A 115343-nucleotide genomic window follows, 5' to 3' on the forward strand; every position below is an offset into this window, starting at 1 on the left:
TTGCTGCTGCCGTCCCTGGCGGTGTGCCTTGGCGTCGGTGTCTATCTGGAAAGTCCGTTTCAGTTCCGCGACATGGCCTTGGCGCAGGAAGATAACGGCGCGTCGCCCGCGCCAGCGCAGACCCCTACGCAGACCAAAGACGATCAGCCCGCCGTCACCTCGTCCTCACCATCGGCGCAGCCACCGGAACAGGCGCCAGACCCGGCCGCCGACCTTGCCCGGAAGCGCGATCAGACCCGCGTCGAGCTGGAGGAATTGTCGAAGACGATCAGCCTTTCCGCCGACAAGACGAAAGCGCTGGAAGACAGCATCGCCTCGCTCGACAAGAGCACCGCCAGCCTGCGCCAGGCGCTGATCGACAGCGCCGCCCGCCGCAGGGATATGGACCGCAAGATTCAGCAGAGCGAGAAGACGCTGACCGATCTCGCGATCAAGGAAGACAAGATCCGCAAATCCTTGCACGAGCGCCGCGCGCTGCTGGCCGAAGTTCTGGGCGCTCTGGAACGCATGGGCCGCAACCCGCCGCCGGCGCTGCTTGTAACGCCGGACGATGCGCTCGCTTCCGTGCGCAGCGCCATCCTGCTCGGCGCCGTCGTGCCCGGCATGCGCAAGGAGACTGACAAGCTCATCGCCGATCTCACCGACCTCACCAAGCTGCATGCCGCCACCGCGGCGGAAAAAGCCGATCTTACCGCCACCATGACCAACAGTCTGGAGGAGGAACGGCGCATGGACATGCTGGTCGCCGAAAACGACAAGCACAGCCATGAGAATGCCGCCGAGCTAGATGCCGAGCGCAAGCGCTCCGAAGAATTGGCGGGTCAGGCAACCAGTCTCGAAGGTCTCGTCGCGTCGCTGGAAAGCCAGATCGGCTCGGTGCGCGATGCCGCCGCCGCGGCCCGCGCGGAAGAGGCCCGCCGCGATCAGATGACCGATCAGCAGCGCGAACAGGCAAGGGCATTGGCCGAAAATGGCGTGCCCGATAAAAACCGTATTACGCCCGCATATCCGTTTTCCGACCTCAAACAGAAATTGGAGCTGCCTGTGGCGGGTGATATTCTCCGCCAGTTCGGCGACGATGACGGTACGGGACATACGGCAATGGGTATGACCGTTGCAACCGGCGCCGACGCGCTCGTCACCGCTCCTGCCGACGGCACGGTCGTTTACGCCGGCGCGTTTCGCAGCTATGGCCAGATGGTTATTCTGGATACCGGCGACGGCTATCATATGGTTCTGTCGGGAATGGACGCGATCAAGACGCGTCTCGGCAAATTTGTCTTCGCTGGCGAGCCGCTCGCTACGATGGGGCAAAAAAGAGTCGCGAGCGCGACTGCATTGGCGCTGGAAACGGATCGGCCAACGCTTTACATTGAATTTCGAAAAGATGGGAAGCCGGTCGATTCTCGGCCTTGGTGGACCTCCAAAGACACTGGAAAGGCACGCAATGATACGTAGGGCTTCTCTTGTTCTCGTTGGCGCATTGATGGGTGCGACCGCGATGAGCGTTATCTACACGGCGGTAGCGCCGGCGGAAGCCGCAGGCGCTTCCACGTACAAGGAACTGTCGATTTTCGGCGATGTCTTTGAACGTGTGCGCGCGCAGTACGTAACGCCGCCCCAGGAAGACAAGCTTATTGAAGCCGCCATCAACGGCATGCTGTCCTCGCTGGACCCGCATTCGAGCTACATGAACGCCAAGGACGCCGACGACATGCGCACCCAGACCAAGGGTGAATTCGGCGGTCTCGGCATTGAAGTGACCATGGACAACGACCTGGTCAAGGTCATCACCCCGATCGACGACACGCCCGCCGCCAAGGCCGGTGTTCTCGCCGGTGACTATATCACCGCTATCGACGGTCAGTCGGTCCGCGGCCTGAAGCTGGAAGATGCCGTCGAGAAGATGCGTGGCGCCGTCAAGACGCCGATCAAGCTGACCCTGATGCGCAAGGGCGCCGACAAGCCGATCGAACTCACCATCATCCGTGACGTGATCGCCGTTGCTGCCGTCAAGTCGCGCGAAGAAGGCGGCGATGTCGGTTATCTCCGCATCATCTCCTTTACCGAAAAAACGACGCCGGACCTGGAAGCCGCGATCGCCAAGATCAAGAAGGATATCCCGGCCGACAAGCTGAAGGGCTATGTCCTCGACCTGCGCCTTAATCCAGGCGGCCTGCTCGACCAGGCGATCAACGTTGCCGACGATGTTCTGGAGCGCGGCGAAGTCGTCTCGACCCGCGGCCGCAATCCGGATGAAACCCGCCGTTTCAATGCCGGCCCGGGCGATCTGACGGACGGCAAGCCGATGATCGTGCTCATCAACGGCGGTTCGGCATCGGCATCGGAAATCGTTGCCGGCGCCCTGCAGGATCTGCGCCGCGCCACCGTCCTCGGCACCCAGTCCTTCGGCAAGGGTTCCGTGCAGACGATCATCCCGCTTGGCGATGGCAACGGCGCGTTGCGCCTGACGACGGCGCTTTACTACACGCCGTCGGGCCGTTCGATCCAGGGCACCGGCATTACGCCTGACATCAAGGTCGACGAGCCGCTGCCGGATGACCTGAAGGGCAAGCTTGTGACCGAAGGCGAATCCAGCCTGCCGGGCCACATCAAGGGCCAGAGCGAAACCGACCAGGGCTCCGGCTCGGCCGCCTATGTGCCCCCGGATCCGAAGGACGACGTTCAGCTCAACTACGCGCTCGACCTGTTGCGCGGCGCAAAGAGCGATCCGGCCTTCCCGCCGAACCCGGAAAAGGCGGTTTCCTCGAAATAAGGAAATAGCGCCGGGGCTGGAAACAGACCCGGCGCTTTCATATCAAGAGCGAGGTGACTTATCTCATCTCGCTCGAACTGTTTGAATGGGTTTGATCCTATTCGAAATCCATTTTGGATCTGCTTGAATGTTTTGATCTGAAGCATCTCTCCGCTTTAATGGCGACATCAAAGGGATGCACAGGGCAGACAGTTTCCCGTTTGGGGTGGATACGGACTTTGGGAACGGATTTGCATGCACCGTTGGGCCAGAACCGCGGCTCTGGCCGCAAACGGCGGCGTCCACCCTTCGGGCGCATCCTCGCCGGGTTCTGCCTGATCGCGATCGCCAGTTTTTCCCTCTATTCGGCATTGCTGCGCGACCATCTGCAGAAAACGCCCCCGGCCGAGACCGCAGAAAAGGCCTCATCATCACCAGCGCCTGCCAGTGACAAGCCGGCCACGACCGATCAAACGACGGGCCTGAAACAGGTCGATCCGCAATCCGGGGCTGATACGCATCGTATCGTCACCAGTGACGGCTCCGTCGTCACCATGTTCAGCCCCAACACGCGCGACGGCAACGGCCCGGTGCTGATCAATGCCAATCAGGTCGGCCAGGACCCGCGCATGGCGGCAACGCCGAATGATGCGCTGCTGGAGGATTCGCCTTTCGGCAGGCTGCCGATCATCGCGCCGAGCGGATTGAGGCCGATGGACCAATATGCGCGGCCCTGGTCCGGCGCCCGCGGCACGCGCGTCGCCATCGTCGTCAGCGGCCTCGGCCTCAGCCAGACCGGCACGCAGCGCGCCATCGAGAAACTGCCCGAGGAGATCACGCTCGCCTTTGCCGCCAGCGGCAACAGCCTGCAACGCTGGATGCAGGAGGCGCGGCGTGGTGGCCATGAAATCCTGATCCAAGTGCCCTTCGAGCCCTTCGATTATCCCAGCAACAATCCCGGGCCGGATACGCTTCTGACCTCGCAGCCCGCGGCCAAGAATATCGAGGACCTGCACAAGGCCATGGCCGAAATCACCAACTACACCGGTGTGATGAACTATCTCGGCGGACGCTTCCTGTCGAATGCCGACGCCATGGAACCTGTGATGCGCGATATCGGCAAGCGCGGCCTGCTGTTTCTCGATGACGGCTCCTCGGCGCAGTCGAAATCCGGTACCATCGCCAAGGCGCTGGAGGTGCCGCATGCCTTTGCGGATGTGCAGCTCGACGGAGAATTGCAGCAGGATACGATTTTGAAGAAGCTCGACGAGCTGGAGCGTATCGCGCGCCGCAACGGCTCGGCAATCGGCGTTGCCTCTGCTTTCGACGAGAGTGTCGATGCCATCAGCAAATGGAGCGAGGAGGCAGCCATGCGCGGCATCGAAATCGTTGCCGTCTCGGCCCTCGCCGCCGACCCGAAACATCCCTGAGGCTTGGAGGACAACCATGAGCAAAAGCCACTTCCCCGTCAGAGCTGAAGACCTGCCCTATCGCCCCTGCGTCGGCGTCATGGTGCTCAATCGCGAAGGGCTGGTCTGGGCCGGCAAGCGCATTCCGGACGGCAATTCCGAATATGACGGCTCGCCGCATCTCTGGCAGATGCCGCAGGGCGGCATAGACGAGGGCGAAGATCCGCTGGAAGCAGCCTATCGCGAGCTTCATGAAGAGACCGGCATGAAAAGCGTGACCCTGCTTGCCGAAGCCAGGGACTGGATCAACTACGATCTGCCGCCGCAGTTGATCGGCATCGGCCTCAAGGGAAAATTTCGCGGCCAGACCCAGCGCTGGTTCGCTTTCCGCTTCGACGGCGACGAGAGCGAAATCGCCATCAATCCGCCGCCCGGCGGCCATGAGCCGGAATTCGATGCCTGGGATTGGAAGCCGATGGCCGATCTTCCCGGCCTGATCGTCGCCTTCAAACGGTCGGTCTACGAACAGGTCGTCGCCGAATTCGAACATCTGGCCGGTTTAAAAGCGGAAGATTGAGCGTTTTCGGGCCACGTGAAAAGCGCGGGAATCAATAGAGCGGTTCAGCTTTTCACGGCATTCAGAACCGCTCTATCTCTTTGTTTTACGCAATTCCGGACGGAAAACCGCTTCGCACTTTTCCTGGAATTGCTTCAGGCGAATTATTCAGCAGAATCAGCGGAATCGGCGTTGAGTTGGCCGTATTTGGCCTCGCCGATCTTTTCGAGCAGGTCGATCTGGGTTTCCAGGAAGTCGATATGACCTTCCTCGTCCGCCAGCAGCTCTTCGAACAGCTTCATCGAGACATAGTCGCCGGCGTCATGACAAAGGTCGCGCGACTTCTTGTAGGCGGTGCGGGCATCATATTCGCCGGCAAGATCGGCCTCCAGCACTTCCTTGACATTCTGGCCGATGCGCAGCGGTGCCAGCGTCTGCAGGTTCGGATGTCCCTCGAGGAAGATGATGCGGGCGACAAGGCGATCGGCGTGGTGCATCTCTTCGATGGATTCGGCACGCTCCTTCTTGGCAAGCTTGGTATAACCCCAATCTTCCAGAAGCCGGTAATGAACCCAATATTGATTGACTGCACCGAGTTCGAGAAAGAGGGCCTCGTTAAGCCGCTCGATGACTTTTTTGTCGCCTTTCAATGTCCGCTCTCCTGTTGTCTTCATGAAATTTTTTCAGGCGGGACATGAAATCAAATATTTCCGCTTCCGTCGAGTGGCGGCGGGCATGATAGTCCTCGGTCGTCTGTATAATGATGTCGACGACATTCGGGAAACAGCCGCAGCAGCGGCCGCGCTTCGACATGGCGTGATAGACCTTGGCGGGAACGATGAGCTGCCAACAATCCTGATCGAGGAGTTCGGTGATGACCTCGCGGATTTCCTTGTCGGTGATGTAATTACAACTGCAAACCAGCATTCTTCGCTCAGCCCGTCAAACATGACATCTGCTGTCTTGTTATCTGCGAAAGAAGACGATCCTTGTCAAGAAAAATCGTTCCATTTTTCATCACGCAAGGCGGATAGGGTCATTTCGGCGTGAGATCTAACGTCCTGCACCTCAATGGAAGTTACGACCCCGCGGCATGACGCTTGCCGTGCTGCGGCCATCTGCCGCTGTCTCGGCAACCTGCTCCGGCATCGGTCGGCTTGCTTCGGCAAGCCGCTTCTTTTGCCGGTGATCCATGGTCGGACGCAGGGCCTCATCCGCCCGATCGCTCACGCCGAACCGCCTGGCTTCGCGTTGCAGGATTCCCAGCGCCGGGGTCATATCTTCGATATAGTCGACCACCACATGGATGACGCCGCTTTCGCTCTGCAGGCGGCCGCGGATCTTGACCAGCCGGGCACCCATGACGATGGCCCGGTACTTGTCGAACATCTTCGGCCAGACGATCGCATTCGAAACACCGGTCTCGTCCTCCAGCGTCATGAAGATCACGCCCTTCGCCGAGCCCGGCCGCTGCCGCACCAGCACCAGCCCGGCAATCGTCACAACCCTGCCATTGGCAACATTGGGCAAATCGCGGTTTTGCACGATGCCCATTTTGGAAAAGTCCGCACGCAGGAAGGACACGGGATGCGCCTTCAGCGACAGCGAGAGATAGCGATAATCCTCGATCACCTGCTCGCCGGGCATCATTTCCGGCAGGGAAACGGCGGGCTCGACTTGCAGGTCGGCGCGATCGGCAAGATCGAAGAGGGGAAGCTTTTCGGCCGCACTGCCGGCATCGAGCGCTCTGACAGCCCAAAGCGCCTCTCGTCGGCTTAAGCCGACGGAGCCGAACGCATCCGCATCCGCCAGACGCTCGATCTGCGCCTTGGCAAGACCGGAACGCAGCCAGAGATCGCGCACGGACCGATAGCCATCGCCACGGCGCTCGACGAGCTGCTTCATCTCCTCTTCCGACAGGCCCTTGACCTGTCGGAAACCGATGCGGACGGCGCATTGCGTCTTGATGAGCTCGCGCATCGATGCATGACGCGGCTCGACAGCGCCCTGATCGAAACGCGCCTTCTCCAGCAGGCAATCCCAATTGGAATGATTGATATCCACCGGCCGCATCTCGACGCCATGTTCACGCGCATCGCGAACGAGCTGTGCCGGCGCATAGAAACCCATCGGCTGCGAATTCAGGATCGCCGCGCAGAAGACATCGGGATAATAGGCCTTGAGCCAAGCGGAAGCGTAGACGAGGAGCGCGAAGGAAGCCGCATGGCTTTCGGGAAAGCCGTATTCGCCGAAACCCTTGATCTGCTCGAAACAGTTTTTGGCGAATTCCCGCTCGTATCCTCTCGCAGCCATGCCTTCGACCATCTTATCTTCGAAATTTTTGATCGTACCCGTCCGTTTGAACGTTGCCATCGCTCGCCGCAGCTTGTCGGCTTCGGCCGGCGTAAACCCGGCTGCCGTGATAGCAATCTGCATGGCCTGTTCTTGAAACAGCGGAACACCAAGCGTGCGTTTCAGAACCTCCTTCAGTTCCGGCTTCGGATAATGCGGTTCCTTGCCATGCCTGAGCGCTTCCCGTCGCTTGAGATAGGGATGCACCATGTTGCCCTGGATCGGGCCGGGACGGACGATCGCCACCTCGATGACGAGATCATAGAATTCGCGAGGCCTGAGGCGCGGCAGCATGCTCATTTGCGCCCGACTTTCAATCTGGAAAACGCCGACCGTATCGGCGCGGCAGATCATGTCATAGACCGGCTTGCCGTCCGGATGATTGGCATTGCCGAGATCGGCGAGCGCCTTCTTCACATCATAGTGGAGGAGGAGCAGATCGAAGGCTTTGGCAAGGCAGGTCAACATTCCCAGCGCCAGGACGTCGATCTTGAGAATATCGAGGGAATCAAGGTCGTCCTTGTTCCATTCGATCATATAACGATCATCCATCGCCGTATGCATGATCGGCACGACTTCATCCAGCCTGTCCCTGGTAATGACAAAGCCGCCGACATGCTGGGTCAGATGTCGCGGAAAGCCCATCAGCGTCGAGGCATAGGAAAGAACGCGCTGCGTCGTCCGATCCTTAAGATCGAGACCGGCAATTTTCGCCTCGCGCTCGGACAGCTCCTCCGTCGACCAGCCCCAGACACCGCTCGCCAGAGCCGACTGCACATCCTCCGACAGGCCGAAGGCCTTGGCCACCTCGCGGCCGGCGGAACGCGCCCGGTAGCTGGTGACCGCCGCTGTCAGTCCGGCATGCTCCTTTGAGTAATGCTTATAGATATACTGAATGACGTCTTCGCGCCTCTCATGCTCGAAATCGACGTCGATATCAGGCGGCTCCTCCCGCTCCGTCGAGATGAAGCGCTCGAACAAAAGCGTCGTGAGCTGTGGATTGACCTCGGTAATTCGAAGGCAATAGCAGACCGTGGAATTGGCGGCCGAGCCGCGTCCCTGGCATAGGATATTTTGACTGCGGGCATACTCCATGATGCGATGTACCGTCAGGAAATAGGGCTCGTACTGCCTCTGCTTGATCAGCTCGAGTTCATAATCGATTTGTTTGGCGACCTTTTCCGGAATGCCATTGGGATATCGCCATTTGGCACCTGTCCGCGTCAATCGCTCCAGCGTTTTGGATACGGTTTCGCCCTCTACACTCTCATCGGGATAATTGTGCTTCAGCTCATCCAATGAGAAAGACAGCCGGCTAAAAAACCTCTGCGTATTGGCAATGGCCTTCGGATAATCTTTGAAAAGACGCGCCATTTCGGTGCCACCTTTCAGATAGCGTTCGGCATTCGCCGCCAGCTTGAAACCGGCCTCGGCGATCGGGACATGTTCACGGATCGAAACGACGATATCGGCAAGCGGTTTGCGCTCGCTCGCGTGATAGAGCGGCTGATTGGTAGCGATCAACCGCACTCCGTTTCTGAGCGCGAGGAGGGAGAGTGTCGCGAAGGACAGATGATCCCGCCCGTCATAGGCGGGCGACAGCGCCATGTGGAGTTTCCTGCCGAAGCGCATCCAGAGCCGCGCCAGGCACTCTTCCAATTTCGCCTGTCCCTCCAGCGCTTCCACGCTCGCAGCATCCGGAACGAGCGCCAGCATCATCTCGTCACCCCATTCCAAGAGATCGGCTTCGTAAAGCTCGCAGTCTCCTTTCTCGGCACGCAGATTGCCGGCGCTCAGCAACCGGCAGAGATGCGCCCAACCCTTGCGATTCTGAGGGAAGGCAAGGATGTCGGGCGTATCGTCCGAAAAGACCAGGCGAGCGCCGGGCTGAAAGCGATAGCCATGCTGTTTGGCGATGATATGCGCCCTCACCACACCGGCGACACTGTTGCGGTCAGCGATGCCAAGACCACTAAGCCCAGCGACCTTGGCGGCCAGAACCATTTCTTCCGGATGCGAAGCTCCTTCGAGAAAGGAGAAATTCGATCGTGCCCCGATCTCGAAAAAGGGCGCGATTTCAGGGGTTGGGGCAGGGGCAGGGCCGTTCATGCGAAGACCCCATGCATGTACCAACTCGGCGGTGTGACGCCCTGACCGTAGAGCCCCCTGCGGAACAGCCAGAAACGATGACCGGCGTCATCCTCGATGCGGAAATAGTCACGGGTCGGCGTATCCTCCTCGTCGATCCACCATTCTGCTGCAAGCCGCTCCGGCCCTTCCGCCCGCAGCACCCGGTGCGTTATCCGCCGCCAGCGGAACTGCCGAGGCGGGCCGTCAGGCACTTCGGTGGCAAAGGTTTCGATCGGCTCGGGCATCCGAAACAGCCGGAGCGGCCGCTCCCCGCGGAAAAAGCCATGACCGGCATGCTCGCTTCCCGTCCGCCTGTGCGCAGCAAGGATTTCTACGACGGGCATCGGTCGTACGGCTCGTTCAGGAATATGGCTTTCCTGCAACTCGAAGCCCTGCAGGCAATCCGGCCCCAGGCGGGCGGCCACCCGATCGACAAAAGCAGCGAGCGACCCGTCCTGGCAGTCCTCTCCGACAAAATCGTCCTGCGTCGCGTCGAAAGGCGCATGTTCCAGGACATTGAGGCGGACGATTTCGAAGCCGTATCCCGCATCAATATCATCATGAACTGCGGTAAAGCGTTCTGTAAACAGACCGGCGATCCGCCTCGGCTCCCGCAGCGGCTGCGACGCCCCGGCGGCGATGCGGAAGACCGCGCCATCGACCCGGAACAGCAAAAGCTCGAAGGAACGGCCACCGACACCACGCGCCTCCAGTCCGGGCTTCAACGTTTCGGCAAGCTGGTGTGTCAGTTGCAGAATATCGGCCTCCGCCTGTACCGGCTCGGCAAGCCGCCGCTCGGCTGACAATTGCGCAACCGGGCGGCGCGGCGAGATCGGTTCCTCGTTCAGGCCCACGGCCTGATCGAGCCGCAAAAGCAGTTGCGCGCCGAAACGGCGGGTCAGCGGCGCCCGCGGCGCGGCCAGAAGATCGCCCACCTGCTTCAATCCCAGCTTCTGCAATGCGGCGACGGTTTCCTCGCCGAGCCTCAGCGAGGCGACCGGCAGCGGCGCCAGCGCCTCTTCCATGGCCTCGGGGGGAACGACGCGGCTGTCGTCGAAGCGGGCAACCGCCCAGGACAGGCCCGGCGCGGAGGAGATGGCGCCGCGGACATCGAGACCAAGCTGGGAAATCCGGATCAGAATATCTTCGAGCAGCGCCTCTTCGCCGCCGAAGAGATGGGCACAGCCGGTAATATCGAGGAAAAGCCCGTCCTTGCCGTCGATCGCCACCAGCGGCGTATAGCGATCGCACCAATCGGCGATCGCCTCCAGCAGTTTGCGGTCCGCCCCCGGATCCTCTTCGACGACGTCAAGGGCAGGACAGATCGCCTTCGCCTCGGCAACGCCCTGCGCGAGCTTCAGGCCGATCGTCTCGGCCCTTTCATTGAGCGCGGTGAGCCGCATGGCATTGTTCAGCTTGCCGGCACAGGCGAGCGGCGGCGCCTCAAGCCGACCGGTCGAACGCCAGGACAGACCCCATCGCTTGCGGGCGATCCGATCGGTCGGCAGATGCGGAAAGGTCAGCGCCAGAATGCGCTGCGTATTCACCGGGAAAGGCAGGGTGCTGAGCGTCGAGGACAGGGGCAAACTGGCGGTCATGGGCATTCCACTCCAGGGTTATGGAAAAGGGCGCCGGGTTGCGGCTTTTTTCCAGGGTGAGACGAAAGGCCGGATGACCGATGCTGCCGCCAAGCAGCGATCCATCCGGCAGGGGCCGTGCCAAGGCCGGCGCGGGTTCGACGGAGAGACGGAAGAGAGCGCTGCTCGCCTCCTCCTCGCCTCCCTGTCGCAATAGAAACAAGGGCCGTCCCGCCGCCTTGGCCCGAAGCGCAAGCCGCCGGCTTTCGGTGAGCCCGAAGCGGACCGGATTGCCGCGTATCTCCAAAATGACGACCGCAAAGGCCGCACTGACAAGCGCCGTCTCCGCCAGCCATAGCGCCTCTTCCAGCTTGCGCGGCGATGCCTGCAGAAAACCGGCCGGCTCCAATCCGAAATCCCGAAGCCCGATCGCATAGGGCAAGCCCGCTTCCATCGCCGCGACCGTATCGCCGATCCATAAAACCGGCAGTACGGCCGCGGTTTTGCCGGCGGCTTGCCCCCCAGGCCGCGCAGCGAGAACTCTGAGCCGTGCAGCAAGAGCGAGGGTGAAACCGCTGGCCGCTCCGGCATCACGCAAGGCGAGCGAACGGATCTCCGTCAGCGCATCGAGCGGCACGCCGCCCTGCATCGCCTCGTCGAGATCGGCAACGCCTGTCGCAAGCGGCTGGACAGCATCGGCCGAACCGGCCTCCGGCTCCGCCGCCCGTGCCTCATGCGCCGCTGCTGCCAGCGCCGGTATCGGCCTGCCTTCCAGTCGGGCAATGGTTTCACGCAGGGCAAAAAGCGTCTCCCGCGCCACGGCGGCCTCAGCCATGACGTTAGCTCCAGATCCATTATGTTCCTGTTATGTTCTTATGGATTCCAGAGGTCAGAAGAAGAGTCAACACCATTTTATGAGAAAATATTCCTCTGCCTGATTCCACTCTCGAAAAACCGAAACAAAGGCTCTATATGACCAGCTAAGGAAGGAAGCATTCATGGCCCGCATTGACCAGAGCGAGGATTGGCGGGACCGCCACGCCCCCTCAATCAGCACATTCGAATCTCTGGCCATGGAGGCTTACAGCCACCTGCCGGACGAATTCCGTTCGCTCACCGGCAACCTCATCATCCTCATCGAGGACTTTCCCGACGACGACGTGTTCGAGGACATGGCCCTGGAAACACCCTTCGACCTGCTCGGGCTCTTCGAAGGCCGCGGCATATCGGAGCGTTTCACCGCTCAAACCGGGGAAATGCCAAACAAGATCCGCCTCTATCGTCGGCCGATCATCGATTACTGGGCGGAAAATGACGAAACTCTCGGCGACATCATCACCCATGTCCTGATCCACGAGATCGGCCACCATTTTGGCCTCAGCGACGAGGACATGGAGCGCATCGAGGCGAGCGCCGAGGAAGCAACGGATCGCTGACCCGCCTTCACATCCGAAAATACTGGAAAGGAATAAAGCCCGCCGATTTACTCGCCAGGGTGAAGTCTCTGCTGCCGCCGATCATTCCAATCGTTGACGAGTACCGCTACCCAACCCAACGCCGCGATGACAAAGGGTAAAACGAAGAAAAAGAAGATGGCTGCGCTATTCATATTTTCAGCCTCCCCAAACGTGTCTTGCTGCCAAATGTAGTGTCAAAGCAGCAAAAAGCCAACTGGCGCTGGAAAGGATAGCGATCCAGGAGAACTGTAAAGCTGCAGCGCCATTTACAGCCGATACCACGGGAGCGATGAGACCTGCAGCAATGCAGGCAGTCGACGCTCGATCAAGCGCATTGGCAATAGCTTGGTTCGTTCGTTATGGACGAGGGTCACGATAGAATTTACTTTCCTTCCAGATCACTGCTCTGAAAGCTTCATTTCCGGATCGTAATCCTTGCCTTCCACGTCCTTGACGACCGCCTGGCCGCACTGCATCAAGCCGGTCGCAGCATTGAAGGCATAAGTCGGAGAGCCCGAGAGTTCCCATCCCTTGTTGAGAGCCGCGGTCACCTTGTGACAAAAGGAAGAATCGTCCGGTCCGCTGAGGAAGCGATAAAGTTTCATCAAATCGCCTTTCGTAACATGCCGCCCTCATCCTGAGCTTGTCGAAGGACGAGGACGTTCTGAAATTAGGCGCGCTTTATGGACCAGTCTTTCCGCCTCGACAAGATGCAGCCGCTCGACCATGCGGCCGCCAAGGTTCACGACATTGAGTCCGCCCGCTGCCGGATCGGCAAATGCGGCGATGATGGCTTCCGCCTCGGCAAGAGCGGCCTCGTGCGGCCCGAAATGCCGGTTTGCGGCTTCGATCTGGTTCGGATGGATCAGCATCTTGCCGGCAAAGCCCATGGCGCGGCCCTCGGCGCATTCGGCGTCGAAGGCTTCCACATCCTTGAAATCGTTGAAAACGCTGTCGATGGCGTCGAGCCCGTAGGCGCTGACCGCCAAGATCACCTGCATGAGCCAGGGCACGACATAGGTCCGGCCCGGCTGCGGCAATACGCCGGTCTCCTTGCGCAGATCATTGAGACCGACGACCAAACAATCGAGCCGGCTTCCCAGTGTGCGGCCCGCCTCGGCGATGGCCGCGGCATTCAAGACGCCGCGCGGCGTCTCGATCATCGCCCAGATTCGCAGGCTCTCCGGCGCTTCCGCTTCGGCAAACCTGTCGCTAACAACAGTCACATCCTGCGGCTCATCGACCTTGGGCAGAAGAACGGCATCGGGTTCGAGCGCCAGCACCAGCTCCAGGTCTTCGGCGCCAAAGCCGGATGACAGCGTATTGATGCGGATGATGCGCTCTTTGCCCGCATCTTCTTTGCCAGTCTCTTCCTTGCCGGCCGGCGGCAGGCCGGCGAAAAAAGCCCGCAAATTCTCCCGCGCTTCCGCCTTTTTCTCCGGCGCCACGGAATCCTCGAGATCGAAGATGACCGCGTCGCAATCAAGATCGGCTATCTTCGCAAGCGCACGGCGGTTGATCGCAGGGACACTCAGCACCGAGCGGCGCAGGCGGACGGAACGGGGAGGGGCGGGACGGCTCATGACGCAGTTTTGCCGCGCTTTCCGCCGCCAAGCAAGACAACAACGGGCAAGACAACAAAAAGCCATGCTCCTCTTGCAGAGAGAAAGGGAGAGGACCACATTGCTGGGAGTAGAGAGGTCTCCACCATGCAGAATATCCGTTCCTTGTTCATCGCGCTTGCCGGCATTACCGTGTTTGCAGCCCTGGCGCTGTTTACCGTTTCACTCACGCTCGCTGTCGGCGGCATTCTCACCGTCATTATGGTGGGCCGCGCGATTTCGTTGCGGATGAAGCCTGCTCCGGTGCGCGCCAAGGCGAACGGTCAGCGCGAAATGCGCGTTTGGAACGACGGTCGCGGCACGATCATCGATCTCTAAGCCAGACCAAGGCAGGGCGGCGCCTCGCCGCTCTCCAATGCGCTCATCCATGCGCAATTCCTGAACGGCGGAACTGCGGCCGAAGCGCCCGGTTTCAGAGCAGTTCCAAGATTCCCCTTCATTTTCGCAGGGATTTGCTCTATTGGCAGGATAATTCGTGCATAGACGAAAATTGAAGGCAGGACCCCCATGGACAAGTTCGTGAAGTTGACCGGTGTCGCAGCACCCCTCCCGGTCGTCAATGTCGACACCGACATGATCATCCCGAAGGATTATCTGAAGACCATCAAGCGCACCGGTCTTGGCACGGGATTGTTCGCCGAAGCCCGCTACAATGAGGATGGCTCGCCGAATCCGGATTTCGTCCTGAACAAGCCGGCCTATCAGAATGCCAAGATCCTCGTCGCCGGCGACAATTTTGGCTGCGGTTCCTCGCGCGAACATGCCCCTTGGGCGCTGCTCGATTTCGGCATCCGCTGCGTCATTTCGACCAGCTTCGCCGACATTTTCTATAACAACTGCTTCAAGAACGGCATCCTGCCGATCAAGGTCAGCCAGGAAAATCTCGACAAGCTGATGGACGACGCCTCGCGCGGCTCTAACGCCATCCTGACGGTCGATCTGGAAAACCTTGAGATCACCGGCCCGGACGGCGGCTCGATCAAGTTCGATCTCGACGAATTCAAGCGCCATTGCCTGCTGAACGGCCTCGACGATATCGGCCTGACACTGGAAAAGGCCAAGGCGATCGACAGCTTCGAAAAGACGAACGCCGCATCCCGCCCCTGGGCTGCCTGATCGAATTCATCATCACATTTGCGTGTCGAAGCCGGGCTGAAAAGCCCGGCTTTTTCTTTTCATGCCATTGCGGGGAGATGACTGTGCCGGCTGTAATATGCCCGACAAAAAGGGGGATCATATAACCTCTGCGGAGCCTTTCAGGCCGCTCCCGCCCCTCCATTTTCTCCTCCCGATCGGAGCATTTCATGACTTCCCTTCCTATTGTCGGCGCCGCAATGACGCTTGCCGACGTCGAAACCCATCGTGAGTGGCTGCTTGAAAAGCCGCGCGATCTCGAACTGCAGAGCTTCGTCGAAGCCGAAATACTGAATGGCGACTGGGCACCGCTCGCAGAGCGCGCCCGCAAACTGCTCGACGGCCATCAGGGCCGCCTCGGCATCCATGGCCCGTTCTGGGGCTTCATCATCGCCTCGCAGGATCCGGATATCCGCGCCGTCGTCTCCAAGCGCCTCACGCAGGCACTCGACGTCTGCGCCAATATCGGCGCCACGCAAATGGTCATCCATAGCCCTTATACGTCGTGGTCCTACAACAACCTCGACAACAACAAGGGCGAGCGCGAGAAGATCATCGAATATACGCATCTGACGCTGAAGGATGCCGTCAGGCGCGCCGAGGACATCGGCCTGACCATGGTTATCGAGAATATCGAGGACAAAGATCCCCATATCCGCGTCGCCCTAGCTGACAGCTTCAATTCGCCCGCCGTCGCCGTTTCGATCGACACCGGCCATGCCCATTACGCTCACGGCTACACCGGCGCACCGCCGGTCGACTACTATGTCCACGCCGCCGGCAACCGCCTGCAGCATGTCCACCTGCAGGATGCCGATGGCTATGCCGACCGCCATTGGAGCCTTGGCGAAGGCAATATCCACTGGCGCGCCGTCTTCGCCGCCCTCGCCAAGCTCAGCAGCAACCCGCGCCTGATCATCGAGATCAAGGACAAGTCGAAGATCCCGGCCTCGGCCGCCTACCTCACTTCGCTCGGGCTGGCTGAATAAGCGGTTAATCACCGCCCTCGTGGTTCGAGACGGCCCTATGGGCCTCCTCACCATGAGGGCTCATCCTCTCGCCTGGAACTCACTTCGGCCTCAATATTGAGCTTGTCGAAGAATGAGCTTACCGAGGGATCGGGATGTGCCCCGTGATAGCGCGTACTCCCTCCGCCCTCATGGTGAGGTGCGAAGCCCAAAGGGCGCAGCCTCGAACCACGAGGGTCGGCCCCCTAAATCCTGGTTATTTTCGCGCAGGTACACGCCGGAGCGGCCTTTGGCTATGCGCAAAAGATCAGCCCTCATGGTGAGGAGGCCCGCAGGGCGGGTGGCTGCTTTCAAAAGCCCCAAAACCGTACCGCTTCACCGCCTTCCTCGCTTGAAAAGCCGCATTTGCAGGTCTAAGAACCCGCAACCTATTTCTTTTGCGGAGGCTTTTCCCATGACAGTGCGCAATCTCTTCCTCCTGCCGGGCGACGGCATCGGCCCTGAAGCCATGGGCGAAGTCCGCAAGATTATCGCTTATATGAACGAGGCGAAGAATGCCGGTTTCGTCACCGACGAGGGTCTTGTCGGCGGCAGCGCCTATGATGCGCATGGCGCCGCCATCTCCGAAGAGGATATGCAGAAGGCGCTGGCGGCCGATGCCGTGCTCTTCGGCGCCGTCGGCGGCCCGAAGTGGGATAGCGTGCCTTATGAAGTACGCCCGGAAGCCGGCTTGCTGCGCCTGCGCAAGGATCTCCAGCTTTTCGCCAATCTGCGTCCCGCCATCTGCTATCCGGCGCTGGCATCGGCCTCCTCGCTGAAGCCTGAGCTGGTCGACGGCCTCGATATCCTCATCATCCGCGAGCTCACCGGCGGCGTCTATTTCGGCGAGCCGAAGGAAATCATCGACCTCGGCAACGGCCAGAAGCGCGGCATCGACACCCAGGTCTACGACACCTACGAGGTCGAGCGCATTGCCGGCGTTGCCTTCGAACTGGCGCGCACCCGCAACAACCGCGTCTGCTCGATGGAAAAGCGCAACGTCATGAAGTCGGGCGTGCTCTGGAACCAGGTGGTCACCGCGACGCACAAGGAAAAATATGCCGACGTGCAGCTCGAGCATATGCTCGCCGATGCCGGCGGCATGCAGCTCGTGCGCCAACCGAAGCAATTCGACGTCATTGTCACCGACAACCTTTTTGGCGACATGCTCTCCGACGTTGCCGCCATGCTGACCGGCTCCCTCGGCATGCTGCCATCGGCTTCGCTCGGCGCACCCGACGCCAAGACCGGCAAGCGCAAGGCGCTTTACGAGCCGGTGCATGGCTCGGCGCCTGACATCGCCGGCAAGGGCATTGCCAATCCGATCGCCATGATCGCCTCCTTCGCCATGTGCCTGCGCTATTCCTTCGGCCTGGTTTCCGAAGCCGATGCGCTGGAAAAGGCGATCGCCAACGTGCTCGACAGCGGCATCCGCACCGGCGACATCATGTCTCCCGGCAGCCGCCAGGTCGGTACTGCCGAAATGGGCGATGCCATCATCGCCGAATTCAAGGCTCTGTCGGCATAATCGCTGCCTGATATTTCACGTGAAACATCAAGCCCTCGCTCTCAGCTTGCAGAGCGAGGGCTTTTTGTTGAACTCACCGCAACGGACTCCTATTTCCCGTTGCATGAGCACGGAATCGACATCGCCGCCAGTCATCAAAATCCAGAGGCAATCCCGACTTTGGCAGAGACTGGCGCGGCGCTATGACATCAGCCGCAGCCGCCATCGCCGCCTTCCCTGGCTCGGCTATACGCTGACCGCCGTCAATATCGTCATTCTCGCCTTTCTCGTCTTCGACACACCGCTTGGACAGGCTGCAAAAAACCTCTCGCCGCGACTGATCGAAGTCGCAAACGCCGTTACCGATATCGGCAGGCTGGCCTGGATCCTCGCGGCAATCGCCGTCGTGTTTGCCGTCGGCCTTTTCGTCGCGCGACGCTCGCCGATCCATGGGCGCTACCGGTCCGCTCTTCTCATCCGGATGGTCGCCTATGTCGGCCTCTCCGTGCTCACGACCAGCATCATCGTGAATCTTTTGAAATACGTGATCGGCCGCGCCCGGCCGCTTCTTTATGACCCATACGGTATCTTCGGCTTCGAGCCCTTTCACGGCGATTTTCTCTTTGAAGGCTTTCCCTCGGCGCATTCGGCCAATGTGGGTGCGCTCTTTACGGCGCTGGCACTGCTTTTCCCGCGATTCCGGCTGCTGTTCATTGGCATCGGCATCTGGCTTGGGGCTTCGCGCATCATCATCGGCGTCCATTATCCAAGCGATGTCGCTGCCGGCCTGGCGCTCGGCGCCTGGATCGCCTTTGCCGTTGCGGTCCTCTTTTCCCGGTTTGGCCTGGTCTTCTCGACAGGCCAAAACGCTTGGCCGCGGCCGCGGTTGAACCATGGGCTTCGCTGAACTGCGGACAGTCTTAAGTCCGTAAAAAAACTGTCGCAGGAGCCTGCTACGGGTGATCGCCGATTTGGTGGGAGTACCGGCGACAGGCGGGTGGATATGCAGGCGATCTTGACGTCTTTAGACAGGCGGTGGCGGCGAAACAAGAACGGTTTCGCACCGTCGCATTGGAAGATCTGCCTGTTCCTGACCGCCAATATCGTATTGCTTGCTGCCCTGCTGTTCGATTGGCCTGTCGGTGCGACCATCAAGAACATCGCGCCCCCTATTCATTTCTTCGGCAAGTTGCTCACCAATTTCGGCGAATCCGGCTGGATCATCCTGGTCAGCACCTTCCTGTTCTTCGAAGGCTGGGCCGGCAGCCGGCTGCTGCAGTCGCCACGCTGCCGCTGCCAGGCCCTGCGCATCTGTCAGATCGGCGGCTATCTGCTGACGACCATTGCGCTTTCGGGTATCGTCGCCAATCTCCTGAAGCGCGCCATCGGCCGTGCCCGCCCCATGCATTTCGAGGATTGGGGTCCTTTCGGTTTCTCGCCTTTCAACGGCCATGCCGCCTTCGAAAGCTTCCCCTCCGGCCATGCGACCACCATTGGCGCCTTCTTCGTCGCACTTGCCTTCCTCTTCCCGCGCTATCGTTACGTCTTCGTCGCCTGTGCCCTCTGGCTGGCGACCACGCGGGTGATGATCGGCGCACACTATCCGAGCGACGTCATCGCCGGCCTCGCGCTCGGCGGCTGGTTTTCCTTCATGACGGCGATCGTCTATTCCCGCTACGGCCTGCTTTTCCGCATCGGCGAGACCGGCTGGCCTGTGCCGAGATTGCCGCTGCTGAAGGGGAAGTGACCTCTTTGCCGCGGCCTTTGGGGCCACCCTCGTCCTTCGACAAGCTCAGGATGAGGGTGCATACCGCGCCAAGCCGCAGAGGATAAGTCCTTTACTCCGAGGAGCGGAGCCAGAAGAGGTTAGCCCTCATGGTGAGGCGGCGCATAGCGCCCTCGAACCACGAGGGCGGATGAGGGAAAAAATTCCCCTCATCAATATGGCCATGCAACACACCACCGCACCCTGAATGGTTGCCAAGCATCCGCTGCATTCATATATCTGAAGCGGTGAATTTGCGGGAAACCGATCCCGTTTGAGTGTGGCGAAAACGATGACCGATGCAGGACAGACGCGACTGAGCGAAAGGCAACTCGGGTTGATTTCCCGGGCGCTTGCCGAGCCGCGCCGTGTGCAGATTCTGAAGGAAATCGGCGGTCGCGCCGAGCCCATGCCTTGCAGCGTGCTGACGCAATGCCACGCCGTCAGCGCCGCGACGATATCCCACCACATCAAGGAACTCGAAAACGCCGGCCTCATCGAAATCGTGCGGGAAGGCAAGTTTGCAAACCTGCTGCTTCGGCGCGATGTCCTGAATGCCTATATGGCGGAACTTGCCAACATTTGAAATTCTTTTCTTTGCATACCCCCATCGCTGCTCTTGTATCAATTAGATGATTATCTAAATATCTAAGGGACGGGATGACGGTCAACAAAGAAGGCCTCGTCGTCGCCGATAATTCGATAGTTATAAAATTATCTAGCAACACCTCTACAGGAGATAACATGAGCAAGCTCGCAGGCAAGGTCGCTATCGTGACCGGAGCATCGAAGGGTATCGGCGCAGGCATCGCCAAGGCATTGGCCGAGGCGGGTGCGGCTGTCGTGGTCAATTATGCCTCGAGCCGCGAAGGCGCCGACAAGGTCGTGGCCGAGATCACCGCCAAGGGCGGCAAGGCGATCGCAGCGCACGGCGATGTCTCAAAAACCGCCGACGTGAAGCGGCTTTTTGCCGAAACCAAGGAGGTCTTCGGGGGCCTCGACATCCTCGTCAACAATGCCGGCGTCTATCAATTCCAGGCGCTGGGAGAGATCACCGAAGAGGAATTCCATCGGCAATTCAACATCAACGTTCTCGGCACGCTGCTGACGACACAGGAAGCGGTGAAACATTTCGGCCCCGAAGGCGGCAATGTCATCAACATCGCCTCGACCGCCGTCACCATGAACCTGCCGGCCACCGCAGTCTATACGGCGACCAAGGCCGCGGTCACCTCGATCACCCAAATCCTTGCCAAGGAACTCGGTCCGCGCAACATCCGCGTCAACACCATCTCGCCCGGCGGCGTCGAGACCGAAGGCGTCATTGCAGCGGGTCTCATCGGCAGCGATTTAGAAAAGCATATGGTCTCACAGACGCCGCTTGGCCGTCTCGGCCAGCCGACCGATATCGCGCCCATCGCTGTTTTCCTCGCTTCGAAGGATTCAGGCTGGCTGACGGGTGAAACCCTCTATGCCGGCGGTGGTCTGAAATAACCGCTTAGCCGCAGAGCCGCTTTCCTCCCAACGAGGGAAGCGGCATTGTCTCACGCCATAGCGGCCCCGATCCGCTCGGCAAGCCGGTCACAATTGCCAAACTGCCTCCGTCTTCATACTATCCTTGCTGTTCGGGTTTTTCGTAGATCCCGCAGCGCTTTTGCTGCAAGCGACATCTTGACCGCGAAAACTTTCAAGACAGATCCTATCTGCAATGCGATCCCTGGCGGGCGAACGCCGTGAATTCCCATGAAAGTCTCTGAGAGATCGCTGTTGCGACCAACGAAACGGAGCACGTCATCATGAATAACGCCAATACGAAATCGAAACTGGGCACCCGCACCAATCTCAGCGAAGAAGCGACACGCGATATTTCCGCAGCACTGAATTCGCTGCTGGCCGACGTCTTTTCCCTTTATCTCAAGACCAAAAATTTCCATTGGCATATGAGCGGGCCGCATTTTCGCGATTACCACCTGTTGTTGGACGAGCAGGGCGAGCAGATCTTCGCCATGACGGACCCGATGGCCGAACGCGCCCGAAAGATCGGCGGCACCACGCTGCGTTCGATCGGCCACATCGCCAAGCTGCAGCGCATCTCCGACAACGATGCCGAATATGTCGACGCTCAGGACATGCTCGCCGAACTGGCCGATGACAATCTCAGGCTTTCCGCCGAAATCCGCGCCGCCCACGATGTCTGCGATGAATATGGCGATGTCGCCACCGCCAGCCTGCTTGAAGTCTGGCTGGACGAGACGGAACGCCGAACCTGGTTCCTGTTCGAATCCACACGCAACAGCAATCGCTGAGGGTCTAAGTCGATTTCCGCGTTCCCGCCTCGATGAGAACGCGGAAATCCTTGACTCCTGTGGAAAACCCCTTAGAACCGGCGGCGGAAAAGGAAGACCTCCATGGTTCGCTTCGAACAGATCGATAGCTTCGGTCACCTGGCAGAATTTGCCGGGCAGGAGTTCCGTTTTCCGGTTTCTTCCAAAACCAAGGCCAAAACGACGACGAAAACCGTCTGACGTCTCTGGCCTGCCGCTCTCTCCCCGGCTCGGCCGGGGACAGGAACCGGTCGTTAACGACCGCGGTCCCCCCTCGCTGAAGAGGAGAGAAGAGAAAGAGAGCTTGAGAAATGGGTTTCAAAGTTGCAGTAGCGGGCGCGACCGGGAATGTCGGCCGCGAAATGCTCAATATCCTGTCCGAACGCGGTTTTCCGGCTGACGAGGTCGTAGCGCTGGCATCAGCCCGCTCGCAGGGCACCGAGGTTTCGTTCGGCGATCGGACGTTGAAGGTTTCGAACCTGGAGAACTACGATTTCTCCGACACCGATATCTGCCTGATGTCGGCCGGCGGCGATGTCTCCAAGAAGTTCTCGCCGAAGATCGGCGCCCAGGGCTGTGTGGTCATCGATAATTCTTCCGCCTGGCGCTACGATGCCGACGTGCCGTTGATCGTGCCGGAAGTGAACCCCGATGCCGTCACCCAGTTCACCAAGCGCAACATTATCGCCAACCCGAATTGCTCGACCGCGCAGCTCGTCGTGGCGCTGAAGCCCCTGCATGACTTCGCCAAGATCAAGCGCGTGGTCGTCTCCACCTACCAGTCCGTTTCCGGCGCCGGCAAGGACGGCATGGACGAACTGTTCAACCAGACCCGCGCCGTCTTCGTTGCCGATCCGATCGAATCGAAGAAGTTCACCAAGCGCATCGCCTTCAACGTCATTCCGCACATCGATGTCTTCATGGAAGACGGCTACACCAAGGAAGAATGGAAGGTGCTGGCCGAAACCAAGAAGATGCTCGATCCGAAGATCAAGGTCACCTGCACCGCCGTGCGCGTACCGGTCTTCATCGGCCATTCGGAATCGGTTAACATCGAGTTCGAAAATGAGATCACCGCCGACCAGGCTCGCGATATTCTGCGCGAAGCACCGGGCTGCCTTGTCATCGACAAGCGCGAAAACGGCGGCTACATCACGCCTTACGAGTCCGCCGGTGAGGACGCGACCTATATTTCGCGTATTCGCGAGGATGCGACGGTCGAAAACGGTCTCAACATCTGGGTCGTCTCCGACAATCTGCGCAAGGGCGCGGCGCTGAACGCCATCCAGATTGCGGAACTCCTGATCAACCGTGGCCTTGTCAAGCCGCGCAAGCAAGCGGCATAAACGGTTTATAAACCATTTACGGTTTTTCAACCTTTGCTGGCTAAGCAGGATTCAAAGAAAAGCCTCGTCATTTCGGATCGAAAGACGGGGCTTTTACAAGATGCGTTAGGTACATGTTTCACGTGAAGCGAAAATATTGATCGCGAAACCGTGATAATGACAGAATTGCCGGATACTGGCATGGTCCGGTCACAGTAAGACCGCGCATAGGCCTGGAAAATCGAAGGCATATGCGCCATCAAAAACCGTTACCGCGCCTTGCGCGGTAAGAATTCGGGGACTCTGAATGCGCATGACAAAGTCTGGAATGGCAGCTCTCGTGGCAGGCGGGTTGCTGTTGGTGACGCCGTTTGCGGCCAATGCGGCAGCTTGCGGCAACTCTTCGGCTGGTTTTGAGAATTGGGTGCAGGAATTCAAGCAGGAAGCGCAGGCCCAAGGCGTCAGCGCCTCTGTTCTCGACCGAGCCTTTGCCAATGTGCACTACAATCAACCGACCATCCGCGCTGATCGCGGCCAAAAGAGCTTCAAGCTCTCGTTCGAAGACTTCATGAGGAAGCGCGGCGGCCAGGCAATCATTACCCGCGGCAGAAGCATGAAGCAGGCCAATGCCGCGCTGTTCTCGAAGATCGAGAAGCGCTATGGCGTGCCAGCCGGCCCGATCATTGCCATTTGGGGAATGGAAACCGGTTTCGGCGGCTTCATGGGCGACCAGCATACGCTCTCCGCCGTGTCGACGCTCGCCTATGATTGCCGCCGCTCCGATTATTTCACCGATCAGCTCTATGCTGCCCTCAAGCTCGTCGGCGAAGGCTATCTGAGCCCCACCGCCCGTGGCGCAGCCCATGGCGAAATCGGCCAGACCCAATTCATGCCGAAGAACGTCGTCAATTTCGGTGTCGACGGCGATGGCGACGGCAAGGTCGATCTGGTCGGCTCCCGTGCCGACGCGCTGGCCTCGACGGCAAACTTCCTGAAGGGCCATGGCTGGCAGCCAGGTCTTGGCTATCAGCCCGGCGAGCCGAATTTCGCGGCGATCGGCGGCTGGAACGATGCAGCCGTCTACCAGCAGGCAATCGCCTATATCGGCAAGCAGATCGACGGCCAATAATCACGGCGACAAATCAACGAAAAAGGCGCTCGGCCAGATGGTCCGGAGCGCCTTTTTCGTTTGTCTCTATTGTACTCTCAGATTTCCGGCCGGATAAAATCGCGCGTCTCCGGGTCCATCAGCCACAGCTCGCCGGTCGAGATATCGAACCACGCACCGTGCAGGCTCAATTTCCCTTCCTCTTCCAGCGCCTTGATATCGGGAAAGCTGCGCAGATTGTCGAGCGAATTGCGGATGGAGATGCGCTCCAGCGCCGTCTGCCGCTCGGCCGGCGTCATGACGTCATTGCTCTGGATCTGCTCGGCGGCTGGCCTTACGAGGCTCATCCAGCGGCCGATGAAATTGCCCGGCGACAGCGGCTCGGCGTTGGGGTCCAACGCCGCCCGGATGCCACCACAGCGGCCATGCCCCATAACGACGATATCCGAGACCTTCAGGGACTGCACTGCGAATTCCAGAGCCGCCGACGTCGAGTGAAAATGGCCGTCCGGCTCGTGCGGCGGGACCATATTGGCGACGTTGCGGATGACGAAAAGCTCTCCAGGACCGGCATCGAAAATGGTCTCCGGGGCCGAACGGCTGTCGGAACAGGCAATCACCAGGGTTGAAGGCTTCTGCCCTTCCTCCGCCAGGCTGCGATAGCGCTCGCGCTCATCGACATAACGCCCGCTCATGAAGTTGCGATAGCCGTTCAGAAGGGAGGGAGGAAAGCTCAGCATGATATTGAATTACCGCGCACCGCGACCGATGGCAACTATTGCGCTGCAAAAACCTCTCGACATTGCCGATCCGCTATTTCTTCCGTCGCTGCGCTGGATGCAGCAGGCGTCGCATCTGCACCATTGCCATCGGCGTCGACAGGCTGGAAGCATCGGCGGCAAGCGTCAATTCGTCGCTGCCGCGCTTGACCGCCCGCGCCAGCACCTCGTAGACGCTGGCCGTGGTCAATTGCAAAGCTCGCTCTTCGTCCATCCCTGACAGCAGCCGCGACAGGAACACGGCCGAGAGCAGGTCGCCAAGTCCGTTCGGCGCATTGTCGATGCTGCGATGTTCGGCAAACAGCGCGTTGCGGCCGCTGAGATAGAGATTGCCGGTGCCGCCGGTCATCATCGGTACGGCCGACGTTACGAGCATGCGGGGCGGCCCCAGCGCCAAGGCAGCGTCCATGACGGCGTTATTGTCCTCCAGCGGCGCGCCGGCGAGCCAGGCAAGCTCGTGGCGGTTCGGCGTTGCCAGCGATGCGAGCGGGATGAGATGATCGCGGATCGCTTCGGCGGTTGCTTCGGGCACATAGAGCCCCCCGGAATCGCCGATGACGGGATCGCAGGCATAGAAGAGATCGGGGTTCTTTTCCCGCAGTGCCGTGACCAGCCGCGCGACGGAGCGTGCCTGTGCGGCATTGCCGAAATAACCCGACAGCACCGCCTTCACCTCCGCCAGCCAGGGCGCGGCGATGAGGTCGTCGATCGCATGGTCGAAATCCGCCTCGGCGAAGGTCAGCCGCGTCGATCGGCCATGGCCGGGGTGCCAGGGCAAAACGATGGTCGGCAGCGCCCAAACGGGGTGACCGAGGGTTTCCAGTGCGAAGACGGCGGCGCGATTCCCGACGGAGCCTCTGACGACATGGCTGGAGATGACGATAACGGCGCCCGCCGCAGTGTCCGACATGATGCTTGCTTCCAGTTCCGAACTTCCGGCCTCGATGGCGCGGTTGATGAGCCTTTTATCGTTACTCCGTCAATCACACTTCACAGAGTCATGAAAACCTTTGTTGACTACGCAATATCCCAATTCTGCGGCGATTTTCACGCGGTTTGCAGGGGGATCACGCAAAGCAGCAAGATTCTTCAAAATTTGAGACCAAATCGGTCGAAAAGCGATGAAATCCGCATTCATTTTGCCAGTTTTTTCGATAAACCTTCTGATAAGGTCACCAAAATTCTGAATAGGGGAGGAATTTCATGGCATCCAGGACCAATCCGAAACGGGAAAAACAGATCGAAGCGGCGCGTAAGATCGCCGCCGCGACCGGCGAGGCGCATCTCGATCCGGAAATCCTGTTCGGCCGGGCGAGCAACGATGATTTGGAGCGCTACAGCCCGGAAATGCTCGCCCTTGCCGCCGTGCATGCGGCGGGCGAACTGGCGGCCTGGAGCGGCACCTCTCCCCGTGTCACCGTCGAACAGGTCGCCAATATCGACCCCGAAGGCACCCCCGTCTCGATCCTGTCGATAACGGACCATAACATGCCGTTCCTCTACGAATCGGCCATGGGCGAGGTGACGAGCAGCTACCGCGACCTTTACATGGCGGTGCATCCGATTCTCGTCATCGAAGACGGCAAGCAGCCGACGCTCTATTCCGCCGATCATCCGAGCGATCCCGCCGATCGCGTCAGCCATATTCAACTGCATCTGTCGCCCCTGACTGCGACGCAGGCGGCGGAGCTGATCAAGCGCGTGCAGACCGTGCTCGACCAGACCCATCTGACCGTTTCCGACTGGAAGCCGATGCTGACGCGGCTCGATACGGTGATAGCGGAGCTTTCCACCTATGAGGCCATTGGCCGCCGCAAGACGGATCGTGATGAGGCGCTGGCCTTCCTCGCCTGGCTTCGTGACGGCAATTTCACCTTCCTTGGCATGCGCGAATATGTCTATTCCGGCAAGGGCGCCGACGCCAAGGTGGAGCGCGACCGTGGCGCTGGCCTCGGCATCCTCTCCAATCCCGATGTCCTCGTCCTGCGTCAGGGAAAAGACGCCGTCACCACCACGCCGGAAATCCTCGCCTTTCTCGACGGGCCGGATTTTCTGATCGTCACCAAGGCTAATGTGAAGTCGGTCGTTCACCGTCGGGCCTATATGGACTATGTCGGCGTTAAGCGTTTCGATGCTGACGGCAAGGTCACTGGCGAACTGCGCATCGTCGGCCTCTATACCTCCACCGCCTATACCAGCGCCGCCGCCGAGGTGCCGCTGCTGCGTTCCAAGGTGCAAAAGGTCAAGGACCATTTCGGCTTCGACCCGGCCAGTCATTCCGGGCGCATGCTGGACAATACGCTGGAATCCTATCCGCGTGACGATCTCTTCCAGATCGACACGACGCTGCTTGCAAGCTTTGCCGAGCAGATCAACGACCTTGCCGACCGGCCGCGCGTCCGTGTGCTGCCACGCATCGACCATTTCGACCGCTTCGTCTCGGTCATCGTCTACGTTCCGCGCGAAGAATATGATTCCGTCGTCCGCGAGAAGATCGGCAATTATCTGAAGACCGTCTATGACGGCCGTGTCTCCGCCTACTATCCGGCCTTCCCGGAGGGCGGCGTGGCGCGCGTGCATTTCATCCTCGGGCGCAGCGGCGGCAAAACCCCACACATTCCGCAGGCCAGGCTGGAAGCGGCGATCCGCGCCATCACAGCCCGCTGGGACGATCGCTTCGAAATGCTGGCCGGGCCCAAGGCGCCGCATATCTCCGTCAGCCAGGCATTCCAGGAGGCCTTTTCGCCGGAGGATGCCGTTGCCGATTTGCCCGATATCACCGCCACGGTCGGCGCTGGACAGATCCGCATCGCCTTTTATGTCCGCAAGGACGAATCGGGGGATATCCTGTCCTTGAAAATCTTTCACGGCGAAGGCAATCTGGCGCTGTCGCGGCGCGTGCCGCTGCTCGAAAATCTCGGCTTCAACGTCCTCAGCGAGCGGACCTTCGACATATACGTCACCGCCAAGGACGGCGCGAATGGCCATGTCGTTCTCCATGATATGGAGCTCGAAGCCCGCGGCGGCGTGACGATCGATCTCGCTCGGCACGGTGCGGCGCTGGAAGAAGCCTTCCTCGCTGCCTTCGGCGGCACAATCGACAATGACGGCTTCAACCGGCTGATCGTCTCAGCCGGCCTTTCCGCCCGCGAAACCAATGTCCTGCGCGCCTATGCCCGTTATCTCCGTCAGGCCGGTATCGCCTATTCACAGGACTACATTGCCGCGACGCTCGACAAATATCCGCGCATTGCAGGCTCGATCTTCCGCCTCTTCCACGACACGCTCGACCCGAAGCTCAGCGAGAAGAACCGCACGAAGAAACTCAGCGAATTGCATGCGGCGATCGAAACCGAACTCGCCGACGTTCCAAGCCTCGACGATGACCGCATTCTCCGCCGCTACGTCAACGCCGTCGACGCGACGCTGCGCACCAACTATTTCCAGAGAAATCCGGACGGCACGCCGAAGGCCATGCTGGCCTTCAAGCTCGATCCGAAGCTTCTGGACGGCCTGCCGGAGCCGCGGCCTTTCCGCGAGATCTTCGTCTATGGCGTCGAGGTGGAAGGCGTGCACCTGCGCTTCGGCAAGGTCGCCCGCGGCGGCCTTCGCTGGTCTGATCGCGCCGAAGATTACCGCACCGAGGTTCTGGGCTTGGTGAAGGCGCAGCAGGTCAAGAACGCGGTCATCGTGCCTGTCGGCGCCAAGGGCGGCTTTTATCCGAAGAAACTTCCGGTCGGCGGCAGCCGCGACGAGATCTTCAATGCCGGCCGCGAGGCATACAAGACCTATATCCGCACCCTGCTGTCGATAACAGACAATATCTCCGGCACCGACATCATCCCGCCGCCGGACACCGTGCGGCAGGATGGAGACGACCCCTATTTCGTCGTCGCTGCCGACAAGGGCACGGCTACTTTCTCCGACACCGCCAATGCCCTGGCGCAGGAAGCCGGCTTCTGGCTCGACGACGCCTTCGCCTCGGGCGGCTCGGCCGGCTACGACCATAAGAAAATGGGCATCACGGCCCGCGGCGCCTGGGAGACCGTCAAGCGGCATTTCCGCGAAATGGATATCGATATCCAGACGACACCCTTCACCGTCGCCGGCGTCGGCGACATGTCCGGCGACGTCTTTGGCAATGGCATGCTGCTGTCGCCGAAAATCCGCCTGCTCGCCGCCTTTGATCACCGCGACATCTTCATCGATCCCGATCCGGACATGGCAAGGACGCTTGCCGAACGGCAACGGCTCTTCAATCTCGCCCGCTCGAGCTGGCAGGATTTCGACAAGAGCGTTCTCTCCAACGGCGCGATGATCATCTCGCGTTCGGCAAAGTCGGTGACGCTAACGCATGAGGCCGCTGCCGCTATCGGCATCGACAAGACGGTGGCAACACCCTTCGAGATCATGACGGCGATTCTGAGGAGCCCAGTGGACCTGCTGTGGTTCGGCGGCATCGGCACCTATGTGAAGGCGCCGGCGGAAACCGATTCGGAAGTCGGAGATCGCGCCAACGATCCGATCCGCATCACCGCAGAAGAGGTTCGCGCCAGGGTGATCGGCGAGGGCGCCAATCTCGGCGTCACCCAGAAGGGCCGCATCGCCTATGGCCTCAAGGGCGGGCGCTGCAATTCCGACGCCATCGACAACTCCGCCGGCGTCAACACCTCCGACGTCGAGGTCAATATCAAGATCGCGCTGGCCTCCGCCATGTTCGAGGGCCGTCTGACGCGCGCCAAGCGCGACACGCTGCTAGCTTCGATGACCGATGAAGTGGCGGCGCTGGTGCTGCGCAACAACTATCTGCAGTCGCTGGCGATCTCACTGACGGAACGCAAAGGCACCGGCAACGGTCTCGAGCTCAGCCGGTTCATGAATGTGCTGGAGGCGGCGAAACAGCTCAACCGCAAGGTCGAGACGCTGCCGGACGACCAGACCTTTGCCGAGCGCTACGCCAATGGCCGGCCGCTCAGCCGCGCCGAGATCGGCGTCCTGCTCTCCTACGCCAAGATCGTCCTCTTCGATGCCTTGGCGGCAAGCGACCTGCCGGACGACCCCTATTTTGCCGCGACGCTCAGCCGTTATTTCCCGGCAAAGATGCAGCGCTCGCATGGCACCGATATTGCCGGCCATCGCCTGCGTCGCGAAATCATAGCGACGGCTCTGGCAAACGAGGCAATCAATCGAGGCGGGCCGGGCTTTGCCGTCAGCATGATGGACGCAACGGCCGCGTCTGCGGCCGAGGTGGTCAAGGCTGCCGTGCTCGCCCGCGACGGTTTCGATCTCGACAGGCTGTGGAACGAGACCGATGCGCTGGATGGTAAAGTTTCCGGCCAGACGCAGAACCGTGTCTATGGCGAAATCACCGAAGTCTACACGGTGCTGACCCGACTGCTGCTGAAAACCGGAGCGGCCAAAGGCAATATCGAGGAAACCGTTAGCCGGCTTCAGGCCGCACTCAAGAGGCTGCGACCAGTCTTCGTCACCGAGATCCCGGCGGATTTCGCGGCCGAGATCGCGACCCGGCAGGCGGATTATCAGGCCGCCGGCCTTCCGGAAAAGCTCGCTTCCGAGATCGCCATGATCTACGCGCTCGTTCTCGTGCCGGAGATCATGCAGATCGCCGAGCGCACGGGCGATACGCTCAACCGCGCCGCAGAAAGCTATTTCACCGTGTCGCAGACCTTCCGAGTCGGCCGCCTGCTGCTCGCCGGCAGCCGGATCATCACCGGCGATCACTATGAAAGCCTGGCGCTGGCCCGCAGCCTCGACCAAATCGCCGGCGCCCGCCGCGATATCGTCATCTCGGCGCTCAGCAATCATCCCAAGGACAAACAGCCGATCCTTGCATGGCATGCCGAAGACCGCATCCGCATCAACCGCATTGCCGAAGAGCTTGCGGGCCTTAGCGAAAGCGGCGATCCGAACCTTGCCCGGATCACCGTCGCCGCCGGCCTCCTGACCGACCTTGCGCATGACCGGGCGAGATGAGACAGTCCGCCCGGCTCGATAGCGCAATTCCAGGAAAAGCGCGAAGCGGTTTTCCGCCCGGAATTGCGTAAGAGCAGAGGGACAGAGCGGTAAAGCGGTTCGGTCAAACGCCGAACCGCTTTAGACGCGCCAAGGAATCAGGGGCAGGAATTTGGTGGCCACAGAAATAGGGGACGACGCGCCGGCAAAAGTGTCGGCGCGGGGCATCTGGGGGTGGATGTTCTTCGACTGGGCGGCACAGCCGTTCTTCACCGTCGTCACCACCTTCATCTTCGGTCCCTATTTCGTCGCGCGATTGACGGAAGATCCAGTGGCCGCGCAGACGACGTGGAGCAATATGGCGACGATCTCCTCGGTGATCATTGCCGTGTTGTCCCCCGTGCTCGGCTCGATCGCCGATCAGTCCGGCGCGCGCAAACCCTGGATCGCCTTCTTCGCCGTCATCAAGATCGTAAGCCTCTTCTGCCTTTGGGGAGCCGCACCCGGCTCGCCGGTGATCTATCCTGTCATCTTCATGATCCTCGCTTCGATCTCGGCGGAGTTTTCCATCGTCTTCAACGATTCGATGATGCCGCGGCTCGTCAGCAAGGAAGATATCGGCAGGTTGTCGAATGCCGCCTGGGGGCTCGGCTATCTTGGTGGCATGATCGTGCTCATCGCCGTCGTGGCGCTTTTGGCCGGCAATCCGCAAACCGGCAAGACCATCCTTGGCCTGACACCGCTCTTCGGCCTCGACGCCAACCTCGGCGAAGATGCGCGCATCACCGGACCGATTTCCGCTGTCTGGTATTTTCTCTTCATTTTGCCGATGTTTTTCTTCACCCCGGATGCCGCCCGCGGCCTGCCGCTGGGGACGGCGGTTCGCTCCGGCCTGCATGAACTCAGAATGACACTAGGCGAACTGAAACGCCGCCGGGGCATCAGCCTTTTCCTGATCGCCCGCATGGTCTACCAGGATGGCGTCAACGGCCTGCTGATCCTCGGCGGCACCTTCGCCGCGGGAATGTTCGGCTGGGCGACGATCGAGATCGGCATTTACGGCATTATCCTCAACGTCGTCGCGATTTTCGGCTGCTTTGTCGCCGGCTATGTCGATCGCTGGCTGGGCTCGAAAATTACGGTCGTCATCAGCCTGACCATGCTGTTGCTGGCTGCGCTCGGTATCATCTCTACCGGGCCGGGCTTTACGCTCTTCGGCCTGGTACCGCTTTCGACCGCCGATTCCGGTGGCCTCTTCGGCACCGCAGCGGAAAAAGCCTATATCGGCTACGGCCTGCTGGTCGGCCTCGCCTTCGGCCCTGTGCAGGCCTCATCGCGCTCCTATCTTGCCCGCAGCGTCAGCCTTAGTGAGGCGGGCCGCTATTTCGGCATCTATGCGCTCTCCGGCCGCGCCACCAGCTTCATGGCGACGCTATTCTTCTCGCTGATGACCTATTGGAGCGGCTCCGCCCGCCTTGGCATGGCAACGCTGATCATCTTCCTCGCCGGCGGGCTGCTGCTCCTACTGCCGACGCCCTATCCGGCGGACAAAGGGAAGTAGGGATATCTCTTTCGTTAATTGCGGATATCCACAGATGACTAGCCCTCATGGTGAGGAGGCCTGAAGGGCCGTCTCGAACCACGAGGGCGGGTACTCCACTCTGGGGCCACCCTCGTCCTTCGACGGGCTCAGGATGAGGGTGGAGTAGCATTGCTCAATGACGGAAATGACGCACGCCCGTGAAGACCATCGCGACATTGTGCTCGTCGGCAGCATCGATGACTTCCTGGTCACGCATCGAACCGCCTGGCTGAATGACCGCCGTCGCACCTGCGGCAATCGCCGACAGCAGGCCGTCGGCAAACGGCAGGAAGGCTTCGGATGCCACGGCGGAGCCGCGCGTCAGCGGTTCGGCAAGCCCCATGGCCTTGGCCGCTTCTTCGGCCTTGATCGCGGCGATGCGGGCCGAATCGACGCGGCTCATCTGACCGGCGCCGATACCCGCTGTCTGGCCGTCCTTGGCATAGACGACGGCATTCGATTTCACATGCTTGGCGACGCGGAAGGCAAACTTCATGTCTTCCAGCTCCTGCGCCGTCGGCGCACGCTTGGTGACGACCTTCAGCTCCATATCTTCGACCAGCGCATTGTCGCGGTTCTGGACGAGCAGGCCGCCGGAGACGGTCTTGGCGGTCAGGCCGGATGCCCGCGGATCGGGCAGGGCGCCAACCGAAAGCAGGCGGAGGTTCGGCTTGCGGGCGATGATCGCCTTGGCTTCCTCGCTGACTTCAGGCGCGATGATGACCTCGGTGAAGAGCTTGACGATCTCTTCGGCCGTTTCCGCATCGAGCAAGCTGTTCAAAGCAATGATGCCGCCGAAGGCCGAAACGGAATCGCAGGCGAGAGCCCGCTTATAGGCCTCAACGAGGCTCGGGCCGGTGGCGACGCCGCAGGGGTTGGCATGCTTGATGATCGCGCAGGCCGGACCCTTTTCCGGCAGGAATTCGGCAACGAGTTCATAAGCCGCGTCGGTATCGTTGATGTTGTTGTAGGAAAGCTGCTTGCCCTGGATCAGCGTCGCGGTGGAAACGCCCGGGCGGTTCTCGCCGGTGATGTAGAAGGCCGCCTTCTGATGCGGGTTTTCGCCGTAACGCATTTCCTCGCGAAGCACGCCGCCGATGACGCGGTGGCGCGGCGTCGCGATGTCCAGAGCCTCGGCGAACCAATTGGAGATCATCGCGTCGTAGGCGGCCGTGCGGGCAAAAGCCTTGGCAGCCATGCGCTGACGGAAAGCATAGGCCGTCTGACCGGCATCGGCGGAAAGCTGCTCCAAAAGCTCCGGATAGTCGGCCGGGTCGGTCAGGATCGTGACATAGGCATGGTTCTTGGCCGAAGCGCGGATCATTGCGGGGCCGCCGATATCGATATTTTCGACGGTCGTCGGATAATCGCCGCCGGCTTTGCGGACGTCCTCGAAGGGATAGAGATTGATGACGACGAGATCGATGCCCTCGATGCCGTGCTCCTTCATCGCCGCTTGATGCTCAGCATCATCACGAATGGCGAGCAGGCCGCCATGCACCTTCGGGTGCAGTGTCTTGACGCGGCCGTCCATGATCTCCGGAAAATCCGTCACTTCGGACACATCGGTAACGGCAAGGCCAGCCGCGGCAATGGTCTTGTGCGTGCCGCCGGTCGACAGCAGCCGCACGCCCTTTTCACTGAGCGCCCGGGCAAGTTCGACGATACCGGTCTTGTCCGAGACGGACAGAAGCGCGGTCTTCACCTTCACTTTGTCGGGGGCTGGGATTTTTTTGGAAACGACGGCCATGGCTTTCTCCATTCTCGCGTGAGGAGATGTCCGGCAAAACGGCGCGGGACAATATGCCCGCCCCGTTAACACAGCTTGACCACTTAGCCTATGGCCGATGGGATAAAAACCAGCGGATTTCCGGCTTTTCGGCAATCGGGAAAACGATCTCGAGCTGGTCGGAGGAGCGCATGCCGGAGGCGTCGGCAAAAAAGATATCCTCGGCCACCAGCACCTCGTTGCCCGGCGAGGAGAATACCCAGGTCTCGCCGTCAGGCGCGATCAACAGCGCCGCGTCGGTCTCGGTCTGCAGCAGGCTGATGGAGGGATGAACGTGGAAGCGGGCAGAGGCGAGACCGTCGCTCTTCAGCAGCGATTTCTTGCCCTCGGGCACGAAAAAGCGGTCGCGGCCGGCAAGAATGGTGCCGCTGGCGTTCAGGCTCAGCTCGCGCTCATGGGCATAGCCAAAGGTCGAGAGATAGCCGTCATGCACTGCCCGGACATAATCACGGCCATCTTCCGTCTCGGCGCGCTCGACGATCACCTTCTTGACGCCGCTGACCATCACGGGGCCAAGCGATTTGGACTTGGAAAATAGGCTCGACGACGTATCGTCGAGCGTCACGGTCGAGTGCGCCGCGGTGGCGCGCGCCGCCTGGACGTAACGGTCGCCTGCAAAATTCGGCGAGCCGGAATTGACGATGAAGCGGGATTTGCCCGAAGACATTTCGAAGGACAGACAGCCGGCATGCGCCGTGCGGCTGAGATCCGCGGAAACCGGCGCCCCGGTATCGATGATGATCACCGCCTGTCCTGCGGCCAGCCGGTGGTATTTGGTATGCGGCAGTGCCTTGAACACCTGGCCGGCGGTTTCGTCATAACGCAGCACGGACATCAGCTCATTGGCAAGCGTCGACGTCGCGCCATTGAACAGCGCCAAGTCGCCATCCTGATGCCGGAAGAAGCGCAGGGCCGGATACATGCGGTCGATGCCAGGGATCAGCCGCGCCGGCGCGTCATGGCCGAGATTGACGTAGGTCTGGCGCAGCGGCAGCAAATCGAGCAGCAGCTCGAGCGCCACGCGCGGATTGCGGGAGATATGTCCGCCATCGGGGAGGATTTGCCGGTCGATTTCGCGGTCGAGCGCCTGACCGGCGCGCTTCAGCGTCGAGGCGCCGTTCGGCATGGCAACTGAGGACATAGCGAGCGCGATCCGCACCCGGAACCGCGTCTCGCCATCCCGCGTCGTTGCGGCCACGCGGCGGAGATAGCGGACATGGAAGACCAGCATGCGCATGAAACGGCGATAAAAACCACCGTCCGTGCCCTGCAGGACCACGGGCGAATGCGACAGCCAGGCAATCAGCCGCTGGGCGGCGATATCAGGCCCCCAAGCTATGCCGTGCAGCCGACGACCGTGCACGGCTATCCAATCGTTGAGGATGGACCGCGCCAAGGCCGAGGCCTGATCGCTTTTTTCCGCCCGCAAATGCCGCAGCCAGCGGAAACTGTGCAGGCGGGCGGCGAAGGCCTGCGACGGCAACTCCAGCCCAAAGGGTGATTTCCCCTCCGTTTCCAGCACCCGGCCGGCCAACAGGATGCGGCCGTTCAAAAGCTCTTCGACGAAAAACGGATCGATGCTGCGCAGGTCCGTGGGAGCCACGATCAACCGTTCCGGCACACGCATCGTGTGGCGGGTGAGACGCAATCGCGCCAACGCCGCGCGGCGCGACATTCGCCGCCATGCTTCCCGCATGTGTAAACTCACCGAACCCTGCCGGAAAACTGCATATTTGCTTATGCTTACTCTCTATCTCTGTGGTTAAGAAGAGGTTAGGAATATGCCAAATAAGGACACTATGCCCTCTTTTTGGTCAGGTCGAGCGTAAGCGCTCCAAAGCATGTCGCGCAAAAGTGCGCAGCGATTTTGCGATAACGACATGCGCAAAATCAAAAGTTAAAGCGCAAGGAGCGAATCCTGGCGATCGCGATGCGCTTTAGCCTCGGCCCTATCGCGAGCGGCGGAGGACGACGGCGAAGAACCCGTCCAGTCCGGAAGCAAAGCCACCGGAAAGCGGCAGCATGTCGGGTGTGGTGCGGAAAGCGCCGAGAGGCGAGATTGCGGCTTCGAGACCGGGCCAATCCTCGGGCTTGATCGGCACTCGCTCGGCCATGTCCGTCTCGGCCAGAACGCGTGCGACGAGATCCTCGCCCTCTTCCGGATCGAGCGAACAGTTGGAGAAGACCACCAACCCGCCAGGCTTGACCAGCGTCAGCGCATGACGAAGCAGGCGCTCCTGCAGAGCGGCAAGCTTAGCGATGTCCTCAGGACCCTTGGTCCAGAGGACATCGGGATGACGGCGCGTCGTACCGGTCGACGAGCAGGGCGCATCGAGAAGAGCGGCATCGTAGAGATCATCGGGCTCAAACTTCGCCATGTCGGCGACGATGGTTTCCGCCTCCAGCCCGAGCCGTGCCAGATTGGCGGAAAGCCGCTTGAGGCGGTTGGCGGATTGGTCTAGCGCGGTCACCTTGCCGCCGGCAAGAACGAGCTGCGCGGTCTTGCCGCCCGGCGCCGCGCAGAGATCCACCACGGCGCGACCGGCAAGCGAACCGAACAGTTTTGCCGGAATGCTGGCGGCAGCATCCTGGACCCACCATTCGCCGTCCGAAAATCCGTCGAGCGAAGGAATCGAGCCTTCGAAGGCGGCAAGCCGCACGCCACCTGTCGGCAAAACGACGCCGTTCAAACGCTTCGCCCAGCCTTCAGCATCGGATTTCACCGTGATGTCGATCGCCGCTGGCTCCAATTGCGTGTCCGAAATCCTGAGTGCCGCTTCGGCACCATAGGCAGCTTCGAGACGCGCCAGGAACCAGGCCGGCATGGCCGGCACGTCGGCAACCCGGGTCAGAATCTCCTGCTTCTCCCGTCCTATGCGCCTGAGAATCGCATTGACCAGCTTGGCAAAGCGGCGATTGCGCGGATCCTGGTTGGCCTGCTCTACGGCGATATCAACAGCGGAATGATCCGGCACGTCGAGATAAAGCATCTGTGCGGCCCCGACCACAAGCACATGATGCAGGGCGCGGGCGCCTTCCGGCAGCGGCGAATCCAGCAATGAGGCAATCGCCGCCTCGATGCGCGGCAAATGTCGCAGCGCCGAGTTCAGGATGGCACGAACCAGCGCCCGGTCGCTCTCGCCGAGCGCCCTATAGGCGGGGTTGCCGCCTTCGGCATCCAACATGCCATCGAGCGGTGTCCTGCGGTCGATAACCGCCGCCAGAATCTTCGTCGCAGCAGCGCGCGCCGCAAATCCCGGCTTGGCAGGACCCGAATCATGCGGCGGGCGATTGCCGGAGGGTCTTCTGTCTTTGTTGAAAGGCTTCTTATTGTTGGAATTCAAGACCAGGGTCCCCTCGGCGGTTGTGAACCACCGCGACCCGTATTCGGTACGGAGCGCGATTTGCGCCCCGGATTAGCAGTCAAGATCGCTCCCGTCGAGCCAAAGCCGGACGGCATGCCGGCGGCAGGGCCGCCGCCATTGCTGTAGCGCGCCATTTCGTGGAGCGCGGCGATGCGGTTTTCCGTGTCCGGATGCGTGGAGAAGAGGTTGTCCATACGCGCACCGGAAAGCGGATTGATGATGAACATATGCGCCGTCGCCGGATGGCTCTCAGCCTCTTCATTCGGGATATGCTCCGCTCCGCGGGCAATCTTACCGAGCGCCGAGGCGAGCCAGAGAGGATTGCCGCAGATTTCCGCCCCGCGGCGATCGGCCGAATATTCGCGGGTGCGGCTGATCGCCATTTGCACCAACATGGCAGCGAGCGGCGCGACGATCATCGCCACCAACACGCCGATCATGCCAAGCGGATTGTTGTTGTCGCGACGCCCGCCGAAGAAGAAGGCGAAATTGCCGAGCATGGAAATGGCGCCGGCGAGCGTCGCCGTGATCGTCATCGTCAGCGTATCGCGGTTCTGCACATGCGCCAGCTCATGCGCCATGACGCCGGCCACTTCCTCCGGTGTCAGCGCATTGAGCAGGCCAGTCGAAGCGGCGACAGCGGCATTTTCAGGATTGCGGCCGGTGGCAAAAGCGTTCGGTTGCGGGCTGTCGTAGAGATAGACTTTCGGCATCGGCAGACCAGCATTACGCGCAAGGTCGCGGATGATGCGGTAGAATTCCGGCGCGCTGCGCTCGTCCACCTCCTGGGCATTATAGGTGGAGAGCACCATGCGATCGGAATTCCAATAGGAAAAGAAATTCATGCCCGCAGCGACGACAAGCGCAATCATCATGCCGGCTTGACCGCCGATCAAATAGCCAACGCCCATGAACAGGGCGGTCATGAAGGCAAGCAGCATGGCTGTGCGCATAAGGTTCATTTGATGTCTCCATCACATCGTCAGTCCGAACCTTTCTCTTTGCGGCCGGACGCACTATGATTTGGCTATTCACCAGCCTATTTCAACGGTTCCAGGCCGCATTCACGCCATGCAGACTGCAGATAACGATAATAAAAACGACGTCGACGCCGGTACGGCGCCTCGCAAACCACTGTCACCAGCCGCCAAACGGGCGCTCGCGGAAGCCGAGGAGCGCCGTAAAGCGCAAATGCAATCCGAACTCCCACCCGAAACCGGCGGCCGCGGCGGCGCCGACCCGGCTCGCTTCGGCGACTGGGAGATTAACGGGCGGGCGATCGATTTTTGAGAGCGGGCTTTAGAAGCCGTTCGCCATGGCGCGTCCTCGAGACAAGGATCGGGTGCCGCAGCAAAGGAAAGCAATGCCCGTAGGCTTCCGTCAGGGTCTGTCTTTCGATGGGAGACGAATGAACTGGGATGGCACCGGTCCTCACCCGCTCGCTTGGTCCGCCTGGTATCCGGCAGTCGATGGGGCGATTGAGATTCCATGGTCGGCGCCTTCCTGGTTTAAACACCAAGCCACCGCGCTTGACGCGCCGATCCAACCATCCTCGCATCCGCGACCTGTGGTGCTGTTGTCTCATGGCTCCGGTGGTGTCGTTCCCGGATTGGAATGGCTCGGCCATTATTTGGCGCAAGCGGGCTTTGTGGCTCTGGGAGTCAACCATCATGGTCATACGGGCAGCGAACCATATAGACCCGAAGGTTTCCTATGTCTTTGGGAACGAGCAAGCGACCTCAGCGCTCTGCTCGATGTCAGCGATTGGAAAGAGGCTTTGTGCGGGACATTCGAGAACCGAGCCTATGTTGCCGGCTTCTCCGCCGGCGCCCATACCGCGATGCTGCTCTCAGGTGCGCGTATAGCCTATTCGCAGTTCGAGCCGGATAATCCTCAAAAGAGCCCCGTACGAGGTCCAAGAGAATTTCCTGATCTGGCCGACCATATTCCTTCGCTGCTTCAGGACAGAATTTTTCTGGAATCATGGAGCCGGCGAAGGAATAGCTTCAAGGACGGTAGATTCGAAGCTGCCTTAGTAATCGCGCCGGGTCGTTCGGTCCTCGGCTTTGCCGAAGAAAGCCTTCAGCAGATAAAGATACCTGTTCACATCATCGGAGGCGACGCGGACATAATCGCGCCCGCCGCCGAATGCTGTTCTTGGCTCCACAATAAGACGCAGTCGAGTTCGATGGATATTATGGAAGGGGGAGTGGGCCATTACACCTTTTTGCCGGAACCCACGCCTCAAGGCATGAAAGCAGAGCCGGAAATCTTCCGAGATACCGCCGGCCTGGAGCGAAAGAGCGTACATGATAGGGTCGCACGCACAGCAGTCGCCTTTTTCAAGGCGTCCAGACGAAGTGAGGATTAGGCGAGGGTAAGCGCTCGCCTAATCCTTGAAAATCGCTATCTCGCCCCAAGGGCGAGATAATCGTGATCAAGCCGCATCCGCCTTGTTCTGCCGGTTGGCGATTAGATCGTCGACGACAGCCGGATCGGCTAGCGTCGACGTATCGCCGAGCGCGCCGAAATCATCCTCGGCGATCTTGCGCAGGATGCGGCGCATGATCTTGCCGGAGCGGGTTTTCGGCAGGCCGGGAGCGAACTGGATCTTGTCGGGCGAGGCGATCGGGCCGATCTCGGCGCGAACGTGTTTTACCAGTTCCTGCCGCAACGCATCCGAACCTTCCTGGCCCGCCATCAGCGTGACGTAGCAATAGATGCCCTGACCCTTGATGGAATGCGGATAGCCGACAACCGCGGCTTCCGAGACATGGTGGTGCGAAACGAGCGCCGATTCGACTTCCGCCGTACCCAGGCGGTGTCCGGAGACGTTCAGCACATCGTCGACACGGCCGGTGATCCAGTAATAGCCGTCTTCATCGCGCCGGCAGCCGTCGCCGGTAAAATACTTGCCCTTATAGGTCGAGAAGTATGTCTGGATGAAACGTTCGTGGTCGCCATAGACCGTGCGCATCTGGCCGGGCCAGCTATCGGCGATGACCAGGTTGCCGTCGGCCGCGCCTTCCAGCACATTGCCTTCATTGTCCACCAATTGCGGCTGGACGCCGAAAAAGGGCAGGGTTGCCGAACCCGGCTTCAGGTCGATGGCGCCCGGCAGTGGCGTGATCATATGGCCGCCGGTTTCCGTCTGCCACCAGGTATCGACGATCGGGCAGCGGCCGTCGCCGACGACGTTGTAATACCATTCCCAGGCTTCCGGATTGATCGGTTCGCCGACCGTGCCGAGCAGTCGCAGGCTGGAGCGCGACGAACGCTTGACGAAGTGATCGCCGGCACCCATCAACGAGCGGATCGCAGTCGGCGCCGTGTAGAAGATATTGACTTTGTGCTTGTCGATGACCTCCCAGAAACGGCCCTGGTCCGGGAAATTCGGTACGCCCTCGAACATCAGCGAGGTCGCGCCGTTCGCCAGAGGGCCGTAGACGATATAGGAATGGCCGGTGACCCAGCCGACATCGGCCGTGCACCAGTAGATATCGCCGGGATGATAATCGAACGTATATTCGTGCGTCATCGCCGCATAGACGAGATAGCCGCCCGTCGTATGCAGCACGCCCTTCGGCTTACCGGTCGAGCCTGAGGTGTAGAGGATGAACAGCGGATCTTCCGCCTTCATCTTCACCGGCGGGCAATCCGCCTTCACCTTGGCGGTTTCCTCATGGTACCAGAGGTCGCGGCCACGCGCCCAGCCCGTCTTGCCGCCGGTGCGGCGCACGACGAGCACGTTCTTGACCATGACATACTGCTTGGCGGCAATATCGATCGCCGTATCGGTGTTTTCCTTGAGCGGAACCGGCTTGCCGCCGCGCAGGCCCTCGTCGCAGGTGATGACGAAAGTGGACTGGCAGTCGACGATGCGGCCGGCCAGCGCCTCCGGCGAGAAACCGCCGAAGACCACCGAATGCACCGCGCCGATGCGGGCGCAGGCAAGCATCGCATAGGCGGCCTCAGGGATCATCGGCATGTAGATGGTGACGCGATCACCCTTTTTGACGCCGTGCTTCTTCAAGACATTCGCCAGCCGGCAGACATGCTCGTAGAGCTCGTTATAGGTGATCTTCTTGTCGATATAGGGATTGTCACCTTCCCAGATGAAGGCGACATTGTCGCCATGCTTCTTCAGATGACGGTCAATGCAATTGTAAGAGACGTTGGTCAGCCCGTCTTCGAACCACTTGATCGAGACCTTGCCGGTGAAAGACGTGTTCTTGACCTTGCTATAAGGCTTGAACCAGTCGATCCGCTGGCCATGCTTGCCCCAGAACCTGTCGGGATCCTCGACGCTTTGCTTGTACCATTTCTGATATTTCGCCGCATCGATCAAAGCGCGCGCTTGAACCGGCTTTGTCACCGGATGAATCTTTTCCGACATGATTTCCTCCTCAACCTTTGGCACCCTCTATAGAGACTGTGGGTGCTCATTCCATGCCATCAATAGCAGCTCAAGTTACGACAGCAATTAGACAAAGCGCATTTCATCGGCAAAGAATTGCAATTCTACAACGCTGCGGTTATATAGGGCCATATTTCCCGGACAATGTGGTGTTACACCCCGGACCGCGACACCGGCGCGGACTGACAGAAGGACTATATCCATGGCTCAACAATTGCTCATGCCGAAGGCAACAGCCATCTGGCTTGTCGACAATACGGCCTTGTCGTTCGACCAGATTGCACAGTTCTGCAAGCTGCATCCGCTCGAAGTCAAGGCCATTGCCGATGGCGAAGCCGCCCAGGGCATCAAGGGCCTCGACCCGATCGCCACCGGCCAGCTCTCCCGCGATGAAATCGCCCGCGCCGAAGCCAATCCGAACCACAAGCTGAAGATTTCCGAACCGAAGGTCCGCGTGCCGGAATCCAAGCGTCGCGGCCCGCGCTATACGCCCGTTTCCAAGCGCCAGGATCGTCCGAACGCCATTCTCTGGCTGGTGCGCAATCATCCGGAACTGAAGGACGCGCAGATTTCCCGACTCGTTGGCACCACCAAGTCCACCATCGAACAGATTCGCGACCGCACGCACTGGAACTCGACCAACCTGACGCCGATGGATCCGGTGACCCTCGGCCTCTGCAGCCAGATCGACCTCGACATGGAAGTCGAAAAGGCCTCCAAGGGCCGTCCGCTGCCGACCGCCGCCGAACTCGGCGCGACGCTGCAGCCGGCACAGGAAACCGAGAAGCTCGGCTTCAGCTATGATCGCGACGACGAGAAAGAAAAGGAAATCGACGCCGACGCCGTCTTCGCCAAGCTGAAGTCGCTGAAATCCTCCACGCCGGACGATGATGACGACGACCGCTATTAAGACACGAGCAATTCCGTGATTCGAAGCCCGGTGAAAGCCGGGCTTTTCTTTTGGCCCTTACCGAGCCCCGAAAATTGCCGACCCAACGCGAACGCTGGTAGCGCCGAACGCGATGGCAATCTCATAGTCGCTCGACATGCCCATGGAGAGCTTTTCGACACCGGCCTTGGCCGCGAGCTTGGCGAGCAGCGCGAAATGCGGCCCCGGATTCTCATCGGCCGGCGGAATGCACATCAAGCCTTCGATCGAAAGTCCAAGCTCCTTCCGGCAGAAGTCGACGAAGGCGATCGTATCGTCGGGCGCAATTCCGGCCTTCTGCGGCTCCAATCCGGTATTGACCTGCACATAAAGCCTCAGCATCTTGTCCTGGCGCTTCATTTCATCCGCCAAGGCGCGGGCGATCTTTTCCCGATCGACCGTTTCGATGACATCGAACAGCGCCACGGCATCGCCGGCCTTGTTAGATTGCAGCGGCCCGATCAGGTGCAGCTCTATCCCGGGTGTTTCGGCCTTCAGCTCTGGCCACTTGCCCTGGCTCTCCTGCACACGGTTTTCGCCGAACACCCGCTGGCCCGCCGTAATCGCAGGGCGGATCGCTTCGGCATCGAAGGTCTTGGAAACGGCGACGAGCTGCACCGCACCCGCCGGCCGGCCGGCCTGACGCTCCGCCGCCGAAATATGGGCACGAACCGCGTTCAATCGCTCTTGAAGTTCCATCTTTTCGCCTCGATATTTGCGATTGTTCCTGACACTTTGCAGTAATGAGGCAGCCGGCCTTTGCCAAGGGCTGATGCCGCGGAATCCGGCTTTGCTTTGCAAAATAAGGCACTTGCCGCACCCACTAAACTTGACGCTTGGTTGGTTTCGTGATGAAGGTCACGGCCAACTCCCCATGATTTTCCGGAATACAAGATCAGATGGCTACCGAACGTTATAATCCGCGCGATGCCGAGCCTCGCTGGCAGCAGAAATGGAACGAGGAGAAGGTCTTCCTCACCGACAACGCCGATCCGCGCGAGAAATATTACGTCCTCGAGATGTTTCCTTATCCGTCGGGCCGCATCCATATGGGCCATGTGCGCAACTACGCCATGGGCGATGTCGTTGCCCGCTACAAGCGCGCCCGCGGCTACAACGTCCTGCATCCTATGGGCTGGGACGCCTTCGGCATGCCGGCGGAAAACGCCGCCCGCGACAACAAGGTGCATCCGAAGGAATGGACCTACCAAAACATCGCCTCGATGAAGGCGCAGTTGAAAGCCATGGGCCTGTCGCTGGACTGGAGCCGCGAATTCGCTACCTGCGACGTCGACTATTACCATCGCCAGCAGATGCTCTTCATCGACATGATGGAGAAGGGCTTGGTCTATCGTAAGAAATCCAAGGTCAACTGGGACCCGGTCGACAGCACCGTGCTTGCCAACGAGCAGGTCATCGACGGCCGTGGCTGGCGTTCCGGCGCGCTGGTCGAACAGCGCGAACTGACGCAATGGTTCTTCAAAATCACCGAATTCAGCCAGGAACTGCTGGACGCGCTGGATACGCTCGATCATTGGCCGGAAAAAGTACGGCTGATGCAGAAGAACTGGATCGGCCGTTCCGAGGGCCTGACGATCCGGTGGGAAATCGTGCCGGAAACCTCGCCGAATGCCGATCGTGAGATCACCGTCTATACGACCCGTCCGGATACGCTTTTCGGCGCCTCCTTCCTGGCGATTTCGGCCGACCACCCGCTGGCGAAGGAAGCCGCAGCCGTGAACCCGGCTATCGATGCCTTCTGCGAGGAATGCCGTCGCGCCGGCACCTCGCTGGCCGCTTTGGAAACCGCCGAAAAGAAAGGCATGGACACGGGAATTCGCGTCCGTCATCCCCTCGACCCGTCCTGGGAACTGCCGGTCTACATCGCCAATTTCGTGCTGATGGAATATGGCACTGGCGCCATCTTCGGCTGCCCCTCCGGCGACCAGCGCGACCTGGATTTCGCCCGCAAATACGGCCTGCCGGTCGTGCCCGTCGTCATGCCCAGGGATGGTGACGCAGCTAGCTTCACCGTCGGCGATGTCGCCTATGACGGCGACGGCGTCATGATCAATTCTCGCTTCCTCGACGGCATGAGCACGGAAGAAGCCTTTGAGACGGTGGCGGCAAAATTGTCGGCGACAAGCCTGGGTAATGCGCCGCAAGCCGAACGCAAGGTGAATTTCCGCCTGCGCGACTGGGGCATTTCGCGCCAGCGCTATTGGGGCTGCCCTATCCCCGTGATTCACTGCGAGAATTGCGGCGTGCTGCCGGTGCCGAAGCAGGATTTGCCGGTCAAGCTGCCGGATGACGTCACTTTCGATCAGCCGGGCAACCCGCTCGACCGCCATCCGACCTGGCGGCATGTCGCCTGCCCGCACTGCGGCAAGGATGCCCGCCGCGAAACCGACACCATGGATACCTTCGTCGATTCGAGCTGGTATTACACCCGCTTCACCGCGCCATGGGAAAACGAACCGACCGACAAGGCCGCGGCTGATCGCTGGCTGCCGGTCGATCAATATATTGGCGGCATCGAGCATGCGATCCTGCATCTGCTCTATTCCCGCTTCTTCACCCGCGCCATGCGCGAGACCGGCCATGTCGAGGCGCAGGAACCTTTCAAGGGTTTGTTCACGCAGGGCATGGTGGTTCACGAGACCTATAGCCGAGGCCACGGCTTGACCCGCGAATGGGTGTCGCCGGCCGACATCCGCATCGAGGAAACCGACGGTCAAAGGCGCGCGACGTTGCTGTCGACCGGCGAAGAGATCGCTATCGGCGCCATCGAGAAGATGTCGAAGTCGAAGAAGAACGTTGTCGACCCCGACGATATCATCGCCTCCTACGGCGCTGATACCGCCCGTTTCTTCGTGCTGTCCGATTCGCCGCCCGATCGTGACGTCATCTGGTCCGAAGCGGGCGTCGAGGGCGCCCATCGTTTCACCCAGCGCATGTGGCGCTTGGTGTCGGAAGCGGCGGAGGCGTTGAAAACCGCTGATTCGAAACCGGCTAAGGGAGGCGACGCGTTGGCGATTTCACAAGTTGCGCACCGCACTCTGAAGGCCGTCCAGGGTGATTACGATAAGCTCGCCTTCAACAAGGCCGTCGCCCGCATCTACGAATTCGTCAACTCGCTGGCTGCGCCGCTGTTCAAGGTTGCCGCCGGCGACACCGATGCCGGCTATCGTTCCGCGGTCCGTGAAGCGGTCGAGATCCTCATCGCATTGGTCGCGCCGATTACGCCGCATCTGGCCGAGGAATGCTCGGCCGCGCTCGGCAACACGCATCTGATCGCCACGAGCGCTTGGCCGAACTACGACGAAGTGCTCGTCATCGAGAATGAGATCGTCTATCCGGTGCAGATCAACGGCAAGAAGCGCGCCGAATTGACAATTGCGCGCGATGCAGATCAGAATGCCGTGCAAGAGGCTGTACTCGCCCTGGATGCCGTCGGAAGCGCATTGAATGGTCAGGCGCCAAAGAAGATCATCGTCGTTCCACAGAGGATCGTGAACATTGTCGTCTGATAATTTTTTCAAGCTCGCTCGCGCTGCAGGCGTTGCGTCCCTGGTTGCCGTTGCCGGTCTTTTGGCCTCCTGCCAGGTCCGGCCGCTTTATGCGGAGAGCACCGGCGTGACCCAGAAGCTTGCCGACGTGACCTTTTCCGACGCCGGCACGCGCGTCGGCCAGCAGGTCCGCAATCAATTGATCTTCATCGCCGGCCGCGGCGCCGGCGAGACCAAAACCCCGAAATATACGGTCGACCTGAGCGTCAGCTCCGGCACCGGCGGCGTTCTCTACCTTCCGTCCTCCGATACGTCGGCCGCCGGCCGTACGACAGTGACGGCATCCTTCACGCTGAAGGATGCCAGCGATGGCAAGGTTCTGAAATCCGGCAGCCGCTCTGTCACGTCGCTGGTGGATTTTCCGACCCAGGAATTCGCCAAGGCACGGGCCATTCGTGACTCGGAAGACCGCGCAGCGCGCGAAGTTGCCGAGCTGGTGGGAGCCGACATCGCTGCCGCGCTCAGCCGCTGATATGAGCGCGCGGCATGGCGGAAATCAAATCTCACGAGTTTGACGGTTTTCTTCAAAACGCCGCGCGCAATTACCGCCTCTTTGTCGTCTACGGCCCCGACCGCGGCCTTGTGTCCGAGCGGGCGGGACAGATCGCCGGCAAAACCGGCGTCGATTTGAACGACCCTTTTTCCCTGATCAAACTCGATGTGAGCGACCTTCAGAGTGACGCCGGCCGCTTGCTTGACGAAGTCAATGCCATTGGCCTGTTCGGCGGTGAAAAGCTGGTATGGATACGCGGTGCCGCCAACGAAAAGACGCTAGTCGATTCGCTGCAGATCATTGCCGACAATCCGCCGGATTCAAGTTTTGTCATCATCGAGGCTGGTGATCTGAAAAAAGGCTCCGGCCTTCGTAAGATAGCCGAGAGCTCCAAAGCCGTCGCAACTATTCCTTGCTATAGCGACGACATTCGCGCGCTGAATAACCTCATTGATACTGAGCTTACCAATGAAAATCTGCGCATCACGCCGGCGGCGCGCCAGATCCTGTTGGATTTTCTCGGCGGCGATCGCATCGCTTCGCGCAATGAGGTCCGCAAACTGGCACTTTATTGCCGCGGGCAGGGGACGATCGAAGAGGATCATGTCGTCGATATTATCGGCGATGCCAGCGCCATTTCAGCGGACGACGCAGTCGACGCCGTTCTGAAGGGCGATTCCGAGGCCTTTCTGCATGCCATGCAAAAGATCGCTTCCTCCAAGACGCCGATGTTTCTCGTCTTGCAGGGTTGCCTGCGGCAATTTCAGTTGCTGGACATGATGCGCACCGAAATGGACGAAAAGCGTGTGCCGCCCGCACAGGTGATGCAGACCCTCGGCCGGCATCTGCACTTCCGGCGAAAACCGATCATCGAGCAGGCGCTCAAGAACTGGACCGCCCCGGCAATTGCACGGGAAATGAAGCGATTGCAGGCGGCCATTCTGCAAACGCGGCAGCGGGCCAGTTTGGAAGACACGATCGCCACACAGACACTGCTGGCGACCACGCTGCAATCAGCCCGCAAGGGCTGACTCACGCGAAACAGCTCAACGCCGCTCCAGCAACCGGCAAATCTCTTCAAGCTGCTCCAGCGTCTTGTAGGAGATTTTCACCCGACCGCCGCTGCCGCGATGATTGATCGTGACATCCAGCCCCAGCGTGTCGGACAAGGTTCTTTCCAATGCCAGCGTATCGGAATCCTTCTCATCCTTGCGGGCGCTTGCAGGACGAGGATCGTTTTGCGCTTTGATATCATTCTGCGCCAGCCGCTCGGCGTCACGCACCGACATGCCCTTGGAAACAATGGTGCGGGCAAGTGCTGCCGGATCTGAGGTCGAAACCAGCGCGCGCGCATGGCCGGCCGAAAGGCTGCCGCCGGCGAGCATATCGCGAACCGGCTCCGGCAGCTTCAACAGGCGCAGCGAGTTGGCGACGTGACTGCGGCTTTTGCCGATGATCTCGCCAAGATCGTTTTGCGTATAGCCGTGCTCGGCAATCAACTGTTCGTAGCCTAGCGCTTCTTCGAGAGGATTAAGATCTGCGCGCTGAACGTTTTCGACGATGGCGATTTCCAGAGCGGTTTTATCATCGACATCGCGCACGATGACCGGAATTTCGATCAGGCCCGCGAGTTGCGCCGCCCGCCACCGCCTTTCGCCGGCTATGATTTCATAGCGATCGATCGAGACCGTACGCACGACCACCGGCTGAACGATACCGTGTTGTCGGATGGAGCTGGCGAGGTCATGCAGCTCGGTTTCGTCGAAATAGCGACGTGGGTTCTTCGGGTTGCGGCTGATGAATTCGATCGGCACCATGCGATCCGGATTGACGCTTGCCCTTCCGGCATCCACCGGCGTCGGCTGGTCCATCTCCCCGATGAGAGCTGCTAAGCCGCGGCCAAGGCGCCGTTTCGAAAGATCATCATTCATCGCAATACTCACTCCAGAACAAATAGTGAATCAAGCAGCCGCCTTACGCTGCCGCTCCCGCTGGATCACTTCCGACGCGAGCTGCAGATAGGCTTGGCTGCCGGCGCATTTCAGATCGTAAAGGATGGCGGGCTTGCCGTAAGAGGGTGCTTCGGACACGCGAACATTGCGCGGGATCAACGTGTGGTAGACCTTCTCGCCCAGATGCGTCCGCACATCGTTGACCACCTGTTGTGCAAGATTGTTGCGGGAATCAAACATGGTTAAGACGATCCCCTGAATATCGAGCAGAGGATTGACGGTGCGACGCACCTGATCCACCGTTTCCAGCAATTGGCTGAGACCTTCCAGCGCGAAAAATTCGCATTGTAGCGGCACCAGAACCGAATGGGCGGCCGCCATGGCATTCATGGTCAACAGATTGAACGAGGGCGGGCAATCGACCAGGATGTAGGAGAAAGCAGTGGCGCCGGCGCCATTCAGCGCGCGGCGCAGCCGGAAGACCCGGTCGGACTGCTGGGCAATTTCCATCTCGATCCCGAGCAGATCCATCGTCGAAGGAACGATATAGAGATTGGGAACAGCGGTCTCCTGAACTGTATCGAGGATCGTATGGGTCCCAATCAGGAGGTCATAGGACGATAGCTTTCGATCCCGCCGCTCGATCCCCAAGCCGGTGCTGGCATTGCCTTGAGGATCGAGATCGACAATCAGAACGCGTTCGCCGATAGCGGCCAGCGCTGTGGCCAGGTTGATCGCAGTGGTTGTCTTGCCAACACCGCCCTTTTGATTTGCGATGGTAATAATCCGGTTTCGCTCGCCGATCATTGCCGCATATCCATTATGGTTAAGTTCGACGTCGAGGGCGATTTAACTCCAAAATAACTGAATCTCGCTCGACAACACTATCGTGTTTTACCAGATCGAATTCCCACCGGCCACGGGCTTTCTCGACTTCACGCTCGTAATCCCGGCCTTTATGCAGCAGCAAACGTATATTTTCATTGCGTTCCGCCCAAGGCGCCGCGTAGTCAAGGAGTAGATCCAGCTCCGCGAGCGCGCGTGCCGAAATCAAATCGCAATAGGGAATGAGCCTGGGCGCTTCTTCAATGCGGACCGCATGGACCGTGCCACGGGCTTCACATTCCCTCAGGCACACACGCAAAAACGCAGCCTTTTTCTGGTTGCTCTCGACCAGATCGACGTGGCCATCCGCCTGTTCCGCTAAAAGAATCGCCGTGATGACGCCAGGAAACCCGCCGCCGCTTCCGAGGTCGACCCAATGCGCCGGTCGTGAGTGGAGCTGAAAAATCTGGGCACTATCGGCAATATGACGGTGCCACAAGTCCCCGATCGTTGACGGCGCAACCAGGTTGATTGTCTTCGCCCACTTCTGAAAGAGCTCAGCAAAGTGCTGCAGACGTCCGTGTGTTTCACGTGAAACACGCACACCGTTCAATTCCATGGCAGGACTCTCACACCTTGCAATTTCAGGAGACGAGCTTCTGCTCTTCCACCCCAATTTGCTTCCGCAAATGGGCAAGCAAAAGCGATATCGCCGCCGGCGTCATCCCGTCGATCCGCGACGCCTGCGCAATATTCTTCGGCCGCGCTGCCGTCAACTTTTGCTTCAGCTCATTGGAGAGGCCGGACAAAGTAGAGAAATCGAAGTCAATCGGAATGATGCGCTCCTCCTCACGTCGCACCTGCACGATATCGGAGGTTTGGCGGTCCATATAGACCGCGTAGGCAGCCTCAATCTCCACAGCTTCAACAACACGCCCCTCAATCGCACGCAACTCCGGCCACAGCGCTGAGAGCGATTCGATGGATTGGCCCGGATGAGACAAGAGATCATAGGCGGATCGGCGCTGGCCATCCTTATTCAAATGTAATCCGGCTTTTGCCGCTTCGGTCGGCGTCACGCTCAAACTTTTCAGTTGAGTCCGAGCGTGCTCGAGCTTCTCCTTATACCGGTTAAACCGCTCGGCGCGATTCACGCCAACGCAGCCAATAGACATGCCGCGCGGTGTCAGGCGAACGTCGGCATTGTCAGCACGCAGCGACAAACGATATTCGGCGCGGGATGTGAACATGCGGTAGGGCTCGGCCACGCCACGCGACGTGAGATCGTCAATCATGACACCGATATAGGATTCGGTCCGGCTGAGCTGTACGGCCTCGCCGGCGGAGGCCAAACGAGCCGCGTTCAGGCCGGCAACCAGGCCCTGCGCACCGGCTTCTTCATATCCAGTCGTGCCATTAATCTGGCCCGCCAAAAACAATCCCGGAATCTTCATCACTTCCAGCGAAGGCTTCAACTCGCGCGGATCAACATGGTCATATTCGATCGCATAACCGCACTGCAGAATGCGAACTCGTTCCAGCCCCGGAATGGTTCGAATAAAGGCATCCTGCACTTCCTCGGGAAGCGAGGTCGATATTCCATTCGGATAAATAGTCGTATCATCCAGACCTTCCGGTTCCAGAAAAATCTGATGCCCGTCACGCTCACCGAATTTGACGATCTTGTCCTCGATCGACGGACAGTAACGCGGTCCGACACCTTCGATCTGCCCAGAATACATCGCGGACCGCATGAGATTGTCAGCGATGATCTTGTGGGTTGCCGGCGTGGTCCGGGTGACCCCGCATTCAATCTGCGGATTGACAATCGTATCCGTCATAAAAGAAAACGGCACCGGCTCATCATCGGCGCCCTGACGGCCGACAGCATTCCAATCGATCGTCGTCCCATCAAGGCGCGCCGGCGTTCCAGTCTTGAGGCGGCTAAGTGCCAGACCATAACGTTGCAGCGTAGCGGACAGACCCATCGAGGGTTCTTCTCCGACACGTCCGGCCGGAATCTTTTTATCACCAATATGGATTAAACCACGAAGGAAGGTACCGGTGGTCAGAACAACAGCGCCACATCGGAGAACACGACCGTCCTTCAGCACCACCGCTGAAACGCGGTCATTCTCGATAGCTAGATCAAAGGCATCGCCTTCGATGACGTCCAGGTTTTCGATGGCGCTGATCTCAGCCTGCATGGCGAGGCGATAGAGCTTGCGATCCGCCTGGGTGCGCGGGCCGCGAACGGCGGGACCCTTCTTCCGATTGAGCATACGGAACTGGATTCCTGCAGCATCGGCCACACGACCCATCAATCCGTCGAGTGCATCAATCTCGCGAACCAGATGACCCTTGCCAAGGCCGCCGATTGCCGGGTTGCAGGACATCACCCCAATTGTATCGCACTTATGGGTGACCAAGGCTGTATGGGCGCCCAAGCGCGCAGCCGCGGCCGCAGCTTCACTGCCCGCATGTCCACCGCCCACGACTATAACGTCATATATCTTGTCGAGCATTGTCAAAACCTCGGTATTGCCGTCTGTTTGGCACACCAAATTCAGGAGTCAAGAAGGTTTCACGTGAAACGTTCCGAGCGGCGTCTCCGCGCCGTGTTTCACGTGAATCATTTGCCGATACAGAACTCGGAGAAGATAACGTCGAGCAAATCCTCGACATCAACCCTTCCAGTGATCCGGCCTAAACTATGCGCAGCCTGCCGCAGGAATTCAGCCCGTATATCCAATCCTGCGGAGACGGAACTTACCGCCTGGATCAGTGTTTCAAGGCTGTCCGACAACAGCGTCCGATGCCTTAAGCGACTTGGCAACGCCAGTGACAGGGCGGGGGATCTCGTTAGCAAATCATTAACCAACAATTGGTGCAGATCCGAGAGACCCGCGCCGGTCGCCGCCGAAATGCAAAGGTCGTAGTTTTCAGGGTCGATCGGATGAATGTCTGACTTCGTGCCCACGCGAAACACTTTCCCGTTGAACTCGGGAAAATCGGTTTGCGCAGCGATCCCGATTTCAGCAAGAGACAGGATGATATCCGCTTCCGCCGCCGTTTTCAGCGCTCGCCTGATCCCCTCGCGCTCAATGACTTCCTCGGTATCCCGCAGGCCCGCGGTATCATAGAGCTTGACCGCATATCCTTCGATATTGAGATCGATGTGCAAAACGTCGCGTGTTGTTCCGGCAATATCCGTGACGATCGCCACCTCACGTCGCGCCAATGCGTTCATCAGGCTTGACTTGCCGGCATTGGGGGCGCCGGCAATGACCACCTTCAAGCCATCCCTGACAATCTCCCCGAAATCTGCGCCGGCGAGGTGCGCCGACAATTCGGCCTGCAGTTTTGCCATGTCCGCCCAGACCAGATCGGAGACCGATCCGGGGACATCATCTTCGTCGGCAAAATCCAGCTCGGCTTCGATCAGCGCACGGGCGCGCGTTAGCCGGTCTGCCCAACCCTCATAAAGCTTCGAAAGGCCACCCGCCGTGTGTTCCACGGCCAAGCGGCGCTGCATTTCCGTCTCGGCTGCAATGAGATCTGCCAGACCTTCGACTTCGACAAGATCCATCTTGCCATTCTCAAGGGCACGGCGCGAAAACTCGCCATGTTCGGCCAATCGGCATCCTTGCAAGCTCGAAAGTTCTTTGAGAAGCGCGGCGACAACAGCTTTGCCTCCGTGAACGTGAATCTCGGCGCAATCTTCCCCGGTAAAGGAAGTGGGACCACGGAAGACAAGAACCAAGCCACGGTCGACAACAAAACCATTTCGAGTCCGAATCGTTTTCAGCGCCGCTTGCCGGGGCTCGGGTAGGGTTCCGACGAGCACTTTGGTTACGGTCAGAGCCTCCGGCCCACTGATCCGCACGACTCCGACACCAGCCGGCAGACCTCCACTCGACAGCGCAAAGATTGTGTCGTTTAAATTCTGCATAGAATTGATCCGCATCCGAATCGATTTAGCCGAGGGCGACAAAAGCCGCATCGCATCGTTTTGACCCGCTTCCCGCACTTCGGTCGCGTTTTCCCCGCAGACCGCTGCACACTTCCGCTCCGCTGGTCATGCTTACAAACAAAATCGGGCCGCATAAAAGCGACCCGACAGGTTTCTTTCGAGCTTCCTCGCTCCGGGCCGAAACTGAATCCGGCTAAGGATTACGTGTTCATTGAGTCGAAGAAGTCCGGGTTGTTCTTCGTCTGCTTCAACTTGTCGATGAGGAATTCGATCGCGTCGGTCGTGCCCATCGGTGCAAGGATACGGCGAAGAACGAAAATTTTCTGCAGATCCTGGCGCGGCACAAGCAGGTCTTCCTTGCGGGTGCCGGACTTCAGAATGTCCATTGCGGGGAAGATGCGCTTATCGGCAACCTTGCGATCGAGCACGATTTCCGAGTTGCCGGTACCCTTGAATTCTTCGAAGATCACTTCATCCATGCGGCTGCCGGTGTCGATCAGCGCCGTCGCAATGATCGTCAGCGAACCGCCCTCTTCGATGTTACGTGCTGCACCGAAGAAGCGCTTCGGGCGCTGCAAGGCATTCGCGTCGACACCGCCGGTCAGAACCTTACCGGAGGAGGGGACGACTGTGTTGTAGGCGCGGCCGAGACGAGTGATCGAATCGAGCAGGATAACGACATCGCGACCATGCTCCACAAGGCGCTTGGCCTTTTCGATGACCATTTCGGCGACCTGCACGTGGCGAACGGCGGGTTCATCGAAGGTCGACGAAATGACCTCGCCGCGCACGGAACGCTGCATATCCGTCACTTCTTCCGGACGTTCGTCGATCAGCAGAACGATCAGATAGCAATCCGGGTGATTGGCGGTGATCGAATGGGCGATGTTTTGCAGCAGCACCGTCTTACCGGTGCGCGGCGGCGCGACGATCAGACCACGCTGGCCCTTGCCGAGCGGCGCCACGAGATCAATGACGCGCGGCGACAGGTCCTTCGACGTCGGAACGTCGAGTTCCATCCGGAAACGCTCATTCGGATAAAGCGGCGTCAGATTGTCGAAATGCACCTTGTGACGGATCTTTTCCGGATCGTCGAAATTGATGGTGTTGACCTTGAGCAGCGCGAAATAACGCTCGCCTTCCTTGGGTCCGCGGATTGGCCCCTCGACCGTATCACCCGTCTTCAGCGAGAACCGGCGGATCTGCGACGGCGAGATATAGATATCGTCCGGGCCTGGCAGATAATTGGCATTGGCGGAACGCAGAAAACCGAATCCGTCCTGTAGGACTTCAACAACGCCTTCGCCGATAATTTCCACATCCTGGCTGGCAAGCACCTTCAGAATGGCAAACATCAGTTCCTGTTTGCGCATCGTGCTCGCATTTTCGACCTCGAGCGATTCGGCAAAGGCGAGCAGATCGGTCGGGGATTTGTTCTTAAGTTCTTGAAGCTTCATTTCAGCCATGAAGGGATTTACTCTGTTTTAGAAGGGGAAAGGCAATGTTGGTCGTATTCAGAACCGCGATGAGGGTGTTCGCGGGCGACAGAACTGATACATGCCACGAAGAAGAGATGGCGGGAAAATAGCGATTCACTTTGTGCCCCGCAAGGGGGGCTGACAAAATGAAAAAAATTTAACGTCGATGCTAAGTTCTGCTTCTTATTCAGGCAAACGGTTTCACCACGACGAGGATGACGATTAGGATCATCAACACGGTCGGCGCCTCGTTCATGAACCGCCAATAACGGGCCGAATGCCGGTTTTCATCGCGCGCAAAGGCTCGAACGGAGCGGCTGAAGAACATATGGACGCCCGTCAGCAGCACGACAAGTCCGATCTTGGCATGCAGCCATCCGCCCTGGAAATCATAGACCGACCAGGCGAGATAGAGCCCGAAAATCCAGGTCAGCATCATGGCCGGCGTCATGATCACCCGCAAAAGCCGCCGCTCCATCACCTTGAAGGTCTCTGATTGCTGCGATCCGGGCGCCGCATCAGTGTGATAAATGAAAAGCCGTGGCATATAGAAGAGGCCGGCCATCCACGAGATCACTGCGATGATGTGGAAAGCCTTGATCCAGAGGTAGAGATTGTCCGGATGCCAGGCAAAGAGGCCGATCGCCAGCGCTGCGAATAGCAAGATCATGAAATAGGCGCGCCGGCTGGCATAGGCGCCCGGGCGAGGATCTATCTGCTTTTCCCCCAATGGCTCGTTCATCCAGTCAGCCCTTCCATGCACGCACATGCTCGACCAGAGCGGCGACATGCGATGGGTCGGCCTGGGGAGTAATGCCGTGGCCAAGATTGAAGATCAGCGGACCATGACCGAGATGCTGGAGGATATCGTCAATCCCATCCCTGAGGGGCTTGCCGCCGGCAACGACTCGCATCGGATCGAGATTGCCCTGCACCGGTCCGTCCTGCTGCAGCTCCTTGGCAAAGGCAAGCGGCACGGACCAATCAAGGCCGATGGCATCAGCGCCTGTCTTCTGGCGGTAAGCCTTCAGCAGATATCCGGCGCCCTTGGCAAAGGCGATAATCTTTGCCTGCGGCCTCCGTGCCTTGATGGAACTAATTATTCTCGCAACCGGTTTGACGGCGAATGCCTCGAACTCTCTCTCGCCGAGGACGCCAGCCCAGGAATCGAAGATCTGTACGGCATCGGCGCCGGCGTCGATCTGCGCTACAAGATAATCGGCGGAAATGTCGGCAAGCAGCATTAACAGATGCTCGAACGCCTTTGGATGCCGATAGGCGAAAAGCCGGGCAGGGGCCTGATCGGGGGTGCCGTGGCCGGCAATCATATAGGTCGCAACCGTCCAGGGTGCCCCACAAAATCCGAGCAGCGTCGTCTCCTCAGGCAGCTCGCTGCGCAGCCGCCGCACCGTTTCCATGACGGGAGCCAGATAATCTACCACGCCGTCGCCTTTCAGCGCCTGAATGCCGGCTTCATCGATGGGATCCATCTCCGGGCCGTGCCCTTCGGTATAACGGACATTCCGCTTCAGCGCGTCAGGGATCACCAGAATATCGGAAAACAGGATCGCTGCATCAAAGCCATACCGACGGATCGGCTGCAGCGTCACTTCGACCGCATGCTCGGGACTGTAACAGAGATCGAGGAAGCTCCCGGCCTTAGCTCGTGTCTCCCGATACTCCGGAAGATAGCGCCCGGCTTGACGCATCAGCCAGAGGGGGGGAGGGGTCACGGTTTCTCCGCTTAGCACCCTCATGATCTTTCGGCGTCCATCGCTCAAAGACATCATCCCATATAAAACCAAAGATATATCTAAGGTTTCTATTTCTTAGAGTCGGTGACTATCAAGGATTAAAATCCATCCACGACCGATCCAAAATGTCGCGCACCCGCCAAGGTCAGGCAAAGAGTTCGCGCCGAGTGCCGGATATGTGGAAAAGAGAAAAGTTCGTTCAATCTTTTGAAGGACTTGGCTTTCATTTCATTTCAAGGCCACCTGGGGATAAATTGAGGAGCCTTTCTAAAAAGCGCAATTTATCCACATTGCCCACAATCCCGGCAAAACGCCTTCGCCAAAATTCGAAATGTGGAAAAGCAGGCGGTTTTCCACTTGCCCCGGACCGGCCGGTTCCCGTACCTCTCTTCTCTCCCGAGATATCAACAGGTGATGGAAAGTAGCGTGGAAAACCGGACAAGCTTCTTTCATCTGCATCTGATTTCTGACTCAACGGGCGAGACTCTGATTTCCGCCGGCCGCGCCGCCTCGGTGCAATTCCACGCCAGCCAGCCGATCGAACACGTCTATCCGCTGATCAGGAACCGCAAGCAGCTCCTGCCGGTTCTGGAAGCGATCGACCACAGTCCGGGAATCGTCCTTTATACGATTGTCGACCGTGAGCTTGCCGATTTCATCGACGAGCGTTGCCGTGAGATGGGCGTGCCCTGCGTCAATGTTCTCGAACCGGTCATGAATGTCTTCCAGGCCTATCTCGGCGCGGTGTCGCGTCGTCGGGTCGGTGCCCAGCATGTGATGAATGCCGATTACTTCGCGCGCATCGAAGCGCTGAACTTCACCATGGATCACGATGATGGGCAGATGCAGGATGATTATAATGATGCCGATGTTGTCATCGTCGGCATCAGCCGCACATCGAAGACGCCGACCAGCATCTATCTGGCCAACAGAGGCATCAAGACCGCCAATATCCCCATCGTCCACGGCGTGCCCTTGCCCGAGAGCTTGATCCGGGCGACCAAACCGCTGATCGTCGGACTGGTGGCGACCACTGACCGGATATCGCAGGTTCGGGAAAATCGCATTCTCGGGGCGACGGCCGGTTTCGACCGCGGCGACTATATCGATCGCGCGACCATCTCCGAAGAGCTGAAATATGCCCGCTCGCTCTGCGCCCGGCACAATTGGCCGGTCATCGACGTCACCCGCCGCTCGATCGAAGAGACTGCCGCCGCCATTGTTGCCCTGCGTCCGAAGCTGCGCTAAGCGCTGGACATCAAGATTTCCGAGGTTCGTTCGATATGACAGTGCCGCTCATCCTTGCTTCTTCCAGCCCGTTCCGGCGGATGCTGATGCAAAATGCCGGCCTGCATTTCGACGCGGTTGCGGCCGAGATCGACGAGCGTGCCATCGAAGCGCCGCTGGAGCAGGAGGGAGCCAGCCCGGATGCCGTGGCACTGGTGCTCGCCAAGGCGAAGGCGAAAGCGGTGAGCGATCGTTTCCCCGGTTCACTCGTCATCGGCTCGGATCAGACGATGTCGCTCGGCGATCAGGTCTTCCACAAGCCGAAAACAATGGCGGAAGCCGAAAATCATCTGCGAACTTTATCCGGCAAGACCCACCGTCTGAACAGCGCGATTGCGCTGGCGCGTAACGGCGCCATCATCTGGGAACACGTGTCCCATGCCGAGTTGACCATGCGCGATCTTTCGTCCGATTTTATCCATGGTCATTTGAGCCGTGTCGGCGACAAGGCTCTATCGAGTGTCGGCGCTTATCAGCTCGAGGCAGAGGGCATACAGCTTTTCTCGAAAATCGACGGCGATTACTTTACCATCGTCGGCTTGCCGATGCTGCCACTCCTTCGGCAGCTTCGCGAACTGGGAGTAATCGATGGGTGATTCACGTGAAACATTCGGCCCCAACGCCTTCGTTACGGGCTATCCCATCAAGCATTCTCGCTCGCCATTGATCCATGGCCATTGGCTGCGCACACTCGATCTTGCAGGAAATTATCGTGCCCACAAGGTTTCGCCGGATGATTTCCCGGCCTTCATGGCCTCTTTGAAAGACGGCACAAGCGGTTTCATCGGCGGCAACGTGACGATTCCGCACAAGGAGACGGCATTCAAACTGGCGGATCGGCCGGATGAATTGTCCGAGGAACTCGGTGCTTCGAACACGCTCTGGCTTCAGGACGGCTTGCTGCATGCGACCAACACCGACGGCCGCGGTTTCACGGCCAATCTGGATGAGCGCCATCCCGGTTGGGATCGCACCGACCGTGTGGTGATTCTCGGGGCGGGTGGCGCCAGCCGTGCCGTCATTCAGGCGGTGCGCAATCGCGGCATCGGGGAAATTCACGTCGTCAACCGCACTGTCGAGCGGGCGCGGGAATTAGCCGATCGGTTCGGCGAACGTATCCATGCCCATCCAATGCCGGCGCTCGATGAGGTGATGCAAGGCGCCGGTCTCCTCGTCAACACGACCTCGCTTGGCATGGATGGCGAGGCGGCGCCGCAGATCGATTTTTCACCGCTGGCTGAAAATGCCGTCGTGACCGACATAGTCTATGTGCCGCTGAAAACGCCTTTGTTGGCCCAGGCAGAAGAACAGGGCTTCGCCATTGTCGATGGTCTTGGCATGTTGCTGCATCAAGCGGTGCCGGGTTTCGAAAAGTGGTTTGGCAAGCGTCCGGTGGTGGATGAAGAGCTGCGGGCGCTGATCATCGCCGATATGGAAAAACATTGATGATCCGCGTCGGCCTCACCGGATCGATCGGCATGGGAAAATCGACCTCCGGAAAACTTTTTGCCGAAGCGGGCATCCCGGTGAATGATGCCGACGCAGTGGTGCATGATCTCTATGGTAGGGAAGCCGTGCCCTTGGTCGAAGCCGCCTTTCCCGGAACGACGCGGGACGGCGCTGTCGATCGCCAGGAACTTGGCCGCCAACTTGCCTCCGATCCCTCCGGTTTTAAACGACTGGAGGCCATCGTTCATCCGCTGGTGCAGCGGCGCGAACGGGAGTTTTTGGACAGGCAGAGTGCCGCCGGCGCCGACATCGTCGTGCTCGATATCCCGCTGCTATTCGAGACCGGCGCCGATGAAAGAGTGGACAAGATCGTCGTCGTCAGTTGCGATCCACAGATTCAAAGGGAAAGAGTGCTTGCCCGACCGGGCATGACTGAGGAAAAATTCAATATGATTCTTTCCCGCCAGACGCCGGATGCGGAGAAGCGGGCACGGGCCAACTATATCATCGACACCGGCGGCAGCATTGATGCGGCGCGAGAGCAGATAAAAGACATCATAGCCGATCTGCGCCAGCAAGCGGCAGCCAACAGACCTACAGGCGGAGAGCCCTGATATGCGCGAAATCATTTTCGATACGGAAACGACCGGCCTCGACAACAGAGCCGACCGTGTCATCGAAATCGGTGGTATCGAGCTCTTCAATCACTTTCCGACCGGCAAGAGCATTCATCTCTATATCAATCCCGGCGATCGCAAGGTTCATCCGGATGCGCTTGCCGTGCATGGCATCACCGATGAGTTCCTGAAGGACAAGCCGTCCTTTGCTGACGTCGTCGATGAAATCCTCGTCTTTTTCGGCGATGCAAAATGGATCGCCCATAACGCGACCTTCGATATGGGCTTCGTCAATGCCGAATTCGCGCGGCTTGGCCGTCCCCCGATCCTGCCGGATACAGTGATCGATACGCTCGCCATGGCGCGGCGCAAACATCCGATGGGACCGAACTCGCTCGATGCACTCTGCCGGCGCTATGGCATCGATAATTCCCACCGCACCAAACACGGCGCGCTTCTCGACTCCGAATTGCTGGCCGAAGTCTATATCGAGATGATCGGCGGCCGGCAGACGGCTCTTGGTCTCGGCAGCATCAACGGTTCATCCGCACGGTCCCGACAGATGGACGAGGTGGAGGAAATTGCTGCGGATATCTTGGTGCGAGCGAAGCCCCTGGCGAGCAGACTGAGCCAGGCCGAGCTGGAAGATCACGCCGCGCTGATCGCCAAGCTTGGCGAAAAAGGCATCTGGTCGAAATACCGTGCCGTGAATTGAAGACATTTTCCAAGCCCGCAAAAGAAAATGCCCGGATCGAAATCCGGGCATTTTTATTTCCATCGATGGAAAAACCGAAAGCTTAGTTCGGAACCGCTTCGACCTGGGCGCGGGCCTGTTCTTCGGCGACACGCTGGGTGAACATCTGCGCGAAATCGATCGGGTCGATCATCAGCGGCGGGAAGCCGCCATTGCGGGTGACGTCAGCGATGATCTGACGGGCGAAGGGGAAGAGCAGGCGCGGGCACTCGATGAAGAGCAGCGGCAGCATGTGTTCCTGCGGGAAACCGGTGACGCGGAAGACGCCGCCATAGATCAGCTCGGTGTGGAAGAGAACCCGCTCACCATCCTTGGCTTCGGCATTCAGCGTCAGGACGACATCGAAATCCGATTCCGACAGCGGATTGGCGTTGACGTTGACATTGATGTTGATATCGGGGGCGTTTTCCCGGGCCTGCAGCGAGCGCGGAGCACCAGGATTTTCGAAGGAAAGATCCTTGGTGTATTGAGCAAGGATGGAAAGGCTCGGGCTGGCTGCGCCGTTGCCGCTGTTCTCGTTGGCCATGGGGGTTTCCTCTGACGTCTATGGGTGTCGCCATCTAGCATTTCGAATAAGGGCTTACAACCCTTGAGGCTTTGACCATATCTGGCCGCTTGCCCTACTCTTCGAGGCGCTTTTTGTCAGACCAGGGAGAGTTGCGATTGGGCTCGCGATGAAAATCTGTCTCGTCCAGATCGACGACATGCCCCGGCCCGCGCGGGCGCGTCTGCGAGGCGGGACCTGAACTCGGGCCTTGTCCGGCTCCGCGTCTGAAGGCACGCGAACTGCCGAGAACGACGATGCGTTTCCGCAGGACCTTCCAGGCGAGCTCACGCACCGCCGGAATGAAGAGCAGCAAACCGATAATATCAGAGATGAAGCCGGGTAGCATCAGCAGGAATGCGGCAACAACGATCATGGCGCCATGCACCATCTCGCGTCCTGGATCGCCACCGTTGCGGCTCTCGGCAGAGATGCGCTGCAGAATGCCGATGCCCTGTATTCTCAAAAGGGCGGCACCCAAAAGCGCGCTTAGGATCACCAGCGCCAGTGTTGCCCAGACGCCGACCATCTTGCCGACGATGACGAAGCCGGCGATTTCCGCAAGCGGCATCAGAAAGACGAAGATAGGAACGAGGGATAGGCGCATGTTAACGTGTCCTGGAAGCGGGCTTATACGCTTAGCGTTAGTCTATCGCGCGTAATAAAGATACCGGTCCGCTATTTGAATGATAGATCGATGCGGACTATATGGGGATTGAAACTCTCAATTTTAACGGCGGTTCCGATACGAGATGGGTGCAAACGACTTTGTGACGATCTTTTTCCTGGTGGCGGCGGTGCTGATCTTCTTTCAGCTCCGGAGCGTCCTTGGCCGCCGTACGGGAAATGAGAAGCCGCCGCGCGATCTCTTTGGCTCTCCCGATTCGTCCACGGGGCCGACCGTACCGGATGCCGGCAAGGTGGTGACCCTGCCGCGTCGCGATACAGCCGAGGATGAGGATCGGTTTGCCGCCATCGACGCCTTTGCGGCCGCCGGTACGCCGCTCAACGATTCGCTGCGCGAACTGAGCAAGGCCGATCCCAGCTTCAATCCGAAGGAATTCGTCAATGGCGCCCGCATGGCCTATGAGATGATCGTCATGGCCTTTGCCGATGGCGATCGCAAGGCGCTGAAGGGCCTGTTGTCGCGCGAGGTCTATGAAGGTTTCGATGCCGCTATTACCGAGCGCGAATCCAAGGGCGAAAAGGTGAAATCCACCTTTGTCGGCATCGACAAGGCCGATATCGTCAGCGCCGAGATGAAGGGGACGGAAGCCTTCGTGACGATGCGCATCGTCAGCCAGATGATTTCGGCGACCTACGACAAGGCCGGAACGCTGATCGAAGGCGATGCCGAAGCCGTGGCCGAGATCAGCGATCTCTGGACCTTTGCCCGCGACAGCCGTTCGCGCGATCCGAACTGGAAACTCGTGGCGACCGAATCCGAACAATGACAAGCCCATTGCAGGATTTCAGGCTTGAGCCGGCAACCTTCGCCGATCTGAAGGGCTGGAAGGAGGACGATCCTTCCAGCCTTTTTCGCGCCATGAAGGACTGTCGAGCCCATATCAGAGACGTCAAGCCTTACCGCACCGGTGCAGCCGGGTTGACCGCAAACGATCTTTTGACCCTGCTGGATGATGCCGAAGGCTATGAGTCCAAGGACGCGGCCGGGGCCCGGGCCTTCTTCGAAGAACGCTGCCAACCCTTCTTCATTCGTCGGGACGATGGCGCCAGGGGTTTCGTTACCGCTTTCTACGAGCCGGAGATCGCCGTCTCCGCAACGCCGGATGAGACTTATCGCTATCCCTTTTATCGCCGGCCGGCCGATCTGATCGATCTTGACGACAGCAACCGGCCCGCGGACCTCGATTCATCCTATATGTTCGGCCGCCTCGAGGATGATATCATCTCCGCCTATCCCGACCGCGGCGAGATCGATCGTGGATACCTTGAGGGCAGGGGCCTGGAAATTGCCTGGGCAAAGTCCAAGGTCGATGTCTTCTTCGTGCATGTCCAAGGCGCGGCGCGATTGCTCTATCCCGATGGACGTGTGGGCCGTATCACCTACGCCGCCAAGGCCGGTCATCCCTTCTCGGCCGTCGGCCGTCTGCTGATCGACCGCGGCGTGCTCGACCGGGCGACGATTTCGATGCAGATGATCCGCGATTGGCTCTATGCCCACCCTCAGGAGGTCGACGAGGTCCTGTGGCACAACAGGTCTTACATCTTTTTCCGTGAGGCCGATGTCAGCGATGCCGGCCTCGGTCCGATCGCAGCGGCGAAGGTGCCACTCGTCGCCGGCCGCTCGCTGGCGGTCGACCGGCTGATCCATACCTTCGGCTTTCCTTTCTTCATCCGGTCGGAAAGCCTGACGCATCTCGAGGCCGGCAAGCCTTTCGGGCGGCTGATGCTGGCGCTCGATACCGGCTCGGCGATCGTCGGCCCGGCGCGCGGGGATATCTTTACCGGCTCCGGCTACGATGCCGGAGAGCTTGCCGGTACCGTGCGCAACGATGCGGATTTTTATATATTGGTTCCGAAGGCGGCAGCTCAGAGGTTCGGCTGATGGCTTCAGAACGACAGACCAAGGAACGAAAGCTCAGCACGGACGAACGCATCCTCTGGGGCAAGGTGGCGAAAAGCACCAGACCAATGCCGGGACGGCTTGCCGATATCGAGGCTTTCGACGAGGTTCTAGCGGCGGAGGCGCAGGCGGAAGAAACTGCACGCGCCGCGAAGGCGGCGGTCTCCGCCGACCCGCAAACTCCGCCGGCACCGGGTAAACAACCCTCCGGCACACACCATCCCTTGGAACGCCCGGTCAAGCGCAAGATCGCCAAGGGCCGGTTGGCGCTGGAAGCGCGGATCGATCTTCACGGGCTGATCCAGAGCGAGGCGCACGCCATGCTGCTGGATTTTCTGCTGCGGGCGCATCAGCGCGGCCTTCGCCATGTGCTCGTCATTACCGGCAAGGGCAGTTCGATGGGCAGCGAAGGCGCCTTGAAGCGCGCCGTGCCGATGTGGTTTTCCAAACCGGAGTTCCGCTTTCTGATCTCGTCCTATGAGACGGCGGCCCAGCACCATGGTGGCGACGGCGCCCTTTATATCCGCCTGTCGCGGCTGAAGGGGGAGGGGCTGTGACCCCCTTCGGCGAAGCGGTCAGAAAACTGAGGGCGCGCAAGGGCGTCTCGCAGAAGGAAATGGCCGCGGCCTTGAATGTGACTCCGGCTTATTTATCCGCCTTAGAACATGGAAAGCGCGGTACGCCGACGTTCGACCTGCTGCAGCGCATCGCCGGATACTTCAACATCATCTGGGATGAGGCCGAGGAATTGTTCCTGCTGGCGCGCTTTTCCGACCCGCGCGTCGTCATCGATACCTCCGGTCTTGCGCCGGAATATACGGCCCTCGTCAATCGATTGGCAGGTCGGATTCGCGGTCTCGATGCGGCAACGATCAGGGAGCTGTCTCAGGTTCTCGAAAATGCCGGTAAAAGCGGCTGAAAACCGCCTTAATCCCCTGCTTTATGGCTGATATGAGGGGCCTTCCATTTGGAAGTTCGGGGCGAAACATCCTATATTCAGGGAAAGAAAAACCGCTGATTCGGCAGTGATTGGCGGTGTTCTCTAAAACACTGGAAAGACTTCAATAAATGACCGACATATCCGTAACCGAAAACGGCGGTAATGCCGAGTATGGCGCAGATTCCATTAAGGTTCTGAAGGGCCTTGATGCCGTGCGCAAGCGTCCCGGCATGTATATCGGCGACACGGATGATGGCTCGGGCCTGCATCACATGGTTTACGAGGTCGTCGACAACGCCATTGACGAGGCGCTGGCGGGCCATGCCGACATCGTCACGGTGACGCTCAATCCGGATGGTTCGGTGACCGTCACCGATAATGGGCGTGGCATTCCGACGGACATCCACACCGGCGAAGGCGTTTCCGCAGCCGAAGTCATCATGACCCAGCTCCATGCCGGCGGCAAGTTCGACCAGAACTCCTATAAGGTCTCCGGTGGTCTGCATGGCGTCGGCGTCTCGGTCGTCAACGCATTGTCCGTCTGGCTGAAACTGAAGATCCGCCGCCAGGGCAGGATCCATGAAATGAGCTTCACCAACGGCGTTGCCGATGCGCCGCTCAGAGAGACCGGCGATGCCGGCAATGAGACGGGCACGGAAGTCAGCTTCATGCCGAGCTCGCAGACCTTCACGATGACGGAGTTCGATTATGGCACGCTGGAGCATCGCCTGCGCGAGCTGGCATTCCTGAATTCGGGGGTGCGGATTCTGCTCAGCGACAAGCGTCATTCCGACGTCAAGCAGGAAGAAATGATCTACGACGGCGGCCTCGAAGCGTTCGTCGCCTATCTCGACCGCGCCAAGAAGCCGCTGGTCGAAAAGCCGGTCTCCATCCGCGGCGAAAAGGATGGCATCACCGTCGAAGTGGCGATGTGGTGGAACGACAGCTACCACGAAAACGTGCTCTGCTTCACCAACAACATCCCGCAGCGCGATGGCGGGACGCATATGGCCGGCTTCCGTGGCGCTCTGACGCGCCAGATCACCTCCTATGCCGATACGTCGGGTATCACCAAGAAGGAAAAGGTGACGCTGACGGGAGACGATTGCCGCGAAGGCCTGACGGCAGTGCTTTCGGTAAAAGTTCCGGACCCGAAATTCTCCTCGCAGACCAAGGACAAGCTGGTGTCGTCGGAAGTGCGTCCGGTGGTCGAAAGCCTTGTCAATGAAGCGCTGAGCACCTGGCTCGAAGAACATCCGGCCGATGCGAAAGTGCTGGTTGGTAAGGTCGTCGAAGCAGCCGCCGCCCGCGAAGCCGCCCGCAAGGCACGCGAACTGACGCGGCGCAAGGGCGCTCTCGACATTGCATCGCTCCCCGGCAAGCTGGCCGACTGCTCCGAACGCGATCCGGCCAAGTCCGAAGTCTTCCTGGTGGAGGGTGATTCGGCAGGGGGGTCGGCCAAACAGGGCCGTTCGCGCGAAAACCAGGCGATCCTGCCGCTGCGCGGCAAAATCCTCAACGTCGAGCGCGCCCGTTTCGACAAGATGCTGTCGAGCCAGGAAATCGGCACGCTGATCACCGCACTCGGAACCGGCATCGGCAACGACGAGTTCAATGCCGACAAGCTGCGCTATCACAAGATCATCATCATGACGGACGCCGACGTCGACGGCGCCCACATCCGCACGCTGTTGCTCACCTTCTTCTTCCGGCAGATGCCCGATCTCATCGAGCGCGGTCATCTCTATATCGCCCAGCCGCCGCTCTATAAGGTGACGCGCGGCAAATCGGTGCAATATGTGAAGGATGAGAAGGCGCTGGAAGAATATCTGATCGGCCAGGGTCTCGAAGACGCCAGCCTGCGTCTCGGTACGGGGGAAGTCCGAGCCGGCCAGGATCTGCGCGAGGCCATTTCCGATGCGCTCCGTTTGCGCACGCTGCTCGACAATCTGCATTCGCGTTATAACCGCGCCGTCGTCGAACAGGCAGCGATTGCCGGCGCTCTGAATGCCGAGCTCGTCAGCAACCCGGCGCGCGCCGAAAGCCTGGTGAATGACGTTGCCAAGCGGCTCGATCTCATTGCCGAGGAAACCGAACGCGGTTGGAGCGGCGGTCTTACCAGCGAAGGCGGCTTGCGTTTCGAGCGCATGGTGCGGGGCGTCAAGGAAGTCGTCGTTCTCGACATGGCGCTGATCGGCTCGCAGGACGCGCGACTTATCGACCAGCTCGCCTCGCGTCTCAAGGAAGTCTATGACCTGCCGCCGAAGCTCGTTCGCCGCGACGGCGAAACCGAAATTGCCGGTCCGCGCATGCTGCTGGAAACCATCTTCGCCAGCGGCCGCAAGGGTCTCACCATGCAGCGCTACAAGGGTCTCGGCGAAATGAATGCCGAGCAGCTTTGGGAAACGACGCTCGACCCGAACGTCCGCTCCCTGCTGCAGGTCAAAGTCGCCGATGCGACCGATGCCGATGGTTTGTTTGCCAGGCTCATGGGCGACGAGGTCGAGCCCCGGCGCGAATTCATCCAGGACAACGCTCTGAGTGTCGCCAATCTCGATATTTGATCGCCAATTTCAGAAACAAAAAGGCCCGCCCGATCATCAGGCGGGCCTTTCCATTTTAAGGATCAATTACTTGGCGATAAAGGTACCGTTAAACGCAACGTCGGAAAGTGGCTTGCGCTGGTTCGGCACTTCGCGTTCCCTCAGCTTCTCCGGAAGCTGGTCCTTGTCGCCGATCTTGCCGATCGCGACGGCCGCCTCGACGCGGAAGCCTTCCGGGATACCGAGAACCTCATAGGATTTCTCGACATGGAAACCGCCCATGCCGTGCGCAGCATAGCCGGCTAGGTGCGCCTGCAGTGCCAGGAAGCCCCAGGCAGTACCGGTGTCGAAGGAGTGGCTGTAGCTGGGCTTCTGCTCGGCGGAGCCGAGCTCTCCACTATGGGTGCGCGAAATCACAAACAGCAGGGCGGCAGCGGATTTCGCCCAGCCCTGGTTGAACTCGATCAGCAGATCGAGGAATTTCTCCCAGTTTTCCGAGCCGCGCAGCGCATAGACGAAGCGCCAGGGCTGCATATTGGAGGCGGACGGCGCCCAATGCGCAGCTTCCAGAATGGTGAGGAGATCGGCCTCAGGCATGGTTTCATTGGAATAGGCACGCGGCGACCAACGGTCGAGAAAGAGCTTGTCGATCGGATATTGCGATTCGCGGGCATTGCTGGACGTCATGGGATTCTTTCCATCTGAGAGAGGCGGTCGCGCGCCTTTGGGAGCGGCAAGGCGACTGGCCTTGGAGGATACGAAGCGAACCTATACTCGGCTTGCATCCACAGTCCAGACCACGTCCAGCTCTTCGCGGAAGGCAAATCGCTTGAGGTGATCGGCGACCACATTCTGCATGCGCTCGAGATCCTGCGGATTTTCGACGTGCAGCGTCATCAGCAAAGCGGCGGCGTCGGCTGCGAACTCCACGGAGGTTTCGGGGCTGAACGGCACTTTGCCCGCGGTTTCATTAAATTCGACGGTGAATCTGTGGCTCCAATGCTTGCAAAGCTGCTGGAGATAGCGGCTGGCGTGCTCGGTTTTCACAGAAGAAACGGAAGTAGGCATAGGGGGCTCCGATAACTGGAATTTGCTAGGCAAGTTTATAGTCGCATCCGGCTTTGCCCGGTAGACAGTCTGTTTCAACATTGCGTTATTTCCGCGAAGCCCGATTTCACTATGCTTCCGGAGACAGAACGCGCGAATTGGAGACGAACCGTGCTAGTGAATGGAAAATGGATGGAAGACTGGCAGCCGGTCCAAGCCAAGGATGAAAAGGGCTGCTTTGTCCGCCAGACCTCAAGCTTCCGCAATTGGGTGACGCCGGATGGACGAGCGGGTCCAACGGGTGAGGGCGGCTTTGCCGCCGAAGCCGGTCGTTATCATCTCTATGTCGCGCTCATCTGTCCCTGGGCCTCGCGCACGCTCATCGGCCGCAAGCTGAAGGGTTTGGAAGACGTCATTTCCGTATCGGTGGTCGAGCCGGCCTTGAGCAAGCAGGGTTGGCGCTTCGGCAATTATCCTGGCGCGACTGACGATCCGGTCAACGGTGCCAGCTACATGCACGAAATCTATACGAAGGCCGATCCGCTCTTTTCCGGCCGCGCCACCGTGCCGGTGCTTTGGGACAAGCGGAAGGGTACGATCGTCAACAACGAATCCGCCGATATATTGCGCATGTTGAACGACGGTTTTGGCGATTTCGCCAGCCATGCGATTGATCTTTATCCGGCCGGGCGGCGCGACGATATCGATGCTTTCAATGCCCGCATCTATCCGGTCCTGAACAACGGCGTCTACCGTGCCGGTTTCGCGACGACGCAGATCGCCTATGAAGAAGCTTTCCGCGATGTATTCGATTGCCTCGATTGGGCTGAAGGCGAGCTGGAAGGCAGGGATTTCCTCTTTGCCGGATACCCGACCGAAAGCGATATCAGGCTTTTCGTCACACTCGTTCGCTTCGATCTTGCCTATCACGGCCTGTTCAAATGCAATCTCCGCCGCCTGTCGGATTATGCCAATCTCCAAGCCTTCTGCCGCCGCATGCTCGATTGGCCGGGCATCGCCGAGACCGTCAGCTTCGACCATATCAAACGCGGCTATTACTCCATTGCGGCGCTCAATCCGACTGGAATTGTGCCGGCCGGTCCGGCGCTCGACGAACTTTTCTGATACTCGACCGCCTCTGAAAACCGGTCTAAGGTCTGCCCCAACTTGACGAAGCGAGGAGACGGACATGGATTGGGAGGAGTTTCGGCGCTGGTCGGAGAAGGCGGCAGGTTGGGGTGCGGACTATCGCGCATCGCTTCGCGACCGGCCGGTGCGGGCGCAGACAGCACCTGGCGAAATTGCAGCGCATATCGCCGATTCTCCGCCCGAATCCGGCGAAGCTATGGAGGATATCTTCAAGGATTTTGAGGATATCCTCGTTCCCGGCATGACGCATTGGCAGCATCCGCGCTTCTTCGCCTATTTCCCCGCCAACGCCGCGCCGGTCTCTGTCATCGCCGAATACTTGGTCAGCGCGATCGCCGCCCAATGCATGCTGTGGCAGACGTCGCCATCTGCCACAGAGCTGGAAACTAAAGTGGTCGATTGGCTGCGCCAAGCCCTCGGCCTTCCCGACAGTTTCACTGGCGTCATTCAGGATTCCGCCTCTACGGCGACGCTGGCGGCCGTGCTGGTCATGCGCGAAAGGGCGCTCGGCTGGCAGGGCAACAGCCAGGGGCTCGCAGCGAATAAGGCGGTGCGGATCTATTCCACCGATCAGGTCCATACATCGATCGATCGCGCCATCTGGATATCCGGGGTCGGCTCGGAGAACCTGGTCCGCATTCCCTCCGGCGGCCCGAACAGTGCGATGGACACGCAGGCATTGGAGGCGGCGATCGAGCGCGACCGCGCGGCGGGCCTGCTGCCGGCCGGCGTTATTCCCTGTGTCGGCGGCACCAGCACCGGCGCCTGCGACGATATCGCAGCGGTGATCGAAGTTGCGCACGCTCAAGGGCTTTATGTGCATGTCGACGCCGCCTGGGCCGGTTCGGCTATGATGTGCCCGGAATTCCGAACGTTGTGGCAGGGTGTCGAGCAGGCCGATTCCGTGGTCTTCAATCCGCACAAATGGCTTGGCGCCCAGTTCGATTGCTCGGTTCAGTTCGTTCGCGAACCGGAGGCGCTGGTGCGCACACTCGCGATCCAACCTGAATATCTGCGCACGCATGGTCATGACGGCATCATCAACTATTCCGAATGGTCCGTGCCGCTCGGCCGCCGCTTCCGCGCCCTGAAACTCTGGTTCCTGTTGCGTTATCACGGGCTCGAGGGCCTACGCGCGATGATCCGCAATCATGTCTCCTGGTCGCAGAACCTGGCTCAGCGCCTGGCGGCCGAACCCGATTTCGAGATCGTTACCCAGCCATTCCTGTCGCTCTTCTCCTTCGATCACAAGGCGCCCGCCGGCATTGAACAGGAAAGCCACACGCAGCGCCTGATCGCGGCGATCAACAATGACGGCCGCATCTACCTGACGCAGACCCGTGTCGGCGGTCGATTGGTCATTCGTTTCCAGGCGGGTCAGTTCGAGGCGACGGCGGAGGATATCGATACGGCCTTTGACGTTATCGTCGAAATCGCCAGATCGCTGCCTGCGAGCTAAGGTACTGTTTTATGAAGAGCCGTTGCGGGCGCTCCCAAATCGGTGCGTGACACTGGTGAATAATTCGTTCATATGTGGCGAAGCCAATCTCATCTGTGAAAATGCAGGGAAGGAAAACCTATGAAATTGTTGCGTGTTGGCGATGCCGGCAAGGAGAAGCCGGCGCTTCTGGATAGCGACGGCAAGATCCGCGATCTCTCCGCTCATGTCGCCGATATCGGCGGCGAGGCGATTTCGCCGGCCGGCCTGGCGAAGGTCGCCGCGCTCGATCCGAAGAGCCTGCCGGAACTGGCGGAAGGCCGGATCGGCGCTTGCGTCGCCGGCACCGGCAAGTTCATCTGCATTGGCCTGAACTTCTCAGACCATGCCGCCGAAACCGGCGCCACCGTGCCGCCGGAGCCGATCATCTTCATGAAGGCAAGCTCCGCCATCGTCGGCCCGAACGACAACGTGCTGATCCCGCGCGGTTCGGAAAAGACCGATTGGGAAGTCGAACTCGGCGTCGTCATCGGCAAAACCGCCAAATATGTCAGCGAGGCCGATGCGCTGGATTACGTGGCGGGCTACTGCGTGTCCCATGACGTCTCGGAACGCGCCTTCCAGACGGAACGCTCGGGACAGTGGACCAAGGGCAAGTCCTGTGACACCTTCGGCCCGATCGGCCCGTGGCTCGTCACAAAAGACGAAATCGTTGATCCGCAGAATCTCGGCATGTGGCTGAAGGTCAACGGCAAGATGATGCAGAACGGCTCGACCAAGACCATGGTCTACGGCGTTGCCTATCTCGTCTCCTATCTCAGCCAGTTCATGTCGCTGCATCCGGGCGACGTCATCTCCACCGGCACGCCTCCCGGCGTCGGCATGGGCATGAAACCGCCGCAATATTTAAAGCCCGGCGACGTCGTCGAACTCGGCATGGAAGGCCTCGGCACACAGCGCCAAACCTTCCTCGCCGATGCCTGATGAACGTGCACGATCAGGAACTTTAACGTTTTGAGACCATTATTGATGCCGGAGAAGCAATTCTCCGGCATTTTAACACAGGTATGAATCCGAAAGGGTAATGTTGCCCTGCAACAAAAACTGCTAGTCTCGGTACAAGAGCTTCATGGATGAGGACCGCGCTGGGGGAGCGTTCTTCATCTGATCACCTCGAAAGGTTTATTTTTTATGTTTTATCAGCTCTATGAACTTAATCACGCCGCCCTCGCACCCTTCCGTGCCGCCGCCGACATGATGCGCCTGGCCTATGCCAATCCGCTCAACCCGCTCTCCCATACGATGCTCGGCCGCACGGTGACGGCAAGTCTCGAAGTCTTCGAGCGCACCACCCGGCGTTACGGCAAGCCCGAATTCGGTCTGCATCAAACCACGATTGGTGGAAAGTCGGTCTCGGTCCATGAAAAGATCGTTTGGAACAAGCCCTTCTGCAATCTGATTCATTTCGAGCGCAGCTTGCCTGCTGGCCACGGCAGCGATCCGCGCATCCTGATCGTCGCGCCGATGTCGGGCCACTATGCGACGCTGCTGCGCGGCACGGTGGAAGCCCTGCTGCCGAGCGCCGATATCTACATCACCGACTGGATCGATGCGCGCATGGTGCCGATGACCGAGGGCACTTTCGATCTCGAAGATTACATCGATTACGTCATCGATATGCTGCATCAGCTCGGGCCGGACACCCATGTCATTGCCATCTGTCAGCCCTCGGTGCCGGTTCTGGCCGCGGCCGCGGTCATGGAAGCGGCCGGCGATCCGCTGTCGCCCTCGTCGATGACGCTGATGGGCGGCCCGATCGACACGCGCATCAACCCGACGGCGGTGAACCAGCTCGCCAAGCACAGGCCGCTCGAATGGTTCGCCGATAATGTCATCATGAACGTGCCCTGGCCGCAGCCCGGCTTCCTCCGCCCGGTCTATCCCGGCTTCCTGCAGCTCTCCGGCTTCATGTCGATGAACCTCGACCGGCACATGATCGCGCATAAGGACTTCTTCATGCACCTCGTCAAGAACGACGGCGAGCCGGAGAAGCACCGCGATTTCTACGACGAATATTTGGCGGTCATGGATCTGACGGCGGAATTCTATCTGCAGACCGTCGACCAGGTGTTCATCAAGCATGCGCTGCCGAAAGGCGAGCTGACGCATCGCGGCCAACATGTCGATCCGACAGCGATCCGCAATGTCGCCCTGCTGACCGTAGAAGGTGAAAACGACGATATTTCCGGCGTCGGCCAGACCAAGGCGGCGCAGACGATCTGCACCAATATTCCTGAGGATATGCGGATGCACTATCTGCAGCCCGATGTTGGCCATTACGGCGTCTTTAACGGCTCGCGTTTCCGCCGTGAAATCGCGCCGCGCATCGTTGCTTTCACCCGGGAACATGGCCGCACCGGAAGGCCGGTCGTCAAGCGGGTGATCAAGGGCGGCAAATCCGCCTGAAATTGCAAAGAATTAGCTTTTGTTGAATTATCGAGCCGAATTCAACGATTTGTCCGATTTTCCGGGCAAAAGGCATTGAAGGCTCACGAAGAGGTTACCATCTCGATTCCAGCGGTTCGGCATGTGGCCGGGCCGCGTTACTGCGAGGATACCTCACGATGAACCACCAGTCAGCATTGCTTCGCCCGGATTGGACTCCGGCTACCATTGCCCTGATGATACTTGGCTTCGTGGTCTTCTGGCCCCTGGGTCTCGCCATGCTTGCCTATATTCTCTTCGGCGAACGCCTGAGGGATTTCAAACGGGATGTGAACCACAAGGCCGACGGCATGTTTGCCGGCTGCGGCCGCCATCGCGGCCGTTATCGCCAGCATTTCTCCACCGGCAATGTCGCCTTCGACGATTGGCGCCGGGCAGAGCTGGAGCGCCTCGAAGAAGAGCGCCGCAAACTCGATGAAATGCGCGCCGAGTTCGATACCTATGTCCGCGAACTCCGCCGCGCCAAGGATCAGGAAGAATTCGACCGTTTCATGCGTGACCGTAACAACGTCAAGCGCAGCGATGATAGCGGTCCGGCTTCCGAATTTCAGACACCGTAATTGCAACAGCTTTTCAGTCAGAACCGGCATCCGGCGATGCCGGTTTTTCTTTGCCAGAAACCCGCGCGAATCGTATAAAACTGCTTTTCATGTTTCCGCTTCCGTCCAGATCCCGCCGACCTGTTCCCAAGCCGCCCGCGCCGGAAACGCGCACCTTGGACGTGGCCGGACGCCTGATGCCTCTGACGATCCGTCAGCATGAACGGGCGACACGGATCACGCTTCGGATCGAGCCCGGCGGACGGGCGCTGAAGATGACCATTCCGCGCGGCCTCGCCGCCCGCGAGGTCAACGCCTTCCTCGACCGGCATCAAGGCTGGCTGCTGACCAAGCTTGCGAAATTCTCCACCCAGGCAAATCTTCAGAGCGGCAGCGAAATCCTGCTGCGCGGCATCCGCCATCGCATCGAGCACACCGGCAGCCTGCGCGGCCTGACCGAGGCCGTCATCACCGACGGCGCGGCGGTTCTGCGCGTTAGTGGCCTGCCGGAACATGCCGGCCGGCGCATCGCGACCTTCCTCAAGAAGGAGGCCCGTGCCGATCTGGAAAAGCTGGTGGCGGTGCATGCAAAAGCGATCCGCGCGACGGTCTCCTCCATCAGCATGAAGGATACCCGCAGCCGCTGGGGCTCTTGCTCCTCGGGGGGAAATCTAAGCTTTTCCTGGCGCATCGTCATGGCGCCGCCGCTCGTCATCGACTATCTCGCCGCCCATGAGGTCGCCCACTTGCGCGAAATGAACCACGGTCCGCGCTTCTGGGCGCTCTGCCGCAAGCTCTGCCCCGACATGGACGAGGCCAAGGCCTGGCTGAAGCGCCATGGCAGTCAGCTTCATGCGATCGATTTTGATTGAGCAGATCGCTTGAACTGACGGATGGCGCTTGAACTTCCGCAGTCGACGGCGTTGTCTCCCGCGCTGAGCTTCATTCAGGCAAGGCAACGCGGATTGGACGTGTTCCGATTGGCGCGCCGGTCGCGCGGTCGATGGTGATGGGATCGATTTCGGTACCGATCTCAGCGTCAAAGAACCGAGTAACATCACCGCCGGCGCGATGCTTGCGTCCCCACGCACCGATCGCAAACAGAACCGGCAGAAAGTCCTGGCCTGCGGCAGTCAGCACGTACTCGTCGCGCGGTGGTCGTTCCGAATAGCGCCTCTTCTCCAGCAGTCCGTCTTCCGTAAGGGCGGACAGGCGATTGGTCAGCATTGTCGGCGCGATACCCAAGCTCTTACGGAACTCGTCAAAGCGAGTGAGGCCCGCATGGGCATCGCGCATGATCAGCATGGTCCACGCGTCGCCCACCAATGCAAGGCTGCGGGCGATCAGACATGGCTGGTTCGAAAGATTCTTCATGTCGATATCTTTTTGATAGTGACTTACTATTAATTTGATAGTAACTGAATGTTCATCGATGTTCCATGATAAAATGAAGGCAGAAATCGATGAGCAAGACAGAACGTGGCGTCGCCCTGGTCACGGGCGCCTCCTCAGGTATCGGGTTGGTGACCGCGCAAGCGTTGCGACGGACGGGATACCAAGTGTTTGGAACCAGCCGCAAGCCTGCGCCGGATACGCCGGACGGCATTGCGATGCTGGTCTGTGACGTTACTGACGATGAGTCGGTGCAAAGGACGGTCGATGAGATATTGGCTCGCGTCGGACGGATCGATCTTCTCGTCAACAATGCCGGTATCGACTGCTTGGCGCGGCAGAGGAATCCTCGGTTGCGCAGGGGAAAGCTCTGTTCGATGTGAACCTGTTCGGCGTCCTGCGCATGACCAATGCGATACTTCCGGTGATGAGACGTCAGCGGAAGGGCAGGATCATCAATATGAGCTCCATCCTCGGGCTGATCCCCGCTCCCTACAACGCGCTCTACGCATCGACCAAGCACGCCATCGAGGGCTATTCCGAATCCCTTGACCACGAGGTCCGCACGCAAGGGATCCGCGTCGTGCTTGTGGAGCCCGGTGTCACTCGCACATCCTTCGAAGAGAACCTGACGCGACCGGATCACCCGCTACCACTATACGACCCGGCGCGCGCCAATGCAGAGAAACTGATGCGCGACGTCGTTGGAACGGGCGATGCACCGGAGGTGGTCGCCGACATGGTGGTCAAAGCCGCCAACGCCGCATCGCCAAAGAGACGCTATACCGCAGGAAAGGCGGCAGCACAGGTCCGCTTCATACGCCGCTTCCTGCCGGAGTCGTTCGTCGACAAGAACCTTCGCAAGTTCAGCAGGCTTCCAGACTGATAGCCTCCGTCGCCTGATGGTGCCCCCGGACATCAGGCTGTTATTATCGTAGACGCGAAAGTTGGTTTTATGAAAGCATTTCTGATCGATCGCTATGCAAAAGGCGGCGCTCTGCGGCTCGGTGAAAGTCCGGCCCCGGAGCTGCGGGAGAATGATGTGATGTTGCAGGTTCACGCAGCCAGTGTGAACCTTCTGGACGCGAAGATTAGGGATGGAGAGTTCAGGCTCATCCTGCCGTATCGCCTTCCGTTAATCCTGGGCAACGATGTCGCGGGCGTGGTGATCGAGGTCGGATCCAAGGTCCGGCGCTTCAAGCCAGGCGATGAGGTCTACGCACGTCCGAGCCAGAATCGCATAGGCACGTTCGCGGAGCTTATTGCGATAAGCGAGGCCGACATCGCGATGAAGCCGAAGAACACGACAATGGAAGAAGCGGCATCAGTGCCGTTGGTTTCCCTGACGGCTTGGCAGGCCCTTGTCGAGCAAGCTGACCTGAAGAGGGGGCAGAAGGTTCTTATTCATGCCGGCTCGGGTGGCGTTGGTACGATTGCCATTCAGCTCGCCAAGCATATTGGGGCGCATGTGGCGACGACCACGAGCACGGCTAATGTTGCTCTCGTCAAAAGTCTCGGAGCCGATGTCGTCATCGACTACAAGAAGGATGATTTCGAGAAGGTCCTGCAGGGCTATGACGTCGTGCTGAACAGCCTTGGCAAGGACACGCTGGAGAAATCGCTTCGCGTTCTGAAGCCGGGTGGGAAGCTCATCTCGATCTCCGGTCCGCCGGATCCGGAGTTTGCTAGGAAGAATGGTTACGGCTGGTTGCTTCAGCAGGTCATGCGTCTGCTGAGCGCCAGTATCCGGAGGAAATCAAACCGTCATGGCGTCAGCTATTCGTTCCTCTTTATGACCGCCAACGGCAACCAGCTCGAGCAAATCACCTCCTTGATTGAGACGGGAGCCATACGACCGATCATTGATCGGGTCTTTCCGTTCGAGGACACCAACGAGGCCTTGGCCTACGTGGAGACCGGTCGTGCCAAAGGCAAAGTCGTCATCGCGGTAAAATAAAAGGTGAGCCGGTGTTTTCGGGAAGACCGTCATGTGCGCTCAAGCCAAAAGTCTCCCCCGCCGGCTGCCGCCGAGCAGCGCAAAATTCCCCGATCGTCGCCTTTAGGCTCGACTCTTTTGCAATTTCATGTCACTCCGCTGCCATGAACCCGGATATCAAAATTTGTGGCCTGAAGACGCCAGAAGCCGTGGATCGCGCGCTTGAGCGCGGCGCCACCCATATCGGCTTCATCTTCTTTGAAAAGAGCCCTCGTTATATCGAGCCGGATTTGGCCGGCCAGTTGGCGGAGCGCGCTCGCGGCAAGGCAAAGATCGTCGCCGTCACGGTTAATCCCAGCAATGATGATTTGGATGAGATCGTCTCGCTGGTGCGCCCGGATATACTGCAGCTTCACGGCAGTGAAAGCCCTGAGCGTGTGCTGACCATCAAAGCGGTCTATAATGTGCCCGTCATGAAGGCCATGGCGGTGCGCACCGCCGACGATCTGAAGCGTGTGGAATCCTATATCGGCATTGCCGACCGTTTTCTCTTCGATGCCAAGCCGCCCGCCGGTTCGGAGCTGCCGGGCGGAAACGGCGTGTCCTTCGATTGGAGCCTGATGAGCTGGCTTGACGATCGCGTGGATTACATGCTGTCGGGCGGCGTCAACAAGGACAATGTCGCTGAGGCGCTTGCCTCCACCAAAGCCACAGGCATCGATCTTTCCTCCGCCCTCGAAAGTGCGCCGGGCGTGAAGGATCTGAATAAAATCGATCAGTTTTTCGACGCTTTTGCAGAAGCATGCCTGCCGGAACCGGCAGCAGGGAGTAGAGAGTGAACCAGACGCCAAAGCTTAATTCCTTCCGCGCCGGCCCCGATGAGGACGGCCGTTTCGGCATTTACGGCGGCCGTTTCGTCGCCGAAACGCTGATGCCGCTGATCCTGGATCTGCAGGAGGAATGGAACAAGGCGAAGAACGATCCTGCCTTCCAGGCGGAGCTCAAGCAGCTCGGCACTCACTATATCGGCCGCCCGAGCCCGCTCTATTTTGCCGAACGCCTGACGGCCGAACTTGGCGGCGCCAAGATCTATTTCAAGCGCGAAGAGCTGAACCACACAGGCTCGCACAAGATCAACAATTGTATCGGCCAGATCCTGCTTGCCAAGCGCATGGGCAAGACCCGCATCATCGCTGAAACCGGCGCGGGCCAGCATGGTGTTGCGTCTGCAACCGTTGCCGCGCGCTTCGGTTTCCCCTGCGTCGTCTACATGGGCGCGACCGACGTCGAGCGCCAGGCGCCGAACGTTTTCCGCATGAAGCTGCTCGGCGCCGAGGTGGTTCCGGTCACCGCCGGCAGCGGCACGCTGAAGGATGCCATGAACGAGGCCCTTCGCGATTGGGTCACTAACGTTGACGACACCTATTACCTGATCGGTACGGCCGCCGGCCCGCATCCCTATCCGGAAATGGTCCGCGATTTCCAGGCGGTGATCGGCACTGAAGCCAAGCAACAGATTCTGGAGGCCGAGGGTCGCCTTCCGGATCTCGTCGTTGCTGCCGTCGGCGGCGGTTCGAACGCGATCGGCATCTTCCATCCCTTCCTCGATGACGAGGACGTCAAGATCGTCGGCGTCGAAGCTGGCGGCAAGGGCCTGCAGGGCGACGAGCATTGCGCCTCCATCACTGCCGGTTCGCCCGGCGTGCTGCATGGCAACCGCACTTACCTGCTGCAGGATGGCGACGGCCAGATCAAGGAGGGCCATTCGATTTCGGCCGGCCTCGACTATCCCGGCATCGGCCCTGAACATTCCTGGCTGAACGATATCGGCCGCGTCGAATATGTGCCGATCATGGACCACGAGGCGCTGGAAGCCTTCCAGACCCTGACGCGCCTCGAAGGCATCATTCCGGCGCTGGAGCCGAGCCACGCGCTCGCCGAAGTCATCAAGCGCGCCCCGAAGATGGGTAAGGACGAGATCATTCTGATGAACCTGTCAGGCCGCGGCGACAAGGACATCTTCACTGTCGGCAAGATTCTGGGAATGTGAGTTAGACGCCATGACCGCACGTATGGACAAACGCTTTGCCGCTCTGAAGGCCGAAGGCCGCCCGGCACTCGTCACCTATTTTATGGGTGGCGATCCCGATTACGAGACCTCGCTCGGCATCATGAAGGCGCTGCCGGAAGCCGGGGCCGACGTCATCGAACTCGGCATGCCCTTCTCCGACCCCATGGCCGACGGCCCGGCGATCCAGCTCGCCGGCCAGCGCGCTTTAAAGGCGGGCCAGACGCTGAAGAAGACGCTGCAGCTCGCCACCGATTTCCGCAAGACGGATGCCGATACACCGATCGTGATGATGGGTTACTACAACCCGATCTATATCTACGGCGTCGACAAATTCCTCGATGACGCGCTGGCCGCTGGCATCGACGGCCTGATCGTCGTCGATCTGCCACCGGAAATGGATGACGAGCTCTGCATCCCGGCCATCCGTAAGGGCATCAATTTCATTCGTCTCGCAACGCCCACCACCGACGACAAGCGCCTGCCAACCGTGCTGAACAACACCTCCGGCTTCGTCTATTATGTCTCAATGAACGGCATTACAGGCTCGGCTCTGCCGGACCCGTCGCTCGTCTCCGGCGCCGTTAAGCGCATCAAGCAGCACACCGACCTGCCCGTCTGCGTCGGCTTCGGCGTCAAGACGGCCGAGCACGCCAAGCTGATCGGCGCTTCCGCCGATGGCGTGGTCGTCGGTACAGCCATCGTCAACCAGATCGCCACCAGCCTCACCAAGGACGGCAAGGCGACCGCCGATACCATTCAGGCCGTCACAACCCTGGTGCGCGGCCTGTCGACGGGGACGCGTTCGGCGCGCCTTGTTGCTGCCGAATAGTTTTCCCACATAGGCGGAAGCTTCAATCGGAGTCGGTTGAAGAAGCGGCCTATGCGCATCAGAGCAATTCCAGGAAAACTGCGTAGCGGTTTTCCGTTCAGGATTGCGTAAAAACAACAAACTAGAGCGGTTCAGCGATTCCGAGAAGCGTTGAACCGCTCTAGGTGTCGACCACGATATCGGTATATTCAGTCGATCAGGAGTTTTCGAATTGAACTGGATCACGAATTACGTCCGCCCGCGGATCAATTCCATGCTGGGCCGCCGCGAAGTGCCGGAAAATCTCTGGATCAAGTGCCCGGAGACCGGCGAGATGGTCTTCCACAAGGATCTGGAAGACAACAAGTGGGTCATTCCCGCTTCCGGTTTTCATATGAAGATGCCGGCCAAGGCTCGCCTTGCCGATCTCTTCGACAATGGTGAATACGAATCGTTGCCGCAACCGAGGGTCGCACAGGACCCGCTGAAGTTCCGCGATTCGAAGAAATATACCGACCGCCTGAAGGACAGCCGCGTCAAGACCGAGCAGGAAGACACGATCCTCGCCGGCGTCGGCAGGGTTCAGGGCCTGAAGCTCGTCGCTGTCGTGCATGAGTTCAATTTTATGGGCGGTTCGCTCGGCATTGCCGCCGGCGAGGCGATAGTCAAGGCGTTCGAACGCGCCATTGCCGAAAAGTGCCCGCTGGTGATGTTCCCCGCCTCGGGCGGTGCGCGCATGCAGGAGGGCATTCTGTCTCTGATGCAGTTGCCGCGCACGACGGTTGCCGTTGACATGCTGAAGGAGGCTGGCCAGCCCTATATCGTCGTGCTGACCAATCCGACGACGGGCGGCGTCACCGCTTCCTACGCCATGCTCGGCGATGTCCATCTTGCGGAACCGGGTGCGGAAATCTGCTTTGCCGGCAAGCGTGTCATCGAGCAGACGATCCGCGAAAAGCTGCCGGAAGGCTTCCAGACCTCGGAATATCTGCTCGAACACGGTATGGTCGACATGGTCGTCAAGCGCCATGATATTCCCGACACCTTGGCGACGCTGCTGAGGATACTGACCAAGAAGCCGGCGAATGACGTGTCTGCGAAGGACCTGAATGGCGCGGCGCTGCCGATGGTGGCGAGAGCCTGACCTAAAACGGAAGGCCGAAAGGCGGAGGTGCGGGATGACGGCTATGGATCAATCCGCAATGAGCGAGGCGGCACGGGAAATCGAAAAGCTGATGGGACTGCATCCCAAAGGCTTCGATCTTTCGCTGGACAGAATCACCCGGCTGCTCGATCTCCTCGGCAATCCGCACAAAAAGCTGCCGCCGGTGATCCATGTCGCCGGCACCAACGGCAAGGGCTCAGTGACGGCCTTCTGCCGTGCGCTTCTCGAAGCTGGCGGCCTCAGCGTGCATGTTCATACCTCGCCGCATCTCGTCAATTGGCATGAGCGTTATCGCATCGGCGTCAAGGGCGGCCGCGGCAAGCTCGTCGACGATGCGGTCTTCGCCGATGTGCTCCGGCGGATTGCCGACGCCAATGATGGCCAGAAGATCACGGTATTCGAGATCCTGACTGCCGCTACTTTCATGCTGTTTGCCGAGCATCCAGCCGATGTCGCGATTATCGAAGTTGGCCTCGGTGGCCGTTTCGACGCCACCAACGTCATTTCCGATCCGGCCGCCTCGGTGATCATGCCGATCTCGCTCGATCATCAGCCCTATCTCGGCGACCGCGTCGAACTGATCGCGGCCGAGAAGGCGGGGATCATGAAACCGGGTCGTCCTGTCGTCATTGGTCATCAGGAATATGATGCAGCCCTGGATGTGCTGATATCGACGGCCGAGCGGCTGCGCTGCCCGACCGCGGTTTTCGGCCAGGATTTTTCCGCCCATGAGGAATATGGCCGGCTGGTTTATCAGGACGAGTTCGGCCTCGCCGACCTGCCGCTGCCGCGCCTGCCGGGCCGGCATCAATATGCCAATGCCGCCGCCGCCATCCGCGCCGTCAAGGCCGCAGGCTTTGTCGTGACGGAGGCGATGATGGAAAAGGCGATGACGTCCGTCGAATGGGCTGGTCGCCTGCAGCGGCTGACGGAGGGCGATTTGTTGCCGCACGCGCCGGAAGGCGCGGAAATCTGGGTCGATGGCGGCCACAATCCCGGCGCCGGCGAGGTGATTGCTGAAGCCATGGCCAACTTCGAGGAGCGTCAGCCGCGGCCGCTGTTCCTCATCACCGGCATGATCAATACCAAGGATCCTGTCGGCTATTTCAAGGCGTTCGCCGGGCTCGCGGAAAAGGTCTATTGCGTACCGATCCGCGGCAGCGACTCGATGATCGATCCGGTGGTTCTGGCGGGCGCTGCCTACGATGCCGGCTTGGTGGCCGAGCCGATGTCCACCGTCGGTCAGGCGCTGGACGCGATCAGAGACCTCGCAGTGCCTGATTTGCCGGCGCCGCGCATTCTGATCGGCGGCTCGCTTTATCTGGTCGGCGACGTCCTAGCCGATAACGGCACGCCGCCGAAGTAAATCCGGTGGGGTGGTCAACCACCCGCCCTCGTGCTTCGAGACGGCCCTGCGGGCCTCCTCAGCATGAGGGCTGGCCTTTGCGCCCAGCCGCGCTACGGGCTCATCTCGCCCTGAGGTGCGAAGCGTCGAAGGGCGAGGATGGCCTGTGTTCTCCGACCAACAAAAAGCCCGCACGAAGCGGGCTTTTTCATTCTCTTAAGTCGATACCGATTAAGCGGCGCTGGAAATCCAGCTCTGCAGGGCGGTCTTGGGGGCGGCGCCAACCTTGATGTCGGCAACTTCGCCGGCCTTGAACATGGCAAGCGTCGGGATCGAGCGAACGCCGAACTGGGCAGCCAGTTCCGGGTTTTCATCGATGTTGAGCTTGGCGACCTTCACCTTGCCTTCGAACTGTACGGCGAGTTCTTCAAGAGCCGGGGCTATCATCTTGCACGGACCGCACCATTCAGCCCAGAAATCAACGACGACAGGCTCTGCGGATTGCAGAACTTCGGCAGCAAAGTTGGAGGTATCGACTTTAACGGTAGCCATAGGCTGCTCCTTAACAGGATTTGCGGTTGCTAGATATGTGATGGTGCGGTGCCAGATTTCAATATGTGGTATTTCACTTTGTCTTGAGCTCCGCAAGCGCCAATGCGAGCGCTTCTTCGGAGAGCGTTTGGATCGAGGCGTTCTCGGTATAGACGAGCACGCAATCAATGCGTTTGCCGGGATAGAGCGGCGACAGGATCTCGCGATAGATGGCAAGCTGTGCGCGGTGGGCGTAAGGAATCTCCTCCGCGGCACGCGGCGGCACGCGATTCGTTTTGTAGTCGAGGACGACCACGCGGTCGTCGAACACGGTCAGCCGGTCGATGCGGCCGGAGACTGCGTAGGTCTGATCGCCGAGCGTCAGCGTGCCCATGATCGAGACTTCGGCCTGGGCATGAGCGCTGAAAACACCCTGCAGCTCTGGGTGCGACAGCAGCGCCAGCACCGAGCCGATCAGCGCTTCGCGTTCGGCCTGCGGCCAGAAGCGTGCGGCTCGCTCGGCATAGCGGCGCGCCGCATCGGCGCGATCCGCCACCGCGATCTCCGGCAGTGTCTGCAGCATGCGGTGGATGAAACGGCCCTTTTCCAGCGAGCGATCCGATTTGGTCTTCTCGGTGAAGAGCGGCGAGGCGACAAGCAGATTGTCGGCCTCGTCGTCGATGATGGTGCCGGCACCGGAGGGGCTGAGCGGCCGCGGCAGGTTTCGCTGTGGTGGCAGCGGTCGGCTGAGGCCCACCGGCAGTGCGCCTCGGTCTACGGCCGCTTCCACCTGTTCCATATGCTCGAACCTGCGTTCCACCTGGGTGACGCGCCAGCTCAGGCCCTGCCATTCGCCATCCGGTCCGGAGAAAGTGACCGGGGTGCAGCGTTCGCCATCCTGGCGCAGCGTCCTCGAAATCATAGCATGCCATGTATCGGCGTTTTCGCGGATGCCGCGATAGCCGCAGACGATAAGCCGGTCGGCGGCGCGTGTCATGCCGACATAGAGCAGACGACGATATTCCTCTTCCGCCAGGGATTGCAGCCGCGTCGCATCGGCCTGCGTCAGCGAATTGGCGAGCGCGCTGACCGGCACCCAGACTGGCAGCGGAATTTCGCCTTTGCCGGTCTCGATCAGCCGCAGCTTGGGCAGGTGCGTATGGGTAAAGGCTTTGCCGCCGCCATCGACGAGGAAAACGATCGGCGCCTCCAGGCCCTTGGAGGCATGTACCGTCATGATCCGCACCTCGTTGCGGCCCTTGTCCTGTTCACGCTTCACAGTCGGCGCTTCCAGCTCCAGCGTCGAGATGAAGGATTGCAGGCCCGGCAGGCCGGAGGTTTCGTGGTCCAGCGTGAAGGTCAGGAATTCGTCGAGGATGTCGCTGACCTCGGTTCCGAGCCGCGCCAGAAACTGCCGCCGGCCGCCGAAGCTGCCGAGAACGCGCGCGTAGAAATCATGAACGGACAGGCTTTTAGACAGTGCTAGGAAGGTTTTCAGCCGATTGACAACATGGCGGAAGCGCTCATTGCCGTCATCGGCGAATTTCCGCAGGTGGTTCCAGACGCTTTCATCTTCCCCCCGGTAGGCCGCCACCGCGAAAACATCGTCTTCGCTAAGATCGAACAAGGGGCTTTTCAAAAGCGCCGCCAGCGAAAGATCGTCTTCCGGCAGCAACAGAAAACGGCCAAGTGCCAATAGATCCTGGATGGCGATATGGCTGGTCAGCACCAGACGATCGGCGCCGGCGACAGGGATATTGTTGCGCCGCTTCAATGCCCGGGTCAGCGCGTTCACGAAGCTGTCGCGCTTGCGCACCAGCACCAGAATATCGCCGGCCTCGATGAAGCGCGCCTTTCCTTTGTCGATGATCGTCTCGCGGCCAATGATGTTGCCGATCGTCTGCGCCATGCGCCGCGCCAGGATGGCCGCCGGTGCGCTCTCCGGAGTCGAATCGAAGGGTGCCGTCCAGTCCTCTTCCTTCGCCAGCGGCTCCGGTGCAATCATGTCCCAGAGATCGACGGCGCCGGGATGACCGATGCGGCTGGAGCGATGTACGACGGGCTCGTCGGCGGCGCTGAGACCACGGGCATTCTCGGGCGCCGTGAAGACATGGTCGACGGCCGCCAGCACATCGGCGGTCGAACGGAAGGAGAGCGGCAGGCGGATCGATGAAAACTGCTGGCCGCTGTTGTCCACGCGCCGCCGCGTTCGGTCGCTTTCCTCGGAAAAACGCTCAGGTCGCGCGCCCTGGAAGGAATAGATCGACTGCTTTTCGTCGCCGACCGCGAAGATGGTCCTGAGGGTCGGCCGGGCGCTCTCGCCGGAGAAGAAATCCTCCGCCAGCGATTGGATGACGCTCCATTGGATAGGGCTGGTATCCTGCGCCTCGTCGACCAGGATATGATCGATGCCCTGATCCAGCTTGTAATGGATCCAGGGGCCGACATCCTTCTTGGTCAGAAGATCGGCGGTGCGGGTGATCAGGTCTTCGAAATCGAGCTGACTGCGACGCTTCTTCAATTCCTCGTAGTCACGGTTCAGCCGGTCGGCGAGCGTGAGCGCCGCGCGGGTTGCGCGATACATCCGCATCAGCTTCAGCCGGTCGCGGCAGGCGACGACATGCGCCCGGGCAGCGGCGACGGCATCGGCGAGCGCGGGAGCATCGGCCAGAATCGCCTTGACGAAAAACTGGCTGTCCGACTTCGGTTCGCCCTTGCCGGTCAGCATGACCTTTTCGAGCATCTCCGCGCGGGCGATCGGGTTCGCTTCGCGTTTGGCAAGGCGCAGCCCGTAGGCGATGTCCAGCGCCTTCGCCCCGCCCTTCAGGTCGGCAAGGGTGAGATAAAGCTCCAGTGTCGAGTCCGAAAGACCAGGCAGCGGCCAATATTGCTCTGCGATCCCGGCTTCCGTATCGCCGGGAGAAAGGCCGAGGCGGGCAAGTAGTGTAGCCTCGACGCCGCCCTTTCGTTCGGCTTCCGCCGTAAAGCGCCGGATGGCATTGCGGTTGGCGACGATCTCGCCAAGCAATGTCTCCAATCCCGACTCATCGCCGAGATCGAGCACATAGGCGAAGGCCTCGGCAAGTTCGGCATTCGGATATTGCGGCGTTGCCGTCAGCAGCGACCGGCGGGCATCATCCAACAGGGTCGCAGCGGCGCGGTCATCCAGAACCGAGAAATGGCCGGCGACATTGGCCTCAAGCGGAAATTGATGCAGCAGCGCTTCGCAGAAGGCGTGGATCGTCTGGATCTTCAGCCCACCCGGCGTTTCCAACGCCTTGGCAAAGAGGCGGCGTGCCTCGGCAAGCTTCAAAACACCCGGCTCCGCGCCTTCGATCTCGGCGATCCGCGCCTTCAGCTCCTCGTCCGGCAGGGTTGCCCAGGCGGCCAGCCGGTCGAAAACGCGGTTCGACATTTCAGAGGCGGCGGCCTTGGTATAGGTGAGGCAGAGAATGGCCGACGGCCGCGCCCCGGCAAGCAGCAGGCGGATGACGCGCTGCGTCAGCACATGCGTCTTGCCGGAACCGGCATTGGCCGAGACCCAGGCGGATCGCTCCGGATCGGAAGCGATGGATTGCTGCACCGTCGTCCAGCCGATCCAGACGCCGGGATCGTCGCTATCGGGCAGGGCCGCCAGCTCACCGTTGGAAAGCTCACTCATCGCCGCCTCCCTCCTGCTCGGTCTCTGCCGTTGCCCATTCGGAGACGCGGGCGAGGTGGTCGTAGTCGCCGCCATATTCGAATTGCTGGGCAGGGATCAGCCGTGATGAAAAGCCCTTTTCGCCGGATTGGAGCAGCGCGACGAATTTGACGAACTGGTCCATCGACTCCTCGGCCAGATCCATAGCCGACTTTGTTTCCGTCTTGCCGCTGCGGCCGAAAAGCTCGTTGTTGACCTGATCCACCTTGAAGCGATCGCCGGGTCTCAGCCGGACGTAGAGCAGGTTTTCCGGAACGAGTGGACCGACATTGCGGAAAGCGCCGGCCTTGAGTGCATAGGCTTCCAGTGCCAGTTGCGGATCGAGCAGCGCGCGGGCCTGTGCCGGCGACGGATTATAGCCGGTCTTGTAGTCGATGATATCCGCGGCTCTGCTGCCTTTGAAATCGATGCGGTCGGCAACCCCGGTCAGGCGGATTCCGATCGGCTCGATCTCGACGCCCGCCGGCACTTCCGTTGCCGTCGTGCGGATCTCCGGCCGTCGTTCTGCCTCCCAGGCGAGGAAAGCCCGCGCCACTTCGCGGAAACGTGGCCGCCAGACGCTGTCAATATGGACGGGCAGTTGTTCGGCGTCGAAAAGCTCGGCGATAATGCGATCCATAGCTAGCCATGCATCCGGCGTCCCCGCGGCATGACCCTCGCGGATGAAGCGATCGATGATCTTGTGATAGAGCGTGCCGCGCTCCGCCGGACCCGGGTCGCGGTTGAAGGGAGCGATCGGGTCGAGCCGCAGAACGCGTCGGGCATAGATCGCATAGGGATCACGGCGAAGACGGCCGACCTCGCTGAAGGAATAGCTTTTCGGCTGCAGCTCAGCCGGCGGTTTCGGCGAGGGCCTCACTGCCGGAGCCTGGCTTTGGCCCTCATCGATCATCCCGGCCCAATGGCGGTATTGATCGCCGCGCGACTTTAATTCCGCCGCAAATGCCTTGCCGCCCAGCGCCATCAGCCGCTGCAGCCAGCGCGACGCCACCGTCGGGGTCGAACCCTGCCGCAGGGCGCGCGAATAAATGAGGTCGCGCGTGCCGTTCGCCATTTCGAAATCGTGGGCGAGTTGGCCGATGCGACGCTCCGGCGGTTCCAGGCCGATCTCGGTCTTCATCGTACGGGAGATGAAGGGATTGTTGGCGGTCTGGCCCGGCCAGGAGCCTTCGTTGAGCCCGCCGAGGATCAGCGTATCGACGCTTTGCAGGCGCGCTTCCAGCGTGCCGAAGATAAACAGGCGGGGGTGGCTCAGCGCCCGAGGCTTGACCGCCTGCCCGGCGGAGAGCGCAGCCATGATATCGATCCACTGCGTCCCATCCGCTTCGAGTTGGCCGTCGGTGTCCATGACCTCCTTCAGGAGGCTTGCCAGCGTATCGCCCGCCTCACCGGACCAGAGCCCGGCCAGATTGCCGCGCTCGTCCGCGGCAACGGCTTCAAGGGCGCGGCCCGTCCGGTCGGCCCATTCGAAAAGCGTGGGAAGCCCCTCGGGTGATGCCGAAAGCGCGGAAGCCAGCGGCTCGCATGCATTGGTGATCTTGCGGGCCAGCGCGCGCGCATGCTCCACGGCCTCAGGTGCCAGTGATTTGCGCCACTGCGGCGGATGGCGGTCCATTGCCTGTTCGGTAAGCTGCCGGTCGAGCACGGATTCCAGCGTCCCGATATCGACCTCGGCGATGCCGCCTCTCAAGGCGAGGATTTCCAGCGCATCGACGCCAAGCTGCAATGCATCCGGGCCAAGGCCGAAACGGGCGAGGGGATGCTTGATGAGCGAAACGATGGCAACGGGATCGCCGGGGCGAAGCGTCGCTTCCAGCAGCAATTGCAGCAGCGTTCCTTGCAGCGTGGCGGAAAGCGGCGTGCCGGCCGAATCGTCGGCGGTGATGCCGAAGCGGGCGAGCTCCGCCGTCACGCGACGCGCGAGGTTGCGGTCCGGTGTGATCAGCGCTGCCTGGCTGTCGCCGCCGTTGCGTCCCGGCTTCTCCAGCGCGAGCCGCAAGGCAATGGCGATCGCCGTCGCCTCCTCGCGCTCGTTCGCAGCCTCGATCAGTGCGACCTCGGCGAAGGCCCGCGCAATGGCGTCCGGCGCGAGCGTCTTTTGCCACTCACCCCAACCGCTGGTCGCTTTCGCCGGCGCCAGAGCGCGCGACAGAACCTCGGCACGCATTTGCATGCTCTCCGGCGCTTCGGCGATTATTTCCACATCGCGCCGTTCGATGCGCAACCGCTTCAGCAGCAGCGATAGGCCATATTGCGGATGGCTCCGCGTTGTCGGATCGACCCTTCCGCTCGTGCCCGTCTCCGGCGCGACGAGCCGCCAGTCTTCTTCTGGCATGCTGAGATCAAGCCCCGGCAGCACGATGACGCCCTGCGGCAAGGAGGCGACGGCGGCAATCAATTCGGCCGTCGCAGGCACGGAGCCGGTCGAGCCGGCGATGATGATCGGCCCCGTATGCTGCATCGTGGCAAGCCGTTTGGCTTCGGCGCGCAGAATGGCGTTACGGTTCCGGGCGGGCGAGGACTTGCCGAGTTCTTCCAGCCGCGCCGGCCAGAAGGCGCTGGCGATCTGCAGGAATTCGGCAGTCAATTGCCACCAGAGCGCATGGTCTTCGGCACTGAGATTGGCAAGTTCGGCCCAGTCGCGGTCCTCGGTTTCGATGGAATCGATGAGTTCGGCAAGATTGCGCGCCAGCCAGATGGCATCTGCCGGGCTTGCCGGAGCGACGAGCGGCGAGTCCGAATGAATGTCGCGGACGATCTGCGGCAGCCTGTTGCGCCAGGCAAGGATCAGCCGTGCCAGTTCTAAGAGCCGCGCGGTATTGGCAAGCGGCTGTGCCAGATCGGCGGTGGCGGGCAGGGCCTCTTCAAAATAGCCGCTATCATCGTCCGTCTCGCCGAGCGGTCGGATCACCGGCAGGATGGCGGAGCGACCGCCCAGCAGATCGACGAATTCCGAACGCAAAACGCGCGCCGCGCGCCTTGTCGGCAAGAAGATGGTGACCTTGGCAAGCGATAGCGGGTCGGCGGGATCGTGGCGAAAGTGCTCGGTCAGCCGGCCGTCGCAAAGCGCGCTGGCAAGAGTCTTCAGAAAAGGCAGGCCCGCCGGGATCGTCAGAATGCGTTGCCGGTGCTCGCCCGTCATCCGTCACGCAAACGCCCGGAAGGTCCGGATCGTTTCCTCCGCCTCGCCGATCGCCTCCGGCGTGCCGACGGTCAGCCAATGGCCTTCCATCATCGTGCCGTAAAGCCGGCCTTTGGCAATTCCCTTGTCGAAATAGATATTGATGTTGAAGGCATCGTTCGGCGCATCATCAAGAAGCGACGGATTCATGACGAAGGCACCGGCATAGACGACGCCGTTGTATTGCGCGTCGCGATAGCGCGTGAGGCGGCCGTCGTCGGCCATGCTGAAGTCGTTCTTGCCGTTGTGGCCCGTGGTTCTTTCCAGCTCGACACACAGCATGGCCATGTCCATGCGCTGCTCGTCGTAGAATCCGGCTAACCGATCGAGATTGGTCGGTTGGCCAGGCCTCTCGCCGATCCAGAACAAGTCGGCATTCATGATGAAGACCGGATCGCGATTCAACAGCGTAAGCCCTTTGACGAGCCCGCCGCCATTGTTCATCAGCGCGTCCCGCTCATCCGAAATCAGGATTTCGAGCTTGCGATAGTTCCGGAGATGCGCCTCCATCTGATCGGCGTGATGGTGGACATTGACCACCGCCTGCTCGATGCCGGCTTCGGCCAGCGCGTCCAGCGCATAATCGATCATCGGCTTGCCGGCGATCTTTACCAGCGGTTTCGGGATGGTGTCGGTGATCGGTCGCATGCGGGTTCCGAGACCCGCGGCCAATACCATGGCTTGCTTGATGGTCATCTCGTCTCGAATTTGTGATTCGCTCGGCTTTCTTTCTTTAGCATATCGAAGGAAAACCGTCGCCGCTCTAGGGCAGCTAAACGCCGCCTATTCCAGTTCTTGCACACCATTCACGCAAGGGAGCGAGCGTTTCGTGTTCGAAAGCGATGGCGAGATAGGCAAGGGTGCGCGGCATATGCTTCATATAGCTGGGCTTGCTGTCGCGCTGCAGCAGCCGCACCCAAAGGCCGGCGAGCTTACAATTGCGCTGCGCCGACATGATCGCCCAGCTTTTCAGGAACTTTGTTTCGTCGAAACCGGCCTGTGCGCGTCGGAGCGATAGATAGTTCGCTATCAATTCGTCCTGCAGACCGCGTTCAATGGTGACTCGCGCGTCCTGAACGATGGAGGCGAGGTCGTAGGCTGTGGGCCCGATCATCGCGTCCTGAAAATCGATGAGGCCGATTCGCTGAATACCTTTTTCCTTGGCCCGCCAGATGATGTTCGGCGAATGGAAATCGCGCAGCAGAAGGTTCTTTTCCGTATCGTCCAGCTCGTCGATCAGGCCATTCCAGATCGCCAGATAGTCGGCCCGTTCCTCGTCGCTTGCCGGGGTGCCACGTTTCCAGGGCAGATGCCAGTCGAGGAGCAACCGCGCTTCCATCGCCATGGCTGTCCGGTCGAAATCCGGAATATGATGGACATGATCCGCCGTGACCGGAATATCCTGCGGGATATCGAGGCTATGCAGATGCGCCAGGCAGGCAACACTTGCCCGATAGCGCTCTGCAATCGGCTTGCCTTCTTCGTCGAGCACACCATCGGTGCCGAGATCTTCGATCAGAAGAATGCCTTGATCGTAGTCGGCCGCAAAGATTTCCGGCGCCGCAAAGCCGTTTTGGCGCAGGACATTGGCGATGGCCACGAAGGGATAGGCGTCCCAGGCAAGATGCGCGACCTTCGGATAAGGCTTTCCGTCGAGCACGGGCGGCCCTTCGGGCAGGCGCGGCCAATCCATCAGGATCACACGCTTGCCGCCGCCATGCGGATGAATGGATTCATAGGCGCGCAGCGAAGCGTCGCCCGTCAAGAAACGGCGCCCGGCGCCGCTATAACCGTGAGCATCGAGGAACGCGCGGATCGCCAGAACGCGCTGGATGCGAGCGAATTGCTTGGTTGGCGCCGTGATCGTCGCGTGGCGGCCTTCGCCTTCGTGCTCGAGCCTGAGATCGATGCGCTCTCTCGGAAGTTCGCCTTCGGCCATCTCTGGCCATTCCACCAGGCAGACGCCGGTCTGCAGCGCCTCGTCGAAGCCGAGCTCGTCCAGTTCGCTGGGATCGCCCAGGCGATAAAGATCGAAATGCGAAACCGGGATGCGCAGCTCGTAGGATTGGACGAGCGTGAAGGTCGGGCTTGGCACGTCCAGTTCAGCATCGTCGGCAATGGCGCGCAGGAGGGCGCGAGCGAGCGAAGATTTGCCGGCACCGAGATCGCCCGACAGCGCCAGGCAATCGCCGGTCTTCAGTGCCAGCGCCAGATCTTCGCCCAGGCGAGTGGTTGCCGCATCGTCTGCCAGGAAAAGGGAAATGCTTGTGTTCGCTGCTGTCATTCTGCTGCGACGGAGTGCGGCAATTCGGCAGAAGGAATCCGGCAGGTGACCGTGGTTCCCTTGCCCGGCTGGCTTTCGATCGAGACCTGGCCGTCATGCAGGCTGACGAAGCTTTCGACGATGGAGAGACCGAGGCCGGCGCCGCTGCGCTTGCCGCCCTTGCCACTGGAGGCAAAGCGGTTGAACACCGTGCGCATGATCTCTTCGGGGATGCCCGGACCTTTATCGGCGACCGAGAAGACGAAATCCGTGCCTTCACGCGCGCATTTCAGTTCGATTGTCGAGCCTTCCGGTGCGAAATTGGCGGCGTTGGTCAGAAGCTTGAGCAATATCTGCTTCAGCCGCTGCTGATCGGCTACGACGGTGCCGAGATGGGCCGGCACGGTGATTTCCAGTGTAACGCCGCTTTCCTGCAGCCGATCGGCGATCTGCATCGACACTTCGTCGAGCAGGTCGTCCAGTCCGATCTCGGAATAGTTCAGCCGCATGATGCCGGCATCGACGGTCGCAAGATCGAGGATGTCGTTGACCAGCGTCAGCAGTACCGAGGAAGAGGTGGAGATATGATCGATATACTCCGCCTGGCGGTCGTTCAGCGGTCCAATGCCCGGCGTCTTCAAAAGATCGGTAAAGCCGATGATGTTGGTCAGAGGCGAGCGCAGCTCGTAGGAGACATGCTGGACAAAATCGTTCTTCAGCTCGTCGGCCTTCAGCAGCGCCTCGTTCTTTTCGGTAAGCGCCCGTTCGGCCCGCACGCTGTCGGTCTTGTTGACGAAGGTCAGCATGGTCTGGGCGTTCGGCAGCGGAATGACCGCATAGTCGAGGACGAGGTTGGAATAGAGTTCCAGCGTGCCTTGCGACGACGGGCGTTCGTCGTCGAAGCTGGTGATCTGCTCCGCAAACCGCTTCCAGCCGTCTGGCCGGTCGTAGGAAGGCGCGCAAGCCTCGGCCAGCGCCTGGATATGCGTGCCCGGCTTGGCCTGGGCCTCGGTGATGTTCCACAAGATCCGGAATGCCGGATTAGAGAGGCGGATGCGGCCATCGGGCCCAAAAACGGCGACGCCTTCGGAGAGATGGTCGATGGTCTCGCCCTGCACCTTGACCAGCGTGTTGTAGCGCGTTTCGAGATCGACCTGCTCGGTCAGGTTCTCGAACACCCATGTGGCGCCGCCTTGGGGATGGGCGGTGGCGAAAACCCTGAGGGTCTGACCGTTCGGCAGGTGCCAGAGGTCCGATTGCGTGTCGAGCGCACGGTAGACCGACAGGACGCCGTCTTTCCAGGTCTTCCAGTTCAGTTGCTCCGGCAGCTTCTTGGCGCCGCGGAGCCGATCCAACAGCTCGCTATTGTCCGGCTTCTTTTCGAGGAAGGCAATGTCGAGCTCCCAAAGCTGGACGAAGGCCTGATTGTAGAATTGTAGCCGCCGGTCGCCGTCGAAAATCGCGACCGGTGTCGCCAGATGATCGAGCGTTTCTGCATGGCTCTTCAACGTGCGCGCCAGCTCGGCGCGAACCGCTTCCGCTTCCGACACGTCGATAGCGATGCCCGCCGAACCGTCTGATGATTTGACATCGATGACATCGAAGAAGGTGCGGTTGCCGTGTACGACGGTGGAAATCTTGTCGTGGAAGGGCGATTCCGGCGTGGTGGAGGCGCGGATGCGCTCACGCGCGACGGTCGTCAGGAATTCTCGGCTTTCGCGGATGGCCTCATCCGGGGAAACGGCCTCGACCGCTTCGCCATAGGCTTGGTTGACCCAGGTCAGCTTGCCCTCGGTATCGCGCCGCCAGACCGGCAGGTCAATGGCATCGAGCAGATTCTGGAAAGCGGAGATCGAGGTCATCAGCCGGTCGCGCTCGATCTTCAGCTCGGCCAGTTCGGCGCGAAGATTGTTAAGTGCGATGAAGCGGACGAAGGCGCGGCCGCCGGAAATGCGGCCCTGCGCCTCCAATATCTCCTCGCGGTGCGTCTCGACCACCATATCGAAGCTTTGGCCGCTGCCGCGCAGCTTGTCGATCGCCTTTTCCAGCTCGCCGGCCGACCAGGATTTCAGCCATCGGCCGAAAGCGAGGAATTCATTGTCTTGCGGCGCACCGGTCTCGACCGGAAGCTGACCAAGCAGCTCCGGCCGCGCGTTCTGCCCGTCCCAGATGACGATCCGCCGGTTCTTGTCGGCGATCAGCGCTTGGTACTGCGAGATTCGCTGGTTGGCATCTGACAGTGCCGTGCGGATCTCGCGGCTTTCGTTTTCCATGTTGCCGCGCTGGCGGACCATCCACACGGTCGACAGGAGCGCCGCCGAAATCACGCCGATGATCACGGAAAAGACGATCATTTCGGAGGAGGTAAAGAGCCGCACCGCTGCCGGCGTGCCAGCGCTCGTCTGCGCCAGAACGGGACCCGCCAGGCCGCTGACGATGCCGCCGAAAACGCTGAAACGCAGCAAGCGGGTCAATGAGGCCAATAGGCCTGCATCCGTCCGCCGCTTCGCTTGCGGTAAAAGCATATATGCGCCGCCCTGCCGCCGCCGCGCGATCGCCGCTAGGGGTATCGCTGGCTCGGGCAGGCTGTCTTTCCCTTCAGACATAAGCGGTCTGTCTCCGTCCTTCAGAGCATGATGCCGAAAAGTGTAAGCGGTTTTCGGACGACATCATGCTCTACTTATTTGATTGTAGAGCGGATTCAGATTTTAGGTCGTGTTGACCTAAAATCATCCGACTCTACTGCGCCGCATCTCGACAAGACATCCCATTTTCATGGCTCCGGGCATGCCCGGTTCGTCACGAATCAAGTCTAAAAACAATACTGCCTAAGGGAATCGCCGGGAAGGGAGCCGGCCAAAAAATAAGCCCCGGCATTTGTCAATGCCAGGGCCACAAGATATTGTGGATATCGATCGTAAGATCAGTATCTGTAGTGGTCGGACTTGAATGGACCCTGTGGCGTCACGCCGATATACGAAGCCTGCTCTTCGGAAAGCTCCGTCAGTTTCACGCCAAGCTTGCTAAGATGCAGGCGAGCAACCTTCTCGTCGAGGTGCTTCGGCAGCACGTAGACCTGGTTCTGATACTGGCCCGGCTTGGTGAAGAGTTCGATCTGCGCCAGCGTCTGGTTGGTGAACGAAGCCGACATGACGAAGGACGGATGGCCGGTGGCGTTGCCGAGGTTCAGCAGGCGGCCTTCCGATAGGAGGATGATACGGTTGCCCTTGGCGAACTCGATCATGTCGACCTGCGGTTTGATGTTCGTCCACTTGAGGTTACGCAGAGCGGCAACCTGGATTTCGTTGTCGAAGTGGCCGATGTTGCCGACGATCGCCATGTCCTTCATCGCACGCATATGGTCAATGCGGATTACGTCCCTGTTGCCGGTGGTGGTGATGAAGATGTCGGCGCTCGAAACGACGTCCTCGAGCTGAACGACTTCATAGCCGTCCATGGCGGCCTGCAGGGCGCAGATCGGATCGACTTCCGTGACCTTGACGCGTGCGCCGGCGCCGGAAAGCGAAGCAGCCGAACCCTTGCCCACGTCGCCGTAGCCGCAGACGACGGCGACCTTGCCGGCCATCATCACGTCAGTTGCGCGGCGGATGCCGTCGACCAGCGATTCCTTGCAGCCGTACTTGTTGTCGAACTTCGACTTGGTGACGCTGTCGTTGACGTTGATCGCCGGGAAGGGCAGCAGGCCCTTCTGGCTGAGCTGGTAGAGGCGGTTGACGCCCGTGGTGGTCTCTTCGGTCACGCCTTTGATGGCGTCGCGCTGCTTGGTGAACCAGCCCGGCGAAGCCTGCAGGCGCTTCTTAATCTGCGCGAAGAGGATTTCTTCTTCTTCGGAATGCGGGTTGGAGAGCACGTCCTCACCGGCTTCGGCGCGGGCGCCGAGCAGGATGTACATCGTGGCGTCGCCGCCATCGTCGAGGATCATGTTGGAGAGACCGCCGTCGGTCCACTGGAAGATCTTGTCGGTGTAGGTCCAGTAGTCTTCGAGGCTTTCGCCCTTGACGGCGAAGACCGGAACGCCGGAGGCGGCGATTGCGGCAGCGGCATGGTCCTGGGTCGAGAAGATGTTGCAGGATGCCCAACGGACTTCTGCGCCGAGGGCCACCAGCGTCTCGATCAGAACGGCGGTCTGGATCGTCATGTGCAGCGAGCCGGTGATGCGCGCGCCCTTCAGCGGCTGTGCTTCGCCGAACTCGGCGCGGCAGGCCATCAGGCCCGGCATTTCGGTTTCGGCGATCGTGATTTCCTTGCGGCCGAAGTCGGCAAGGCCGATATCCGCGACGATGTAGTCCTTTTCAGTGCTCATGAAGGTCTCCAGCCTGAACGATGCAAACGGACCACAGGCGAACGCCTCGGCCGAATGCAACTAGAATTGCACGCTGACAGCGTGTGGGATGATGCCCTGTAGCAGGCTTCAGGCTCAAAATCAATGTTGATATAAAGAAGTCTTTATATCTTTATATCGATCGATTTTCGAGCCGCCTCTCGATGAGAGAACGCCGACGCGCCGCCAATCCATCCGATTGGAGCGCAAGATTCGGATTGCGCGGTTCACGGTGGCTGGCAAACTCGGCTTTTCACAGCGAGGGAAGCGCCATGCTCACACTTCATGACTATTTGCCATCGCAGAACGGCTGGAAAGCGAGGGTTCTGCTTGGCCTGCTCGAAATCCCCTATACCGGCCGTCTCGTCTCGATTTTCGAAGGTGAAAGCCGCGCCGACGCTTTCCTGGATTTCAATCCGGTGGGCGCAATTCCCGTTCTCGAGCTGGAGGATGGACGTGCCATTGCGGAATCGAACGCGATCCTCACCTATCTAGCCGAAGGTACGCCCTTTCTGCCGGCAGACCGCTATCAGCGTGCCAAGGTCATGCAATGGCTGTTCTTCGAGCAATACCATATCGAGCCCGTCATCGGCTCGCTGCGCTTCTGGACGCTCACCGGGCGAATTGAACGCAATCAGGGGCTAGTTTCGGGAAAGCGCGAAGCTGCAGTCCGCGCCCTCACGGCAATGGAACGCAGCCTAACCGGTCTTTCGTTTCTTGTCGGAAATGATTTGTCGATCGCCGATATAGCCGTCTACGCCTATAGCCACCGAGCCGCTGATTGCGGCTTTCCTCTGGCCGACTATCCGGCTGTCGCCGCCTGGTCCGACCGTGTCCGAGATGCCATCGGTGCCGGCTATCCCGTGCACCCCTATAGCATCGATCCGCATTCCGGCGCTTGAAGCACGATGGGCGCAGGGGATGAAGCTTACATTTCCTCGCCGAACTTGTCGGCGACCAGGCGATCCAGCGCATCGAGTGCCTCGGCGGCCTGGGTGCCGCTCGCGGTGACGAGCACGCTGCAGCCGGGGCTTGCGGCAAGCATCATCAGGCCCATGATCGAGTTGCCGCCGACCGTGGTTCCGTCCCTCGAGACGGTGATGGTGGCATCGTAGGCTTCGACGGTCTGTACGAATTTGGCGGAAGCGCGGGCATGCAGGCCGCGTTTGTTGATGATCAGAAGTTCCCGGGAAAGTTCCGTCATAGGCGGGATGCTTGTCTCGTCATTTGCCGCTGAGTACACGGCTGGCCACATTTATGTATTTGCGTCCGGCCTCGGAAGCTTCAACCAGAGCCTTCTCCATGTTGTTGTCGCCCCGTACGCCCGCAAGCTTTATTAGCATCGGCAGATTGACACCGGCAATAACTTCCGTATGGCCGCTATTCATGACCGAGATCGCGAGATTGGAAGGAGTGCCGCCGAACATATCGGTAAGAATGATGACCCCGTGCCCATCGTCGGCGCCGGCAACGGCCTGCAGGATGTCCTGCCGGCGCTTGTCCATGTCGTCTTCGGGACCAATGCATACCGTCTCTATGAACTTCTGCGGACCAACGACATGCTCGACGGCATGCCGAAACTCTTCAGCCAGCTTGCCATGAGTGACAAGCACAAGTCCGATCATGATATTACTGCTCCCATCGCACACAAACAGGTGGCCCATATCGCAATGCAGCAATGTCGTCCACCGGTGGGGGGACATCTTGGCGATGAAAAGACGAAGTGCAAGCTTAAAATATGATATTTGGGCGCCTGCAGGGGCCTGAATGGTCGATTAATCCAAATTGATGAGGTTTTTCGCCATAATCACGGCGAGCGGATTGGGCGATGCTGCCGACAGGCGGATCAGGGGCAGGCGAATGGATTCAGTTACATCGACCTGTTCGTCTTCGGGAGGGAGCCGCTCGGCCGTTGCCGGATCGACCGGGCATATGGCGAAATGCATTTCAGCGTTAGAAACATGGGGAAGCCGGACGATGCCGGTATAGCGGATCTCCATCATGCCGGCGATCGAAGCCGGGCATTCGGCAATGACCGCACCGTCACGTTGCGTGATGAAGACCTGGTCGTCCGCGACCAGTGCTGCCGAAACGCCAAGCGGTTTGGCCGCCGCCAGGCAGGCGAAAGCAAGCGAGGACTTGCCGCTGCCCGATGGCCCCAAAAACAGCAGGCCGGTCTTGCCGATGACGATGGCCGTCCCGTGAATATTGGTTGCTTTGTGGCTCATGCCGGTGTTTCGGCCGGCAACGACAGGATGAAACGGGCGCCGAGCAGCGCTGCGCCATCACCGTCGACGATGTTTTCAGCACGCAGGGACCCGCCATGCGCCTCGGCGATCTGCCGGCTGATCGACAGGCCCAAACCGGAATTCTGACCGAAGCCTTCCGATTCCGGCCGGTCGGTATAAAAGCGCTCGAAAATGCGGTCGATATTTTCCGCCTGGATGCCCGGTCCGTTGTCCTCGACATAGATGACGCAGCGCGTTCTCGTGCGCGTCAGCCTTACCGTAATCTTTCCGGTGTCCTTCGCAACGAAGGAGCGGGCGTTTTCAATGAGGTTGGTGACGATCTGGCCGATACGCAGATCATGGCCATCGATGGTGAACTTGGTTTTCACGCCGGGCTTGCGATCGACGATGTAATCGATCTCGACCGCCTTCTTCGTGTGGCCGACCTGGCGGGAAATATCGATCATGTCGCGCAGCAGCACTTCGAGGTCGAGCGTTTTGGCATCGGAGCGGGCAAGTTCGGCATCGAGGCGGGATGCGTCGGAAATATCGCTGATCAGCCGGTCGAGACGGCGCACGTCATGCTGGATGACATCCATCAGCCGTTTCTTGGAATCCTCGCTCCTGGCGAGCGGCAACGTCTCCACGGCGCTGCGCAGCGATGTCAGCGGGTTCTTCAGTTCGTGGCTGACGTCGGCAGCAAAACTTTCGATCGCGTCAATACGATCGTAGAGCGCTGAGGTCATGTCGCGCAGCGCGATCGACAGATTGCCGATTTCGTCCTGACGTGCCGAAAAATCCGGAATTTCCTCGCGCTCCTTCGCGCCGCCGCGGCGCACGCGGATGGCGGCTGCCGAAAGCCGGCGCAGCGGATTGGCGATGGTCGAGGATAAAAGCAGCGACAGTACGACGTTGACCAATGTCGCGACGCCGAAGACGCGCATGATCGCCAGACGTTCGGCATGGACGATCTTGTCGATATCGCCGGCCTGCGTCGACAAAAGCAAGACGCCGAGCACGGCGCGGAAGCGCTGGATCGGCACGGCGACCGAGACGATCAGCTCGCCCTTTTCCGTGGTGCGCACCACGGCGCCGCGCACGCCGGTGAGCGCGTTCATCACTTCCGGATAGATCGAACCGTCACCGCCCGGCGCTTCCTTATAAACCGGCAGGTTGCCCGGCTGCAGCATCTTGTTGAGCAGGCCGCTGAACCAGTCCGACCAGCTCTGTGCCGCGTCTTCCACCGGCGGCAGATCGTAGCGCAGCACCTGGCCGCGCGAATAGAGGTGACGGCTGTCGAGCAGCAGATTGGCGTCGGCATCGAAGATGCGGGCGCGGGTGCGCGTCGGCGAGATCAGCCGCGTTAGCACCGGCGCCACCTTCTCCGGATCGATCGGGAATTCCAGATCCTCATCGTTCGGAACGGGCGTGATGCTCTGTCCGGCCTGCAGTTCCAAGAGCTTCTGCGGGTCGATGGTGATGGAATTGGTATCGACCGAGGCCGATGCAGAGACGGCGCCGGCGATGATTTCGCCCTGCGTCAGCAGGCTCTCGACGCGGGCGTCGATCAGGCCCTCGCGGAACTGATTGAGATAGAGAATGCCGCCGACGAGAACGACGAGGGCGGCGAGATTGAAGAACAGAATCCGCCGCGTCAGGCTCGAGAAGACGGCATTGCCGAAGATGCGGCGGATCAGCGTGAAAGGGTGAGTCCACCGGCGGCGGGCGATTCTGACGTCGCTCGGGCTTTCCGTGTCGTCGATATCTCTATCTTGCACCAGTTGTGCCAAGCCAACGGCCCTTTCGAAGAACAGGATCAGCGATCCTGTCCGCATGCTCTTATTCCATTGTCCGCCGCATGGTCCAGTGAACTATCCGAGCATGATGCCGAAAAGTGCCAGGGGATTTCGGACGACATCATGCTCTATTCTTTGAATCTGGAGCGGATTCGGATTTCAGGTCGATCGACCTGAAATCCTCCGGCTTTAGGCCGCTTCGCGGAAGCGGTAGCCGACTCCATACAGCGTTTCGATCATATCAAAATCGAGATCGACCATCTTGAATTTCTTGCGAAGCCGCTTGATGTGGCTGTCGATGGTGCGGTCGTCGACATAGACCTGCTCGTCATAGGCGGCATCCATCAAGGCATCGCGGCTTTTTACGACGCCGGGGCGCTGCGCCAGGGAATGCAGGATCAGGAACTCGGTGACGGTCAGCGTCACCGGTTCGCCCTTCCAGGTGCAGGTATGGCGTTCCTGGTCCATGACAAGCTGGCCGCGCTCCAGCGAGCGGGCTTGTTGCGCGGCGCCGGGCTTCGCGGCCGCGCCGCTGTTGGCCGCGTTGGCAGCTTCACGAGCGGAGGCGCGGCGGAGCACGGCCTTGACCCGCTCGACCAGCAGACGCTGCGAGAAAGGCTTGGTGATGAAGTCGTCGGCGCCCATCTTCAGGCCGAAGAGTTCGTCGATTTCTTCGTCCTTCGAGGTCAGGAAGATCACCGGCAGATCGGACTTCTGCCGCAGGCGGCGCAGAAGCTCCATGCCGTCCATGCGCGGCATCTTGATATCGAAGATCGCCAGTTGCGGCGGCCGGGCCAGCAACCCGTCGAGCGCCGAAGCGCCGTCGGTATAGGTCTCTACCTTATATCCCTCGGCCTCCAAGGCAATCGACACGGAAGTCAGGATATTGCGGTCGTCATCAACGAGCGCGATTGTCAACATGGTGTTCGTCTCCGTCATCAGTGCGCGTCTCTCCCGGATGTGAAATCCAGCCCAGGTGGCTTGCCAGCTCGTTGGCGATAACCTGGCGCGCTTATGGGGATAAAGGTGGAACAAATTGTGGCAAAGATAAAGAGGCGGATTGCCGGACGCGCAAACCGTGAACCATGAGTTGTGTGACGAAACGTCTCGATGACACTTATTCAAACGATTTAAAAATATCAAAAATTATTTAAATCGATTAAATACATGATATCATTCATTTTTTCTTTCTCTGCGCTCTTGTGCTTTTAAAAAGACGCCTCTACGCTTTATTTAGTTTTAACGGCTGAGGCCATGTGGAGGAATAGAGCGATGGAGCAATTCGGCGTCCGCAATCCCGCAACCGAACTCGAATCGATCGGCCTGGGAGCGGCCGCCAGTGTGCGTTATAACCTCTTGGAGGCTCATCTCTACGAGGAAGCGATTCGTCGGCGCGAAGCCGATCTGACCGCTCATGGCGCACTCAGAGCATTGACTGGGCAACACACCGGCCGTTCGCCGAAGGACAAGTTCGTCGTCCGCAACGCGGTGACGGAAGATCAGATCTGGTGGGACAACAACAAGCCGATGTCGCCAGAACATTTCGCGCTGCTGCACAAGGACCTGCTGGCGCATGTGCACGGCAAGGACCTCTTCGTGCAGGATCTCATCGGCGGCGCCGATCAGGACTACGCCCTGCCGACGCGCGTCGTCACCGAATTTGCATGGCACTCGCTGTTCATCCGCAACCTGCTCATTCGCCCCGAGCGGTCGGCGTTGGAAAGCTTCGTGCCGAAGCTGACGATCATCGATCTGCCGAGCTTCCGCGCCGATCCGGAGCGCCATGGCTGCCGCACGGAAACGGTGATCGCCTGCGACCTCGTCAACGGCATCGTGCTGATCGGCGGCACCTCCTATGCCGGCGAAATGAAGAAATCGGTCTTTACCGTCCTGAATTACCTCTTGCCGGAACGCGGCGTCATGCCGATGCACTGCTCGGCCAATGTCGGCCCGGACGGCGACGCGGCGATCTTCTTCGGCCTGTCGGGCACCGGCAAGACGACGCTGTCGGCCGACCCGACGCGCACGCTGATCGGCGACGACGAGCATGGCTGGGGCGAAAACGGCATCTTCAATTTCGAAGGCGGCTGCTACGCCAAGACCATTCGTCTGTCGGCCGAAGCCGAGCCGGAAATCTACGACACGACCCGCCGCTTCGGCACGGTGCTCGAAAATGTCGTGCTGGACGAACACGGCGTGCCGGATCTCGACGACGGTTCGCTGACGGAAAATACCCGCAGCGCCTATCCGCTGCATTTCATCCCGAATGCTTCGGAATCCGGCATGACCGGCCATCCGGAGACGATCATCATGCTGACGGCCGATGCGTTCGGTGTCATGCCGCCGATCGCCAAGCTGACGCCGGAACAGGCGATGTACCACTTCCTCTCCGGCTACACTGCCAAGGTCGCCGGCACGGAAAAGGGTGTCGTAGAGCCGGAAGCCACGTTCTCGACCTGCTTCGGCGCTCCCTTCATGCCGCGCCATCCGGCCGAATACGGCAATCTGCTCAAGGATCAGATCGCCCGCCACGGCGCGCGCTGCTGGCTCGTCAATACGGGCTGGACCGGTGGCGCCTACGGCACGGGCCGGCGCATGCCGATCAAGGCGACGCGCGCTCTGCTGGCGGCTGCTTTGAAGGGTGATCTCGACAATGTCGAGTTCCGCATCGATCCGAATTTCGGCTTTGCGGTGCCGGTTGCCGTCGCAGGCGTCGACAGCGCCATTCTCGATCCACGCTCCACCTGGGCCGATGGCCAGGCCTATGATGTCCAGGCAGCCAAGCTGGTGCAGATGTTCGTCTCCAACTTCGCCAAGTTCGAAAGCCATGTCGACGGCAATGTCCGTGATGCGGCGCCGGGGATGCGCGTCGCGGCGGAGTGATCCGCCATATAGAGACAATGACTCACGTGAAACCTGCCACTCGCCCTCGTGGTTCGAGACGGCCCTACGGGCCTCCTCGTCATGAGGGCTAGTCCTCTCGCCTGACGCGCAGCAACTCTCCACCTCACCTTGAGGCGCTTGTCGGCGCATGGCGCAGAAATGCTGCGAAGGGCGAAGTGGCCCCAAACTCGCCACAACCATATTTTCAACCGCCCGCCAATATGGGATAGACGGGCGCGGAGAAAATCATGGCCAGCGACGCGCTTTACATCAACGACCGGATCACCATTGCCGGATGGGAACTGACGGAACAATTCGTTCTGGCGGGCGGTCCCGGCGGGCAGAACGTCAACAAGGTCGCGACCGCTGTCCAGTTGTTCTTCAATATTCCGAATTCGCCGTCCCTGAACGATCGTGTGAAGGCCAACGCTATCCGCCTCGCCGGCCGGCGCGTCTCCAAGGACGGCGTATTGATGATCGAAGCCAGCCGCTTCCGCAGCCAGGACCGCAATCGCGAGGATGCCCGCGAGCGCCTGAAGGAGCTGATCCTCGAAGCCGCCGCACCGCCGCCGCCGCCGCGCAAGAAAACCAAGCCGACAAAGGGTTCGATCGAACGGCGCCTGAAGGAGAAATCCGGGCGCTCAGAGGTCAAGAAGATGCGCGGCAAGGTCGGCGGTGACTAGGTTTTCGGGCTGCAGTTTTGCTTTGGTTGGGTTATCTCTGTGTTTGTTGGAGAGGGTCATTCCGCGCCAGCCCCCTCACCCTAGCCCTCTCCCCGAGGGGAGAGGGGATGACTACCGCAGCCGTTTCAGTTTATTGGCGAAATGGACCGCCAACCCCTTCTCCCCTCGGGGAGAATGTGCCCGAAAGGGCGGATGATGGGGTTCGTTGCGCGCGAGGAAAAATGGTCCTAGTCCGCCCGTATGGGGATGGCATAACCTGACTGGCACCACCGCAGGAAACAAAAATGCTCCTACCCAACGGAATTCGTCATCTCCCCGGTTATCTCGACCGCCCCACGCAGGAAGCGCTGGTCGAGACCATCCGCGCCGTCGTCGCCGAAGCGCCGCTTTACACACCGGCGATGCCCGGCACGGGCAAGGAAATGTCCGTGCGCATGACGAATTGCGGACCGCTTGGCTGGGTGACTGACAAACAGCGCGGCTATCGCTACCAGCAGACGCATCCGGTGACCGGCAAACCCTGGCCTGGGATGCCGCCGCAACTGCTCGATCTCTGGAATGATATAGCTGGCTATGAAAAGACGCCGGAAGCTTGCCTGGTCAATTTCTACGATGACGATGCCCGCATGGGCCTGCACCAGGATCGCGACGAACAGGACCTCGATGCACCCGTGCTGTCGATCTCGCTTGGCAATAGCTGCCTCTTTCGGGTGGGCGGTCTCAACCGCAATGATCGTACGCTATCTTTCAAGCTTTCCAGCGGTGATATCGTCGTTCTCGGCGGGGAAGGCAGACTTTGCTTTCATGGCGTCGACCGCATCTACCCGGCAACATCGACGCTGCTGAAGAACGGCGGGCGGATAAACCTGACTTTGAGGCGGGTGAACCCGTAGGTTTCTAAAGCTTCCTCAACGCCACCTGTTCGATCAGATGATTTCTGCCTTTCTGCAGGATGAGATCCGCGCGCGGGCGGGTTGGCAGGATGTTTTGGCGCAGGTTCTTCAGGTTGATGTTCTTCCACAGCCCCTCGGCGGTCGCGATTGCCTCTTCCTCGGTGATCGAGGCGTAGCGGTGGAAGAAGGAGTTAGGATCGCGGAAGGCGGTTTCGCGCAGCTTCATGAAGCGGGCAACGTACCAGTTATGGATCAGATGCTCATCGGCATCGATATAGATCGAGAAATCGAAGAAATCAGACACCATCGGCACGATCTTGCCATCTGCCGGCAGGTGTCGCGATTGCAGAACGTTGATCCCCTCGAAGATCAGGATATCCGGCCGGTCGACCGTCTTGTATTCGTCCGGCAGCACGTCATAGACGAGATGCGAGTAGCAAGGCGCCTTGACATCCGGCTGTCCGGCCTTGATCGCCGAGAGGAAGCGCAGGAGGGCTGCGGTATCATAGCTTTCCGGAAAGCCTTTGCGCTGCATCAGGTTGCGCCGCTGCAATTCGGCATTCGGAAACAGGAAGCCGTCGGTGGTGATCAAATCCACTTTCGGGCTGGACGGCCAGCGGCGCAGCAATTCCTTCAGGATACGGGCCGTGGTGGATTTGCCGACGGCGACGGAGCCGGCGATGCCGATGACGAAGGGTGTTTTGGCGACGTCGGAGAGGCTGAGAAACCGGTTGCGTTGCTCGAAGAGGATCTGCGAGGATTCCACATGCGAGGACAGCAGGCGCGATAGGGAAAGGTAGATGCGCCGGACTTCGTCAAGATCGATCGGGTCGCCCATGGAACGCAACCGCGTCACTTCGTCAGCCGTCAGCGTCAGCGGTGTATCGGCTCGGAAGTTCGCCCATTCTTCCGAAGAAAAGAAATGGTAGGGCGAATAGGCTTTTGCCTCAAAAATATCGAGCGTCTCGTGCGCAGGCAGGGTTTGGGTCGCTATCGTCATCGCATTCTACCGGCTGGCCTTCTCCTGAAGGCCGGATTGAGCGGTGCGCCTTTCGAGCTCACCCATGACATTCTGCAACGGAATGCCTGCTATCTTCAATACGACCATAAGGTGATAAAGCAAATCGGCTGCCTCACAGGTGAGGTTGTCGCGGTCGCCGGTCACCGCCGCCATGACGGCCTCGATCGCTTCCTCGCCCAGCTTCTTTGCCGCCTTCGGCTGGCCGGCGGCGTAAAGCTTCGCCGTCCAGGAGTCCTCCGGCGAGGCCTTGGACCTGACATCGACGATTTTTTCAAGGTCGGAAAGGGTAAATCCGCTCATCCGTCCCATCCCTTCCTAATCGAGCCGCATGGCGATACCATGCTCAGACATATAATGCTTCGCTTCGCCGACCGAATAGGTGCCGAAGTGGAAAATCGAAGCGGCGAGCACGGCCGTCGCATGGCCTTCCTTGATGCCAGCCACGAGATCGTCGAGATCGCCGACGCCGCCGGATGCGATCACCGGAACGCGCACGGCATCTGCGATCGCCCGCGTCAGCTCCAGGTCGTAGCCGACCTTGGTGCCGTCGCGATCCATCGAGGTGACGAGGAGTTCGCCGGCGCCGCGCTCGACCATCTTGCGGGCAAAATCGACGGCGTCGATGCCGGTCGCGTTGCGGCCGCCATGGGTATAGATCTCCCACGCGCTCATATTGTCGCCGCCGAGGGCCTCGGTGCGCCGCCGTTTGGCATCGATCGAGACGACGATGCATTGATTGCCGAACTTGTCGGCCGCTTCGGCGACGAAATCCGGATTGTTGACGGCGGCCGAGTTGATCGAGACCTTGTCAGCGCCGCAAAGCAGCAGCTTGCGGATATCGGCGATGGTACGGACGCCGCCGCCGACCGTCACAGGCATGAAGCATTGCTCGGCAGTGCGGGCGACGACATCGAAAATGGTTTCGCGATTGTCGGAGGAAGCTGTGATGTCGAGGAAACACAGCTCGTCGGCGCCGGCGGCATCATAGGCCTTGGCCGCCTCGACCGGGTCGCCGGCATCGACGAGGTTGAGGAAATTGACACCCTTGACGACACGGCCGTCCTTGACGTCGAGGCAGGGGATGACGCGGGCTTTCAGGGTCATTGCGCTGCCTCCTTGGCCTGCTTGATCAGGGCCAGTGCTTCCGCCGGGTCGATGCGGCCATCATAAAGCGCGCGGCCGGAAATCGCACCTTCCAGTTTGCGGGCGTCCGGTTCGAGCATGCGACGGATATCGTCCAACGAAGCAAGGCCGCCGGAGGCGATGACCGGGATGGAAACGGCTTCGGCCAGTTCCAGGGTCGAAGCCCAGTTGATGCCGGTCAGAATGCCGTCGCGGTCGATGTCGGTATAGATGATCGCGGCGACGCCGACGCCTTCGAATTTCCTTGCCAGTTCGATAACGCCGAGTTCGGAGGCTTCCGCCCAGCCCTCGACCGCCACCTTGCCGCCCTTGGCGTCGATGCCAACCGCGATGTGTCCCGGATACCTCCGGCAGGCTTCAACGACGAGCGCCGGATCGCGCACGGCGACTGTGCCGAGGATAACGCGAGCAAGCCCGCGCGACAGCCAGTTTTCGATATGGTCGAGCGTGCGGATGCCGCCGCCGAGCTGCACCGGGTTCTTCGTCGCCTTGAGGATGGCATCGACAGCCGCGCGGTTGACGGTCTCGCCGGCAAAGGCGCCGTTGAGATCGACGACATGCAGCCATCCGAAGCCCTGATCCTCGAAGGCCTTGGCTTGCGCGGCCGGATCGGGGTTGTAGACGGTCGCCTGCTCCATGTCGCCGAGCTTGAGGCGCACGCATTGCCCGTCCTTGAGGTCGATGGCGGGAAAGAGAATCATGTCTTGGTCCTTAAAGCGCGAAGCGTCATGGCTTCCAGCGCAGGAAATTGGCAATCAGGGCGAGGCCGAGTTTCTGGCTTTTTTCCGGGTGGAACTGCGAGCCGGCCATATTGTCGCGGCCGACGAAGGCGGTCATCGCGCCGCCATAGCTGGTCGTGGCGATGACATCATCGGCGTGATCGGCGGCCAAATGGTAGGAATGCACGAAATAGGCGTGCAGCCCGTTAGGCCCGGTCGGAATGCCGTCGAAGAGCGGATGCGGGTGCCGGAGATCCAGCGTGTTCCAACCGATCTGCGGGATTTTCAGCGTCGGATCATCCGGCGTCATCTCCTTGACGTCGCCCTTGATCCAGCCAAACCCCTGCGTGATCGTCTTTTCCAGCCCGCGCGACGACATAAGCTGCATGCCGACGCAGATGCCGAGAAAAGGGCGGCCCTTATGTTCCACGACATCGATCACCGCATCGGCCATGCCGGAAACGGCGTCGAGCCCGCGGCGGCAGTCGGCATAGGCGCCGACGCCGGGAAGCACGATGCGGTCGGCGGTGGCGACACGCTCTGCATCGTCGGTGAGATCGATTTCGGTGTCGATACCGGCTTCGCGGGCCGCGCGTTCGAAGGCTTTGGTGGCCGAGCGCAGGTTGCCCGAGCCGTAGTCGATAATCGCGACGCGCACAGTCAGCGTCCTCCATCATAGCCAGGAAGGCCGAAACTCGGTCCGCTCTGGCTTGAGCTATTGTTTGGATGGGAGGGAATATCCCAATTGTCTGAAGGGATATTCTCCTCGGCTTTCGGCTGGATTTCAGAGAAATGGATCTCCTCGGCCGCCGCCAGATTGGGAGCCGAAACCAGACCTTCCATCCTCCAGCCGCCCGCAACAAGGTTGCGGTAGGCGGCATGGCTGCCTTCGAGTGCGGCGAGGATGCGCACGCCGAGTAGGATTGCAACGCCGGCGGCGAAGAGTTCCGGCCGGCGGATCAATTCCCAGCCAATGCCCTCCAGCAGAAAGGCCGCGATGGCCTGCAGCCACAGCCGGTGAAAAAGCATCCACAACGTCGGAAACAAGAACGCCATCCAGGAAAAGCCGTCGCGAATGAAGCGGGTTCTCACCTGGTCTTTGTCCGTTCCTCCGGGTGGCGTCAAAATCAAATAGCTTGCCATCTCTTCACTTCCCCCGTGACGGGGCTCAGGCGAGGGTGCCCTTCGTCGAAGGCACCCGGCCTGCCTGCCGCGGATCGATCTCGGTTGCCGTGCGCAGCGCGCGGGCAACGGCCTTGAAGCATGTCTCGGCAATATGGTGATTGTTGGCGCCATAATGGTTGAGGATATGCAGCGTGATGCCGGCATTCTGCGCTAAAGCCTGGAAGAATTCACGCACCAGTTCCGTATCGAAAGTGCCGATCTTCGGGGCGCTGAAGGCGACGTTCCAGACGAGGAAGGGCCGGCCGGACAGATCGACCGCCGCCTTCGTCATGGTTTCATCCATGGCGAGATCGATCGAAGCATAACGCGTGATGCCGCGCCGGTCGCCCAGTGCCTTGGCAATGGCCTGGCCGATGGCGATGCCCGTATCTTCGACCGCGTGGTGATCGTCGACATGCAGGTCACCCTTGGTGTCGATCTCCATGTCGATCAGCGAATGCCGCGAAAGCTGCTCCAGCATATGGTCGAAGAAACCGACGCCTGTCGAAATCGTCGACTTGCCGCTGCCGTCGATATTGACGGACACCGAGACCGAGGTCTCGTTGGTCTTGCGGGAAACGCTTGCCGTGCGGCTCGCTGCGGTCTCTGCCATGGGCTGCTCCATCGGGATTGACGGCCGTTCCTTATCAGGCACATCCGCAAATATCCAGAAGTTAAGTCAGTATAGACTTATCTAGCCGGCTTACATGCATCCTTCCGAAATAACGGCCATTTGCAATCGTAAAAACCCCTCTTACATAGGTGCTGACGGGGCCGAAACGCGGCCCGGCAGAAAGCCCGCCAATATGGGGGCAAACAGGTGTTTAGATGACGACAATTGTAACTATTCGCAAGGGCGGCAAGGTAGTGATTGCTGGCGATGGCCAGGTCAGCCTTGGCCAGACCGTTATGAAGGGCAATGCCCGCAAGGTTCGCCGCATCGGCAAGGGTGATGTGATTGCCGGTTTTGCCGGCGCGACCGCCGATGCCTTTACGCTGCTCGAGCGGCTTGAAAAGAAGCTCGAACAATATCCCGGCCAGTTGATGCGCGCCGCCGTCGAGCTCGCCAAGGATTGGCGCACCGACAAATACCTGCGCAATCTCGAAGCGATGATGCTGGTTGCCGACAAACAAGTGACGCTTGCCGTCACCGGCAACGGCGATGTGCTCGAGCCGGAACACGGCGCCATGGCAATCGGCTCCGGCGGCAATTTTGCGCTCGCCGCCGCACGCGCTCTGATGGATACGGACAAGTCGGCCGAAGACGTTGCCCGCCGGGCGCTCGACATCGCCGCTGACATCTGCGTCTATACCAATCACAATGTGGTGGTCGAAACGCTCGACGCCGAGTCCTAATTCCTCTCTTGATTGTTTCTAGCCCTGACGGGAAGTACACGAAATGACCACTTTTTCCCCCCGCGAGATCGTTTCCGAACTCGACCGCTATATTGTCGGCCAGCATGAGGCCAAACGCGCCGTGGCGATTGCACTGCGCAACCGTTGGCGCCGCCAGCAGCTAGAGCCCGATCTGCGCGACGAAGTCATGCCCAAGAACATCCTGATGATCGGCCCGACCGGCGTCGGCAAGACGGAAATCTCCCGTCGCCTCGCCAAGCTCGCCGGAGCGCCCTTCATCAAGGTGGAAGCGACGAAATTCACCGAAGTCGGCTATGTCGGTCGCGACGTCGAACAGATCGTTCGCGATCTCGTCGAAGTCGGCATCGGCCTGGCGCGCGAAAAGAAGCGCGCCGAAGTTCAGGCCAAGGCGCATATGAGCGCGGAAGAGCGGGTGCTCGACGCCCTGGTAGGCGCTACCGCCTCGCCGGCAACGCGCGACAGCTTCCGCAAGAAGCTGCGCGAGGGCCAACTGGACGACAAGGAAATCGACATCGAAGTTGCCGACAGCGGTTCCGGCATGCCCGGCTTCGAAATTCCCGGCATGCCCGGCGCCAATATCGGCGTGCTCAACCTCTCCGAAATGTTCGGCAAGGCCATGGGCGGCCGCACCAAGAAGGTGCGCACCACGGTGAAGGATTCGTACAAGGAACTGATCCGCGACGAGTCCGACAAGCTGATCGACAACGAGGCGATCCAGCGCGAAGCGGTGCAATCGGCCGAGAATGATGGCATCGTCTTCCTGGACGAGATCGACAAGATCGCCGCTCGCGACGGCGGCATGGGTGCCGGCGTCTCGCGCGAAGGCGTGCAGCGCGACCTGCTGCCGCTGGTCGAAGGCACGACGGTTGCGACCAAATATGGTCCGGTGAAGACCGATCACATCCTCTTCATCGCCTCAGGCGCATTCCATGTGTCGAAGCCTTCGGACCTCCTGCCGGAATTGCAGGGTCGTCTACCGATCCGTGTCGAGCTGAAGCCGCTCAGCAAGGAGGATTTCCGCCGCATCCTGACGGAGCCGGAAGCCAGCCTCATCCGCCAGTACAAGGCGCTGATGGAGACGGAAAATCTGAAGCTCGACTTCACGGATGATGCGATCGACGCTTTGGCCGATGTCGCCGTGCATCTCAACTCCACCGTCGAGAACATCGGCGCCCGCCGCCTGCAGACGGTGATGGAGCGGGTGCTGGACGATATCTCCTACAACGCTTCGGATCGAGCCGGCGTGTCGGTGACCATCGATGCCGACTATGTGCGTGAACACGTTGGCGATCTCGCCAGCAACACCGACCTGTCGCGCTTCATTCTCTAAGGGATGCTCTAGATTCAAAAAGCTGGAGCGGCTTTTGTGCATTCAAAATGAACGCACCGTGCTCTAGTGGCCGCATCTTGACATATTAATCACTCGACAGCGGGCCGTTAACTTTTTAGTTAGGGGCCCGTTTCTTTGCGTGGAATGGCTTTATTCGGCCAAGATTGTCCGTCAGGCAGCCGCATGGAAACATCGGATGAAACTTCGACAGGGCAGCCATCGTGCGACGCATTCTGATCACCCTTCTTCTGGCGGTTGTCAGCCTCTCTTGGATCCCGGCCTATGCGGATGCAGCGGCCATGGTGCCGCCGGGCAATCGCAACGCCGAGCAGCCGGCAATCCCCGGTGCCTCCGTGCGCCGCACCAAGGGCACGAATTCCACTTTCGAGCGCAAATACCAGAAGGTTCACGAACTGCTGGCGACCGACACGCGGCTGATGTCGAAGATCAAGTCGACGGCGCGCGCCTACGGCATCGATCCCATCCACATCATCGGCGCGCTGGTCGGCGAACATACCTATAACGTCGACGCCTATGATGGCCTGCAGTCGTATTACGTCAAAGCCGCCTCCTACGCCGGCCAGAGCTTCCGCTTTGCCTATGACGGCGAAAGCGTCGACGATTTCGTCGCCCGGCCTCAATTCGATGCCTGCAACGGCAAGAGGGATTCCTACAGCCTCTGGACCTGCCGCGAAGACGTTTGGGATAGCGACTTCCGCGGCAAGAAGGTCGGTGGCAAATCCTTCCCGGACAATCGTTTCAGCGCCGTGTTCTTCCAGCCCTTTTATGCCGGCCAGACCTTCGGCCTCGGTCAGGTCAATCCGCTGACGGCGCTTGAACTTTCCGATCTCGTCAGCAGCACGTCCGGCATTCCGAAGCTGGATGAAAAGGATGCCGGCAGCGTCTACAAGGCCATCATGGATCCGGATCTGTCGCTCGCCTTCGTTGCCGCCTCGATCCGCAAGTCGATCGACGACTACCGTTCGATCGCCGGCATGGACATTTCGGGCAATCCTGGCATCACGGCGACGCTCTACAATGTCGGCAATTCCCGCCAGCGCGCTGCGGCGCTCGCCGCCAAGAACCGGGGAGCGGCACAGCCGGTCTGGCCGGAGGAAAATTACTACGGCTGGCTTATCAATGATAAGCTGGACGATCTGAAGTCGCTGCTCTAAACTTCGGGAGCCGTCGGGAAATAAGGTTTTCGAGGAAATTGGATCTCATGGATATGATCCCGGAAGCCTTCTCTCCGCCAGCCCCGACACCGCGCACCGTCCCGCCGTCGCGACTGACAATCATCCGCACCATCCTGCGCAATCCGCTGGAATTATGGGGCGAGCCTTCCTATACGCTGCCGTGGATCATGACGCGCTTCTTTCGCGAGCGCACGCTGATCGTCAATGATCCCGGCCTGATCAAGCATGTGCTGGTCGACAATGCCTCCAATTACCGCATGTCGGAGATTCGCCAGCTCGTGCTCCGGCCGATCCTGCGCGATGGACTGCTGACGGCTGAAGGCCAGGTCTGGAAGCGCTCGCGCAAGGCCGTGGCGCCGGTCTTCACGCCGCGCCATGCCCAGGGCTTTGCCGGCCAGATGCTGAGCCAGAGCGAAGCCTATGTCCGCAAATACGAGGAGGCCGGCAGCGACGGCAAGGTTTTCGATATCGCCATCGATATGACCGAGCTTACCTTCGCTATCCTCGCCGAAACGCTGTTTTCCGGCGAGATCGTCACCGAAAGCGGCCATTTTGCCGACGACGTCAATCAGCTTCTGCATCGCATGGGCCGCGTTGACCCGATGGACCTTCTGCGCGCCCCTTCCTGGGTGCCGCGCGTAACCCGGATCGGCGGCCAGAAGGTGCTCGACAAGTTTCGCGGCATTGTTCGCAAGACGATGGATCTTCGTCTCGACAAGATGCGCAGGAATCGCGCCAGCGCTCCCGACGATTTCCTGACGCTGCTGTTGGAAAAGGCCGGCCCGGACGGCCTGACCATGGACGAGATCGAGGACAATATCCTCACCTTCATCGGCGCCGGCCATGAGACGACGGCGAGGGCGCTCGCCTGGACGATCTACTGCGTCGCCAACACCCCGCATGTCCGCGAAACCATGGAAACAGAGATCGACCGGGTGCTCGCCAGCGGGGCCGAGCCCGTCGCCTGGCTCGACCTGATGCCGAACGTCCGCGCCGCCTTCGAGGAGGCGATGCGGCTCTATCCGCCGGCGCCATCCATCAACCGCGCCGCGATTGCCGACGATGAATGGACAAGTCCAAGCGGGGAGCGCGTAGAGATTCCGGCCGATATCACCGTGCTGATCATGCCGTGGACGTTGCATCGCCATGAGCTTTATTGGGACAAGCCGCGCGCCTTCATGCCTGAACGCTTCCTTCCGGAAAACCGCGGCAAAATCAACCGCTTCCAGTACCTGCCCTTCGGCGCCGGGCCGCGCGTCTGCATCGGCGCCACCTTCGCCCTGCAGGAAGCCGTCATCGCCCTTGCCGTGATGATGCACCGCTTCCGTTTCGACGTGACCGACAAGACGAATCCCTGGCCGGTGCAGAAACTGACGACACAGCCGCAAGGCGGGCTGCCGATGTGGGTGACCAGACGGTAGAATTGTTTTTGCCGCTTCGCAGCTAGCGGATCAGGCGGGAAGGGTGCAATAACAGCATCACTCCCGTTCAAAAGGTTAGATATCAGCGTGACATCTCATTTCCTGCTCGGCATCGATACCGGTGGAACCTATACCGATGCCGTTCTCTTCCATGAAACCGATGGCGTTATCGCCAAGGCAAAATCGCTAACCACGCGGCATGATCTGGCTGTCGGTATCGCCGGCGCTGTCGATGCAGTCATCGCCAAGGCTGCCATTCCGGTTTCCGCTATCGGTCTTGTATCGCTGTCGACGACGCTCGCCACCAACGCCCTCGTCGAAGGGCAGGGCGGCCGCGCCGGATTGGTGATGATCGGTTTTGCTCCCGACGATCTGAAGCGTGATGGCCTTGCCGAGGCGCTGGGGTCCGATCCAGTGCTGTTCCTGCCCGGTGGTCACAATGTCCATGGCA

103 protein-coding genes and 1 pseudogene (2 of these 104 cut by a window edge) are annotated in these 115343 nt (G+C 60.1%); 57 read left to right on the forward strand and 47 right to left on the reverse strand.

Annotated features, from left to right (window positions below; genetic code table 11):
* The 4 genes from QDY28_RS09950 to QDY28_RS09965 form a co-directional block, all read left to right on the forward strand.
* Nucleotides 1–1458 carry the 3' portion of a murein hydrolase activator EnvC family protein gene (locus QDY28_RS09950; protein ID WP_331381518.1) on the forward strand. The gene continues 30 nt to the left of window position 1, outside the view, so the window shows 1458 of its 1488 coding nt (coding positions 31–1488); the start codon falls outside the window, past its left edge; the stop codon is at nt 1456–1458.
* Nucleotides 1448–2776 (forward strand): S41 family peptidase, encoded by a 1329-nt coding sequence (locus QDY28_RS09955; RefSeq protein ID WP_331381519.1) that lies wholly within the window; start codon nt 1448–1450, stop codon nt 2774–2776. Before QDY28_RS09950 ends, QDY28_RS09955 begins: the two co-directional genes overlap by 11 nt.
* A gap of 218 nt (nt 2777–2994) precedes the next feature.
* Nucleotides 2995–4185: a divergent polysaccharide deacetylase family protein gene (locus QDY28_RS09960; RefSeq protein WP_331381520.1), complete on the forward strand. Its 1191-nt coding sequence runs from the start codon at nt 2995–2997 to the stop codon at nt 4183–4185.
* 16 nt (nt 4186–4201) lie between these two features.
* The gene (locus QDY28_RS09965) at nt 4202–4741 is read left to right on the forward strand and encodes an RNA pyrophosphohydrolase (RefSeq protein ID WP_331381521.1); all 540 of its coding nucleotides are present in this window, start codon (nt 4202–4204) and stop codon (nt 4739–4741) included.
* Nucleotides 4742–4884: 143 nt separating this feature from the next.
* Here the strand turns inward: QDY28_RS09965 and bfr are convergent, their stop codons facing one another.
* Together bfr and QDY28_RS09975 are read right to left on the reverse strand one after the other, a co-directional pair.
* Nucleotides 4885–5370: a bacterioferritin gene (bfr, locus tag QDY28_RS09970; RefSeq protein WP_331381522.1), complete on the reverse strand. Its 486-nt coding sequence runs from the start codon at nt 5368–5370 to the stop codon at nt 4885–4887.
* Nucleotides 5336–5608: a (2Fe-2S)-binding protein gene (locus QDY28_RS09975; protein ID WP_245276610.1), complete on the reverse strand. Its 273-nt coding sequence runs from the start codon at nt 5606–5608 to the stop codon at nt 5336–5338. The genes bfr and QDY28_RS09975 overlap by 35 nt, the downstream gene beginning before the upstream one ends.
* On the opposite strand from QDY28_RS09975, the gene QDY28_RS09980 reads away from it, so the two are divergent.
* Nucleotides 5495–5770, forward strand: a complete 276-nt coding sequence (locus QDY28_RS09980; protein WP_331381618.1) for a hypothetical protein — start codon at nt 5495–5497, stop codon at nt 5768–5770. The genes QDY28_RS09975 and QDY28_RS09980 overlap by 114 nt on opposite strands.
* Nucleotides 5771–5788: 18 nt before the next feature.
* Here the strand turns inward: QDY28_RS09980 and QDY28_RS09985 are convergent, their stop codons facing one another.
* Genes QDY28_RS09985 through QDY28_RS09995 form a run of 3 tightly spaced genes read right to left on the reverse strand, consistent with a single transcriptional unit; the run spans nt 5789 to nt 11614 of the window.
* A complete protein-coding gene (locus QDY28_RS09985; protein ID WP_331381523.1) occupies nt 5789–9181 on the reverse strand; it encodes an error-prone DNA polymerase in 3393 nt (1130 codons plus the stop codon).
* Nucleotides 9178–10605: a Y-family DNA polymerase gene (locus tag QDY28_RS09990; protein WP_331381619.1), complete on the reverse strand. Its 1428-nt coding sequence runs from the start codon at nt 10603–10605 to the stop codon at nt 9178–9180. Before QDY28_RS09990 ends, QDY28_RS09985 begins: the two co-directional genes overlap by 4 nt.
* Before the next feature lie 40 nt (nt 10606–10645).
* Complete coding sequence (locus QDY28_RS09995) at nt 10646–11614, reverse strand: ImuA family protein (RefSeq protein ID WP_331381524.1); 969 nt, start codon at nt 11612–11614, stop codon at nt 10646–10648.
* Nucleotides 11615–11777: 163 nt separating this feature from the next.
* Here QDY28_RS09995 and QDY28_RS10000 point away from each other — a divergent pair, with 163 nt between their 5' ends.
* On the forward strand, nt 11778–12215 hold the full coding sequence (locus tag QDY28_RS10000; RefSeq protein WP_028753756.1) for a metallopeptidase family protein: 438 nt from the start codon (nt 11778–11780) through the stop codon (nt 12213–12215).
* A gap of 419 nt (nt 12216–12634) precedes the next feature.
* On the opposite strand, the gene QDY28_RS10005 is transcribed toward QDY28_RS10000, so the two are convergent.
* Both QDY28_RS10005 and QDY28_RS10010 read right to left on the reverse strand, forming a co-directional pair.
* Nucleotides 12635–12841 carry a DUF1737 domain-containing protein gene (locus tag QDY28_RS10005; protein WP_331381525.1) on the reverse strand — a complete coding sequence of 69 codons (207 nt, stop codon included), beginning with the start codon at nt 12839–12841 and terminating at the stop codon, nt 12635–12637.
* A 27-nt stretch (nt 12842–12868) separates the two neighbouring features.
* Nucleotides 12869–13819 (reverse strand): HpcH/HpaI aldolase/citrate lyase family protein, encoded by a 951-nt coding sequence (locus QDY28_RS10010; protein WP_331381526.1) that lies wholly within the window; start codon nt 13817–13819, stop codon nt 12869–12871.
* A 126-nt stretch (nt 13820–13945) separates the two neighbouring features.
* Between QDY28_RS10010 and QDY28_RS10015 the strand changes: the two genes are divergently transcribed.
* The 11 genes from QDY28_RS10015 (at nt 13946) to QDY28_RS10065 (ending at nt 24049) form a co-directional block, all read left to right on the forward strand.
* On the forward strand, nt 13946–14176 hold the full coding sequence (locus QDY28_RS10015; protein ID WP_331381527.1) for a hypothetical protein: 231 nt from the start codon (nt 13946–13948) through the stop codon (nt 14174–14176).
* 189 nt (nt 14177–14365) lie between these two features.
* A complete protein-coding gene (gene leuD / locus QDY28_RS10020) occupies nt 14366–14974 on the forward strand; it encodes a 3-isopropylmalate dehydratase small subunit (RefSeq protein ID WP_331381528.1) in 609 nt (202 codons plus the stop codon).
* A gap of 188 nt (nt 14975–15162) precedes the next feature.
* A complete protein-coding gene (locus QDY28_RS10025) occupies nt 15163–15981 on the forward strand; it encodes a sugar phosphate isomerase/epimerase family protein (RefSeq protein ID WP_331381529.1) in 819 nt (272 codons plus the stop codon).
* 433 nt (nt 15982–16414) lie between these two features.
* Nucleotides 16415–17527, forward strand: coding sequence for a 3-isopropylmalate dehydrogenase (leuB, locus tag QDY28_RS10030; RefSeq protein WP_331381530.1), 1113 nt, complete (start codon nt 16415–16417; stop codon nt 17525–17527).
* Nucleotides 17528–17630: 103 nt separating this feature from the next.
* Nucleotides 17631–18413, forward strand: coding sequence for a phosphatase PAP2 family protein (locus QDY28_RS10035; RefSeq protein ID WP_331381531.1), 783 nt, complete (start codon nt 17631–17633; stop codon nt 18411–18413).
* Between the two features lie 96 nt (nt 18414–18509).
* Nucleotides 18510–19253 (forward strand): lipid A 1-phosphatase LpxE, encoded by a 744-nt coding sequence (gene lpxE / locus QDY28_RS10040; protein WP_331381532.1) that lies wholly within the window; start codon nt 18510–18512, stop codon nt 19251–19253.
* Between the two features lie 310 nt (nt 19254–19563).
* Nucleotides 19564–19857: a winged helix-turn-helix domain-containing protein gene (locus QDY28_RS10045; RefSeq protein ID WP_028753764.1), complete on the forward strand. Its 294-nt coding sequence runs from the start codon at nt 19564–19566 to the stop codon at nt 19855–19857.
* Between the two features lie 158 nt (nt 19858–20015).
* On the forward strand, nt 20016–20765 hold the full coding sequence (locus QDY28_RS10050; RefSeq protein ID WP_331381533.1) for a glucose 1-dehydrogenase: 750 nt from the start codon (nt 20016–20018) through the stop codon (nt 20763–20765).
* 302 nt (nt 20766–21067) lie between these two features.
* The gene (locus QDY28_RS10055) at nt 21068–21577 is read left to right on the forward strand and encodes a Dps family protein (protein ID WP_331381534.1); all 510 of its coding nucleotides are present in this window, start codon (nt 21068–21070) and stop codon (nt 21575–21577) included.
* A gap of 329 nt (nt 21578–21906) precedes the next feature.
* Nucleotides 21907–22941, forward strand: coding sequence for an aspartate-semialdehyde dehydrogenase (locus QDY28_RS10060; protein WP_283056482.1), 1035 nt, complete (start codon nt 21907–21909; stop codon nt 22939–22941).
* A gap of 286 nt (nt 22942–23227) precedes the next feature.
* Nucleotides 23228–24049, forward strand: coding sequence for a lytic murein transglycosylase (locus QDY28_RS10065; protein WP_331381535.1), 822 nt, complete (start codon nt 23228–23230; stop codon nt 24047–24049).
* A gap of 77 nt (nt 24050–24126) precedes the next feature.
* Here the strand turns inward: QDY28_RS10065 and QDY28_RS10070 are convergent, their stop codons facing one another.
* Nucleotides 24127–24768, reverse strand: coding sequence for a carbonic anhydrase (locus QDY28_RS10070; protein WP_331381536.1), 642 nt, complete (start codon nt 24766–24768; stop codon nt 24127–24129).
* A 73-nt stretch (nt 24769–24841) separates the two neighbouring features.
* Complete coding sequence (gene pdxY, locus QDY28_RS10075) at nt 24842–25717, reverse strand: pyridoxal kinase PdxY (RefSeq protein ID WP_331381537.1); 876 nt, start codon at nt 25715–25717, stop codon at nt 24842–24844.
* Nucleotides 25718–26010: 293 nt separating this feature from the next.
* Between pdxY and QDY28_RS10080 the strand changes: the two genes are divergently transcribed.
* Entirely contained in the window at nt 26011–30801 is a 4791-nt protein-coding gene (locus QDY28_RS10080) for an NAD-glutamate dehydrogenase (RefSeq protein WP_331381538.1), read from the forward strand.
* A gap of 151 nt (nt 30802–30952) precedes the next feature.
* Nucleotides 30953–32341, forward strand: a complete 1389-nt coding sequence (locus QDY28_RS10085) for an MFS transporter (protein WP_331381539.1) — start codon at nt 30953–30955, stop codon at nt 32339–32341.
* A gap of 154 nt (nt 32342–32495) precedes the next feature.
* Here QDY28_RS10085 and purH read toward each other — a convergent pair whose 3' ends face one another.
* From purH to htpX, 4 genes are all read right to left on the reverse strand, one after another.
* Nucleotides 32496–34112: a bifunctional phosphoribosylaminoimidazolecarboxamide formyltransferase/IMP cyclohydrolase gene (purH, locus tag QDY28_RS10090; protein ID WP_331381540.1), complete on the reverse strand. Its 1617-nt coding sequence runs from the start codon at nt 34110–34112 to the stop codon at nt 32496–32498.
* Nucleotides 34113–34200: 88 nt separating this feature from the next.
* Nucleotides 34201–35847, reverse strand: coding sequence for a heparinase II/III family protein (locus QDY28_RS10095; RefSeq protein WP_331381541.1), 1647 nt, complete (start codon nt 35845–35847; stop codon nt 34201–34203).
* 253 nt (nt 35848–36100) lie between these two features.
* A complete protein-coding gene (locus QDY28_RS10100; protein WP_331381620.1) occupies nt 36101–37501 on the reverse strand; it encodes an RsmB/NOP family class I SAM-dependent RNA methyltransferase in 1401 nt (466 codons plus the stop codon).
* Complete coding sequence (htpX, locus tag QDY28_RS10105) at nt 37492–38478, reverse strand: zinc metalloprotease HtpX (protein ID WP_331381542.1); 987 nt, start codon at nt 38476–38478, stop codon at nt 37492–37494. The genes QDY28_RS10100 and htpX overlap by 10 nt, the downstream gene beginning before the upstream one ends.
* 109 nt (nt 38479–38587) lie before the next feature.
* Here htpX and QDY28_RS10110 point away from each other — a divergent pair, with 109 nt between their 5' ends.
* Together QDY28_RS10110 and QDY28_RS10115 are read left to right on the forward strand one after the other, a co-directional pair.
* A complete protein-coding gene (locus QDY28_RS10110) occupies nt 38588–38806 on the forward strand; it encodes a DUF1674 domain-containing protein (RefSeq protein ID WP_331381543.1) in 219 nt (72 codons plus the stop codon).
* Nucleotides 38807–38879: 73 nt separating this feature from the next.
* A complete protein-coding gene (locus QDY28_RS10115; RefSeq protein ID WP_331381544.1) occupies nt 38880–39887 on the forward strand; it encodes an alpha/beta hydrolase family protein in 1008 nt (335 codons plus the stop codon).
* A 66-nt stretch (nt 39888–39953) separates the two neighbouring features.
* Here QDY28_RS10115 and acs read toward each other — a convergent pair whose 3' ends face one another.
* The gene (acs, locus tag QDY28_RS10120) at nt 39954–41912 is read right to left on the reverse strand and encodes an acetate--CoA ligase (protein WP_331381545.1); all 1959 of its coding nucleotides are present in this window, start codon (nt 41910–41912) and stop codon (nt 39954–39956) included.
* A gap of 223 nt (nt 41913–42135) precedes the next feature.
* On the opposite strand from acs, the gene QDY28_RS10125 reads away from it, so the two are divergent.
* Nucleotides 42136–42843, forward strand: coding sequence for a DUF1013 domain-containing protein (locus tag QDY28_RS10125; protein WP_331381546.1), 708 nt, complete (start codon nt 42136–42138; stop codon nt 42841–42843).
* A 57-nt stretch (nt 42844–42900) separates the two neighbouring features.
* On the opposite strand, the gene QDY28_RS10130 is transcribed toward QDY28_RS10125, so the two are convergent.
* Nucleotides 42901–43560, reverse strand: a complete 660-nt coding sequence (locus QDY28_RS10130; protein ID WP_331381547.1) for a YggS family pyridoxal phosphate-dependent enzyme — start codon at nt 43558–43560, stop codon at nt 42901–42903.
* Between the two features lie 200 nt (nt 43561–43760).
* On the opposite strand from QDY28_RS10130, the gene leuS reads away from it, so the two are divergent.
* Genes leuS through holA form a run of 3 tightly spaced genes read left to right on the forward strand, consistent with a single transcriptional unit; the run spans nt 43761 to nt 47954 of the window.
* Nucleotides 43761–46391 carry a leucine--tRNA ligase gene (gene leuS / locus QDY28_RS10135; RefSeq protein WP_331381548.1) on the forward strand — a complete coding sequence of 877 codons (2631 nt, stop codon included), beginning with the start codon at nt 43761–43763 and terminating at the stop codon, nt 46389–46391.
* Nucleotides 46381–46902: an LPS assembly lipoprotein LptE gene (lptE, locus tag QDY28_RS10140; protein ID WP_331381549.1), complete on the forward strand. Its 522-nt coding sequence runs from the start codon at nt 46381–46383 to the stop codon at nt 46900–46902. Before leuS ends, lptE begins: the two co-directional genes overlap by 11 nt.
* A gap of 14 nt (nt 46903–46916) precedes the next feature.
* On the forward strand, nt 46917–47954 hold the full coding sequence (gene holA, locus QDY28_RS10145; RefSeq protein WP_331381550.1) for a DNA polymerase III subunit delta: 1038 nt from the start codon (nt 46917–46919) through the stop codon (nt 47952–47954).
* Nucleotides 47955–47969: 15 nt separating this feature from the next.
* Here holA and QDY28_RS10150 read toward each other — a convergent pair whose 3' ends face one another.
* The 8 genes from QDY28_RS10150 to hemE form a co-directional block, all read right to left on the reverse strand.
* Nucleotides 47970–48854 (reverse strand): ParB/RepB/Spo0J family partition protein, encoded by an 885-nt coding sequence (locus tag QDY28_RS10150; RefSeq protein ID WP_331381551.1) that lies wholly within the window; start codon nt 48852–48854, stop codon nt 47970–47972.
* Nucleotides 48855–48884: 30 nt separating this feature from the next.
* A complete protein-coding gene (locus QDY28_RS10155) occupies nt 48885–49682 on the reverse strand; it encodes a ParA family protein (protein WP_331381552.1) in 798 nt (265 codons plus the stop codon).
* Nucleotides 49683–49701: 19 nt separating this feature from the next.
* Nucleotides 49702–50319, reverse strand: coding sequence for a 16S rRNA (guanine(527)-N(7))-methyltransferase RsmG (gene rsmG / locus QDY28_RS10160; RefSeq protein WP_331381553.1), 618 nt, complete (start codon nt 50317–50319; stop codon nt 49702–49704).
* A gap of 25 nt (nt 50320–50344) precedes the next feature.
* Nucleotides 50345–52225, reverse strand: a complete 1881-nt coding sequence (mnmG, locus tag QDY28_RS10165) for a tRNA uridine-5-carboxymethylaminomethyl(34) synthesis enzyme MnmG (protein ID WP_331381554.1) — start codon at nt 52223–52225, stop codon at nt 50345–50347.
* Nucleotides 52226–52332: 107 nt separating this feature from the next.
* Complete coding sequence (gene mnmE, locus QDY28_RS10170; RefSeq protein WP_331381621.1) at nt 52333–53667, reverse strand: tRNA uridine-5-carboxymethylaminomethyl(34) synthesis GTPase MnmE; 1335 nt, start codon at nt 53665–53667, stop codon at nt 52333–52335.
* Between the two features lie 206 nt (nt 53668–53873).
* Complete coding sequence (gene rho / locus QDY28_RS10175) at nt 53874–55139, reverse strand: transcription termination factor Rho (protein ID WP_004127423.1); 1266 nt, start codon at nt 55137–55139, stop codon at nt 53874–53876.
* 199 nt (nt 55140–55338) lie between these two features.
* Complete coding sequence (hemJ, locus tag QDY28_RS10180; protein WP_331381555.1) at nt 55339–55893, reverse strand: protoporphyrinogen oxidase HemJ; 555 nt, start codon at nt 55891–55893, stop codon at nt 55339–55341.
* A gap of 4 nt (nt 55894–55897) precedes the next feature.
* Entirely contained in the window at nt 55898–56932 is a 1035-nt protein-coding gene (gene hemE / locus QDY28_RS10185) for a uroporphyrinogen decarboxylase (protein ID WP_331381556.1), read from the reverse strand.
* 399 nt (nt 56933–57331) lie between these two features.
* On the opposite strand from hemE, the gene QDY28_RS10190 reads away from it, so the two are divergent.
* From QDY28_RS10190 to dnaQ, 5 genes are read left to right on the forward strand one after another with little or no spacing between them, the layout of a single operon-like run.
* Complete coding sequence (locus QDY28_RS10190; RefSeq protein WP_331381557.1) at nt 57332–58153, forward strand: pyruvate, water dikinase regulatory protein; 822 nt, start codon at nt 57332–57334, stop codon at nt 58151–58153.
* Between the two features lie 35 nt (nt 58154–58188).
* On the forward strand, nt 58189–58788 hold the full coding sequence (locus QDY28_RS10195) for a Maf-like protein (protein WP_331381558.1): 600 nt from the start codon (nt 58189–58191) through the stop codon (nt 58786–58788).
* Nucleotides 58781–59638 (forward strand): shikimate dehydrogenase, encoded by an 858-nt coding sequence (locus tag QDY28_RS10200; RefSeq protein ID WP_331381559.1) that lies wholly within the window; start codon nt 58781–58783, stop codon nt 59636–59638. The genes QDY28_RS10195 and QDY28_RS10200 overlap by 8 nt, the downstream gene beginning before the upstream one ends.
* Nucleotides 59638–60255, forward strand: a complete 618-nt coding sequence (coaE, locus tag QDY28_RS10205; protein ID WP_331381560.1) for a dephospho-CoA kinase — start codon at nt 59638–59640, stop codon at nt 60253–60255. Before QDY28_RS10200 ends, coaE begins: the two co-directional genes overlap by 1 nt.
* Before the next feature lies 1 nt (nt 60256).
* Nucleotides 60257–60973, forward strand: a complete 717-nt coding sequence (dnaQ, locus tag QDY28_RS10210) for a DNA polymerase III subunit epsilon (RefSeq protein ID WP_331381561.1) — start codon at nt 60257–60259, stop codon at nt 60971–60973.
* 82 nt (nt 60974–61055) lie between these two features.
* On the opposite strand, the gene secB is transcribed toward dnaQ, so the two are convergent.
* Both secB and QDY28_RS10220 read right to left on the reverse strand, forming a co-directional pair.
* Nucleotides 61056–61538 carry a protein-export chaperone SecB gene (gene secB, locus QDY28_RS10215; protein WP_331381562.1) on the reverse strand — a complete coding sequence of 161 codons (483 nt, stop codon included), beginning with the start codon at nt 61536–61538 and terminating at the stop codon, nt 61056–61058.
* Between the two features lie 94 nt (nt 61539–61632).
* Complete coding sequence (locus QDY28_RS10220; RefSeq protein WP_331381563.1) at nt 61633–62163, reverse strand: FxsA family protein; 531 nt, start codon at nt 62161–62163, stop codon at nt 61633–61635.
* Nucleotides 62164–62308: 145 nt separating this feature from the next.
* On the opposite strand from QDY28_RS10220, the gene QDY28_RS10225 reads away from it, so the two are divergent.
* The 5 genes from QDY28_RS10225 to gyrB all read left to right on the forward strand — a co-directional run bounded on the left by QDY28_RS10225 (nt 62309) and on the right by gyrB (nt 67647).
* Nucleotides 62309–63010, forward strand: a complete 702-nt coding sequence (locus QDY28_RS10225) for a Tim44/TimA family putative adaptor protein (protein ID WP_331381564.1) — start codon at nt 62309–62311, stop codon at nt 63008–63010.
* Nucleotides 63007–64125 (forward strand): murein transglycosylase A, encoded by a 1119-nt coding sequence (gene mltA / locus QDY28_RS10230; protein ID WP_331381565.1) that lies wholly within the window; start codon nt 63007–63009, stop codon nt 64123–64125. The genes QDY28_RS10225 and mltA overlap by 4 nt, the downstream gene beginning before the upstream one ends.
* On the forward strand, nt 64125–64700 hold the full coding sequence (locus QDY28_RS10235) for a Smr/MutS family protein (RefSeq protein ID WP_331381566.1): 576 nt from the start codon (nt 64125–64127) through the stop codon (nt 64698–64700). Before mltA ends, QDY28_RS10235 begins: the two co-directional genes overlap by 1 nt.
* Nucleotides 64697–65062: a helix-turn-helix domain-containing protein gene (locus tag QDY28_RS10240; RefSeq protein WP_331381567.1), complete on the forward strand. Its 366-nt coding sequence runs from the start codon at nt 64697–64699 to the stop codon at nt 65060–65062. The genes QDY28_RS10235 and QDY28_RS10240 overlap by 4 nt, the downstream gene beginning before the upstream one ends.
* 149 nt (nt 65063–65211) lie before the next feature.
* Nucleotides 65212–67647, forward strand: coding sequence for a DNA topoisomerase (ATP-hydrolyzing) subunit B (gene gyrB / locus QDY28_RS10245; protein WP_331381568.1), 2436 nt, complete (start codon nt 65212–65214; stop codon nt 67645–67647).
* Nucleotides 67648–67713: 66 nt separating this feature from the next.
* Here gyrB and QDY28_RS10250 read toward each other — a convergent pair whose 3' ends face one another.
* Both QDY28_RS10250 and QDY28_RS10255 read right to left on the reverse strand, forming a co-directional pair.
* Entirely contained in the window at nt 67714–68313 is a 600-nt protein-coding gene (locus tag QDY28_RS10250) for a nitroreductase family protein (RefSeq protein WP_331381569.1), read from the reverse strand.
* Between the two features lie 81 nt (nt 68314–68394).
* Nucleotides 68395–68694 (reverse strand): DUF2218 domain-containing protein, encoded by a 300-nt coding sequence (locus QDY28_RS10255; protein WP_331381570.1) that lies wholly within the window; start codon nt 68692–68694, stop codon nt 68395–68397.
* 150 nt (nt 68695–68844) lie between these two features.
* On the opposite strand from QDY28_RS10255, the gene QDY28_RS10260 reads away from it, so the two are divergent.
* From QDY28_RS10260 to QDY28_RS10285, 6 genes are all read left to right on the forward strand, one after another.
* Nucleotides 68845–69798: a glutathione S-transferase family protein gene (locus QDY28_RS10260; protein WP_331381571.1), complete on the forward strand. Its 954-nt coding sequence runs from the start codon at nt 68845–68847 to the stop codon at nt 69796–69798.
* Nucleotides 69799–69862: 64 nt separating this feature from the next.
* Nucleotides 69863–71281: a pyridoxal phosphate-dependent decarboxylase family protein gene (locus QDY28_RS10265; protein ID WP_331381572.1), complete on the forward strand. Its 1419-nt coding sequence runs from the start codon at nt 69863–69865 to the stop codon at nt 71279–71281.
* Nucleotides 71282–71401: 120 nt separating this feature from the next.
* Complete coding sequence (locus QDY28_RS10270; RefSeq protein ID WP_331381573.1) at nt 71402–72244, forward strand: fumarylacetoacetate hydrolase family protein; 843 nt, start codon at nt 71402–71404, stop codon at nt 72242–72244.
* A gap of 207 nt (nt 72245–72451) precedes the next feature.
* On the forward strand, nt 72452–73726 hold the full coding sequence (locus tag QDY28_RS10275; protein ID WP_331381574.1) for a polyhydroxyalkanoate depolymerase: 1275 nt from the start codon (nt 72452–72454) through the stop codon (nt 73724–73726).
* Between the two features lie 158 nt (nt 73727–73884).
* Nucleotides 73885–74325: a DUF2852 domain-containing protein gene (locus QDY28_RS10280; RefSeq protein WP_331381575.1), complete on the forward strand. Its 441-nt coding sequence runs from the start codon at nt 73885–73887 to the stop codon at nt 74323–74325.
* Nucleotides 74326–74414: 89 nt separating this feature from the next.
* On the forward strand, nt 74415–75176 hold the full coding sequence (locus QDY28_RS10285; protein WP_331381576.1) for a M48 family metallopeptidase: 762 nt from the start codon (nt 74415–74417) through the stop codon (nt 75174–75176).
* 70 nt (nt 75177–75246) lie between these two features.
* On the opposite strand, the gene QDY28_RS10290 is transcribed toward QDY28_RS10285, so the two are convergent.
* Nucleotides 75247–75678, reverse strand: a complete 432-nt coding sequence (locus QDY28_RS10290) for a winged helix-turn-helix transcriptional regulator (protein ID WP_331381577.1) — start codon at nt 75676–75678, stop codon at nt 75247–75249.
* Nucleotides 75679–75767: 89 nt separating this feature from the next.
* On the opposite strand from QDY28_RS10290, the pseudogene QDY28_RS10295 reads away from it, so the two are divergent.
* The 7 genes and pseudogenes from QDY28_RS10295 (at nt 75768) to QDY28_RS10325 (ending at nt 83042) form a co-directional block, all read left to right on the forward strand.
* Nucleotides 75768–76582 (forward strand): annotated as a pseudogene (locus QDY28_RS10295) (oxidoreductase).
* Between the two features lie 69 nt (nt 76583–76651).
* A complete protein-coding gene (locus tag QDY28_RS10300; protein WP_331381578.1) occupies nt 76652–77653 on the forward strand; it encodes an NADP-dependent oxidoreductase in 1002 nt (333 codons plus the stop codon).
* Nucleotides 77654–77796: 143 nt separating this feature from the next.
* Complete coding sequence (locus QDY28_RS10305; protein ID WP_331381579.1) at nt 77797–78471, forward strand: phosphoribosylanthranilate isomerase; 675 nt, start codon at nt 77797–77799, stop codon at nt 78469–78471.
* Nucleotides 78468–79682, forward strand: coding sequence for a tryptophan synthase subunit beta (gene trpB / locus QDY28_RS10310; protein ID WP_331381580.1), 1215 nt, complete (start codon nt 78468–78470; stop codon nt 79680–79682). The genes QDY28_RS10305 and trpB overlap by 4 nt, the downstream gene beginning before the upstream one ends.
* Nucleotides 79683–79692: 10 nt before the next feature.
* Nucleotides 79693–80532: a tryptophan synthase subunit alpha gene (gene trpA, locus QDY28_RS10315; protein ID WP_331381581.1), complete on the forward strand. Its 840-nt coding sequence runs from the start codon at nt 79693–79695 to the stop codon at nt 80530–80532.
* A gap of 211 nt (nt 80533–80743) precedes the next feature.
* On the forward strand, nt 80744–81655 hold the full coding sequence (gene accD / locus QDY28_RS10320) for an acetyl-CoA carboxylase, carboxyltransferase subunit beta (RefSeq protein WP_331381582.1): 912 nt from the start codon (nt 80744–80746) through the stop codon (nt 81653–81655).
* A 58-nt stretch (nt 81656–81713) separates the two neighbouring features.
* Nucleotides 81714–83042, forward strand: coding sequence for a bifunctional folylpolyglutamate synthase/dihydrofolate synthase (locus QDY28_RS10325; RefSeq protein WP_331381622.1), 1329 nt, complete (start codon nt 81714–81716; stop codon nt 83040–83042).
* Between the two features lie 210 nt (nt 83043–83252).
* Here the strand turns inward: QDY28_RS10325 and trxA are convergent, their stop codons facing one another.
* The 7 genes from trxA to ahcY all read right to left on the reverse strand — a co-directional run bounded on the left by trxA (nt 83253) and on the right by ahcY (nt 97020).
* On the reverse strand, nt 83253–83573 hold the full coding sequence (gene trxA / locus QDY28_RS10330; RefSeq protein WP_028753820.1) for a thioredoxin: 321 nt from the start codon (nt 83571–83573) through the stop codon (nt 83253–83255).
* A gap of 73 nt (nt 83574–83646) precedes the next feature.
* Nucleotides 83647–87213: a double-strand break repair helicase AddA gene (gene addA / locus QDY28_RS10335; RefSeq protein ID WP_331381583.1), complete on the reverse strand. Its 3567-nt coding sequence runs from the start codon at nt 87211–87213 to the stop codon at nt 83647–83649.
* Complete coding sequence (gene addB, locus QDY28_RS10340; RefSeq protein WP_331381584.1) at nt 87206–90394, reverse strand: double-strand break repair protein AddB; 3189 nt, start codon at nt 90392–90394, stop codon at nt 87206–87208. Before addB ends, addA begins: the two co-directional genes overlap by 8 nt.
* A gap of 3 nt (nt 90395–90397) precedes the next feature.
* Entirely contained in the window at nt 90398–91129 is a 732-nt protein-coding gene (locus QDY28_RS10345) for a nucleotidyltransferase family protein (RefSeq protein ID WP_331381585.1), read from the reverse strand.
* Between the two features lie 76 nt (nt 91130–91205).
* Nucleotides 91206–92717: a tRNA (adenosine(37)-N6)-threonylcarbamoyltransferase complex ATPase subunit type 1 TsaE gene (gene tsaE / locus QDY28_RS10350; RefSeq protein ID WP_331381586.1), complete on the reverse strand. Its 1512-nt coding sequence runs from the start codon at nt 92715–92717 to the stop codon at nt 91206–91208.
* On the reverse strand, nt 92714–95302 hold the full coding sequence (locus QDY28_RS10355) for a sensor histidine kinase (RefSeq protein ID WP_331381587.1): 2589 nt from the start codon (nt 95300–95302) through the stop codon (nt 92714–92716). The genes tsaE and QDY28_RS10355 overlap by 4 nt, the downstream gene beginning before the upstream one ends.
* 317 nt (nt 95303–95619) lie before the next feature.
* Nucleotides 95620–97020: an adenosylhomocysteinase gene (gene ahcY, locus QDY28_RS10360; RefSeq protein ID WP_331381588.1), complete on the reverse strand. Its 1401-nt coding sequence runs from the start codon at nt 97018–97020 to the stop codon at nt 95620–95622.
* Between the two features lie 290 nt (nt 97021–97310).
* Between ahcY and QDY28_RS10365 the strand changes: the two genes are divergently transcribed.
* Nucleotides 97311–97940 carry a glutathione S-transferase family protein gene (locus tag QDY28_RS10365; protein ID WP_331381589.1) on the forward strand — a complete coding sequence of 210 codons (630 nt, stop codon included), beginning with the start codon at nt 97311–97313 and terminating at the stop codon, nt 97938–97940.
* Between the two features lie 26 nt (nt 97941–97966).
* Here the strand turns inward: QDY28_RS10365 and QDY28_RS10370 are convergent, their stop codons facing one another.
* The 5 genes from QDY28_RS10370 to QDY28_RS10390 form a co-directional block, all read right to left on the reverse strand.
* The gene (locus QDY28_RS10370; protein ID WP_104821464.1) at nt 97967–98242 is read right to left on the reverse strand and encodes an HPr family phosphocarrier protein; all 276 of its coding nucleotides are present in this window, start codon (nt 98240–98242) and stop codon (nt 97967–97969) included.
* Nucleotides 98243–98261: 19 nt separating this feature from the next.
* The gene (locus tag QDY28_RS10375) at nt 98262–98663 is read right to left on the reverse strand and encodes a PTS sugar transporter subunit IIA (protein WP_004127534.1); all 402 of its coding nucleotides are present in this window, start codon (nt 98661–98663) and stop codon (nt 98262–98264) included.
* A gap of 150 nt (nt 98664–98813) precedes the next feature.
* Nucleotides 98814–99266 (reverse strand): HPr kinase/phosphorylase, encoded by a 453-nt coding sequence (locus QDY28_RS10380; RefSeq protein ID WP_331381590.1) that lies wholly within the window; start codon nt 99264–99266, stop codon nt 98814–98816.
* Complete coding sequence (locus QDY28_RS10385; protein WP_331381623.1) at nt 99263–101056, reverse strand: sensor histidine kinase; 1794 nt, start codon at nt 101054–101056, stop codon at nt 99263–99265. The genes QDY28_RS10380 and QDY28_RS10385 overlap by 4 nt, the downstream gene beginning before the upstream one ends.
* Nucleotides 101057–101251: 195 nt before the next feature.
* Nucleotides 101252–101983, reverse strand: a complete 732-nt coding sequence (locus QDY28_RS10390) for a response regulator transcription factor (RefSeq protein WP_331381624.1) — start codon at nt 101981–101983, stop codon at nt 101252–101254.
* 351 nt (nt 101984–102334) lie between these two features.
* Between QDY28_RS10390 and QDY28_RS10395 the strand changes: the two genes are divergently transcribed.
* The 3 genes from QDY28_RS10395 (at nt 102335) to QDY28_RS10405 (ending at nt 105521) form a co-directional block, all read left to right on the forward strand.
* Nucleotides 102335–103945, forward strand: coding sequence for a phosphoenolpyruvate carboxykinase (locus tag QDY28_RS10395; protein ID WP_331381591.1), 1611 nt, complete (start codon nt 102335–102337; stop codon nt 103943–103945).
* A 248-nt stretch (nt 103946–104193) separates the two neighbouring features.
* A complete protein-coding gene (gene arfB / locus QDY28_RS10400) occupies nt 104194–104628 on the forward strand; it encodes an alternative ribosome rescue aminoacyl-tRNA hydrolase ArfB (protein WP_331381592.1) in 435 nt (144 codons plus the stop codon).
* 284 nt (nt 104629–104912) lie between these two features.
* Nucleotides 104913–105521 (forward strand): alpha-ketoglutarate-dependent dioxygenase AlkB, encoded by a 609-nt coding sequence (locus QDY28_RS10405; protein ID WP_331381593.1) that lies wholly within the window; start codon nt 104913–104915, stop codon nt 105519–105521.
* Between the two features lie 4 nt (nt 105522–105525).
* On the opposite strand, the gene coaA is transcribed toward QDY28_RS10405, so the two are convergent.
* From coaA to hisB, 7 genes are read right to left on the reverse strand one after another with little or no spacing between them, the layout of a single operon-like run.
* A complete protein-coding gene (coaA, locus tag QDY28_RS10410) occupies nt 105526–106521 on the reverse strand; it encodes a type I pantothenate kinase (RefSeq protein WP_331381594.1) in 996 nt (331 codons plus the stop codon).
* Nucleotides 106522–106527: 6 nt separating this feature from the next.
* Nucleotides 106528–106842: a phosphoribosyl-ATP diphosphatase gene (locus tag QDY28_RS10415; RefSeq protein WP_331381595.1), complete on the reverse strand. Its 315-nt coding sequence runs from the start codon at nt 106840–106842 to the stop codon at nt 106528–106530.
* Between the two features lie 15 nt (nt 106843–106857).
* On the reverse strand, nt 106858–107646 hold the full coding sequence (gene hisF, locus QDY28_RS10420) for an imidazole glycerol phosphate synthase subunit HisF (protein WP_104821474.1): 789 nt from the start codon (nt 107644–107646) through the stop codon (nt 106858–106860).
* A complete protein-coding gene (hisA, locus tag QDY28_RS10425) occupies nt 107643–108386 on the reverse strand; it encodes a 1-(5-phosphoribosyl)-5-[(5-phosphoribosylamino)methylideneamino]imidazole-4-carboxamide isomerase (protein ID WP_331381596.1) in 744 nt (247 codons plus the stop codon). The genes hisF and hisA overlap by 4 nt, the downstream gene beginning before the upstream one ends.
* 25 nt (nt 108387–108411) lie before the next feature.
* Nucleotides 108412–109062, reverse strand: coding sequence for an imidazole glycerol phosphate synthase subunit HisH (gene hisH, locus QDY28_RS10430; protein ID WP_331381597.1), 651 nt, complete (start codon nt 109060–109062; stop codon nt 108412–108414).
* Between the two features lie 2 nt (nt 109063–109064).
* Complete coding sequence (locus tag QDY28_RS10435; RefSeq protein ID WP_331381598.1) at nt 109065–109547, reverse strand: DUF2628 domain-containing protein; 483 nt, start codon at nt 109545–109547, stop codon at nt 109065–109067.
* Nucleotides 109548–109572: 25 nt separating this feature from the next.
* Nucleotides 109573–110181 carry an imidazoleglycerol-phosphate dehydratase HisB gene (hisB, locus tag QDY28_RS10440; protein ID WP_104821478.1) on the reverse strand — a complete coding sequence of 203 codons (609 nt, stop codon included), beginning with the start codon at nt 110179–110181 and terminating at the stop codon, nt 109573–109575.
* A 215-nt stretch (nt 110182–110396) separates the two neighbouring features.
* Between hisB and hslV the strand changes: the two genes are divergently transcribed.
* The 5 genes from hslV to QDY28_RS10465 form a co-directional block, all read left to right on the forward strand.
* A complete protein-coding gene (hslV, locus tag QDY28_RS10445) occupies nt 110397–110924 on the forward strand; it encodes an ATP-dependent protease subunit HslV (RefSeq protein WP_331381599.1) in 528 nt (175 codons plus the stop codon).
* Between the two features lie 43 nt (nt 110925–110967).
* Nucleotides 110968–112275, forward strand: coding sequence for an ATP-dependent protease ATPase subunit HslU (gene hslU / locus QDY28_RS10450; protein ID WP_331381600.1), 1308 nt, complete (start codon nt 110968–110970; stop codon nt 112273–112275).
* 221 nt (nt 112276–112496) lie between these two features.
* Nucleotides 112497–113450, forward strand: a complete 954-nt coding sequence (locus QDY28_RS10455) for a DUF1402 family protein (RefSeq protein WP_331381601.1) — start codon at nt 112497–112499, stop codon at nt 113448–113450.
* A gap of 47 nt (nt 113451–113497) precedes the next feature.
* Complete coding sequence (locus QDY28_RS10460; protein WP_331381602.1) at nt 113498–114892, forward strand: cytochrome P450; 1395 nt, start codon at nt 113498–113500, stop codon at nt 114890–114892.
* Between the two features lie 87 nt (nt 114893–114979).
* Nucleotides 114980–115343, forward strand: partial view of a hydantoinase/oxoprolinase family protein gene (locus tag QDY28_RS10465; RefSeq protein ID WP_331381603.1) — the 5' end (the start) only. The gene runs 1640 nt beyond the window's last position; only the first 364 of its 2004 coding nucleotides appear in the window; it begins with the start codon at nt 114980–114982; the stop codon falls past the right edge of the window.

This window comes from Rhizobium sp. BR 362 (assembly GCF_036528765.1).
Lineage (GTDB): Bacteria > Pseudomonadota > Alphaproteobacteria > Rhizobiales > Rhizobiaceae > Rhizobium.

What these genes read in the sequence shown, in the direction of transcription:
- QDY28_RS09955 (WP_331381519.1), top strand. Translation starts at nt 1,448, where the DNA reads ATGATACGTAGGGCTTCTCTTGTTCTCGTTGGCGCATTGATGGGTGCG.
- QDY28_RS09965 (WP_331381521.1), top strand. Translation starts at nt 4,202, where the DNA reads ATGAGCAAAAGCCACTTCCCCGTCAGAGCTGAAGACCTGCCCTATCGC.
- QDY28_RS09985 (WP_331381523.1), bottom strand. Translation starts at nt 9,181, where the DNA reads ATGAACGGCCCTGCCCCTGCCCCAACCCCTGAAATCGCGCCCTTTTTC.
- QDY28_RS09990 (WP_331381619.1), bottom strand. Translation starts at nt 10,605, where the DNA reads ATGCGGCTCACCGCGCTCAATGAAAGGGCCGAGACGATCGGCCTGAAG.
- QDY28_RS09995 (WP_331381524.1), bottom strand. Translation starts at nt 11,614, where the DNA reads ATGGCTGAGGCCGCCGTGGCGCGGGAGACGCTTTTTGCCCTGCGTGAA.
- QDY28_RS10000 (WP_028753756.1), top strand. Translation starts at nt 11,778, where the DNA reads ATGGCCCGCATTGACCAGAGCGAGGATTGGCGGGACCGCCACGCCCCC.
- QDY28_RS10005 (WP_331381525.1), bottom strand. Translation starts at nt 12,841, where the DNA reads ATGAAACTTTATCGCTTCCTCAGCGGACCGGACGATTCTTCCTTTTGT.
- QDY28_RS10010 (WP_331381526.1), bottom strand. Translation starts at nt 13,819, where the DNA reads ATGAGCCGTCCCGCCCCTCCCCGTTCCGTCCGCCTGCGCCGCTCGGTG.
- QDY28_RS10015 (WP_331381527.1), top strand. Translation starts at nt 13,946, where the DNA reads ATGCAGAATATCCGTTCCTTGTTCATCGCGCTTGCCGGCATTACCGTG.
- leuD (WP_331381528.1), top strand. Translation starts at nt 14,366, where the DNA reads ATGGACAAGTTCGTGAAGTTGACCGGTGTCGCAGCACCCCTCCCGGTC.
- QDY28_RS10025 (WP_331381529.1), top strand. Translation starts at nt 15,163, where the DNA reads ATGACTTCCCTTCCTATTGTCGGCGCCGCAATGACGCTTGCCGACGTC.
- leuB (WP_331381530.1), top strand. Translation starts at nt 16,415, where the DNA reads ATGACAGTGCGCAATCTCTTCCTCCTGCCGGGCGACGGCATCGGCCCT.
- QDY28_RS10035 (WP_331381531.1), top strand. Translation starts at nt 17,631, where the DNA reads ATGAGCACGGAATCGACATCGCCGCCAGTCATCAAAATCCAGAGGCAA.
- lpxE (WP_331381532.1), top strand. Translation starts at nt 18,510, where the DNA reads ATGCAGGCGATCTTGACGTCTTTAGACAGGCGGTGGCGGCGAAACAAG.
- QDY28_RS10045 (WP_028753764.1), top strand. Translation starts at nt 19,564, where the DNA reads ATGACCGATGCAGGACAGACGCGACTGAGCGAAAGGCAACTCGGGTTG.
- QDY28_RS10050 (WP_331381533.1), top strand. Translation starts at nt 20,016, where the DNA reads ATGAGCAAGCTCGCAGGCAAGGTCGCTATCGTGACCGGAGCATCGAAG.
- QDY28_RS10055 (WP_331381534.1), top strand. Translation starts at nt 21,068, where the DNA reads ATGAATAACGCCAATACGAAATCGAAACTGGGCACCCGCACCAATCTC.
- QDY28_RS10060 (WP_283056482.1), top strand. Translation starts at nt 21,907, where the DNA reads ATGGGTTTCAAAGTTGCAGTAGCGGGCGCGACCGGGAATGTCGGCCGC.
- QDY28_RS10065 (WP_331381535.1), top strand. Translation starts at nt 23,228, where the DNA reads ATGCGCATGACAAAGTCTGGAATGGCAGCTCTCGTGGCAGGCGGGTTG.
- QDY28_RS10070 (WP_331381536.1), bottom strand. Translation starts at nt 24,768, where the DNA reads ATGCTGAGCTTTCCTCCCTCCCTTCTGAACGGCTATCGCAACTTCATG.
- pdxY (WP_331381537.1), bottom strand. Translation starts at nt 25,717, where the DNA reads ATGTCGGACACTGCGGCGGGCGCCGTTATCGTCATCTCCAGCCATGTC.
- QDY28_RS10080 (WP_331381538.1), top strand. Translation starts at nt 26,011, where the DNA reads ATGGCATCCAGGACCAATCCGAAACGGGAAAAACAGATCGAAGCGGCG.
- purH (WP_331381540.1), bottom strand. Translation starts at nt 34,112, where the DNA reads ATGGCCGTCGTTTCCAAAAAAATCCCAGCCCCCGACAAAGTGAAGGTG.
- QDY28_RS10095 (WP_331381541.1), bottom strand. Translation starts at nt 35,847, where the DNA reads ATGCGGGAAGCATGGCGGCGAATGTCGCGCCGCGCGGCGTTGGCGCGA.
- htpX (WP_331381542.1), bottom strand. Translation starts at nt 38,478, where the DNA reads ATGAACCTTATGCGCACAGCCATGCTGCTTGCCTTCATGACCGCCCTG.
- QDY28_RS10110 (WP_331381543.1), top strand. Translation starts at nt 38,588, where the DNA reads ATGCAGACTGCAGATAACGATAATAAAAACGACGTCGACGCCGGTACG.
- QDY28_RS10115 (WP_331381544.1), top strand. Translation starts at nt 38,880, where the DNA reads ATGCCCGTAGGCTTCCGTCAGGGTCTGTCTTTCGATGGGAGACGAATG.
- acs (WP_331381545.1), bottom strand. Translation starts at nt 41,912, where the DNA reads ATGTCGGAAAAGATTCATCCGGTGACAAAGCCGGTTCAAGCGCGCGCT.
- QDY28_RS10125 (WP_331381546.1), top strand. Translation starts at nt 42,136, where the DNA reads ATGGCTCAACAATTGCTCATGCCGAAGGCAACAGCCATCTGGCTTGTC.
- QDY28_RS10130 (WP_331381547.1), bottom strand. Translation starts at nt 43,560, where the DNA reads ATGGAACTTCAAGAGCGATTGAACGCGGTTCGTGCCCATATTTCGGCG.
- leuS (WP_331381548.1), top strand. Translation starts at nt 43,761, where the DNA reads ATGGCTACCGAACGTTATAATCCGCGCGATGCCGAGCCTCGCTGGCAG.
- holA (WP_331381550.1), top strand. Translation starts at nt 46,917, where the DNA reads ATGGCGGAAATCAAATCTCACGAGTTTGACGGTTTTCTTCAAAACGCC.
- QDY28_RS10150 (WP_331381551.1), bottom strand. Translation starts at nt 48,854, where the DNA reads ATGAATGATGATCTTTCGAAACGGCGCCTTGGCCGCGGCTTAGCAGCT.
- QDY28_RS10155 (WP_331381552.1), bottom strand. Translation starts at nt 49,682, where the DNA reads ATGATCGGCGAGCGAAACCGGATTATTACCATCGCAAATCAAAAGGGC.
- rsmG (WP_331381553.1), bottom strand. Translation starts at nt 50,319, where the DNA reads ATGGAATTGAACGGTGTGCGTGTTTCACGTGAAACACACGGACGTCTG.
- mnmG (WP_331381554.1), bottom strand. Translation starts at nt 52,225, where the DNA reads ATGCTCGACAAGATATATGACGTTATAGTCGTGGGCGGTGGACATGCG.
- mnmE (WP_331381621.1), bottom strand. Translation starts at nt 53,667, where the DNA reads ATGCGGATCAATTCTATGCAGAATTTAAACGACACAATCTTTGCGCTG.
- rho (WP_004127423.1), bottom strand. Translation starts at nt 55,139, where the DNA reads ATGGCTGAAATGAAGCTTCAAGAACTTAAGAACAAATCCCCGACCGAT.
- hemJ (WP_331381555.1), bottom strand. Translation starts at nt 55,893, where the DNA reads ATGAACGAGCCATTGGGGGAAAAGCAGATAGATCCTCGCCCGGGCGCC.
- QDY28_RS10195 (WP_331381558.1), top strand. Translation starts at nt 58,189, where the DNA reads ATGACAGTGCCGCTCATCCTTGCTTCTTCCAGCCCGTTCCGGCGGATG.
- QDY28_RS10200 (WP_331381559.1), top strand. Translation starts at nt 58,781, where the DNA reads ATGGGTGATTCACGTGAAACATTCGGCCCCAACGCCTTCGTTACGGGC.
- coaE (WP_331381560.1), top strand. Translation starts at nt 59,638, where the DNA reads ATGATCCGCGTCGGCCTCACCGGATCGATCGGCATGGGAAAATCGACC.
- dnaQ (WP_331381561.1), top strand. Translation starts at nt 60,257, where the DNA reads ATGCGCGAAATCATTTTCGATACGGAAACGACCGGCCTCGACAACAGA.
- secB (WP_331381562.1), bottom strand. Translation starts at nt 61,538, where the DNA reads ATGGCCAACGAGAACAGCGGCAACGGCGCAGCCAGCCCGAGCCTTTCC.
- QDY28_RS10220 (WP_331381563.1), bottom strand. Translation starts at nt 62,163, where the DNA reads ATGCGCCTATCCCTCGTTCCTATCTTCGTCTTTCTGATGCCGCTTGCG.
- QDY28_RS10225 (WP_331381564.1), top strand. Translation starts at nt 62,309, where the DNA reads ATGGGTGCAAACGACTTTGTGACGATCTTTTTCCTGGTGGCGGCGGTG.
- mltA (WP_331381565.1), top strand. Translation starts at nt 63,007, where the DNA reads ATGACAAGCCCATTGCAGGATTTCAGGCTTGAGCCGGCAACCTTCGCC.
- QDY28_RS10235 (WP_331381566.1), top strand. Translation starts at nt 64,125, where the DNA reads ATGGCTTCAGAACGACAGACCAAGGAACGAAAGCTCAGCACGGACGAA.
- gyrB (WP_331381568.1), top strand. Translation starts at nt 65,212, where the DNA reads ATGACCGACATATCCGTAACCGAAAACGGCGGTAATGCCGAGTATGGC.
- QDY28_RS10250 (WP_331381569.1), bottom strand. Translation starts at nt 68,313, where the DNA reads ATGACGTCCAGCAATGCCCGCGAATCGCAATATCCGATCGACAAGCTC.
- QDY28_RS10255 (WP_331381570.1), bottom strand. Translation starts at nt 68,694, where the DNA reads ATGCCTACTTCCGTTTCTTCTGTGAAAACCGAGCACGCCAGCCGCTAT.
- QDY28_RS10265 (WP_331381572.1), top strand. Translation starts at nt 69,863, where the DNA reads ATGGATTGGGAGGAGTTTCGGCGCTGGTCGGAGAAGGCGGCAGGTTGG.
- QDY28_RS10270 (WP_331381573.1), top strand. Translation starts at nt 71,402, where the DNA reads ATGAAATTGTTGCGTGTTGGCGATGCCGGCAAGGAGAAGCCGGCGCTT.
- QDY28_RS10275 (WP_331381574.1), top strand. Translation starts at nt 72,452, where the DNA reads ATGTTTTATCAGCTCTATGAACTTAATCACGCCGCCCTCGCACCCTTC.
- QDY28_RS10280 (WP_331381575.1), top strand. Translation starts at nt 73,885, where the DNA reads ATGAACCACCAGTCAGCATTGCTTCGCCCGGATTGGACTCCGGCTACC.
- QDY28_RS10285 (WP_331381576.1), top strand. Translation starts at nt 74,415, where the DNA reads ATGTTTCCGCTTCCGTCCAGATCCCGCCGACCTGTTCCCAAGCCGCCC.
- QDY28_RS10290 (WP_331381577.1), bottom strand. Translation starts at nt 75,678, where the DNA reads ATGAAGAATCTTTCGAACCAGCCATGTCTGATCGCCCGCAGCCTTGCA.
- QDY28_RS10300 (WP_331381578.1), top strand. Translation starts at nt 76,652, where the DNA reads ATGAAAGCATTTCTGATCGATCGCTATGCAAAAGGCGGCGCTCTGCGG.
- QDY28_RS10305 (WP_331381579.1), top strand. Translation starts at nt 77,797, where the DNA reads ATGAACCCGGATATCAAAATTTGTGGCCTGAAGACGCCAGAAGCCGTG.
- trpA (WP_331381581.1), top strand. Translation starts at nt 79,693, where the DNA reads ATGACCGCACGTATGGACAAACGCTTTGCCGCTCTGAAGGCCGAAGGC.
- QDY28_RS10325 (WP_331381622.1), top strand. Translation starts at nt 81,714, where the DNA reads ATGAGCGAGGCGGCACGGGAAATCGAAAAGCTGATGGGACTGCATCCC.
- trxA (WP_028753820.1), bottom strand. Translation starts at nt 83,573, where the DNA reads ATGGCTACCGTTAAAGTCGATACCTCCAACTTTGCTGCCGAAGTTCTG.
- addA (WP_331381583.1), bottom strand. Translation starts at nt 87,213, where the DNA reads ATGAGTGAGCTTTCCAACGGTGAGCTGGCGGCCCTGCCCGATAGCGAC.
- addB (WP_331381584.1), bottom strand. Translation starts at nt 90,394, where the DNA reads ATGACGGGCGAGCACCGGCAACGCATTCTGACGATCCCGGCGGGCCTG.
- QDY28_RS10345 (WP_331381585.1), bottom strand. Translation starts at nt 91,129, where the DNA reads ATGACCATCAAGCAAGCCATGGTATTGGCCGCGGGTCTCGGAACCCGC.
- tsaE (WP_331381586.1), bottom strand. Translation starts at nt 92,717, where the DNA reads ATGACAGCAGCGAACACAAGCATTTCCCTTTTCCTGGCAGACGATGCG.
- QDY28_RS10355 (WP_331381587.1), bottom strand. Translation starts at nt 95,302, where the DNA reads ATGTCTGAAGGGAAAGACAGCCTGCCCGAGCCAGCGATACCCCTAGCG.
- ahcY (WP_331381588.1), bottom strand. Translation starts at nt 97,020, where the DNA reads ATGAGCACTGAAAAGGACTACATCGTCGCGGATATCGGCCTTGCCGAC.
- QDY28_RS10365 (WP_331381589.1), top strand. Translation starts at nt 97,311, where the DNA reads ATGCTCACACTTCATGACTATTTGCCATCGCAGAACGGCTGGAAAGCG.
- QDY28_RS10370 (WP_104821464.1), bottom strand. Translation starts at nt 98,242, where the DNA reads ATGACGGAACTTTCCCGGGAACTTCTGATCATCAACAAACGCGGCCTG.
- QDY28_RS10375 (WP_004127534.1), bottom strand. Translation starts at nt 98,663, where the DNA reads ATGATCGGACTTGTGCTTGTCACTCATGGCAAGCTGGCTGAAGAGTTT.
- QDY28_RS10380 (WP_331381590.1), bottom strand. Translation starts at nt 99,266, where the DNA reads ATGAGCCACAAAGCAACCAATATTCACGGGACGGCCATCGTCATCGGC.
- QDY28_RS10390 (WP_331381624.1), bottom strand. Translation starts at nt 101,983, where the DNA reads ATGTTGACAATCGCGCTCGTTGATGACGACCGCAATATCCTGACTTCC.
- QDY28_RS10395 (WP_331381591.1), top strand. Translation starts at nt 102,335, where the DNA reads ATGGAGCAATTCGGCGTCCGCAATCCCGCAACCGAACTCGAATCGATC.
- arfB (WP_331381592.1), top strand. Translation starts at nt 104,194, where the DNA reads ATGGCCAGCGACGCGCTTTACATCAACGACCGGATCACCATTGCCGGA.
- QDY28_RS10405 (WP_331381593.1), top strand. Translation starts at nt 104,913, where the DNA reads ATGCTCCTACCCAACGGAATTCGTCATCTCCCCGGTTATCTCGACCGC.
- coaA (WP_331381594.1), bottom strand. Translation starts at nt 106,521, where the DNA reads ATGACGATAGCGACCCAAACCCTGCCTGCGCACGAGACGCTCGATATT.
- QDY28_RS10415 (WP_331381595.1), bottom strand. Translation starts at nt 106,842, where the DNA reads ATGAGCGGATTTACCCTTTCCGACCTTGAAAAAATCGTCGATGTCAGG.
- hisF (WP_104821474.1), bottom strand. Translation starts at nt 107,646, where the DNA reads ATGACCCTGAAAGCCCGCGTCATCCCCTGCCTCGACGTCAAGGACGGC.
- hisA (WP_331381596.1), bottom strand. Translation starts at nt 108,386, where the DNA reads ATGATTCTCTTTCCCGCCATCGACCTCAAGGACGGGCAATGCGTGCGC.
- QDY28_RS10435 (WP_331381598.1), bottom strand. Translation starts at nt 109,547, where the DNA reads ATGGCAAGCTATTTGATTTTGACGCCACCCGGAGGAACGGACAAAGAC.
- hisB (WP_104821478.1), bottom strand. Translation starts at nt 110,181, where the DNA reads ATGGCAGAGACCGCAGCGAGCCGCACGGCAAGCGTTTCCCGCAAGACC.
- hslV (WP_331381599.1), top strand. Translation starts at nt 110,397, where the DNA reads ATGACGACAATTGTAACTATTCGCAAGGGCGGCAAGGTAGTGATTGCT.
- hslU (WP_331381600.1), top strand. Translation starts at nt 110,968, where the DNA reads ATGACCACTTTTTCCCCCCGCGAGATCGTTTCCGAACTCGACCGCTAT.
- QDY28_RS10460 (WP_331381602.1), top strand. Translation starts at nt 113,498, where the DNA reads ATGGATATGATCCCGGAAGCCTTCTCTCCGCCAGCCCCGACACCGCGC.